This window comes from Stenotrophomonas sp. GL_101 (assembly GCF_057835675.1).
On the sequence record NZ_CM174432.1, the window covers coordinates 57,672 to 170,893 of the forward strand.

Below are 113,222 nucleotides of genomic sequence, written 5' to 3' on the forward strand. Positions count from 1 at the left end.
ATCGCATGTGCCTTGACCCCACCGCGGCCGTAGGCGGCCATGTAGTCGGCGAACACCGGGTTCATCAGCAGCGGCACGTGCCCGAACAGGTCATGGAACATGTCCGGCTCGGCGATATAATCGATCTGGTCCGGGCGACGGATCCACCAGGTCACCGGGAAACGACGATTGGCCAGGTGGTCGAAGAAATCCAGTTCGGGCAGCAGGCCTTCCACGCCGACCAGCGTCCACCCGGTGGCGGCGCCCAGCACTTCGTTGAGCTGGTCGAAGCGCGGAATCATGTGGGCGCTCATGCCCATCTCGTCCTGTGCCTGCAGGAACTCCTTGCTCGCCCGCCCCTCCAGCAACGCGCGCTGACGCTGGTACAGCGTGCTCCAGGTGGCATGGTCGTCGGCGGTGTAGCTGTCCCAGGGCTGTTCCACCAGCGCGGTGGTATATACCGGCACGTAACCCTTGTCGGTCTGCTGGTGTTCGACGCGGCGCGGGGCAGTGGCGGTTTCCATCGAGAGGATCTCCTGGGAAGTCATCTGTCGATGCTAGGGCAGGGGCCACGCAACAGGCTTGCAAAGTTGCGTTGATATGCCGATCTGGCGCAAGATTGTTGCGCACACCTCATGTTGCGAGGCAACAATGGCCGGGGAAGTCCAGTTCGACCGCACGGATCTGCGCCTTCTGGCAGAAATCCAGCAGCATGGCCGCGCCACCAACGCCGAGTTGGCCACGCGGGTGAATCTCTCCCCGTCGGCCTGCCTGCGCCGGGTGCAGCGACTGGAGAATGAAGGTGTGATTGCCGGCTATGGCGCGCGGCTGGAACCGCGCCGGATCGGCTTGGGCCTGCAGGCTTTCGTGCGCGTGCAGCTGGAAAAGCACGACCAGCTCGCCATCGGCGTGTTCGCCGACAGCGTGCTGGGATGGGATGAGGTGGTGGCCTGCCACGCGCTCACCGGCGACATGGATTACCTGCTGCACATCTACGTGCGCGACCTGGATCATTTCTCCAGTTTCCTGTTGGACAAACTGCTCACTGCTGCGGGCGTGGCCGACGTGAACTCCAGCTTTGTATTGCGCACGGTGAAAGATTTCCGCGCGCTGCCGTTGTCGCAGCTGGAATAGTGGGCTGCGTCGCAACGTGCCATTTTTCTATCGGTTTCGTTCTGATCTGATAACGCGCCGCCTGCCCTTGTGAGCGTTGGGTTTGATGCTTTTGTGTCACCAGCGTTGACGCAAATGCCTCTGTAAATCCCAACGTTTGTCAGCGCACCATCCGCCCGTACGTTAGGGAGAGGACGGATGCAGGGGCAGGCAGGAGCCATCGACCGCGACCATGCGGGGAGTGCCACGCGGCGGGCGCATCGCGCAGGTAGCGCCACCATTGCGCAGACGTTTGCGGCGCATGTACCGGCAGGCACGCACAGTGGGACAGCGCGATGATCGCCGCACTCATGGCGGCCTTGCGTGCGGGCGACGCCCACCGCTTCCTGCGCCTGCACACAGCGCTGGGTACGACCGTACTGGTTGCCGAGACGCTGCAGGGCGTTGAGCAGATCGATGGTGTGGGGTCGACGTCCCCCCAAGATTGAGTAGCGCAGCTGTTTGGAGTCCAATCCTCAGTGACAAGGAGATTGGACGTGAAGAAACGCTTTTCCGAAGAACAGATCATCGGCTTCCTGCGCGAAGCAGAGGCCGGCATGCCCATCAAGGACCTGTGCCGTCAGCACGGCTTCAGCGAGGCTTCGTACTACCTGTGGCGCAGCAAGTTCGGTGGCATGAGTGTGCCCGACGCCAAGCGGCTCAAGGACCTGGAGGCTGAGAGCACGCGCCTGAAGAAACTACTGGCAGAGCAGGTTTTCGAGAACGACGTCATCAAGGATGCGTTGCGAAAAAAGTGGTGACCGCCCCGGCGCGCAGGCTGCTGGTGCGGAGCATGGTCGAGAAGGGGTTGAGCGAGCGGCGAGCGCTGACGGTGGTGCGGATGAGCGCCAGCGCGCTGCGCTATGAGCCTCGGGCCGACCGCAACGTTGAGCTGCGCGAGCAGATCGCTGCGCTGGCGCATCGGCACAGACGCTACGGGGTGGGCATGATCCATTTGAAACTGCGGCAGAAAGGGCTTGTCGTGAACTACAAACGAGTGGAGCGCCTGTATCAGGAAGCGGGCCTGCAGGTGCGTCGCAGAAAGCGTAAGAAGGTGCCGATAGGCGAGCGCCAGCCTCTCCTGCGGCCGTCCGCTGCCAATGAGGTGTGGTCGATGGACTTCGTGTTCGACCGCACCGCGGAAGGCCGGGTGATCAAGTGCCTGACCATCGTCGACGACGCCACCCACGAGGCTGTGGCCATCGAAGTGGAGCGGGCAATTTCCGGGCAAGGCGTGTCCAGGGTACTGGACAGACTGGCCATGCAGCGCGGCTTGCCACGAGTGATCAGGACAGACAACGGCAAGGAGTTTTGCGGTAAGGCGATGGTGGCCTGGGCTCACGAAAAGGATGTTGCCCTGCGTCTGATCGAACCGGGCAAGCCGAACCAGAATGCGTACGTCGAGTCCTTCAACGGACGGCTGCGCGACGAATGCCTCAACGAGCACTGGTTCCCGACGTTGCTTCATGCCCGTACCAGTATCGAAAGCTGGCGGCGCGACTACAACGAAGAAAGACCCAAAAGAGCGCTTGGCGGTCTAACACCCGTCCAGTACGCCGCCCAGTTGGCGGCGAAGAAAGATAACATCAGCACCGGACTCTAAACCCGCCCACTACTCAAGCCGGGGGGACGTCGGGGTTCGCATGGTTGATCACCGCCCTGTCGATGGATGCCGGGCTCGCTCTTGCCCCCCTGATCGGCCAGCCGGCGCTGCTGCAGATGGAGTGCGCCGATGGCAGCCTGCGCCCGTTTCATGGCCGCATCACCGCTGCCGAGCGGATCGGCAGCAACGGTGGGTTGGCGCGCTACCGTCTGCGGCTGCAGCCATGGTTGGCCTACCTTGGGCAGCGCGTGGACAGCTACGTTTTCCATGACGCCAGCATTGTGGACATCGTGGAGGACGTGTTCTCCGACTATGCCTTGCTGGTGCCTGCGTGGCGTTGGGATCTGATGTGTCGGAGCTTCTACGCCAAACGCAGTCTGACCACGCAGTACCAGGAAACCGATCTGGCCTTCGTGCAGCGCCTGCTGGCTGAAGAGGGCATCTACTACTGGTTTGAACATGCCAGTGACCTGGACAGCGCATCGCTCGGCGCGCATACCCTTGTGCTGGCCGACAACCCTCATGCCGCGCAGAAGCTGGGGCCGGTGCGCTTCCATCGTGGTGATGCGTCAGAGCGTGCCGACAGCGTGCAGCAGTGGTCGGTGTCCCGGCGCTGGTGTGTCTCCAAGGTGACCCGCACCACCTGGGACTCCCGCACCCTGGCGCTGCGCCAGGCCAGCGCCGAAGCCCAGACCTCCCATCCGGCATCGGGCGAAGACATCGATACCTGTGGGCCCGACGGCTGGCCCGATCACGCCAGCGGCCAGCGCCGCGCGCAGCAGCACCTGGATGCGCTGCGCGTGCGCGCGCACACCGTTGACGGGCAGGGTAGGTGGCGGCAGCTTGCGGCCGGCGCGCAGTTCCAGCTGAGGCAGCATCCTGCAGCGGATCCGGCCGCTGCCTGGCTATGTCTGTCGGTGCAACACCACGCACGCAACAACTTCGAGGCCGAGGTGTTCGATGCGCTGGAGCAACAGCTGGGGCCCGCCGCGCAGGCGCCATTGAGCCTGCCGGGGGCATTGAGCGGGTTATCGGTGCCAAGCGTATTCCCTGACCTCACCTCCCCGTTCTACGACAACCGCTTCGTGGCCATTCCGGCCGACGTGGTCTATCGCCCGCAGACCGATGACGGCGATGGCACACGGCTGCACCCGCGCCCGTCGATCACCGGCACGCTCAGCGCCATCGTGGTCAGCGACGGCGAGCCGCTGCTGTCCGACCGCGACCACCGGATCAAGGTGCAGTTCCCGTGGCAGCGTGGTGGCAGTTCCAGTGCCGGACTGACCCATCCAGGCGGCGACGACAATGCGCCGGGCGACAGTGGCGCATGGACCTGGGTACGAGTGATGACGCCGTGGGCCGGTGACAACTGGGGCGGGGTGCTACTGCCGCGGCGTGGCCAGGAAGTGCTGGTGGCCTTCTTTGAGGGCGATATCGACAGCCCGGTCGTGGTGGGCGCGGTCTACAACGGGCGTGGCCAGGCCGATGCGGCGCACAACCTGGTCGCCAACGGCGGAGCCCACACCACCGGCAATGCACCGGCGTGGTTTGAGGGCAACGGCCATGCAGCGGTGTATACCGGCTTCAAGAGCCAGGCATTGGCCGACAGCCAGGATGGGCAGGGCGGGTACCAGCAGTTCCGGCTGGACGACACTCCCGGGCAGGGCCGGGCGCAGCTGTCCACTACGCAGCACGCCACTACGCTGACCTTGGGGCATTTGAAGGGCGGTCAGGACAATGTACGTGGGGCGAACCGTGGGTTTGGGGCGGAGCTGTCTACGCAGGCATTTGGTTCATTGCGCGCCGGGCAAGGCCTGCTGCTGAGCACCGAACCGGGCGAGCCGCAGTTGGCGGCAAACTCGGCGCTGGCCCAGTTGCAGGAGAGCGCTGCACTTCTGCAGAGCCTGAACGAGTCTGCTGCGCATCAGCAGGCGCAGTTGCCGGAGGAACCCGCAACGCTGCCGGCGCACGACGCGCTGGAACAACTGCAGGCAAGTCTGCGTGCTACCCAGAGCGGCAGCGTGGCCGGCAGCATCCATGGCGGTGATGGTGACGCCCCGGGGTGGAACAAGCCGGTACTGATGGGCAGCGGCGTGGCCGGCGTGATGAGCCTGACCCCGGCCGACCAGGTGTGGGTGAGTGGTACCCATACCACGCTGGCCGCCGGCGTGGCATTGAACTGGCTCAGCGAAGGCGCACTGACGATAGCGGTCAGGGAAGGGTTGGCCCTGTACACCGCGGGCAACGTGCCCAAGCACGGCAGCCCCAATCAGGAACAGGGCATCGCGCTGCATGCCGCGCAGGGCAAGGTCAGTGTGCGGGCACATAGCAACCAGGCGATTCTTGCGGCAAAGACCAACCTCAGGATCGCCAGCACCGAGGCCGACGTGGTGCTGGCGGCGCCGAACAAGCATCTGCTGCTGACCGCCGCCGGCGCCTACATCCGCATTGAAGGCGACAACATTGAACTGGGCGCGCCGGAGAAGGTGGAGTTCAAGGGCACGCAGCGGGAGTGGACAGAGCCAGACACTGTTTTACCTGAGGCGGACCACAGCGATGGACAGCTAGGCAGCTGCGACCTCAAGGACAGTGCCGAATGAGCCCCCAACACGCCCCTTCCGCCCCTCAGACCGAAGCACACGCGGTCGCCGATATCTGCTACCTGTTACGTCGTTCGCAGAAGGAGTACGCGCACCTCTATGTGTTGCTGGATGCCACGGTCGGAATCAGTTCGGTGTTTCAGGCACGGAGGGAGGAACAGCTGGAGATCAAGATCGAGGGCTTCGGCAAAGCACCTCTCCGACTCCTGCAGCTTGGCCCAAGCCATGAAGATGTCCTGCGCGTGTCCGTCGAGCAGTACCGCCTGGCACGCAGCGACCAGCGCCGCTCGCAGGTGGCTGCTTGGGTTGTCACTCCGCAGACCCTTGCTGAGGTAGGTGCAACGCTTCGCAGACTGCTTGAGAACGAAAAGCGCAGTGGTTCAAAAGACCGCATGCGCATCCTGGACTCCTTGTCCCTGCCGCATTGGCCTTATGCACTCTCTGAGCAGCAGTGGCACATGCTCGCGCGCGCGCGACTTCAGATTGCCTGTCTGAATCTTACCGCAGAGCTCTGCTGGATCGCGTTGCCGGATGCCGAGACAGATAACTTGCGAATGCACGCGCGGGGAGCATTCAAGCAACGCACGGTGAACCTGGTGAACGAGGCCGCCAAAGTTCTTAACGAAATTGGCGTGCACCGAATGGACATTGAGCGCGCTCATGCTTTCGCTGAATCGATCATTGCCAGCGTGCCTCGCCGCAACATCCTGGATCACGTGTTGTTGCTCGCACACGACATTGCAATGGACTGCGAAATTCATCATTCGCCAATCATCATAAAAATGCTCAGCGAGACAGCCGGTCACGAGACGGCGCTGGCACAAAAGATGGGCAAACTGGATCAAACGCAGCTGGCACACATGAGGGACTCATTGGTTGCCAGACAAGGAGGGCGATGACATGTGGACGATGAAAAACAAGATCGCGGCATCGGCGGTCACGTCGGTGTCGCCCTGCGAGCAGGGCGCCTGCATGAACTGCGACAAGCCAGGATTGCTTGTGCATCCCTTCCGATACTCCGCATTCTGCAGTGATGACGCAGCAATCCTCGATGGGATTCCCGCGCTCAGTGCCTCTTCCGGCGACTCACTGCCTGCGCTGAGCCGCAGCAAGTACGCCATACGAATGATGAGAGAGGGCTACATCTACATCGTACTTGTACGTAACGGGCTCAAGTACATCGACAGCTACTACATCAGGCCAAGCGGTCGCCTGATGCGCTTCCGTGGCGCGCCGCCGGGAAGGAAGACCTCGGATATGGCCTGCCAGCGGATGGCCAGCTCGCCCAACGCACTGATGGTTGCCATTGACGCGCCAGAAGAAGTCAGCATGACGTATTGGCTGTTCACGCCGGACCCGCTGTCCGCGAGCAAGGAAGAAGCGCTGCTTGCGCGGACCGAAGCGCTTCTTGCCGATGGAACCGTGCAGGCATTCAGTCCGCAGAAGTGGGTGGATCAAGGTGAGAGCGGGCAATACACACTGACTCCTACCACGATTTCCTACTTCGCAATGGAGTACGCGGTTGCCACGCAGATAGCGGGTTACTCGGTGGGACATGTTCCGATGATCCGGGCGCTCGACGAGCAGGCGTTCCCAGCGCTGTGCGACTCACAAGACCCTCCGTTGCCACCGATGTTCAGCGACGACCAGCGCGGTCCGTTCTATCAATCCCGCTTGAACGCATCGCTACCCGTTCTGAGGGAGAGCCTTGAGTTGCTGCAGCGGGAAAATGGGGTTGGCATTGCGCTTCAGGATGCCATCGGCATTACCCAGGAGCTCAATGCGTGGCGCAACCGCGCCATGGAGGGGATGGAGGAGTGGATGCACGCCGTCGACAAGCACGGCGTTGATAACCAATGGAAGTACCTGGCTGCGCGACAGTACGCGGACATACGGGAGGGGCTTCTGTCTGGGCGAATCAAGGCAGCGGAACAATCCGCGACGGATGCCACCAACCATGCGTACGACAGGACCATTCGTGACCTTGAAGCGCAGGCAGGTATGCGAGGTGCGCTCGATCCCGGGCCGATGATCGAGATCGTCAAGATGACCAAGGAAGCCGATCCCCTGGGAATCCGAGCTGCCGAGATCGAGGCAGCTAGGCTGCGCGCGCTCAAGCGATTTCAACAGGCCGAAGCGAGCCTGGATGGTACTCAGGTGAGCATTCTTGTCGATTTCGATGAGAGGGCTGAAGGTTGCGAGCGCGCCATGCAGGCGCGCGCCGTGGATCATCTGGCATGGGTGCAGAGCCAGATGCTCGTTCTCGCATTGCGGAGCTACGATCAGAACGACCTCATATATGGATGGGCCTTCGCCATCCAGGTGGGATTGGCGACCAATGGAATGGACGCTGATGAAGCGTCCAGACAGGCAGTGGATACCTGGTGGAGCGCGGCACAGAATGCTCACGGAAGTGATGGGGCACTCGACGAAAGGAATCTCGTCTGGCGTGTTTTCGTACACAACCACCTGCCGCTCGCAAAGGAACTCGCCAACGCCTTGGAGATCGCACGAGGCTCCAAGAAGCAGGAGGACGAGTGGGCGATAGTGGCCTCTACGAATGGAGCGGCAGCAAAGGTACTTGAGCTGTTCGACAAGGCAGACGCAGTGCTCCGTGCATGCGAGGAAGCCGGTCAGGTCCTCTGGTTCAAACGCAACCTGATCGGGGTATCCATGGCGTGGTATGCGAGTTGGGGGCGCGTGTTGCTCTCAACCGCGACAACTTCAAAAGCTGATCAGGCTTATCTGAAGGTTCTCGTCAAGCTCATGCAGCTTAGGATGGGCTCGTACGCGCAAGGGATCCCCATTGGATCCTTCCACTCCAGTCTCACTGCGGGCGCGATGTCACAGTACTGGCAGGGACAGGTGCGGACCGCCATTCGCGATGGAGTGGGGATCGAAATTGCCAAAGGCAGGACGGGCGGAACGTATCAAGGTCGCGTACTGCTGATGGCCACGCTCTTTGAGTCGGTGAACTTCATCATAAAGGGAAAGCGACTCACTGCTGATGATGCGGTGAGCCGGGAGGGAGCGGAGCTCATTGCGTCGGGGATGGTGTTGGCCGGTGGAGTCGTCGCGTTGGCTGAGGGCGCGGCGGGCTGGATATCGGGTAACGCACAGCCCGGAAGCCCAATGGCCCTGTACTTCAGCGCATGGAAAGGACGATTGGGATTGCACGGCGGATTTCTAGTCGGCTTGGCGGGATTGCTGGGCGCAATCCTGGATGCGGCCTCTCTCGGAGAGATGTTCAGACGTGAAAAGTTCGTTCTTACTGTCGCTTATGCATCGCGAGCAGTTGTTTCAACTTCTGCTGCTGTGCTGTCGATCACCGTGGCATTTGCCGGGTCTGCACCGCACCTGCGAGCAATGATGGAGAGGTCCCGCAATGCATCAATCCGAACCTTTCTCCGCATCGTAAGCAATGCGGCCGCTCGTTTAGCGGCCTATGAAGCAGTGATGCTAATGCTCAGGGTTTGGGGCGCTCGCCTTGGCTGGGCCGCAGTCGCACTATCAATCTTGATCGTCCTCATCAGCCCCGACGATTTCGAGGATTGGTGCGAAAAAAGTGTCTTTAGGCGCTACAGGTCAAGAAGTGGATACAAAAATTCAGCAGAAGAGCTTGCGGCGATTTTCCAACTATTAGGTAGAGGTGGTTCGTAAATGTACATTTTGGAGATGTTCTGCTGGACAGGTAAGTTTCACGCAGTATCAGATACTGCGGACCTCGAGGTCGAGCTGGCTGAGTTCAATGACCATGTCCGGGTGTCTGATGTCACTCAGACACCACCGTCCGACGAACACGCTGTCTTTGCCATGAATGAAAGATACATGGATGTTCAGGCCGCCTGGCAGGAAGATAAGCGGGGTTTGATCACTCTTGTTTTTCTGGGCTTTATATATGTCTGGCAGTACATGTTCATGCTGGATACGGTGGGTCCAGGTCTTGTGGGACTTCTAAGAGGCGTCGGCCCTCTCGGGCAACCGGCGTCGTCAGAGGCATATTTTTTCATACCGCTTTTGGCGCTTATGTGGGTTGCGATCAACGCCGTGTTTTTTAGGTACTGCTGGCGCTGGCTAAGACTGGAGATATTCGTTCAGCGCCGTCTGGTGGTGCGATTCAACAGGCTGACTCGTCAGGTCCACATCAATCGACCCAACTACGCAGGCGGGCTTGTAACCTTTCCATGGGAGGCTGTCGTCCCAGAGATGGGCGGAAGCGAACCTGGTAGCAGTGCGGGTGATGGCACATTGCTCCTTGCGTGGCCGTCGCATTACACGGGTGCCGGATTTGACGATCTCTGCATGATCGGCGGCACTCTGGACGACCGTGGTAGCGCTGAAGCGCTCTGGGAGTACATTCGTCGCTACATGGAAGAGGGCCCTGACGCAGTGCCGCGGCCGGCGCATCTGAGATCCGCTTTCCCTTGGCCCTGGGATTCTGTCCGGTCAACGCTGAGCTTTCTTGCCCCCTCATGGCGCACTGGAGACAAGGGACTCCTGCTGACGGGCGCGCTGCTGCTTTCTCCGCTGTTGTTGATACATGCTGTCTGTCACTGGCTATCTCTACTCCTTTGTTGGCCCACGTGGTGGCCCAGGATCATTCGTCGCGCAGGATTGCCCGGTGCGCCTGTCCCCAAGCTCACCACGGCAGACGACTACGGCCCAGAAGTAGCCGCCAAGCTCAGGGCTTCGGCGACCAAATTCGTCGAGAGGGGCTGCGACAGTACCGTCCCGTGCATCGACACCGCGGCATCTGAAACGCGGCCATGACCCACGCGCGGCACTCGCATGCTTCTGTACGCGGAGCGGGATGGAAAGTTCGCCCACCGCATCAATCCGTGCCTGCCTCCGTGTTGCAAGTAGCTTAGCCGCTCGCTTGGCGGCACACGAAGCCTTGATGTTGATGCTCAGGGTTTGGGGTGGGCGGCTAGGCTGGGCCGCGATAGCACTATCTATTCTTATCGTTTTTATTACTCCCGACGATTTCGAAAATTGGTGTGAAAAAGTGTGTTCAGAAGCTACAGGCGAAGTAGAGGATATGGGGGTTCAACAGAAGAGCTTGCGACGATAGTGCAGCTCTCAAAAGAAGGGCAATAATAAATGTACATTCTTGAGATGTTCTGCTGGAAGGGAAAATTTCACAAGCAGGAAAAAGTTTATGATGCAGAAGTTGGATCGAGTGATCCGAAAATTAATTTTTCGGTTTCTGGAAAGACTCCTGTGGCGCCATCCGACGAGTACGCGTTATTTTCCACGAACCATAGGTACATTGATCTTCAGGGGGCGTGGCAAGAGGATAGGCGAGGTTTGCTTACGTTCGCATTTCTAGGGTTGATGTATGCGTGGCAGTATATTTTCCTGCTGGGCGTCGTAGTTCCAGGCATTGGAGTTCTTTTCTCGGGTATCAGTCCTATGGGGCGCCCGCTCTCAACGGATGGGTATTTGTTAATACCGATTTTGGTAATCATATGGGTTGCTGCAAATTCCATATTTTTTGGAAAATGTTGGCGGTGGCTTAGGTTGGAGATGTTTGTCCAGCGTCGTTTAGTGGTGCGATTCAACAGGGTTACTCGTCAAGTTCACATAAATCGACCCAACTACGCGGGCGGCCTTGTAACCTTTCCGTGGCAAGCGGCCGTTCCTGAGATGGGCGGAAGCGAGGCAGGCAGCATGGCAGGCGACGGCAAGTTGCTCTTGGGATGGCCATCGCAGAACACCGGTGCCGGCTTCGACGATCTCTGTATGATCGGCGGTGCCTTGGACGATCGCGGCAGCGCGGAAGCTCTCTGGGAGTACATTCGTCTGTACATGGAAGAAGGCCCCGATGCGGTGCCAACGCCGACGCGCCTGCGAGCATTGTTTCCCTGGCCCTGGGATTCGGTTCGCTCAACCTTGCGCTTCCTCGCCCCTTCGTGGCGCACTGGTGACAAGGGACTTTTACTCACGTTCGCTTTGCTGCTATCGCCCCTGTTGCTGCTACACAGCATCTGCCACTGGCTATCACTGCTGCTGTGCTGGCCCACTTGGTGGCCCAGGATTATGCGTCGCGCAGGGTTGCCCGGCGAACCCGTCCCCAAACTCACCACGGCAGATGACTACGGCCCGGAGGTCGCCGCCAAGCTCCGGGCGTCGGCAATCAAGGTCGTCGACAACCCGGCAGATGGCACGCACGGCCCTGTTTCAGGCGTAGAACCGACGTAGAGCCGATGTAGAGCCGACTGTTAGTCGGCTGCTCTCGATTCAGGCATGACGCGCAGCCGACTAACAGTCGGCTCTACATCGGCTCCACCTGGTCGGCACTACCCCGTCGGTGCGCCAATCGATACGCCGGTCAGGCGCGGCCAATCGCCCGCTACCCGCGCCTCAGTTCTCGCACTTTTCCTTGCGGCCCATCAGCTTGCCCACGCGTGAGGGCGCCTCGCATTTGGGCTTCGGCGGTGCCGGTGCCGCTGCCGCAGCACGCGCCCGCTGCAACTGCTGCACCTTCGCGCGGATCTGCGGCATCGCCGCCATCGCGGCTTTCTCGCCTTCCAGGATCGCGTAACCGCGCTGGCTGAAATCGGCCGCGCCGATATCCAGCACCTTGGGCCGGATAATGATGTCCGCGCGCGCCAGCTCCTGCTCGCCCAGGCGCTGGCCCATGATCGCGATCGACTGGTTGACGATGCCGAGCATGCCGGTCGGCGACTTGCCGCTGGCCTTGCTGGAGATGTCCACGGCGATGACGAAATCCGCGCCCAGCTGGCGGGCGGCGTCCACCGGCACCGGGCTGACCACGCCGCCGTCGACGAAGCTGTTCTTGCCGATCTTCACCGGCTCGAACACCCCCGGAATGCTGCTGGAGGCGCGCACGGCCTGACCAACGTTGCCGCGCACGAACACCGCGCGGTCGCCGGTGTCCAGGTTGGTGGCCACCGCGGCGAAGGGCTTCTTCAGTTTCTCGGCCGGGCGGTTGCCCACCTGCGCGTTGACGTAGTCCTGTAGTTTCTGGCCCTGTACCAGGCCACCGGAGAACAGGCGCACGTCGCGGATGCTGGCCTCATCCAGGGCCACGGCCTTGGACTGCATCTGGAAAGCATCCATGCCGCTGGCATACAGCGCGCCGACCACGCTGCCGGCGCTGGTGCCGGAAACGACGACCGGCTCGAAACCATTGGCTTCCAGCATCTTGATCACGCCGATGTGGGCAAAGCCCTTGGCCGCGCCGCCGCCCAGTGCGATGCCGATCCGGACCGGCTTGGCCTGGCCTACGGGCGTGGCCACCGGTGGCGGGGTCGGGCGTACGGGGTCACCGCCGCAACCGGCCAGCAGGCCGAGCAGGGCAACGGACAGCGTCAGGCGAATACGGTGCAGTGATTTCATCGGCGTGGCAGAAAGTGAATGGGCATCGAGGCCGCCAGCATACCGAAGCGGTGGCGGGCCGGGCAGGGCCGGTCGCGATGGTATTCAGCGATCCGGATCACACTTGGCTCCGCCGATGGCCTTCACATCGGGGGGGCGGGAACTTGGTAATGAATGGCCGGAATTTGCGACGTTGTTGTTGTACTGCAACAATTGTTTGGTAGCGCCGGTCCACCACCCCTCCCAACACAGCCTAATCGCCATGTTCCCGAACCGCACTGCCCACGGTCGTATTGCGTCCGTGCATCCGCTCGCCCTCGCCCTTGCCGCCCTGCTGCCGTTGACGGCCGCAGCCCAGGACGCCCCCGCCACCAAGGATCCGGTCGCACTGGATACCCTGCAGGTGACGGCCCAGCGCCGCGTCGAAAACGCCAAGGACGTGCCGGTCTCGATCTCGGCCATCCAGGGCGAGAAGCTCGATGTGCTCGGTTCGGCCGGCGACGACATCCGCTTCCTGTCCGCGCGCGTGCCCAGCCTGAACATCGAATCGTCCTACGGACGTGCCTTCCCGCGCTTCTACATCCGCGGCCTGGGCAACACTGACTTCGACCTCAATGCTTCCCAGCCGGTGTCGCTGATCTATGACGACGTGGTGCAGGAAAGCCCGCTGCTGAAGGGCTTCCCGATCTTCGACCTGGCCGGCGTGGAAGTGCTGCGTGGCCCGCAGGGCACGCTGTTCGGCCGCAATACCCCGGCCGGGGTGGTCAAGTTCGATTCGGCGCGCCCCTCGCAGGATGCCGATGGGTACATCAAGGTGGCCTACGGCAGCTACAACACCTGGAACACCCAGGCCGCCTACGGTGGCCCGCTGACCGATCGCTGGTCGGCCCGTGTGTCGGCGTTGTACCAGCGCCGCGACGACTGGGTCACCAACACCCGCGCCAACGCGCCGGCGCAGGGTTTTGAAGGCTATGACGAAGCCGCCGCGCGCGTGCAGTTCCTGTACGAAGGCGATGATTTCGAGGCGCTGTTCAACCTGCACAAGCGCAAGCTCAACGGCACCGCGCGCCTGTTCCGCGCCAACATCCTCAAGCCGGGCACCAACCAGCTGGTCGAGAACTTCGACCGTGATGAAGTGTCCACCGACGGGCAGAACTTCTCCGAGCTGGAAACCTGGGGCGGCAGCGCGCGCCTGAAGTGGGACTTGGGCCGGGTCACCCTGCACTCGATCACCGGCTATGAAACCGCCGAATCGCTCAACCACGGCGACATCGACGGCGGCTACGGCGCTGCGTTCCTGGGCCCGGGCAACTACGGTCCGGGCGTGATTCCGTTCGCCTCCGAGTCGGCCGATGGCCTGCCCAGCCACCGCCAGTGGACCCAGGAATTCCGCGTGGAATCCAACGAATGGGGTCGCTTCGATTGGCAGGCCGGCGTGTTCTACTTCGATGAAGACGTCACCATCGACAGCTTCAACTACGACTCGCTGGTCCCGGGCAATCCGCAGACCGGGCATGCGGTGCAGCAGCAGCGCAACAAGGCGTGGGCGGTATTTGCCTCCGGCGATTTCGACGTGACCGAGCGCTTCAAGCTGCGCGGTGGCGTGCGTTACACCCAGGACAAGAAGGACTTCAGCGCCAGTGTGCTGCAGGCGGTGCCGTTCGGTACGCCAGTGAGTGGCCCCTACATCGCCAAGACCGACGTTGACGATGTCAGCTGGGACCTGAGCGGTGTCTACCAGATCACCGACAACCTCAACGCCTACGCCCGTGTGGCCAAGGGCTTCCGTGCCCCGTCCATCCAGGGCCGGCTGGCCTTCGGTGGCGTGTCGCAGGCCGATTCGGAGAAGGTGATCTCCTACGAGGCCGGCATCAAGGCCGACCTGTTCGACCGTCGCGCGCGCCTGGGCTTCAACGTGTTCCGCTACAACGTGGATGGCCAGCAGTTGATCGCGGTGGGTGGCAGCAACAACACCGCCACCCTGCTCAACGCTGACAAGACCCTCGGCCAGGGCGTCGAGCTGGACTTCGAAGCCTACCTGACCGACCACGTGCTGCTGACCCTGGGCAGCAGCTACAACGATACCGAGATCAAGGACCGCGACCTGGCGGTGGCGATCTGCGGCGGCGGCTGCACCATCACCGATCCGACCACGGTCATCGATGGCGCCACCTACGCGCTGGTCAACGGCAATTCCCTGCCGCAGGCGCCCAAGTGGATCCATAACCTGACCCTGCGTGCCGGCTTCCCGGTCAACGATGCCAGCGAGCTGTATGTGTACACCGACTGGGCCTACCGCAGCGAGGTCAACTTCTTCCTTTACGAGTCGCCCGAGTTCCGGGGTCGCTCATCGCTGGAAGGTGGCCTGCGCGTCGGTTACAACTGGGATTACGGCCAGTACGACGTTGCCGTGTACGGCCGCAACCTGACCGACCAGGTGCGTGTGGTCGGTGCGATCGACTTCAACAACCTGACCGGCTTCCTCAACGAACCGCGCACGTTTGGCGTCGAGTTCACCGCGAAGTTCTGATCGACCCAAGCGGGTATGTGCCCACCGTTGGTGGGTACGTTTCAAGCGGTAGGTACCCACCGTTGGTGGGTACGCTGCACTACGCAGAAGGCGCGGAGAAATCCGCGCCTTCTGCCGTCATACAAGGCTCCGCCGTACCCGCCGCTTACAGCGCGCTGGCCGGGCGCACCTTCAGCACCGCTTCCTCGGCCGCACAATCACGGCTGGAATGCAGCCCGGCCCTGCGCGCGGCGGTGATCTCCCGGCGCGCGGCAACCAGGTCGTGGTTGAACGCGGCATTGTCATGCAGCCGTGCCACCGCCGCGGCCCCCATGAAACGCCCTTCGAGGATGTCGCTCTGCCAGTGCACGTTGCACACCAGGCGGCTCTCGCCGTAGTTGCGCCCGCGGGCCTGGATGGCGTCGGCGCGGTCGGGCACGATTTCCGACAGGATCAGCGCCCAGGCCCAGCCGATTGACGTATGGCCGGACGGGTAGGAGCCGTTGCCGCGCAGGTCCTGCTCATCTTCCGGGCTGCACGTGGGCTCACCGTTGACCATGAACGGGCGCGCGCGCTGGTAGTGCTTCTTGGCCGTGCGCGTGGCGGCACTGGCATCGATCCGGCTGCGCTCCAGCAGGCGGTACAGCGCGGGCGTCTTCACTGCGTCCACGTCCACGTCGATAGCGCAGGTGAACTGGTTGGCACCGGCCGGGAAGCCCAGCTCGGCATCGCGATGGGCCTGGTCGAAGCGTGCGCTGCCGCGCAGCGCGCGGGCCTCCACGCTGACCTGTTCGTCCAGTGCAAAGCCGGCCGACCCGGCTGCCGGGGGCGCGGGTACCAACGCCAGGCTGGCCGGAACGGCCTCGGGCGGCAGGTAGCCCACCGCCTTGGTGGTCACCGACGATTCCACGGCCGTGGTGCGCGGCGCCGTGGTCGACGAACAGCCGGCCAGGGCGGCCAGCAGGGCGGTGGCCAGCACGGGGCGCAGCACCGCGGGAGAGCGCAGGGACGTGGACATCGGCAGGTCTCGGGAAGGGGGAGTGGCATGATCGCAGCTTCACGTGGCCGCGACAGTAGCCGTTGGTCATGCGGCCAGAGACGGCATGCCCGGTGCGCGGATGACGAAAACCCCCAACTGGTTCACGGACTTCGACTGCGGCGCGACATAGGTTCGCCCAAGGCGCCATCACCGGTCATATCCCTGTGGATAGATCCATCGCAGGGCAACGCGATAGCGCCGCAGATCAGGGGGACAACCTGCAAGGGAGACAGCGGATGCGAAGCAATGCGGGAAGGACGGGCGGCACGATCGCCCTGGGCATGATGCTGGCCTGCGGCGGTGCGCACGCGGCCGACGTGGTGGGGCTGGCGTTCGTCCATGGCACCGGCAACCAGACCGATGCGCGTACGGACTACTGGCAGCCGGCAATCATCGACACCGTGCGCCAGGGGCTGCCCAACAGCAGCAACTACACGGTGGTGAACTGCGATTTTGAACAGTACATGTGGAAGCCCGAAGCGGCCGGTTGCCTGGCCGGGCAGCTCACCAGTTTCATCAACAGCCGTGGCATCACCAAGCTGGTGGTGATCACCCATTCCAACGGCGGCAACGTGGTGCGCTGGATCCTCTCCAATCCCACCTACGACAGCCGCTACCCCAGGCTGATCCAGACCATCAGCAAGGTCACCGCGCTGGCACCGTCGTCGGCCGGCACGCCGCTGGCCGATGCCGCCCTCAACGGCAACACGTTTGAAACCTCGGTGGGCTGGTTGCTGGGCTACAAGAGCGATGCGGTGCGCCAGCAGCAGGTGGGCCACATGGCCACCTACAACGCACAGAACCTGTACGGCACGGCCGGGCGGCCGGCGTTGCCCAAGCCGTTCCGCGCGATGGTGGGTTCGGACGTGGAATCAGCGGTGTGGGACAGCAACAGCTACTGCGGCGGCTATGCGCAGAACGTCGGCCTGGAGTTCACCCAGAACTGGTTGAACAGCTGCTCGGATGGCTTCCTGGAGTGCAGCAGCCAGAAAGCCGCCGGCACGCTGTGGTTCACCGACAAGGCGCGCACCAACGGCGCCGAGCCGCTCAGCCACAACCAGAGCCGCCGCGAGTGCTTCGGCCTCGGCACGATCCTGCGCAACGACCTGACCCTCTGAGGAGCACGCCATGACGTCAAGACTGAGCATTGCCGCTGCCGTGGCTGCCGCCCTCGTGGCGCTCCCGCTACAGGCCGCACAGCCGTTGTTGCCCGCCCGCAGCAGCGACCAGGTCGCCTCCAGGGTGGAGCACGCCGTGCTGCCCGCCGGGGCGATCGAACGCGCCCCGGTGAGCTTCGCCTGGGCGCTGGATCCGACCCGGGCCCTGGCCGCGCCCACGCCGTTCGTGGCGACCAGCCGCAGCTATTGGGAAATGGTGGACGCCGCCGGCCTGCAGCGCGGCCTGGACCTGCCGCTCACCGCGCCGGACGCGGTGATCCAGGTCAGCCCGGTGCAGGGCGCACGTGCGCTCGCGCCGGAGCAGTGGCAGGTACGTGATCCGGCCGGCGCGTTGGCGGTGGACAAAGTAGTAGATGCGCAGCAGCTGCGCGCGGCCGGGATGACCGTGGCGCAGGGCAGCGCGATGGTGCGTACCGGGCGCAGTGCGGCCGTGGGCACCTATCGGTTGCAGAGTGCACAAGCCCAGGGCCGCTACGTGGTGCAGGTGCTGGAGCCCAACAGCACGGTGGCATTGCAGGTGCAGGCAAGCGGCCAGCAGGTGCTCGCCGGGGGCAGCATGGCACTGAGCGTACGGCTGCTCGATGACGGCGGCCGCGCTGCATTGAACGGTGCCACGCCGGGCGGCCGGGCACTGCCAGCCGCCGGCGAGGCACTGCTGGTGGCACCGGATGGGCGCAGCTGGCCGGTGCCGTTGGTGGCGGGCAAGGACGGGCTGCACGCGCGCGTGGCGATACCGCAGGATGTCGGCACGATGCAGGGGTTGTGGGAGTTGCAGGCGTTCGTCAGTGCCACGGGGGTGCAGCGCGATGCCAAGGTCGCCTTCGCGGTCGCCCAGCCGACGGCGCGGTTCAGCGGGCAGGTCGAGGTGGACGCGGCGGCGCGTACGCTGCAGCTGCCGTTGCAGATTGGCGCGCCGGGGCGTTATGAGGTGCGCGGCACGCTCTACGCCACCGGCCCGGACGGCCAGCTGCATCCGGTGGCGCAGGCGCACAGCGCGGCCTGGTTCGATCGGGCCGGCAGCGGGACGCTACCGTTGCCGTTCGCCAGCGTGGCATTGCCGAGGGGCTATGCAGCCCCGTTCGAGCTGCGCGACCTGCAGCTGCAGGACCAGGGCCGGATGGCGCCGATCGAGTCACGCGCGGTGGCGTTGACGTTCTGAGGGAAGCGGGACGCAGGCGATGCCTGCGTCCCGCTCCTGCTGCGCGGAGGGTTGCCGTTCAACCCGCGACGGCACTCAGCCTTCCCGCCTGTTCCACCACCTGGATCGGTCCGCCGAATGCCGCCGACAAAGGCTCGTCGCGCAGCAGGTCGGCACGGCTGCCATCGGCGACGATCCTACCGCCGCGCAGCAGTACCACGCGCTCGATCTCCGGGATGATCTCCTCGATGTGGTGGGTCACCAGCACCAGGGTGATGCCTTCGGCGGCCAGCCTGCGCATCGTGGCGATCAGATGCTCGCGCGCGATCAGGTCCAGCCCGGTGGAGGGTTCGTCCAGCAGCAGCGCCTGCGGCCGGTTGACCAGCGCGCGGGCAATCAGCACACGCCGGGATTCGCCCGCCGACAACTCGGCATAGGCGCGCGACAGCAGCGGCAGTGCGCCGGTCAGGGCCAGAGTGTCACGCACGCGCTGGCGCATGTCGACGCTGACCTCGCCGAACGGAGGCACCACGAAGCTGGCGAAGAAGCCCGACAACACCGCTTCCTCCACGCTCAGCCCGGGCATGTCGGCCAGGTTGCTGCTGAGATCGCCGGTGACGATGCCCAGCTGCGCGCGCAGCCGGTCCACCTGCCAGCGCTGCTGGCCGAGCACGCGCACCGCCACCGTGCCGTCGGCATGCGCCAGCGGATACAGCTCGCGGGTGATCAGCTTGATGAAGGACGATTTGCCGCAGCCGTTGGGGCCGAGCAGGGCGGTGTGCTGGCCCTGGGCGATACGCAGGCTGAGGTCGTGCAGGACCCGGACCTGGCCGCGGATCACGCAGGCGCGGTCCAGCTCGATCAAGGGGGCAGGGGCGGTGGCGACCGCTGGGGAGGCTGCAACTGTCATGAATGCGGGGGCATGCTCACGAAGAAGGAAGACAACTGAATGACTGCGCAAAAATCGCACCAGAGGGGTGAAGTTTGCAACGTCTGGCCCCATCATGTCCCTGCCTTCAACCGTTTCCCTGCTGGCCCGCCGCGGCCCGGAGTCCTGTGATGCTAGATACGCTCCTCAACTTCCTGACCGGCGGAATCGTCGGCCTCGGCTGGTGGAGCATGGCGTTGGTGCTGCTGGTGTTCACCCAGCTGACCATCTTCGCCGTCACCTTGTACCTGCATCGCAGCCAGGCGCATCGCGGCGTGGACTTCCACCCGGTCATCGCACACTTCTTTCGTTTCTGGACCTGGCTGACCACCTCCATGATCACCAAGGAGTGGGTGGCGATCCATCGCAAGCACCACGCCAAGGTGGAGACCGATGAAGACCCGCACAGCCCGGTCACCAAGGGCATCGGCATGGTGTTCTGGCGGGGCGTGGAGCTGTACCGCGAAGCCCGCGCGATGCGCGCGGACATCGAGCAGTACGGCCGTGGCGCGCCGGACGACTGGATCGAACGCCATCTCTACACCCCGCACGCCAACCTCGGCCCGGTCGGGCTGCTGGCCATCAACAGCCTGCTGTTCGGCCTGCCCGGCGTGGCCCTGTGGGCGATCCAGATGGCATGGATTCCGTTCTGGGCAGCCGGCGTGGTCAATGGTCTCGGCCACTGGTGGGGCTACCGCAACTTTGAATCGGCCGATACCTCCACCAACCTGACGCCCTGGGCGTTCTGGATTGGCGGGGAAGAACTGCACAACAACCACCACGCCTTCCCCAGCTCGGCGCGTTTCTCGATGCGGCGCTGGGAGTTCGACATCGGCTGGGCCGCCATCCGTGGCCTGCAGGCGCTGCGTCTGGCCAAGGTGCTGCGCGTGGCCCCGTCCATGGACGTACGCCCGAACATCGCCGTGCCCGATGCCGAGACCCTCAAGGCGCTGCTGTCGCACCGCTTCCAGGCCATGACCGACTACCAGCGCAACGTGTTCGTGCCGGCCCTGCGCGAAGAGGCCGCGATGGCCGGTGCCAAGCTGCGCAAGCTGCTGCCACGGCGCATGCGGCGTGGCCTGGTCAACGACGGCCGCTGGCTCAAGCCCGATTGCCGCCAACAGCTCAGCAGCTGGGTCGAACAGCGCCCGCGCATCCGCGTACTGGTGGAACACCGCGCGCGCCTGGCCGCCCTGCTGGAAGCCCGTGGCAACGATGCCGCCGAGCGCCTGCGGTTGTTGCAGGCGTGGTGCCACGAGGCCGAGGCCAGTGGCATCGCCGCGTTGCAGGCCTATGCGGCCCGCCTGAAGGGCTACGCACTGACGGCGCACTGACCGATGCAGTGCCGGGTGCCTGCCCTGCGTGGAAAACGCCGCCTCGCGCGGCGTTTTTCGTGCCTGGCACTGCTGCTGTGCGCCGGTGCCTTGCAGGCCCAGGTGGCCGATACCGCCAGTTACCTGCAGCGGATGGATACCGATGGCGATGGCCGGGTCAGCGAGGAGGAGTACGTGCAATGGATGCTGTACGCCTTTGATCGCATGGACCGCAATGGGGACGGCGTGCTCAGTGCCGACGAACTGCCCGGCGGCAAAGGTGCCCCGATCACCCGCGCGCAGCAGCGCCAGACCCTGGTCCAGCGGTTCCACAAGCAGGATGCCAATGGCGATGGTTACCTGAGCGCCAAGGAACTGGCCGCGCCTCCGCGCTGAGCAGTCACGCGCGGCGGTATCGGTGCCTGGCTAGAATCGCGGCATGCCCGAACTTCCCGAAGTAGAAACCACCCGCCGCGGCCTGGCCCCGCACCTGGAAGGCCGCCGCGTGCATGGGGTGATCCTGCGCCGGCCGGACCTGCGCTGGCCGATTCCGGATGAAATCGCCGCGCTGCTGCCCGGCCAGGCCATCAACGGGGTCCGCCGCCGCGCCAAATACCTGCTGCTGGATACCGCTATTGGCAGCGCGCTGCTGCACCTGGGCATGTCCGGCAGCCTGCGCGTGCTGCCCGGGGACACCCCCGTGCGTGCCCATGACCATGTCGACATCAGCCTGGACAACGGCCGCCTGCTGCGCTTCAACGATCCCCGGCGGTTCGGCAGCCTGCTCTGGCAGCCGGCCGGGCAAATCCATGACCTGCTGGCCGGGCTCGGGCCGGAGCCGCTGGACGGGGAGTTCGATGGCGAGTACCTGTTCCAGCGCAGCCGAGGCCGCAAGGCCCCGGTGAAGACCTTCCTGATGGACCAGGGCATCGTGGTGGGCGTGGGCAACATCTACGCCGCCGAGAGCCTGTTCATGGCCGGCATCAACCCCCTGCGCGAGGCCGGCCGGATCTCGCGCGATCGCTACCTGCGGCTGGCCACGGCGGTGAAGCAGGTCCTGGGGCATGCGATCACCCGCGGCGGGACCACCCTGCGCGATTTCATCAACCCGGACGGGGCACCGGGGTACTTCGAGCAGGAACTACTGGTCTACGGGCGGGAAGGCCAACCCTGCCGCCATTGCGGGCGGCCGTTGCGGCACGCCACCATCGGCCAGCGCGCCAGCGTCTGGTGCGGGCACTGCCAACGCTGAACCATCGCGCGCACGACGCTTGGGCGGCGGTATAGTCCGGGCAACGTCACCGGCGGGGGGTGTGCGATGGACGATGACCCGGATATCACCGTTTGGCTGGATTCGGCCCGCGCCGGCGACCGCGCCGCCCTGGACCGGGTACTGACCCTGCTTTACCAGGAACTGCACAGCATGGCCCGGCGCCAACTGGCCGGGCAGCAGGGGCGCACCCTGGATGCCACCTCGCTGGTCCACGAGTCCTATCTCAAGCTGCTGGGTGCCCGTGGCAGCGCAAAGTTCGAAGACCGCGCGCACTTCTTCGCCTATGCGGCCTCGGCGATGCGCAGCGTGGTGGTCGATTACGCGCGCAACCGGCTGGCGCGCAAGCGCGGCGGCGATCTCAAGCGGGTGGCTGAAATCCCGGAAAACAGCAGCAGCGGCGTGCGCATGGACGAAGACCTGCTGGCGCTGGATGTGGCCCTGGCGCGCCTGCAGGCCGTGGACGGGCACCTGGCCAAGGTGGTGGAACTGCGGTATTTCGCCGGCCTGTCCGAGCAGGAAATCGCCGACCTGTGCCAGCGCTCGGAGCGCAGCATCCGCCGCGACTGGCAGAAGGCGCGCATGTTCCTGCTGGCCTCGGTGCGCGAGGACTGATGGCAATGGCATGACGGACCCGCGTGGCGGCGTGGGCGGTGGCACATCGTTCGGGGAGCGGATCGATGGAAACACTGCGCTGGCGGCAGCTGTCTTCGCTGCTGGACCAATTGCTGGAACTGACCGCCGCGCAGCGTGAACTGCGCCTGGCGCAGCTGCGCGCGGCCGACCAGGCCCTGGCCGACGATCTGCAGCGGCTGCTCGCCCACGAACAGGAAAGCCAGGAATTCATGGCCCAGCCGCTGTGGACGGCAGCCCCCGAAGACAGCCGCGCCGGCACCCGGATCGGGCCTTATCGACTGCTGCGCGCGCTGGGCGAAGGTGGCATGGGCGAGGTCTGGCTGGCCGAGCGTGCCGATGGCCTGTACCAGCGCCAGGTCGCACTGAAGCTGCTGCGCAGCGGTTACGCCGATTCGGGCCTGCGCCAGCGCTTCAGTCGCGAGCGCGAGATCCTGGCCCGGTTGCAGCACCCGCACCTGGCCCAGTTGCTGGATGCCGGCGTGGACCTGCAGGGCCAGCCCTACCTGGCCCTGGCCTATGTCGAAGGTGAGCCGATCACCGATTACTGCCAGCGCCTGCAGTTGCCGCTGGAGCGGCGCCTGCAGCTGATGCTGCAGGTGTGCGCGGTGGTCACCCACGCGCACGCCAACCTGATCGTGCACCGCGACCTCAAGCCGTCCAACATCCTGGTCACCGCCGAGGGTGAGGTGAAGCTGCTGGACTTCGGTATCGCCAAACTGATCGACGACCCTGACGACCGCGAAGGGGCCCTGCATCCGCCCACCGAAGTGCGTGCCTTCACCCTGCACTACGCCGCGCCCGAACAGGTGCGGGGTGAACCGGTCACCACATTGACCGATGTGTACTCGCTGGGGGTGGTGCTGTTTGAGGTGATCACCGGGCGCAAGCCGTATCGCCTGCGTCGGCACAGCGATGCCGAGTGGGAACGATCGATTTTGGAGGTCAACGCACCGCGTGCCTCGGCGGTGTTGCTGCGTGGCTGCCCCGGTGCTGCACCCAGCGCCGCGGAACGACGGTTGGCACGGCGCCTGCGGGGCGATCTGGACACGATCCTGCTCAAGGCATTGCAGAAGGCGCCGGCGCAACGCTATGCCTCGGCCGAAGCGCTGGCGCAGGACCTGCGGCGCTTCCTGGAAGGGCGCCCGATCCACGCGCGGCCGCAGCGCACGCTGTACCGGCTGCACAAGTACATCGGCCGGCATCGCTGGGGCGTGGCGCTGGGGGCACTGGTCGCGCTGGCCTTGGTGGGGCTGGCGCTGGTGGCGCTGTGGCAGATGCAGCAGGCGCGGCGCGAGATCGCCCGCGCCCAGGCCATGCAGGAGTTCACCGTGGGCCTGTTCGACCGCGCCGCCGGGGTGCGCCATGGCAGCTTCGACCTGCGCCAGCTGCTGGCCACCGGGCAGCAGCGCGGCGAGGCCGAACTGGCCGGGCAACCGCTCATGCTGGCCGACCTGGAAGGGGTGATCGGACGGCTGCGGATCGGCATGGGCGATTACCGCCTGGCGCTGGAGACGCTGGATCGCCAGCGCGCGTTGCTTGAGCAGGTCGAGGTCGTGCCGCCGGCACTTCAGCTGGAAGCGGTCACCCAGCGCGGGCGTGCGCTGCGCATGCTGGGCCGCTCGCGCGAGTGCGTCACCCACCTCACCCCGATGCAGGCGCAGGCCGCCCAACAGCGCGCCGCGCTGCCCAGCCTGGTCGCCGGGTACCACGCCCAGCTCGGGCGTTGCCAGCAGTTGCTGGGCTACCGCGACCAGGCCCGCACCGCATTCGACACCGCACTGGTACTGCACCGGGATGTGCTGCACGACCCCGCCGGTACCGCCGAAAGCCTGGCCGACCTGGCCGCACTGGACAGCGATGATGGGCGGCCGCAGGCGGCCCTGGCCGGTTACCGGCAGGCGCTGCAGCAACTGCAGGTACGCACCGGCGATCGGCGTCCGCAGCTGATCGCGCTGCACCGCCACCTGGGGGAAACCCTGGCCGCACAGGGCGACCTGGACGCGGCGGAAGAAAACCTGCGCCTGGCCTGGTCCGATGCGGTCGGCCTGTACGGCCTGGATCATCCCGAGACGCTGTCGGTACGTCGCCTGCGCGCGGTACTGGCGATGCAGCGTGGCGACCTGCAGCAGGCCGGGGCGATGCTGCAGGACGTGCACCGGCTGACCCGGCGCGCGCTGGGCGAGCAGCACCGTGACACCGGCCTGAGCTGGCACGCACTGGGCCGGCTGGCGCTGGAGCGGGGCGACAGCACCGAAGCGGTGACCGACTTCGCGCGCGCGGTGGCGATCTGGCGGCAGCCCGACTGCGTGGGATTGCTGCCACAAGGGCTGTATGACTATGGCAGCGCGCTGGCCGAGGTCGGACGCTGGCAGGCGGCGCTGGCCGCCCTGCACGAAGGGCGTCAGTGGCAGGCCGCGCAGCGCGGCGACTACGACCCCTCGGTGCAGCGGGCGGATCGGATGATGGCCGAGATCACCAGCGCCTATGGCGATCCCCGCCAGGCGGGGGCGCAGCTGGCGCGGTTGATGCGCCGCAATGACCAGGGCGGTGCAGAGGCCCGCGCGCAGCAACAGGCCCTGCAACTGGCCTGGGGCCGCAATCTGGTGCGGATGGGCCAGGACGTGGAAGCGCGGCGTGCGTTGCAGCCGCTGGCCCGGGGCGACGCGCCGGATCCGGCCAGTGTCGCGTTGCGCTGGCAGGCCCGCACCACCCTGGCGTCCCTGCAATGCAGGCAGGCGCCCGGGCGCGGCCGTGAGGCGCTGCTGCGCCTGCAGGCCGAGATCAAGGCGCAGCGTCCGCAGGGCGGCGCGCTCCTGCGCGGGGTCGAGCAGGCCGAGCAGGCGTGCACCGTTGCGGCAGTGGCAGACACGCCCTGAGCCGCGCTGGCTGAACGCCGCCGCCGCGCCACCTCGGCGAATTAACGTTCGCCTGCCTATGATGGCCGGCCCTTCACTGCCAGCGCTGCCTGCATGCAACGTCGCGACTTCATCCGCAATGCCTCCCTGGCCATGGCCGCCATCGGCCTGCCCGCGCTGCCGGCCTGTGCCGCACAGGGCAGCCAGGTGGGCCTGCGCCCGCTTGGCCAGCCGCAGCCGTTCGATTTCGCCACGCTCAAGGGCCAGGCACGCGCGCTGTCACAGGCGGCCTATCAGTCGCACAAGCGTACCTTGCCCGGTCCGCTGGAAGCACTGGACTGGGACCAGTACCAGTCGATCCGTTACCGCCAGGACCACGCGCTGTGGGCCGACAAACCCGGCCGGTACCAGGCCAAGTTCTTCCACCTCGGGCTGTATTTCCATTCCCCGGTGCGCATGTACGACGTGGTCGACGGCAAGGCGCAGGAACTGGCCTACGACCCGGCGGCATTCGATTACGGCAAGAGCGGCCTGAAGGGCAGCCACCTGCCGGCCGACCTGGGCTTTGCCGGTTTCCGGCTCAATACCCGCCAGGACACCGACCGCGACTTCGCCGCGTTCCTGGGCGCCAGCTATTTCCGTGCGGTCGGCAAGGAAGGCCAGTACGGCCAGTCGGCACGCGGCCTGGCGATCGACACCGGGATGGGCAAGCCCGAGGAGTTCCCCGACTTCATTGCCTATTACCTGGAGCAGCCGGCCAAAGACTCCAACACGCTGGTGGTGTATGCGCTGCTGGATTCGCCCAGCGTCGCCGGCGCCTACCGCTTTGCGATCACCAACGGCGATACGCTGCTGATGGACATCGACTGCGCGTTGTACCCGCGCAAGGCGATCGAACGCCTTGGTATCGCCCCGTGCACCAGCATGTACCAGGTGGGCGAGAACGACCGCCGCATGGCCTGGGACTGGCGCCCGGAGATCCACGATACCGACGGCCTGGCGATGTGGACCGGGTCGGGCGAATGGATCTGGCGTCCGCTGTGCAACCCGGCCAACCTGCGCTTCAACATGTTCGTGGACAACAACCCGCGCGGCTTCGGCCTGCTCCAGCGCGACCGCAACTTCGACCATTACCAGGACGACGGCGTCTTCTACGAGAAGCGCCCATGCCTGTGGGTGGAACCGAAAGGGCAGTGGGGCAAGGGCTCGGTGCAGCTGGTAGAGATTCCCACCGTCGATGAGACCTTCGATAACATCGTGGCGTTCTGGAATCCCGAGGCAAAGCCACAGCCGGGCCAGGAGCTGCTGCTCGGTTACCGCCTGTACTGGGGCGCCGAACCGCCGGCGCGACCGCCGCTGGCCCACTGCGTGGCCAGCCGTACCGGCCTGGGCGGGGTGATCGGCAAGAAGCGCGAGTATTTCTCTTGGCGATTCGCGGTTGATTTCGAGGGCGGTGAACTGGCCGCGCTGATCGACAAGGGCGAGGTGGAAGCGGTGGTCCAGACCAGCCGGGGCAGCACCGAGATCGTCTCGGCACGTCCGCTGCGCGAGATCAAGGGCTACCGCGCCATGTTCGACCTGGTGCCGCCGGATGATTCCAGCGAGCAGATCGACATCCGCCTGTACCTGCGCAGTGGTGGCAAGACGCTCACCGAAACCTGGCTGTACCAGTACAGCCCGCCGCCGAAGGGCGCGCCGGAGCGCACGCTGTACTGATTGCCGCCGGCGAGGACCGTTACCGGTCCTTGCCGGCGCTGTCGCTGCCGTCCTGCTGCTGCTGTTGCTGCTGCTGCGCCTGTTGCACCGGCGAGCCGACCTCTACCGTGCCGCGGCGGATCTTCGACCAGGTCTGGTCCTGCCATTGCTGGTACTTGTCCGGATCCCAGTACTTGGGGTCGTACAACTTGTCGGCCTTGATCGTCCGGGTGATGCCGCCTTCGCTGTAGACGATATCCACGTTGTTGGACATGGAACCGGTACGGCTGCCGGTCATCGCACGGCGGCCCTTGTTGAGCACGGCTGCGATGCGTGGTTTGGACACCGCGTCGCCATACTCGGCACGCAGCGCCCGCGCCTGCGCGCGCGCGGGTTCGTGCTGTTCCAGCGGCAGTGATGCCCAGTACTGGTCACGCAGCTCGACCATCAGCGGGTAACCACGCTCGGCCGCCACATCCATCCAGGCAAAGGCCATGACCGGATCGGCGGGCCGTTCCAGGCCAAACCAGTACATCTCGGCCAGATAACCCTGGGAGGCCTTGTCGGCATAGCGCGCCGACAGCCGGAAGTTCTCCTCGGCCACCCTGACTTCCCCGCGATGCAGCGCGTTGACGCCCCACTGCCGGTACATCAGGTCCGGATGGCTGTCCATGAAGCCGGCACCCACCAGGGTGCGGTCCTCTGCCGGCGAGTCCGCCGCCTGCCCGGCCGCCTGCACCAGCAGGGGCGACAACAGCAGGGGCAGCAGTAAAAGAGCGCGCATCGTCCTGAATCCTTTCCACGGCATGGGTGTGGTCAGCCTAGAGCCCGGCATCGCTGCTGTAAATCGGCCCAAAGGGACCGGTTACAGCGGCAACGGCGCCTGCATCGGGTCGATACGGCCTTCGCCACGGGTGATCTTCTTGAACTCGGCGCGGCTGACCGACACGTAGCGCTCGTTGCCACCGATCTCCACCTGCGGGCCGTCCTGCACCGCATGGCCGTGCTCATCCACGCGCACGGTCATGGTGGCCTTCTTGCCGCTGTGGCAGATGGTCTTGATCTCCTGCATCTCGTCGGCCCAGGCCAGCAGGTACTGGCTGCCTTCGAACAGTTCGCCGCGGAAATCGGTACGCAGCCCGTAGCACAGCACCGGGATGCGCAGCTGGTCGACCACCTCGCTGAGCTGCCAGACCTGGCTGCGGGTCAGGAACTGGGCCTCATCGACCAGCACGCAGCCCAGCGGCCCGCCGGTGGCGATGTCATCGGCGACCAGCCGTTGCAGGTCGGCATCGCGGTCGAAGGCCACGCCATCGGCTTTCAGCCCGATCCGCGAGGCCACCACGCCGCGCCCGGCACGGTCGTCCAGGCGCGGGGTCAGGATGGCCACCCGCATGCCCCGCTCGCGGTAGTTGTGCGCCGACTGCAGCAGGGTGGTGGTCTTGCCGGCGTTCATCGCCGAATAATAGAAATAGAGCTTGGCCATCGGTCGATTCTAGACGCCCGGCCGCCCCGCGTCGCCGTCCCCGGGCCACGGCGGACGCCGATGTCCGCCCCGCCAGGGGCCTGCGACCGGTGCAGGCACCCGGCTACAATGGCGCTCCCCCGGAGATGGCATGCACGGTCTCAACCCCCCCCAAAGCGCGGCAGTGATGCACTGCGAAGGCCCTCTGCTGGTACTGGCCGGCGCGGGCAGCGGCAAGACGCGCGTGATCGTGGAAAAGATCGCCCAGCTGATCGCGACCCGGCGCTATCCGGCGCGGCGCATCGCGGCCATCACCTTCACCAACAAATCGGCCAAGGAAATGCGCGAGCGCGTGGGCAAGCGCCTGCGTGGCGGGGATGCCGACGAGGTCACCATCTGCACCTTCCACGCGCTGGGCTTGAAGTTCCTGCAGATCGAGCACGCGGCGGTGGGGTTGAAGCGCGGCTTCTCGATCTTCGATGCGGACGACTCCACCTCGCAGGTCAAGGACCTGATGTACGGCGCCAAGCCGGACGACATCGAGGACGTGAAGAATCTCATTTCGCGCGCGAAGAACGCCGGCCTCTCGCCCGAACAGGCGATGGCCGCCGCGCGCAGCACCCGCGAAAAGGAGGCGGCCAGCGTCTACGAGCGCTACCAGCTGCGCTTGACCGCGTTCAACGCGGTCGACTTCGACGACCTGATCCGGTTGCCGGTCCAGGTGCTGGAAGAAAACCCGGAGATCGCACTCGGCTGGCGCGAGCGCATCGGCTACCTGCTGGTGGACGAATGCCAGGACACCAACGATGCGCAGTACCGGCTGCTCAAGCAGTTGGCCGGCAGCGCGGGCAACTTCACCTGCGTGGGTGACGACGACCAGTCCATCTATGCCTGGCGCGGTGCCAATCCGGAAAACCTGCAGCAGATGGCGCGCGATTACCCGGCGCTGGAAATCATCAAGCTGGAGCAGAACTACCGCTGCTCCAACCGGGTGCTGCGCGCGGCCAATGCGTTGATCGCCAACAACCCGCACGAGCATCTCAAGAAGCTGTGGAGCGACCAGGCCGACGGCGAACGCATCCGCGTGTGGGAGTGCCGCAACAGCGAACACGAGGCGGAAAAGGTGGCGGCGGAAATCGCCTACCTGGCCACTTCCAAACAGATTCCGTGGAGCGATTTCTGCATCCTGTTCCGCGGTAATTTCCAGTCCCGCCCGCTGGAAAAGGCGCTGCAGCTGGTGCGCGCGCCGTACCACATCACCGGCGGTACCGCCTTCCTGGAACGTCAGGAGGTCAAGGACACGTTGTCCTGGCTGCGGCTGCTGGTGAACCCGGACGATGACACCGCGTTCATGCGCGCGGTGCAGTCGCCCAAGCGCGAAGTCGGTGCCGGCACGCTGGCCAAGCTGGCCGAACTGGCCTCGGAAAAGGAACTGCCGATGGCGCATGCGGCCGAGGCGATCGGCGCGTTGTCGCAGCTGCCACCGCGCGCGGCCAATGGCCTGAGCCGCTTCACCGACATCCTGCGCGACCTGCGCGCAGGCATGGGTGGGCTGAGCTCGGGCGACCTGGTGCGGCGGCTGGTCAAGGAGTCCGGGCTGGTGTCCGAACTGCGCGCTTCGTGCAAGGAAGAATCGGTGTACCAGCGCCGCCTGGGCAATCTGGAAGAACTGGCGCAGTGGTTCGAGGGTGGCCCCCGTGGTGCCACCACTGCCGACCTGGCCGCACAGTTGGCGCTGTTGTCGCGCAACGACAAGGACGATGGCGGCAACCAGGTGCGGATGATGACCATGCATGCGTCCAAGGGCCTGGAATTCCCGTACGTGTTCATCATCGGCTGCGAGGATGGCGTGCTGCCACACCAGGTCAGCCTGGACGAAGGCAACCTGCAGGAAGAGCGCCGCCTGCTGTACGTGGGCATCACCCGCGCCAAGGTGCAGCTGTGGATGAGCTACAGCAAGCTCACCCGCAAGTTCGGCGAACATGTGCGGCTCAAGCCCAGCCGCTTCTTCGATGAGATCCCGGCCGAGGAAATGCAGCGCGACGGGGCAGACCCGGTCGCCGATGCCGCGCGCAAGAAAGAACGTGCCAGCGCGGGGCTGGCGGCGATCGAGGCCTTGTTCGACTGACCCACCCCCGGTAGAGCCGACCAACGGTCGGCTCTACGGCACAATCAGCGGATCGTCACTTACCGGTACCCACATGTCCGCCGTGATCCAGACCGACCGCCTGCACCTGCGCCTGATCGACCCCGACCACGATGCCGCCGACATGCTGGCCCTGCTCAACGAGCCCGGCTTCATCCGCAACATCGCCGACCGTGGCGTGCGCACGCTGGCACAGGCACGCGACTACGCCGCCGAGCGCGTCCTGGGCAGCTACGCGCTCAATGGATTCGGCATGTACGCGATCATCCGCCGCGAGGATGGCGCCTGGCTGGGCAATGCCGGGCTGGTGCGCCGTGACGGCCTGCCGGCGCCGGATATCGGCTATGCATTGATGGCGCGGTACGAGGGCCACGGCTATGCCGTTGAAGCCGCGCGCGGGGTGATGCATTACGCACGCGATGTGCTGGGCTACACCGACCTGTACGGCATCGTATCGCCGGACAACCTGCGGTCGGCGGCGTTGCTGCGCAAGCTGGGCATGCAGGACCGTGGGGAGCTGCGGTTGCCGCCGCCGCACGGCGGGGACGTGGTGCTGCTGCTCGCCACACCGGGTGCGCCGGCCCCCTCAGCGTAGAGCCGACCGCTGGCCGGCTGCTGCTCACCCCCCAATTGCGCGCGGAGCTCCGCCAACTGTTCCTGCAGCTCGGCCACCGTGGCCTCCAGCTGCTGCACGCGGGTTTCCAGCGCCGGATTGCCGCCACCGCCACTGCTGGACGACGAACCCTTGTAGCTCTCCGCCAGCGCCTGCACATCCACCGGGCCGCCCAGCAGGTGCATGTAACGATCTTCGCGTTGGCCGCCGGCGCGCGGCAGCAGCACCGCCATGCCGCGCTGTAGCATGCGCTCCACGTGGTGGCGCAGTTCCTCGGCATCCTGGAACTGGAACAGGCGCTCGCTGCGGGTCAGCAGTTCGTTGACCGTCTGCGGGCCACGCAACAGCAGCAGGCCCAGGATCGCCAACTGCTGCCGGGTCAGGTCCAGCGCGCTACCGGCGCGGTGTTCGTAGCGCTCGGCGCGCGAGGAAAACTGCTGGCGAGCCAGGCCCAGCGTCTCCAGCTGGCGCAGCGCGTGGTGCACATCGCCGGTGGAGAGCGCCATCATCGGCTCGCGCGCGGTTTTCTGGTTGGCCGCCACCTGGGCGGCGTTGACCGTCAGCGGGTAGGCGTCCGGCGTGGTCGCCTCCTTCTCGATCAGGCAGCCCAGGGCACGGGCCTGGGCCGCGTTCAGCACGGGCAGGGCAGGGGTCTGGGTGTCGTCGGTCATGGGGGCTCCGGGGGTATTTCAGGGCATGCAGCATAGCCGAGCCCCGCCAATGGCATGAACGTGGACGGCCAAGCCGGTAAACTGGCGCGACTCTGTTGCTGGTGATCCCGATGCGCCGTACTGCTGCTGTTTCCCTGTCCGTGCTTGCCTGCGCCGTGATGGCGCTGAGTGCCTGCAAGCGCACCGAAGCCCCGGCCGACGCCGCCGCGCCCGCTCCTGCTGCCGTGGCCAGCACGCCGGTTGCCACCGGCGATGCTGCCGTGGCCGCCAACGACAACCTCAACGCGGTGTTGTGGGTGCAGCGTTCGCAGGAATACAAGGCCATCACCGAGCAGACCTATCGCGCTGCCGCCGACCGCCTGGATGCCGCGCTGAAGCAGGCCCACTGGGATGCCCTGGTGCCCGAAGAGCGCGGCAACGATGCCAAGGGCCTCAAGCCTGCGGTGGTGCTGGACGTGGACGAGACCGTGCTGGACAACTCGCCCTACCAGGCGCGCCTGGTGCGAGACGGCGGCGAGTACGACGAACTGAGCTGGGACCAGTGGGTGGCCGAAAAGAAGGCCAAGGCCATTCCGGGCGTGGTCGATTTCGCCAAGGCTGCCAACGCCCGCGGCGTCACCCTGCTGTACATCTCCAACCGCGCCGTGCACCTCAAGGAGGCCACCCTGGCCAACCTGCGCGCCGAAGGCCTGCCGGTGGCCGATGACAGCGTGTTCCTTGGCCTGGGCACCGTGGTGGAAGGCTGCGAGCAGGCCGGCAGCGAGAAAAACTGCCGCCGCCGCCTGGCCGGGCAGAAGTACCGCGTGCTGATGCAGTTCGGCGACCAGCTGGGCGACTTCGTTGAAGTGACCGCCAACACCAACGACGGTCGCGACGCACTGCTGCAGGAATACCACGACTGGTTCGGCGAACGCTGGTGGATGCTGCCCAACCCGACCTACGGCGGCTTCGAGCCGGCGCAGTTCAACAACGACTACAGCCAGTCGCGGCAGGTTCGCCACGACGCCAAGCGCGCCGCGCTGGACTACGCGCCGTGAGCCGCGCCCCGCTGCCGCTGCGTGATGATGAACGCCTGATCTTCGCGCTCGACGTGCCGGGCCGCGACGATGCGCTGGCCTGGGTGGACCGGTTGGGCGATGCCGTGTCGTTCTACAAGATCGGCATGGAACTGCTCGCCTCCGGCGAGTATTTCCAGGTACTCGATGCGCTGGCCGCGCGCGACAAGCGCGTGTTCGTCGACCTGAAGTTCTTCGATATCCCAGCCACTGCCGCGGCGGTGATCAAGCGGTTGTCGCAGTGGCCGGTCAGCTACGCCACCATCCACGGCTGGCATCCGGCCATGATGGAAGCCTGCGCGGCTGCCAACGAAAGCGACATGCACCTGCTGGCGGTCACCGTGCTGACCTCGATGGGCCATGGCGACCTGCGCGGCATGGGCATCGACCGCACGCCGGTCGAGGTGGTGGTCGAGCGCGCCCAGGCGGCCCAGGCGGCCGGTATCGACGGGGTCATCGCGTCGGGCCAGGAGGCCGCGCCGATCCGCGCCGCTACCGGTGCCGGCTTCTCGATCGTATGCCCGGGCATCCGCCCCGGCGGCCCGGTGGGTGATGACCAGAAGCGTACCGTCGGGGTGGCCCAGGCCTTCGCCGACGGTGCCGATGCGATCGTGGTCGGACGCCCGATCCGGTTGGCCAGCGACCCGCGCGCTGCGGCCGAGGCGATCCAGCTGGAAATCACCGGCGCCTGGCGCGCCCGCCAGGCCTGAGCCAGCGGTCCGTCGGCGACACGCCTGGCCCTCGAACGGAAGGCGTGACCTTCCCTGATGCCGCGCGCAGGCCTCAGAAAACTGCTCGCTGCCGGTAAATCGGGCAACACCGCGCAGTTCGGCCCACCTCCCTGCGATGAAATCACTCTGCCGGCGCATCGCTGCCGGCGTGATCCCATCACTGCAATGGAGGTGCTGCATGCATGTCTTCACCCGACTGGCCTTGGCCACCGGTCTCCTGGGCTGTTCCCTGGCCGCCCACGCGGCGCCGAACGCGGCCAGCGGCGCGCCGCTACGGCCGCTGATCATCGGCGGCGAAAACGCATCGCCGGGCCAATACCCGTTCATGGTCAGCCTGCAACGGTTGGACTACGGCAATTCGGACCACGCCCGGCATTGGTGCGGCGGCACGTTGATCTCGCCCTCGTGGGTGTTGACGGCCGCCCATTGCGTGGACGGCGCTACACCGGCCGGTTACGCGGTGCTCGGCGCCGTCACCACGCTGGAGGCGGCTGCAGGCACGCGACCGTCCAACATCAAGGCCATCCACGTCCACCCTGCCTACAACGGCGGCAGCCTGGTCAACGACATCGCCCTGATCCAGTTGAGTGCCCCCCTCGCCGATGCCGCCCCGGCCGCGCTGCTGGAGGGCAGCGATGTCGGTTACCTGCGCGATGGCCGGCAGTTCACCGTGATCGGCTGGGGCGACACTGGCCTGGAAGGCGAGGCAGGGTCGCCCACGGTGCTGCAGACCGTGCAGACCCCGTTCGTGCCCTTCCGCGCCTGCCGGCAGGCCTATCCCGCGCTGGAGGCGGGCAAGGTGATCTGCGCCGGCACCGAAGGCATCGACAGCTGCCAGGGGGATTCCGGCGGCCCGCTGCTGGTGCAGCGCCGCGGTCGGTGGACCGTACTCGGTGTGGTCAGTTGGGGCCGGGGCTGCGCGTTGGCGGGGTATCCGGGGGTTTACGCGCGGCTGGGCGATGGCTACATGCGCGATTTCATCGAGGCCACCTGGTTGAAGGACTGAATGTTGATGTGAATCAGTCATTTGGCTTGAAGGATCGATCGGTTGCGATCCTTTAGATGCCGCGTATGGTCGCCGCCCTCCGGTTCGTACTGCCGATGGGGTAGCACGCTGTGCACCGGGCTGGAGCCGGTTTGAAGAGGTCCTGACCACCTACGGTCGGGCCTCTTTATTTATTTCCCTTCCATGGCGTGCGGTGATTTCATCCGGTTGCGCAGGCCACCGGCTTGCCGCTGCGGGGGCGCAGGCCGCAAGATGCGGACCGGCCCGGGGAGTCCGAATTCATGTCCATGTCGTCCAAGTCGTGGCAGTACCGGGGGCAGGCAATGGCCCTGGTCCTGTGCGGGGCGGTGCTGCTCGGCGCGTGCAAACGCGACCAGATCGATCCGGACGCGCCGGCCGCCGAGCCGGTGGCTGCGTTGCAGCAGCTGGCCCGGCATGTGGCCGACAACGACCTGCTTGGCTACGCCCGCGCGTCGGTGCCGCCGGCCCACTACCAACGCCTGCAGGCGGCGTGGGATCAGGGGCACAGCCGCTGGCCACTGACCGAATTGCCACTGGACGGGCAGCTGTTGCCGATGCTGGCCGCGTTGTCGCGGCCGGATGCGCCGCAGCGGCTGCAGCGCTCTTTCGATGCGCAGATTGCCGGCCAGGCCACCGGGGTACGCCAGGCTGCGCATTCCATGGGCCTGTTTGGCGTGCAGTACCTGCGCAACCAGTCCGATTACACCGATGCCCAGCGTGCCCATTACAGCCAGGTGGTGGATGCGCTGAGCAAATGGGCGGCCGCCGCGCCGCTGACCGACAAACAGCGTGCCAAGACCACCATCACGTTGTTGACCGCCACCGCCCGCACCACCGGCTTGTCCACCGATGCGCAGTTGCAGGCGGCCGGCATGGAAGAATCGCTGCGTCGGCTCGGCCCGTTCTTCAAGGCGTTCAAGACCGCGCTGGCCAGCTATGGGCTCTCGCTGGACGGGGCCCTGGTCGAGCTGCGCGGCGAACCGGTGTCCGCGCTGGGCAACGACGCGGTGGTGCGTGTGCAGTACCCCCTGGGCGGCGCGCAGATCGAGGCCCAGGTGCGCATGACCCGCCGCGACGGGCACTGGTATGTCAGCCGGACGCTCGAACAGGCCGATGCGCTGCTGAAGGCCGCCGACACCGCAGAAGCTGAACATCAGGCCCGCCGGGCCGATGAAGCAGCGGCCGCCGCGCAGGTCAAGGACGGTGCTTCTGCACCGGCTAAGCCATAATGAAGCCGATGCCCAACCAGAATCCCCTGCCTTTCCCCGGCGAAGAGCCGCCCAAGACGCCGGACGCCCCGTCCGCGTCGCCCGACAGCGCGGCCGGTGCCGGTGCCCCGGAGGCCGGCGCGGCTGGCACCCCGGCGCCCGATGCGGCACAGCCGGCTCACGTTGCTGACGCCGAGGCCAGCGCTGGCTCGCCCGGCGCCATCGTCCCCGGCACCCGGGCCCCGGTCGGCCGCCGCCCCTGGTGGGCGCGCCTGCTGGGCCGCCTGGTCGAGCCGTGGCTGTCGCTGAAGATCGAACCCGAACACCCCGGCCAGTACAACGATGGCCGCCCGGTGGTGTACGTGCTGGAGGACTATGGCCTGTCCAACGCCCTGATCCTGGACAAGGCCTGCCGCCAAGCCGGCCTGCCCTCGCCGCTGGTGCCCATTGCCGGCGACCCGACCGGGCGCAAACGCGCCTACGTCGCGCTGTCGCGCCGGAGCAGCAGCAATGCGCTGATTCCGGAACAGCGTGGCGCCAAGACCCACTCCGACTCGCTGGCCAAGGTGCTGCAGGCGCATCGCGCCCGTGACGAGCTGGACGTGCACCTGGTGCCGGTGTCGATCTTCGTCGGCCGCGCGCCGGACAAGCAGAGCGGCTGGTTCGCGGTGCTGTTCTCGGAAAACTGGGCGCTGGTGGGCCGCTTCCGTCGCCTGCTGGCGGTACTGCTCAATGGCCGCAGCACCATCGTGCGGTTCGCCCCGCCAATCTCCCTGCGCAGCACGATCAACGAGGGGCTGGACCCCGAGCGCACCGTGCGCAAGCTGCAGCGGGTGCTGCGTACGCATTTCCGCCGCATCCGCGAGTCGGTGATCGGCCCGGACCTGTCCACCCGTCGCCTGCTGGTGGACAAGGTGCTGGACGCGGACACCGTGCGCGAGGCGATCGCCTCCCAGGCCAAGCGCGACAACTCCAAGCCGGCCGACGCCTGGAAGAAGGCGCACGCCTATGCCTGGGAAATCGCCGCCGATTACTCCAGCCCCGCCGTGCGTTCGGCCAGCTTCATGCTCAGCCATGTCTGGAACCGCATCTATGCCGGCGTGCTGGTGCACCACCTGGACAAGTTCAAGGCGGCCGCGCCCGGCCACGAAGTGGTCTACGTGCCCAGCCACCGCAGCCACATGGACTACCTGCTGCTGAGTTACCTGCTGTACGACCGTGGCATCGTGCCGCCGCACATCGTGGCCGGCATCAACCTCAACCTGCCGGTGGTCGGCACGCTGCTGCGCAAGGGCGGGGCGTTCTTCATCCGCCGCTCGATCCGCGGCAACGCGCTGTACTCGGCCGTGCTTAGTGAATACGTGGCGCAGCTGGTGGCCGGGGGGTACTCCATCGAATACTTCGTCGAAGGCGGCCGTTCGCGTACCGGGCGCCTGCTGCAGCCCAAGGGCGGCATGATCTCGATGACGCTGCGCGCGTTCCTTCGCCAGCCGCGCAAGCCGGTGCTGTTCCAGCCGATCTACGTGGGCTACGAAAAGCTGATGGAAGGCGGCAGCTATCTGGACGAACTGTCCGGCCGGCCCAAGGAAAAGGAATCGATCTGGTCGCTGTTGTGGTCCATCCCCAAGGTGCTCAAGCAGAACTACGGGCAGGTGGTGGTCAACTTCGGTGAGCCGATCGCGCTGAACGATGTGCTGGCCCAGCAGGCGCCGGAGTGGGACGGCCAGCCGGTTACCGAAGACGAGAAGCCCTCGTGGCTGTCGGGCACGGTGGACCACCTGGCCGAACGCATCCAGGTGCATATCAACGGCGCCGCCAACGTCAACCCGATCAACCTGCTGGCGCTGGCGCTGCTGTCCACGCCCAAGCACGCGATGGGCGAGGCCGACCTGATCGCGCAGATCGAGCTGTGCAAGACCCTGCTGGTGGAGATGCCGTACTCGGACCGGGTCACCGTGACCCCGCACTCGCCGGAGCGGATCATCGCCCACGCCGAGGAGATCAACGTCCTGACCCGCATCAAGCACCCGTTGGGCGACGTGCTCAGTGTCAGCGGCGACACCGCGGTGCTGCTCAGCTACTTCCGCAACAATGTGATCCACCTGTTCACCGCGTCCTCGTGGGTGGCCTGCTGCTTCCAGAACAACCGCCGCATGAGCCGCACCGGGCTGGTCCAGCTGGGCCGCACCGTGTACCCGTTCCTGCAGGCCGAGTTGTTCCTGCCGTGGACCGAAGACGAGTTCGCCCAGCGCATCGAGCAGACCATCAACGTGTTCGTGCGCGAAGGCCTGCTGCAGAACGTCAATGACGACGACGGCGGCATCCTGGCGCGCAACACCGGGCAGACCGACGAGGTGTTCCGCCTGCGGGCGATCGGCCATTCGCTGCAGCAGGCGTTCGAGCGCTATTACATCGCCATCTCGGTGCTGGTGAAGAATGGCCCGGGCACGCTGGGTGCGGCCGAGCTGGAAAGCCTGTGCCAACAGGCGGCCCAGCGCTTGAGCCTGCTGTACGCGCCAGCGGCGCCGGAGTTCTTCGACCGCACCCTGTTCCGCGGCTTCATCCAGAAGCTGCGCGAACTGCGGCTGGTTTGGCCGGACGAAAACAGCAAGCTGCTGTTCGACGACCGTCTGGACGCCTGGGCCAAGGATGCCAAGTTCATCCTCGGCCGCGAGCTGCGCCACACCATCGAGCGGGTCAGCCCGGAAGCGGCCAAGCCGGAAGAGCCGGTCGCCGCGGATTGACCGCAGACCGGGCCTCGCCCGGTGGGTACCGACCGTTGGTCGGTACCCGCGCGCAAGCACGGCACACGCGTCCGGGCACGGGGCAATACGGCATGCACCGGTTCGCCGACGCTGACCACCGTTTGACGCCGCACGTCAGGAATTCATGCCCCCGGAACGAGCGGCAGCCGACCAACGGTCGGCTCTACGCCGGTTCGTCGGGAATCAACATGTCCGCCAGCTTGGCGATGCAGTCCTTCAACTGCAGCTTGCGCCGCTTCAGGCGCTTGGCGTCCAGCTCGTCCTCGCCGTTGGCGGCCATCCGCTGGATCTGGTCGTCCAGCGCGCGGTGCTCCTGCCGAAGCTCGGCAAGGCGGGCGCTGATCTGCTCGGGTGTCATGGTATCCACAGCTGTCGAGCATACACATCCACGATGACCGCCGGGAGTGAACGCAGTCACTTGCCGGTGGCCATGACGGTCGGCGCGAGCCGGTAGAATGAGCGCCATGAGCGCCGTCATTCGCCTGCCCGATCCCATCCCCCGCGCACCGCGCGCGGACGATGCCGCGCAGGACAAGCTGGCGCGGCGCCTGCGCCGCCAGGTGGGCCAGGCCATCGCCGATTTCGGCATGATCGAAGAGGGCGACAGGGTCATGGTGTGCCTGTCCGGCGGCAAGGACAGCTACACCCTGCTGGAGGTGCTGCTGCACCTGCAGAAGAAGGCTCCGGTGCGCTTTGAACTGGTCGCGGTCAACCTGGACCAGAAGCAGCCGGATTTCCCCGCGCACGTACTGCCGGCCTATCTGGAATCGATCGGGGTGGGGTACCAGATCATCGAGCAGGACACCTATTCGGTGGTCAGCCGGGTGATCCCGGAGGGGCGCACGATGTGTTCGCTGTGCTCGCGGCTGCGGCGTGGCGCGCTGTACCGGCATGCGGCGGAAAACGGCTTCAGCAAGATCGCCCTCGGCCACCATCGCGATGACAGCGTGGCCACGTTCTTCCTCAACCTGTTCCACCACGCCAAGCTCTCGGCGATGCCGCCCAAGCTGCGCAGCGATGACGGCCAGCACGTGGTGATCCGCCCGCTCGCCTACGTGGCCGAGAGCGACATCGCCGCGTACGCGCAGGCGCGCCGCTTCCCGATCATTCCGTGCAACCTGTGCGGCAACCAGGACACCCTGCAACGCCGTCAGGTGGCGCAGATGCTGCAGCAGTGGGAGCGCGACCAGCCGGGGCGGATCGAGCAGATCGCACGCGCGCTGGGCAACATCCATCCGTCGCAGCTGGCCGATCCGGCGCTGTTCGATTTCATGGCACTGGGGCGACGCGACGCTGCCCCGCTGCCCGACCCGCCGGCCTGGGCCGGGGCGTCCACCGACCGCGGCGACGCTGCTGGCTGACGGCCGCCGCGTTCACCCTTCCCTTCACGACCTTATTCCGGAATTCCATGTTCTTTCGCAACCTGACGCTGTTCCGTTTCCCGACCGCCACCGATTTCTCCGACATCGACACCCTGCTGCCGCAGGTGCTGCTCAAGCCGGTCGGCCCGCTGGAAATGAATTCCCGCGGCTTCATCTCGCCGTTCGGCCGCGAGGAAAAGGCCGTGTTCTCACACCGCATCGGCGATGCGCTGTGGCTGACCGTGGGCGGTGAGGACAAGATCCTGCCGGGCGCGGTGGTCAACGACCTGCTGGCGCGCAAACTCGAGGAAATCGAGGAAAAAGAAGGGCGCAAGCCCGGCGGCCGCGAGCGCAAGCGGCTCAAGGACGACCTGCTGCACGAGCTGATGCCGCGCGCCTTCGTGAAAAGCTCGCGTACCGATGCCCTGATCGACCTCACCCATGGCTACGTGGCGGTGGACAGTTCCAGTCGCAAGACCGGCGAGAACGTCATGTCCGACATCCGTGGCCTGCTGGGCAGCTTCCCGGCGATGCCGCTGAACGCCGAAGTGGCGCCGCGTTCGATCCTGACCGGCTGGATCGCCGGCGAAGCGCTGCCGACCGGGCTCAGCCTGGGCGAAGAGTGCGAGATGAAGGACCCGGCCGAGGGCGGCGCGGTGGTCAAGTGCCAGCACCAGGAACTGCGGTGCGACGAGATCGACAAGCACCTGGATGCCGGCAAGCAGGTGACCAAGCTGGCACTGGTGTTTGAAGACAACCTGTCCTTCGTGCTCGGCGACGACCTGATCGTGCGCAAGCTGAAGTTCCTGGACGGCGCGCTGGACCAGCTCGAGCACGCCGACGATGACGGCCGCCGCGCCGAACTGGACGCCCGCTTCGCGCTGCAGAGTGGCGAAGTGCGGCGCCTGTTCCTGCTGCTGGAAGAGGCCTTCAAGCTCAGCAAGGCCGACTGAGGGCACGACGCTGGCGGCCCCGCATCGCGCGTGGCGCCGCCGCGCCGCGCAACGCTACACCCGCTGCGAACGGCACCCGGCGCCGCGCGGCGGCATCCCGTAGAGCGGGGCTCTGCCCCGCTGCTTTGCGCCGTTGGCACCGGACGGAAGAGCAGCGGGGCAGAGCCCTACGCGGGGGCGAACGGCAGCGGGGCAGCGCCCCGCCCCACGCCCCCGGCAGCGATGAACAGCGCGCAGTCATGCGCCGGTCACCACGAGCGCTATGCTGTGCCCATGTCTGGATTCCTCCGCCGCCTGATTTCGCCGGCTGCCCCCACCCTGCAGCGCGATACGGTACGGCTGCGCCTGGAGGATGCCGAGATCGACGTGCTGCGCGTGCGCGATCCGCGGGCGCGCCGGATCAAGCTCAGCGTCGACGAACGCGGCGTACGCCTGACCCTGCCGCCGCGCGCCAGCCTGGTGATGGGGGAGCGCTTCCTGGAACAGCACCGCGACTGGTTGTCCACGCAATTGCGCAGCTACCAGGCGCAGAACCTGCCGCCGCCGCTGGTGATCGGTACGCCGGGGGTGGTGCCGTTGCGCGGCGAACTGCTGCCGCTGCGCTGGGAAAGTGGCCGCTACGCCCACATGACGCTGGATGCGCAGGGGGCGTGCCTGCATTGGCCTGCACGTGGCACCGACGCCACGTTGCGGCGCACCTTGCGCGAATTCTATGAAGCGCAGATCCGCGCCGACGTCGGCCAGTGGCTGCCGCGCTACCTGCCCGGCCTGCCGCGCGCGCCGGCCCGGCTGCGCCTGAAAGTGATGTCATCGCAGTGGGGCTCGCTGGCCCCCGACGGCAGCATGGCGCTGGACCTGGCCTTGGTGCTGGGGCGGCCATCGGCGTTCGAATACGTGCTGGTGCACGAGCTGTGTCACTTGATCCAGGCCAACCATTCGCCGGCGTTCTGGGCCGAAGTGGAGCAGCGGTTTCCCAACTGGCATGCCGAGCGCGATTACTTCCAGCTCGAAGGACGACGCCTCAAGGCGATGTTGCGGCAGATGCTGACAACCCCGTAGAGCCGACCGTTGGTCGGCTGACGCGGTGCCGGGTTTGCCGGCAGCCGACCAACGGTCGGCTCTACGGGGTGCCGGGTGTGTTGGCAGCCGACCAACGGTCGGCTCTACGGGGTGCCGGGTGTGTTGGCAGCCGACCAACGGTCGGCTCTACGGGGTGGCGCGCGCGGTGGCTGCCTGTGCCCACCGGGCTGCCACGCGCGGGGCGGTGATGCAGACGGCCTGGTCGGTGACGGTGGTGACCGCGCGCTCCAGCAGCTGGATGTCCGCTTCGTGCTGGCGGGCCACATGCGGGTCTTCAAAGAAGATCGCGCGCTGGCAGTGGCCTTCCAGCACGCGGTCGGCGATCTGCGCGTCGCCGCCCATCGGGCCACTCTGGTAGCGCTGCACCCAGGGCTGGTCCTGCGGCCAACCACGGCTCCACGCCAGTTCGTTGAGGCGCTGGCCGGTGGTGCCGGTGCCCACCCGGTGGGCGAACCGCGAGAGCAGGTCGAAGTGCTCGTCGGCAAAGGCGAGGATTGCCGGCTTCATCGCATCGTGGGCAATCAGCGCCAGGGTCTGCCGCTCGAAGGCATGCAGGTCGTCAGCGCCGGGATCGGCGGGGAGACCGGCATGCACGCGCTCCACCTCGATCCAGTCGCGTGCGGTGGCCACGGTGGAAATGAAGGGCTTGCCGTGGATCACGCACTGTCGCTTGAGCGCGGTGGCTTCGGGAAAGATCGACGATGGATCGACCGGGTCCATCAGGTAGATCGCCCCGTCCAGCGAGCGCTCGGGCGAGCCCATGCCCACCACCTCGGCTACCAGCTTCATCAAGCCGCCCTGGCGGCCGTTCGGATAGCGCTGCAGCGGGGCGAAGTCGGGCAGGAAGCCCAATCGCTGGATTGCATCGAAGGTCCGCCCGACCGCGTGCAGCTCCACCCCCAGTTCGCGCAGGCCGCCGTCACAGGCGCGCAGCCAGCGGAACAGCGCGGCGTGCTTGTCGTGGTGGTGCAGGCGGTTGGCGGCCAGGCCGATGCGCATGGGAATCATCCGGTAGGAGCCGACGACCGGTCGGCGGGGTCAGGGGGCATTCTATGCCGCTTCCGGCCCTGCAAAACTGGGAACGGCATCACCTGCCTTCACGCATTTTCGTATTAGTTGCATGGTGTGGAAGCGGGTCATATCCGACAGTGGTTTTCGTCCGCAATCAGGAAAACCCTGCCATGGCCCTTCCCCTTTCCCTTCATGAGATGTCGGTCCAAGCCTTGGCTACCGACCGCAGCGCCCGCATCCGCGCCCTCGGCCGGTTGCTGCGCCACGCGGCGATGGGCGACGCCGACGTACTGCTGGTCGGGCTGGCACGCATGCTGGACGCGCACATCGGCGTTGGGCACGGCGATGACGCCAGTAACGAACGCATCCGCGACCAGCTGGACGACATCGAGCTGCTGCTGGCGCTGGAAATTGAACGGGCCGGCGTACGCGTGGCCAACGCCGCCTGAGCCGTAGTGCCGGGCTCTGCCCGGCATCGGCCCACCGATACACCACCGCAGCCGGGCAGAGCCCGGTGTTACGCCGCGCTGCTCAACAGCTGCACGATCCCTGCCGCCGCGTCGCGGCCCTCGGCCACGGCGGTCACCACCAGGTCGGCGCCACGCACCGCATCGCCCCCGGCGAACAGGCGCGGGTGGGCGGTCTGGAACGGCAGCCGGCCCATGCCACCGGCGATGATGCGGCCGTTGTGGCCGGCTTCCACGCCGCGCTCGGTCAACCATGCCGGGGCAGACGGTGAGAACCCGAACGCAATGATCACCACGTCCGCTTCCAGCAGCGATTCGCTGCCCTCGATCGGTACCGCATTGCGGCGGCCCTGGGCGTCCGGTTCGCCCAGCTGGGTTTCCACCACCATCACCCCGATCACTTCGTCGTCCGCACCGGCCTCGATCGACAACGGCTGGCGGTTGAACAGGAAGCGCACGCCTTCTTCGCGCGCATTGGCGACCTCGCGCGCCGAGCCCGGCATGTTGGCTTCATCGCGACGGTAGGCGCAGGTCACCTTGGCCGCGCCCAGCCGCACCGCACTGCGCACGCAGTCCATGCCGGTGTCGCCACCGCCCAGCACCACCACGCGCTTGCCGTTGAGGTCGGGCAGGGCGATCTGGTCTTCCCAGCCGGCAATGGGCCGGCCGTGCGCGTCGCTGCCGCCGACGATGCGGCTGTTCTGCACCAGGAACGGCAATGCCGGCAGTACGCCTTTGAGGTCCTGGCCGATCAACCCGCCGTCGGTGTAGCGGTAGGCGCCGGTACCCACGAACACCGCGTCGTACTCGGCCAGCAGGTCGTCCACGCTGACATCGCGGCCGATCTCCACGCCCAGCCGGAACTGCACGCCCATGCCTTCCAGCACGTGGCGGCGGCGGCTGATCACGGTCTTGTCCAGCTTGAAGCTGGGGATGCCGAACTGCAGCAGCCCGCCGATCTGTTCGTAGCGGTCATACACCACCGCCTGGATGCCGGCATGCGCCAGCTGGTCGGCACAGGCCAGCCCGGCCGGGCCGGCGCCGATCACCGCCACGCGCTTGCCGGTGGGTTCCACCGCGGTCATGTCCGGGCGCCAGCCGGTAGCCAGCGCGGTATCCACGATGTACTTCTCGACCGCGCCGATGGTCACCGCGCCGAATTCCTCCAGCGTGCAGCTGCCTTCGCACAGGCGGTCCTGCGGGCATACCCGGCCGCACACTTCCGGCAGCGGGTTAGTGGAATGGCACAGCGTGGCTGCTTCGTGGATGCGGTTTTCCTGCACCAGCTGCAGCCATTGTGGAATGGCGTTGTGCACCGGGCACTTCCAGCTGCAGTAGGGATTGCCGCAGTCCAGGCAGCGGCCGGCCTGGAACTGCGCGTCTTCCTTGCCGAACTTGCCGTACAGCTCACCCCAGTCGCCGGAGGTACGCAGTTCGACCGGGATGCGCTGCGGCATGGTCCGGGGCAGGTCGAGGAACTGGAAGGCTTGCTTGCGGCTCATGGGTGGGCCCTGCGTTGTTCGGTCGCCGGGCAGAGCCCGGCGCTACGGAATGTTCGGATTGCCGGGCAGAGCCCGGCATTACGTAGACGGGTCAGGCGGCGCGGCGCAGCGAGTCGGTGAGCGATTCGATGCTGGCGGCCTTGGGTTTGACCAGCCAGAACTTGCCGACGTAATCGCGGAACTCATCGAGGATCTGTTGCGCCCAGATGCTGCCGGTCAGTTCGCGGTGGCGGCTGATCAGCGTATGCAGGTGCTGGCGATGATTCTCGAAGCCCTCGGCGGAGATGCGGTGGATGTCGATCAGCTCGTGGTTGTAGCGGTCCACGAAGTCGCGGTCGATGTCCAGCACATAGGCCAGGCCACCGGTGAAGCCGGCACCGAAGTTCAGCCCCACCTTGCCGAGCACCAGCACGATGCCGTCGGTCATGTACTCGCAGCAATGGTCGCCAGCGCCTTCGATCACCGCCAGCGCGCCGGAGTTGCGCACGCCGAAGCGCTCGCCAGCGCGCCCGGCGGCAAACAGCTCGCCGCCGGTGGCGCCGTACAGGCAGGTGTTGCCGATGATCGCGGTGTTGCGCGCCTCAAAGCGCGCGCCACGCGGCGGGCGCACCACCAGCCGGCCGCCGGCCATGCCTTTGCCGACGTAGTCGTTGGCCTCGCCTTCCACTTCCAGGTTCAAGCCACCCACGTTGAACGCGCCGAAACTCTGCCCGGCGGTGCCACGGAAGCGCAGGCTCAACGGGGCATCGCTCATGCCCTGGTTGCCGTGCACGCGCGCGATGGCACCGGACAGGCGGGTGCCGATCGAACGGTCGGTGTTGTGGATCAGGAAGCGATGCTCGCCGCCCAGTTTGCCGGCAATCGCCGGGGCCAGCAGGCCGTCCATCTGCGTGGCCAGGCTGTCCGGGGATTCGTACAGGCGCTGCGCGGCACAGTGGCTGCCGGCGTAGTCGGCCGGGTGCAGCAGCCGCGACAGGTCGACCTTGACCCCGGGACGCGGCTCCACCTGCAGCTGCTGCAGCAGGTCGGTGCGGCCCACGATCTCATCCAGCGAGCGCACGCCCAGGTAGGACAGCCAACCGCGCACTTCCTCGGCCAGCAGCCGGAAGAAATTCTCCACGCGCTCGGGCAGGCCGGTGAAGTACTGCGCGCGCAGGCGCTCGTCCTGGGTGGCCACGCCGGTGGCGCAGTTGTTGAGGTGGCAGATGCGCAGGTACTTGCAGCCCAGCACGATCATCGGCGCGGTGCCGAAACCGAAGCTGTCCGCGCCCAGCAGCGCGGCCTTGATCACGTCCAGGCCGGTCTTCAGTCCGCCGTCGGTCTGCAGCAGGGTGCGCCCGCGCAGGTCGTTGGCCACCAGCGCCTGGTGCGATTCGGCCACGCCCAGTTCCCACGGCACGCCGGCATAACGGATCGAGCTGACCGGCGAGGCGCCGGTGCCGCCGTCATGGCCGGACACGGTGATCAGGTCGGCGCCGGCCTTGACCACGCCGGCAGCAATAGTGCCAACGCCGGCATGCGACACCAGCTTCACCGACACCAGTGCCTGCGGATTGACCTGCTTGAGGTCGTAGATCAGCTGGGCCAGGTCCTCGATGGAGTAGATGTCGTGGTGCGGCGGCGGCGAGATCAAGCCGATGCCCGGCTTGGCGTAGCGCAGCCGCGCGATCAGTTCGTTGACCTTGTGTCCGGGCAACTGGCCGCCTTCGCCGGGCTTGGCGCCCTGGGCCACCTTGATCTGCAGCACTTCGGCGTTGACCAGGTATTCGGCGTTGACGCCAAAGCGCCCCGAGGCCACCTGCTTGATCTTGCTGCGCTTGTTGGTGCCATAGCGCACCGGGTCTTCGCCACCTTCGCCGGAGTTGCTGCGCCCGCCAAGCTTGTTCATTGCAATCGCCAGCGCTTCATGCGCCTCGGGCGACAGCGCGCCCAGGCTGATGGCGGCGGTGTCGAAGCGGCGGAACAGGTCTTCGGCCGGGGCCACCTCGTCCAGCGGCGTGGGCGTGGGCGCGGCCTTGAGCTGTAGCAGGTCGCGCAGCGCCGACACCGGGCGGCCGTGTACGGCCTCGCAGTAACGCTGCCAGTCGGCGGCATCGCCGCTGCGCGCGGCGCGCTGCAGGGTCATGACCACGTCCGGGTTGTACATGTGGTACTCGCCGCCGTGCACGTACTTGAGCACGCCGCCCACATCCGGGCGCAGCAGGTCGTTCCAGGCGCGCACGGTCAGTTCGCGGGCTTCGTCGTCCAGGCGCGCAAAGCCCACGCCGGCCACGCGCGAGGCGGTGTCCGGGAAGCACAGGTCAACCACCTCGTCATCGAGGCCGACGATCTCAAACAACTGCGCGCCGCGGTAACTGGCCACGGTACAGATGCCCATCTTGGAGATGATCTTGGACAGGCCCTTGTAGATGCCCTTGCGGTAACGGCGGCCGATCTGCGACTGCTCGCCGCCCTTGCTCAGCTGCAGGATGCCGCGCCGGCCCAGGTCGAACAGGGTCTGGTAGGCCAGGTACGGGTATACCGCCGTGGCGCCGAAGCCGAGCAGGCACGCCATGTGGTGTGCATCGCGCGCGGTGCCGGTTTCCAGGATCAGGTTGACCTCGCAGCGCAGCCCGGCGTTGGACAGGTGGTGGTGCACCGCGCTGGTGGCCAGCAGCGCATGCACCATCGGCCGGTCGGCGACCGGGTAGCGGTCGCTCAGCAGCAGCATCACGATGCCATCGCGCGCGGCCGCCTCGGCCTCGGCGCAGATGCGCTCGATGCCGGCCTTCAGTCCTTCGTCCAGGCTGTAGGACAGGTCGATCAGGCGGTTCTTCTCGACGTACTGCTCCATCTTGATCAGCTGGCGCAGCTTGCGCTGGCTGAGTACCGGCGAGTTGAGGATGACGTGGTTCACCGTCTCCGCGCCGGCATGGAAGATGTTGGTCTCCTTGCCAAGCTGGGTGGTGAGGGACATGACGCAGTCTTCGCGCAGCGGGTCGATCGGCGGGTTGGTGACCTGCGCGAAGGCCTGGCGGAAGTAGTCGTACAGCGGCCGGCTGTGCTGGCTGAGCACGGCCATGGGGGTGTCATCGCCCATCGAGCCGGTGGCTTCCTGCTCGGTCTCGGCCAGCGGCCGCAGGATCTGCTCGACCTCTTCGGTGCTCAGCTGGAACAGCTTGTGGTAGCTGCGCAGGGTGCGCTCGTCGAACGGTTCTTCCACCAGCGACGGGTCGATCAGCTCGGTCTGCAGGTAGGTCACGCCCTGCTGCAACCACTGCTTGTACGGCGCGCGGCCACGGTTGATGCGGTCGATGGCGTCCGAATCGAGCAGGTCGCCGCGCTTGAGGTCGATGGCCATCATCTCGCCCGGGCCCAGCTTGCCCTTGCGCACTACCCGCTCGGCGGGCACTTCCCACACGCCCGCTTCGGAGGCGACCAGGAAGTGGCGGTCGGAGGTGAGCATCCAGCGCGCCGGGCGCAGGCCGTTGCGGTCCAGCGTACAGGCGGCATAGCGGCCGTCGCAGGCGACGATGCCGGCCGGTCCATCCCACGGCTCGGTGTTGAGCCCGTAGAACTCGTAGAACGCGGCCAGGTCGGGGTCCTTGAACTCCAGCGACTGGGTGGCCGGCGGTACCAGGATGCGCAGCGCCTGGATCAGCTCCATGCCGGCACTGACCATCAGCTCCAGCATGTTGTCCAGGCTCTGCGAATCGGAGCCCTTCATGGAAATCACCGGGTTGAATTCACCGATGTCGAAACGCGGCGTCTTCCACACCTTGCTGCGCGCCTGCGCCCAGCGGCGGTTGCCCTCGATGGTGTTGATCTCGCCGTTGTGGGCGAGCATGCGGAATGGGTGCGCCAGCGGCCAGCGCGGCAGCGTGTTGGTGGAAAAACGCTGGTGGAACACGATCGCGCTGGAGGCCAGGTCGTTGCGTTGCAGGTCCACGTAGAAGCGGCTCAGCTTGTCCGGCAGCACCATGCCCTTGTAGCTGATCGCATTCGGGCTGAGCGTGGTGACGTAGTAGTCGGCGTGCTCGCGCAGCTGCTGTTCGCTGCGGCGGCGGGCCAGGAACAGCGCCAGGGTGAAGGCCGCGTCGTCCTGTTCGGCACCGGCATCGACGAACACCTGTTCGATGCGCGGCAGCGTATCGCGCGCCAGCTGGCCGCACACGCTGGGGTCGGTGGGTACCTGGCGCCAGCCCACCGGGCGGCAGCCGGCATCGCGCAGCTGCTGGTCCAGCGTGTCGCGGCAGGTCTGCGCGGCGGTCTCGTCGTGGGGCAGGAACACCACGCCGGCGGCAAAGCGCGCGCCAAGGGTGAGCCCGGCTTCGCGGGCGAGCGCGTTGAGGAAGACATCCGGACGACGCAGCAGCAGGCCGCAGCCATCGCCGGTAATGCCATCGGCGGCCACGCCACCGCGGTGGGTCATGCGCGACAGCGCGGCAATGGCGGTATCCACCAGCAGTCGCGACGGCTGGTCATCGAGCTGGGCGACCATGCCGAAACCACAGGCGTCGCGCTCATCTTGCGGGTCGTAAAGCCCTTGGCGGTTGCGGGGGGCCATCTCTGCCTCAATGTCGGGTGAGCGGCGACACTCGTCCCCGCTCAATCCGTTGAGCGCATCTGGAGGCACCGGATGACCTGACTAGATCACAGTTGTTGCAACGCCGCAATACACGGTTGCAGGCGCAACCAAACCCCTTCAAAAACAGCCTGGAAGTGCCTCCCAGGCTGCCTCCAATTCAGCCGCAGCGCAGGCCGCTGATGACGCCCTTTTCGTCCACTTCGATGTTCAGCCGCTCACCGACGAACTCCATGGTGGTGGCATCGGTGGGCTTGAGCACGCGCACCTGCTGGGCAGCGGCATCCTGCTCGGCCTGCTTGCCGATCGGCTCGGCGTAGACCTGGCCGACCAGGCTCTGTACCTGGTTGGCATCGCAGCTGCCTACCGGTGGCGCTTCCAGCGCCTTGCCTGCTTCATCGGTCGGTGCAGCGGCGGCTTCGGCCGCCTTCTGCGCATGGGTACCCACCGCTTCCTGCTCGTCCATCGGCGGGGCCTGGCAGGCCGCCAGCGCGAGCAGGGTGGGAAACACGGCCACAAGGCCAAGGGAACGCCGCAGGCGGCGGAACGACAAGGACGGCATCGAGACTCCAGACATCCAACCAGGGAAACGTCGGAGGATATCGCCAAGCGTGCGCCAAGGTGTTGGCGTTGTGTTATTGACGCGGCGCCGCACCGGCAACCGGCACACTGCGCCCCCGTCTTCCTCTGTCCTGCCGATGGCCCATCGACCCGCTGCCACCCCCGAAGTTGCCGCCGCCCGCGCGGCAGGCCTGCGCTATGTCAGCGACGCCATGCCCGGCCTGCAGCGGCGCCGGGCAGGCAAGGGTTTCAGCTACCGCGATGCCGATGGCGCGCTGGTCCGGCAGGCCGCCACCCTGGCCCGGATCGGCGCGCTGGCGATTCCGCCGGCCTATACCGATGTGTGGATCTGCGCGTCGGCCAACGGCCACCTGCAGGCCACCGGCCGCGACGCACGCGGGCGCAAGCAGTACCGCTACCACGCCGACTGGGCGCGGGTGCGCGGCGATGGCAAGTTCGACCGGGTGATCGCCTTCGGCAAGGCGTTGCCGGCCCTGCGGCGGCGGCTGCGGCGCGACCTGAAGCTGCCCGGCTTCCCCCGCGACAAGGTACTCGCGATCGTGGTGGCGTTGCTATCGGACACCCTGGCGCGGGTGGGCAATGAAACCTACGTCCGACAGAACCACTCCTTCGGCCTGACCACCCTGCGCAACCGTCACCTGGCCCTGCTCAAGGGCGGTCGCGCGCAGATGCGCTTCCGCGGCAAATCCGGCCAGACCCAGGAGATCGACGTCGACGACCGCAGGCTGGTGCAGCTGATCCGGCGCTGCCAGCAGCTGCCCGGGCAGGCGCTGTTCCAGTACCGCGACGACGACGGCGCGGTGCAGCCGGTGGACTCGGGCGGGGTCAACGACTACCTGCGCGAGGCGATGGGCGAGGATTTCAGTGCCAAGGACTTCCGCACCTGGGGTGGCACCCTCGCCGCGCTGCGCCAGCTGGCGGCCACCGCATTGCCGGAAACGCCCAGCGAGCGTGCACTGGCGGCCCTGCAGAACGAGGTGGTGTGCCAGGTGGCTGCGCTGCTCGGCAATACCCCGTCGGTATGCCGCAAGGCTTACATCGACCCGTGCGTGTTCGACGCTTGGCGCGCCGGTTCACTCAGTGCGCTGGGCGGCCTGCGCGGGGAGCGCCAATGGGAGCAGGCCACGTTGAAGTTCCTCAACGCCGCGCGGCGCAGCGCCCGCAAAAAATCCGCGCGCTGAGCCAGCGCGCGGCGTCACTACGCAATCAGCCGCAGTAGAGCGCGGTGATGTTGTTGGTGCGCCCGGTTTCGATGGTCAGCTGCTCCCCGCCGCTGTGAGCGCCGGGGGTGGGATTGGCCGCGCCGCTGGCGGTCGCACCGCTTTCGGCGCGTTGCCCGCGCACCACGTTGACCTGCAGGCTGTCGCTGTCCACCCGCGCACGTTCAACCGTGGCGGCCGACGCGGCCAGACCAACCGCGCCGCGCACCATGTCTACATGGCACTGGCCGGAGATCACGCCGTCGATGGGCTGCACCTGCGCCATCGGCGTGCTGCTGCAGGCGGAAAGGGTGGCGATCGTGGCGACCGCGAACAGGGTGCGATACATGGGGTGACTCCAGCAGGTTCCGGCCTGCAGCGTGCCTCTGTGCGCGTATGCAGCGGATGAACGGCGGTCGGACAGGATCCCAAACCGCCACCGATCGGCACGACCTGCGCATGCACGGCATGCCCACATTGCGCTCACTGCCCCGTAGCCCCTGGATTGGCCACACTGCCTGTGCACCTGATTGCTTTCGCAAAGGAGCCTTCCATGGCCACCCGCAGGACCCGCAAACCCACCCCCGCCATCGCCGACACGGCGCCTGCCGCGCGCCCCGAGCGCACCCCGGTGGTCAAGACCGCCACCCGCAAGGCCGCCGCCAAGGACCCGCGCGCCGCACGCGTTGCCGCTCGCCAGCGCCGCCTCCAGGACCAGGAAAAAGCCAAGGATGTGCGAGTGGCCAAGAAGGCGGCCGTAAAAAAGCCGGCAAAGAAAGCCGCCCAGGCCGGCGCCCGCAAGCAGCCGGAGAAAATGCCCGCCCAGCACCTGGACAAGCCCGGCAACGAACACGATCTGGTGCTGGCGCCGCGCTTCCTGGCACCGCACTACCAAGGCAGCGGCAAGCTGCAGGGCAAACGCGCGATCATTACCGGGGCTGATTCGGGCATCGGCCGCGCCGTAGCGGTGCTGTTCGCGCGCGAAGGCGCGGACGTGGCGGTGCTGCACCTGGACGAAGATGCCGATGCCCAGTTGACCCGCAAACATGTCCAAGCCGAAGGGCAGCGCTGTGTAGTGATTGCCGGCGATGTGCGCGATCCCGCGTTCTGCAATCGCGCGGTCAAGCAGGTCGCCAAGGCATTCGGCGGGATCGATATCCTGGTCAACAACGCCGCCTTCCAGCTGCACTGCGAGCGCCTGGAAGACCTCGAAGACGCGCACCTGCAGGAGACCCTGCAGACCAACATCGGCGGTTACATCCAGATGGCCCGCGCGGTGCTGCCGCACCTGCAGGAAGGCGACTGCATCATCAATACCGGCTCGGAAACCGGCCTGTTCGGCAGCAAGGCGCTGATTGACTACTCGGCCACCAAGGGCGCCATCCATGCCTTCACCAAGGCGCTGGCCAGCCAATTGCTGCCGCGCGGGATCCGGGTCAATGCGGTCGCCCCAGGCCCGGTGTGGACGCCGCTGAACCCGGCCGACAAGCCGGCCCCGAACGTGGCCAGGTTCGGCCAGGACAGCGACATGGGCCGCCCGGCGCAGCCGGAGGAACTGTCGCCGGCCTACGTGTTCCTGGCCTCGCCGATCACCGCCAGCTACATCAGCGGGGTGATCCTGCCGGTGATGGGCGGGCCGCACGGCTGACCGCTGGTGCCGCCGCTGCCGCCGCCGGTTGGTAGTACCCGGCAATGGTGGGAATGAACTCCTGCGGGTTGGCGCCCACCAGGTTGGTCAGCACGATCACGGCCAGCTGCTGGTCCGGATACACGATGAAGGCCGAGCGTGCGCCGCCCATGCCGGCCACCTGCAATTGCGGTGAGCGCTGCAGTACCGGCCAGCCGGCTGCCCAGTCGCCGTCGCGGCCATTGTTCAAGGTTTCCGGCGTCCACATGGCGCGCGCGCCGGTGGCGTCGAGCAGCCGGCCCTGCAACAGCGCCAGCAGCCACTGCGCGGTCTCCTCGGCGGTGGTCAGGATGCCGCCCCCGGCCCACAGCCCCGGCGGTATGTCGTAGAACCAGTGCGACAGCCGGGGCGTGGCATCGGCCGCATCGGTGCGGCGTGGAAACCAGCTGTACATCGCGGCCGCGCCGGGGACCAGGTCATAACTGTCGCCGAAGGTGGTGCGCGACATCTGCGCCACGGCGAACTGATGCCCGGCCAGGTACTCCTCGTAGGGCATCTTCGCCTGCGCCGCGATGATTCTTGCAAGCAGCACGTAGTTGGTCTGGTTGTACATGAAGCGCTCGCCAGGCGGCGCCTCCACCGGCAGCGCGGTGACCGCCGTCCATGCGTCCTGCTCCGAGCCCCCGCCCAGCAGTCCCTGCGCATCCAGGATGTCCGGCAGCCCGGAGGTGTGCGCCAGCAACTGGCGCACCCGGATCCCGCGCCATGCCTCGGGCAGATCAGGCAGGTAACGCGACACGGGGGCCTGCAGATCGACCCTCCCGGCCTCGGCCAGTTGCATCATCGCCACCCCGGTGAAGGACTTGGTGGCCGAGTTGAGCGGGAACAGCGTATCGCGCGTGGCCGGGACATGATTTTCGACATTGGCCAGGCCCAGGCTTTCGGAAAAGACCACGCGGCCGTCCTTGACCACGGCGATCTGCAGCCCCGGAATGCGCTTGTTCTGCAGGGTCTGCTGGATGAAGGCGTGGGTTCTTGCGTTGGCATCGTCCCACCGCCCGTTGGCGCCGGCATTGCCGAACGGCACCAGCAGCGTGGCCATCAGGATCGCGGTGCATCTGGCAAAGCGCATGCAAGTGTCCCTTGGTGTATCGAGTGGAGTGAAGCGTTGGATGCGGCAGCGGGCCGAAAGGTTTAAGCCGCCCGCGACGGGCGCGTGGGCGCAGCTACCGTTCGTCGGCGGATGCCGTCCGGCACTTGACGACACGTGTAGTCACCACCACGATGGCGACACGTGTAGTCATTGGAGCGGGTCATGCGCGGTAAAACCATCGGGGACCAGGAGCTGGCCCTGCTGCAGTATGTAGCGGAACAGGGTGGGGCCACGGTAGGCGAAGTGGCGGCCGGCTTCGGCGAGGAGCGTGGGCTGGCCCGTTCGACGGTGCTGACCATGATGGAGCGCCTGCGCGGCAAGGCCTATCTGCAGCGCCAGCAGGTCCAGGGGGTGTACCGCTACGCGGCCACCAGTGGCCAGGAAAGCGTGGTGCAGGGCGCGGTCGCCAGCTTCGTGGAAAAAACCCTGCAGGGCTCGGTATCGCCGTTCGTGGCCTTCATGTCGCACAAGGCCGAGGTCAGCGACCAGGAACTGGCCGAACTGGAAGCCTTGGTGGCGCAGTTGCAATCACGCAAGCGGGAGGGCTGAGCCATGGATATGCTGATGAACGAAATGTGGGTGCGGCTGGGCTGGACCAGCCTGCAGAGCGCGGTGCTGGTGGGGGTGCTGTGGGGCGTGTGCAAGCTGTTGCCGGCCCTGCCTGCCGCCACCCGCGTGCGCCTGTGGTGGCTGGTGGCTGCGCAGGCACTGGTTGGCCTGGTCTGGAACAGCCCGCTGGAACTGGCGGTGCTGCCGGCAGCGCCGGTGCAGGCCTTCCCATTGGGCGCCGTCGCGGCAACGGACGTGGCGCTGGCCGCTGCGCCGACGGCGCTGGAGGCCGCGGTGATGACCGCACCGGCGGCCGCGCTGTGGTCGTGGCCGGCGCTGTTGCTGGCGGCCTGGATGACCGGCATCGCGGTGATGGCGTGGGGCAGCCTGCGCGGCTACCGTGCCAGCCGTGCACTGGTGCGCGGCGCAGCGGACTGCACCGACGCCTCGCTGCAGCAGGCATTGCAGCTGGCCGCAGAAGCACATGGCCTGCGCCGCGCGCCGCCGCTGAAAATCTCCGCGCAGATCCGCTCGCCGCAGTTGATCGGCCCGTGGAATCCGGTGCTGCTGCTGCCCGCGCGTGAAATGCCGGCGATGGCGGCCGACGACCTGGACATGGCGTTGACCCATGAATTGATCCACCTGCAGCGCCGCGACCTGTGGTGGGGGCTGGTGCCGGCCTTGGCCCAGCACCTGTTCTTCTTCCACCCGCTGGTGCACCTGGCCGCACGCGAATACGCGCTGGCCCGTGAGGAAGCGTGCGATGGCGCGGTGGTGGCCGGACACGGTCATTGCCGGCATGAGTACGGCCGGCTGCTGGTGCAGCTGGGCGTGGCGCCGCGTCCTGCGGCGGGTGTGGCCAGTGCCTCACCGAACTTCCGCAGCCTCAAGCGCCGCCTGCTGACCCTGCAACAGACCCGGCGCTTCCCGCGCGTGGCATCGATGGCGATCACCGCCGTGTTCGTTCTGGTCGGGGTGGCGCCGTTGCGCCTGGTCGCCGCCGATGTGCCCGCGCCGCCGGTACCGCCGCCGGCGCCCACTGCACCGGTTGCGCCGCCGCCGCCGCGTGCGCCGACCGCCCCCGCCGCGGTCACCGCGCCCTTGCCGGCCAAGGCGCCGCGTGCGCTGCCGCCGCCACCGTCACCGCCGGTTGCCCCGGCACCCCCGCAGGACGTGGCGCATGGAACCACCCTGGTGACCCATGGCACGCTGACCTTGTCCAAGGGCCCCGAGCAGGCGTTTGTGTTGATGGGCGACGGTGACAACTTCGTCGATGCCTCGATGGATGACCTCAAGCAGGCACAGCGCCATGCCAGCGGCAATCAGCACGTGCTGTGGGTGCGCCAAGGCAATTCGCGCTATCTGATCCGCGATCCGCAGCTGCTGAGCCGCATTGGCGATGCTTACCAGGCCGTGGGCAGGCTGGGCAACGCACAGGGAACCCTGGGCGACCGCCAGGCCGCCATCGGCGAGCGCATCGCCGAGCTGTCCATCCAGGGCAGCCAGGACGCTTTGGCATCGATGGACCGGGATGTGGCGGTCATGGCCAATGAGGCGGCGCGAGGGGCTGCGCAGGGTGCAGCCAGCGATGCGCAGCAGGCCGCGCAGGCCAAGGCGACGGCCGTCATGGCGCGCTACCAGGCCTCCGTTGCACGCGAGCAGGCCGAGCTGGGCAGGGAACAGGCTCGCCTGGCCCGCCAGCAGGCGGTGGCCTCGGCCCGTGCCGCGCGCGAGGTGCGGTTGACGATCAGCCAGGCCATCGCCGACGGCAAGGCGCAGCGCCTGCGCGACTGAGCAGCGGCCTGCAGCACGCTGCCTGCGAGGGGCGCAGGCAGCGTGGGGTTGCTCAACCGCAGTTGGCGCGCACGATGCGGTTCTGTTCGTCTACTTCGATGCTGAGCCGGTCTTCGCGGAAGTCCATGGTCATCGCCATGCCCGGCTTGAGCACGCGGGCGTGCTTGGCACCGCTGTCCTGTACGGCCTTCTTGATCACCGCCTCGCTGGCGGTCTGTCCGGCCAGGCCGGTGAGGGTTTCCGGGGTGCAGCGGGAGGCGCTGTCGGCACCGGCGGCGACCGGGTCCGGTGCCGGCGGGGTCGCGGTGCTCCTGGTGGGTTGGCTGCAGGCAGCCAGCGGCAATGCACAGCCAAGGGCAAGCAGAAGTGTCAGGCGCATGCGGCGATCCTCCCGGGTGAGTAGCCTGCAGTGTGGTGGCTGCGGGCTTCACGCCGCGTCAAGAGCCGCCCCGCGTGGCACGCTCAGGGCTGCTGCAGGGCCAGCGTCTCGCGCGCATGGTGTTCTTCGGCCACCAGTCGCAGCATCAGCAATGACAGCGTCACCACGTCCTGGTGGTTGTGCTCGGCGACCCGGCGCAGGTTCACCGCACTGCCACCGCGCAGGTAGTTCAACCATGCCGCCGGGGCTTCCGAGCCGGGCAGGTCGTCCTCGCGCACCACCTTCAACAACTGGCGTTCGATGGTGGCCAGCCGGCAGTTCTCCCAGGTGCCGCGGTAACGGCGCCGGGTGGGGAACAGCAGGTCGACGTGGTCCAGCGGGGTGATCGGACACCGCTGCCGGGCCAGCCGATAGCGGGTCTTCAGCAGCGGCGCGTCGTAGCAGCGGCCGTTGTAGCTGGAGAACACCGTGGTGGGCTGCAGCCAACCGGCAAACTCGCGCAGCATGGCCGTTTCGGCGGCCATGGTGGTCATCAGCAGTTGGCGGATGCGCAGGCCATCGCCCTGCTCAGGATGGGCGTGCCAGTCGGCGGCACCGATCATGAAGGCGCGGGTGCCGGTGCCGCCGGCCAGGCCGGTGGTCTCGGTGTCGAAGAACAACAGGTCCTGCGGCCGCACCTGTTCGCCCTCGCGCTTGGCAAAGGCCAGCGACAGCGGTTGGGTGGGAATGGGCTGCGCCAGGAACGATTCGATCAGGAACAGGCCCGGCGCGATTTCTTCGCCAGGGATATTGCGATCCTGGGCAGTGCCGCGTGGTTTGGCCACCGCCGCCGCCGCGCCGCGACCGCGTAAGCCCAGCAGCCGATGCAGGCCGCTGGCGTCGGGTTTGCGCAGCGGCGGCGCGGCCGCTGCCGCCGGCGCCGCACCGCCGGTGGGCTTGTGGCGGATCTCCTGTTCAACCCAGGCAAACACCGAGGCCGGCGCGGGTTGGCGGGCGTGGGCGTCGTTGGCGGCGGGGAGTGGGGAGGGGGTTGCTGGTGTGGACGAGGTGGGTGGGACGGGGCGTGCCGACCAACGGTCGGCACCTACCGGCTGGTGGTCGGCAATGGACGGGCGATCAGCAAGGGCCGGGCGCGTAAGGGCCGATGTTGTCGGCGCGCTCGCATCGCCGGCCTGCCGCCGCAGCAGGCGCAGCTTGTCCAGGCTCAGGCTCACTGCGGCACCACCTCGGCGGTGACGTGGGCGGGCAGGGCGTGTTCGTCGAACAGGTCCAGCACCTTCAACGCCAGCGCCTTGGGCATGCTGGCCTGGTCTTCCTGGCCGGCCAGCACCGGGCCCACGCAGGCCGGGCAACCGGCCTTGCAGTCGCAGCGCTGCACCAGTTCGCGCGCGCGCAGCAGCAGTTCGGCTTGCCGCAGCCACAACGGCTCGCTCAGGCCCACGCCGCCGGGGAAGTTGTCGTACAGGTACACGGTGGGCACGAACTGCTGCTGCAGTTCGATCGCGCTGGCATCGAACTCGGCACCGCGCAGCTGGCCGCGGCCGCTCTGGTCGGCCACCGCGAACCACGCACCGTCGCCGTTGCCGACCGCTTTCTGCAGGTCGCGCGCGTCGGCCATCACCGCCACCGTGGCGACGATGTGCAGCACGTAGGCCGCACCAAGGAAGCCGTCCAGCGCTTCCTGTTTGCTCTCGAACGCGGTCAGCAGCAATGCCTGCGGCAGCTGCCACCACACCGCGGTGGTGTGCAGTTCCTGGTCGGGCAGGTTGACCGGGCCATAGCCGATGTTTTCGTGGGTGTAGTAGCGGATCTTCTTGTAGCCGGCCACGCGCCGTACCACGTGCACTTCGCCATGGTGCGCGTCGCCGCGCCCGGCACCGCAGCCGTCGAAGCGGTCCAGCACCTTGAGCTTGGTGAAGTCGATGCTGTCGGTGTAGTAGTCCACGTGGGTGCGGGTGACGTAGGCCTTGCGGCCTTCCCAGTCCAGTCGCTCCACCTGGTAGGGGGTGGACTGGACCATGTGGATGGCGCCTTCGTACAGGGTCAGCGCGGCGGCGGAATAATCCACCTCGGCGATGATCTGCTGCTTGCCGTCGCTGCGGTCCACCACCACGAAGTTGCCGTCGGCCACCGAGCGCAGGCTGACCGCATTGGCCGGGTAGCTGTCGGCGATCCATTCCCAGCGGTCGCCTTCGCGATGGATCACCTCGGTTTCCGCCAGGGCTTCCAGGAACACCAGCGGGTCGATCGGGCCGAACGGGTCGTCGGCCAGGAACGGCAGCTCGAAGGCCGCGCAGCGGATGTGGTCGAACAGGATCAGCGGCTGGTCCGGGGCGATCCGCGCGTGCTCGGGCGAGGCGTCGGCGAAGAAATCCGGGTGCCGCACCACGTACTGGTCCAGCGGTTGCGAGCTGGCCACCAGCACGCCCAGTGCGGGCTGCTGGCGGCGGCCGGCGCGGCCGAAGCGCTGCCAGGTGGCCGCCACGCTGCCGGGGTAGCCGTTGAGCACCACCACGTCCAGGCTGCCGATATCCACGCCCAGTTCCAGCGCCGAGGTGCTGACGATGCCGTCGATCTGCCCGGCGCGCATGGCGCGCTCGGTCTCGCGGCGCTCGGTAGGCAGGTAGCCGCCGCGGTAGGCACGGATGCGCGCGGGCTTGCGCGGGTCGTGGTCGAAGATGTCCTTGAGGTACTTGGTCAGCACTTCCACCATCAACCGGCTCTGCGCGAAGATCAGCGTCTTCAACCCGGACTTGATCGCGATGCGGGCGATGCGGTTGCTCTGCGACCGCGCCGAGGCGCGCAGGCCGAGGTCGGCGTTGACCACCGGCGGGTTCCACAGCAGGACATGTTTCGGGCCGCTGGGCGCGCCGGACTCGGTGATGGCGGTGACCGGCGCTTCGATCAGTGCCTGCGCATGCGCCTGCGGGTTGCCGATGGTGGCCGAGCACAGGATGAACTGCGGCTCCACCCCGTAGAACGCGCAGATGCGCTTGAGCCGGCGCAGCACGTTGGTGACGTGGCTGCCGAACACGCCGCGGTAGGTGTGCACTTCGTCGATCACCACGTAGCGCAGGTTCTCGAAGAACTGCGCCCACTTGGTGTGATGGGGCAGGATCGCCTGGTGCAGCATGTCCGGGTTGGACACCACGATGTCGCCATGCAGGCGGATGGCCTGGCGCGCATCGCCGGGGGTGTCGCCATCGAAGGTGAACGCCTTGACCCCCAGGTCGCCGGCGCGGTTGAGTTCCAGCAGCTCGGCCACCTGGTCCTGGGCCAGCGCCTTGGTCGGGAACAGGTACAGCGCCTTGGCCTTGCCCTGCATGGCCGCACTCACCACCGGCAGGGTGTAGCACAGCGATTTGCCGCTGGCGGTGGGGGTGACGATGGCCACGTGTTCGCCACGCTGGGTGGCCTCCCACGCCTGCGCCTGGTGGCTGTACAGCTGTTCGATGCCGCGTGCCTTCAGGGCGGCGGCGAGTGCGGCGGGCACATCGGCCGGCATCGGCGCATAGCGGCCTTCGCGGCCGGGGAGGGTGAAGCTGCCGGTGATGCGGTCGGCGTAACGCTGCTGCAGGCGCGCGGTCAGCAGCGCGCCATTGCGCGAGGGCAGCCCGTCGGTGGTGGACAGGCGGCGCTCGGCGTCCTCGGTGCGTTTGGCGAGTTCGTAAGCCATGGGGGCGACGGTCTGCAAAGGTCGCCATGGAAACATGATTGCGTCTCAATGTTTGAGACACGCCGGCAGTGCGCGTGAATCATTCAGTGCGGCGCGCGTCCAACGAAATCTGAAGGCGCCCCCGGTATTCTTTGCAGTACGCAACCGACCAGGATGGGCAGCTGTGGCACGTGTGGCATCTCAAGCAGCAGTGTTGGCCGGCATGCTGCTGGCCGCCCACGCGCAGGCCCAGCAGCCCCCGGCAGTGGCGCCGGAACCGCCGCTCACGCCACCGGCGGGTGCGGATGAGGTGACCACGCTGGGCGAAGTGCGCGCGATCAAACCCGAGGATGAGCCGCTGGACCTGTACCGGTTCAAGAGTCCGGTGCAGGCCGAATCCAACCGTTTCAGCCGGTCCTGGAGCGAGCCGCCCACGCCCGAACAGGTGGGCATGAGCGGTGGCTACATCATGATGGGCATCGTCTACGGCATCGTCAAAACCGCGCAGGGCATCAACAAAATTACGGGTGGCCCGGACCAGATCCAGTCGGCCATCGCCCGTCCGCCGCCGCAGCTGGATGCGCAGCAGCAACGGCGTGCGCTGCAGTTCTGCGATCCGCTGGCCTGCGGCACCCCTGCGGAGAAATGAGGCGAAAGCGACCCCGCGGGCCGGTGCCCGCGATGAGCTCGGCTATCCTGCGTACTTCTTCTGTTCCGTCGATGCCATGATCCCGCGCTTACTCTGGCTTGCCGTGCTGGTTCCGTTGCCGGCGCTGGCCGTGGACATGGCCGACGACGGCAGTTGCCGCAACGGTGCATTCCCCGCCGGACAAAGCGATTTCGCCTTGGCCAAGGTCACCGGCCCGGCGCGCCTGTACCTGCTCGGCGACCTGGAGGGATGCCCAGGCAAGGGCGAGCCGGCCTGCCGCCAGCGCAGCTACGTGGTGACCGGCGATACGCTGATCACCGGGCGCGACCTGGGCAGCCATCGCTGTGTGTTCTTCCCCACTACGGCCGGTGGCAGCGCGGGTTGGGTAGACGCCCGACGCCTCGAACCGCTGCCGGTGCGCGCCGCGCCGACGCTGCCGGAGTGGGCCGGTGCCTGGCACGACGGCGACAACACGCTGCAACTGCGCGTCCGCGATGATCACCTGCAGGTAACCGGCGACGCCTACTGGCCCTCATCCACGCCCACGCCCGAGCGACCCTACGGGCCGAACTACGGCGAAATCGGGGCCAGCGCGCGGCCAGACGGTGCGTCGCTGGAGGTCGTCGATGACGCGGTGGGTGCCTGCCGGTTGCACGCGCGCTGGCTGGGCGAGTATCTGGTCGTGTCCGACAACAGCCAATGCGGCGGCGCCAACGTGCGCTTCAACGGCGTCTACCGACGCACGCCGGCGCGCTGATACCGCGCGCCGGCCACGCCCCCGCGGACGTGGCCAAGCGCCACCGGGAGCAGGCTCAGCCTGCCAGGCCGGGCGCCGGCCGCACGCGCATGTCCGCATCGAGCGCGTGCCGGCGTGCGCGCGCGGCGACAATCCCGCGCCACAGCAGCACCGCCTGGGTGATGGCCAGCAGCAGGGCCAGCAGGAACCACAGGCTGCTGGCCGCTGCAGCGACGATGCGCCCGTCATCGGCATCGGTATCCACCTGCAGGCGCAGCCCGCCCGCGTCTTCGTGGCGGTCCACGACCAGGCCCTCCAGCGCGAACGGGACGGGCGTGGCAAGGGTCGTCATCGCCTGCTCCCAACGATCCAGTACCGTGCCCGCGCGGACGCCCGGTGCATCGGCCGGTGCGTCTTCGGTATTTCCGCGCAGGTCGTGTGGCGTGGCCAGCACAACGCCGCCGCGCTGCAACGCGAGCAGCTGCGGGGCCAGTTGCTGCATCTGCAGGGCGATGGCTGCGCCTGCGTAGCGGCGGGTGGTGTCCTGCAGCGCGTTCAACTGTCCGGACGGCAGCAGCATGCTGTCGTTGCCATCTTCGGCGGCACGGCGCAGTTCACGGGCCAGCAGTGCCCAGCTGTCCAGTTCCACGTCCTGGCCCTCCACGTTGGCCGAGGCACCCAGCTGGCGCACGATATCGCGCTGCAATGCCTCGCAGTCCTGCATGCCCGCCGTGCATGCCTGTTCGACCACCTCCACCATGTGCCCCATTCCGTTGACCAGTTTTTCGCTACGGCCCTGCGCGGCAAGCGCTGCCTGCGCATACGGGTCGGAACCGGCCTGCTGCATCATGAGCATCTGCATCAATGCCGAGACGTTGTCTTCGCGTGCGCTGACATAGTCGCCCCGGTACAACGACAGCCAGGCGGCCGGCATCTGCAGTGCGGGCAAGGCGACCGGCTGCCCGCCCCAGCGGATGCGGCTGCAATCGGGCAGCACGACGGCAACATCGAGGTCCTGCAGATCGGTCAACGCCAGCTCGCACTGTCCCTGGCCACGCAGCTTGACCCGGTCGCCACTGCGGGGCGGCCGTTGCACCAGCGCGGCGGGGGTCGTATCGCTGCGGGTCTCTCCTCCGCGCAGCCCCTGCCAGGCCAGCGACAGATCCCTGCCGATGCCATCGCTGCACAGCACGGCGACCAGCAAGGCCAGCAGTGCAATGATCAGCAGGATGAGGTGGTGGCCCCAGCGCCGTGCCGGGAAGCGGCGCGCTTCATCGGCCTGCGACCAGTCCCTGCCCATGGCAAGCACCTGGCCATCGGAGGCGATGATGTCCATCTGCACCGGCTGCCCAAGTGGCAGACGGCCCGAGCGCTGCCAGTGCGCAGGCGGATGTACCTGCAGGGCATCACCGAGGAAATAATGGTGGTTGCGCAATGCCGCGTTGACCGGGTTGGGCAGCTCGACCTGGCGCAGGTGTCCCTGCACCCGGTTCACCGCCACCGGCTGCGCCACCGCAGACGCACGCCGCCATTCCCACCACACCGCCAACCCGGCCACGCACAACGCCCCCAACAGGATCGGCAGCCGTGCACCGCCGAGGTCGGCCACGGCCGCCAGCAGCATCAGGCCGAACGCCAGCACCCACAGGCCAGCGACCACCAGGCCGCGTGAGCCGGGCTGGCGCAGCGCGGCTTCCTCGGCCGTTTCCTGGCGCTGTTGCAGCACTTGCACCGGCGATGCGGGCGCGTGCAATTCCGGCTGTGGCGCGGTATCGCCGTCGCTGGCAGGCAGCGGTGGCGGCAGGTCCGGGTCGTCGCCCGCCGCTGCGCCCTGCTGCAGGCTGCGCGCACGGCCCTGGACGATAGTGAAGCCATTGAGCCGCACCACGATGGCCTGCTTGGCGCTCAGCACCACTTCCGCATCGTTGTGCTCCTGCAGGAATGCCAGGGCGTCATACGGCAATACCACGTCCACATTGCCGAGCGTGTCGTGCAGGGTTTCCGAACCGTTGACGTCCAGACCGTGGCGGCTGAACCCGCCCTGCAACGCGTGGACCTGCTCACCCCAGGCCAGCCCGCCGGCGATGCGCAGCGGCTCCAGCGCCAGGGTTTCGTCGGGTGTGAGCGTACGCAGCACCGGTGTCTGGCGCAGCTGTGCCAACGCATCGGCGTTGTCGCCGCGGCGCGATTTGTAGGCCAGGAAGCTGAAGAGCGCCACCCCCAGCAGCAACACCTTGACGATGATCCAGAACGTCATCGCATGACCCCGACAGAGCGGTAAGCGGGCCGGGACGGTTCAAGCAGAAGCAGGTCGTGCAAGGCGCAGGACATCCTGTCGGTCATGGCTCCCTCCAATGGAGCAACGGATACGGCGGCAAGTCTGCCCGCACCGGCCCGCCTCTGCAACGCGCGCCTGCACAGGCTGCAGTCACCTCAGCTGCCGCCGCGCTGCGCCCGGCGTCGTTCCAGCCACCACATCAGCCCGGCCACCAGAACGAACCCGAGCAGCCAGGGCCAGCGCGGGCCGGGCGCGGCGATGTGGCCTGCCAGCGGGGTGCTGCCGGCGGCAGCCACGAGCAGGGCCGTTGCATCGCGCATCTGTTGGCGGTACATGGCGCGTGCCTTGTCCGGGTCGAATACGTAGAACGCCTGCATGCCATCGCCGCGCTGTACCGCGTGCCAGCCCGGCTGCTGCGGCCAGTAGCCGGCACACCGCGCCGTGCCGGTGGCAGGATCGATGCGCAGCGCAACGCGTCCACCGTCGGGCGCGCGCACCGGGGCGGTGTCGGCCACGCCACACAGGGTGACGCGCTCACCGGCCCAGGGGGTGGCGCTGCCGATGCGGAGCTCGGCGCTTGCCGGCAGCGGGCGCGCCAGCGTCGCCAGTACCCCGCTCCACAGTTCGGCGTGGCGATCACTGCGGCCGGACAGCACCAGCCGGTAGCTGTCGGTGACCGGCAGCAGGGCCAGGCGGCCCTGGCCGACGGTGTGCCACGCGCCCACCGGCCGCGCGTTGGCGTCATGCAGCAGCGCGGTCGCGTCGGCAGCGTGCAGGGTGAGCTGTTCCAGCGCGGGCAGGGCACTGCCTTGCGAAGCGTTGTCTGCCTCGTCGATGTAGGCGGTGGCGTGGCTGGCCGGACGCTGCGGTCCGCGCCGCGCCTGCAGCAGCGGTGCCTCGGGATCGCCCGGCAACGCCAAGGGTGCGCCCTGGCCGTTACCGGTCAGCGCCAACCCCCACCCACGCAGGGTCTGGCGTGTGCTATCGCCGAGCGGCCCGCTGCTGCGCACCAATACGCCCAGTCCTGCGCGCAGCGCCTGCTGCACCGCGCTGCGCTGGGGGGCACCGAGCGCGGCGAGGCTGCGCTCATCCAGGATCAGCACATCGGTCTGCGCCAGTCGTGCCGCCGTCAGTGACAGCGGGGGATCGCCGAGCGACAGCCCGCCCCCGGCACTGGCCTGCGCATGTACGTCCAGGCCGGTATCGACCGCCCAGCGGCGCAGGTATTTCAGTTCCGGACCGGGTGCGCCAGCCAGGATCAGCACGCGCGGCGGCGGCTGGTCGAGGGTCTGCAGCGGCACCGGAACGGTATCGACCACGTGCTGGCCGGCGTCGAGCAGGCGCAGGCTGAATTCGCTGCGGCCGCTGGCACGTGCCACCCCGTCCAGATGAAGGCTGCCATCGCTGGCAAGCGCGCGGCGGTCAACCACCTGGCCGGCGGGATCGAGCAGCTCGGCGCTGGCCCCTTCAACGCCCTGCGCGCGCGCGTAGACCTGGAACACCGCACCGGGCGCGGTGATCAGCGGTGGCTGCAGGGCGACCCAGCCGCGCGGGGGAGCCGGTAGCACCGGTTGCACCTGCGCAGGCAAGGCGCCCTCGCGATCGCGCGCGGGCAGGCCATCGCCGATCACGCGCAGCGTACGCGTGCCCGGGTGCTGGCGCAGCGCGGTGGCGAGGTCGGGCGTGGTCATGCGCCCGCTGCGGGGAGGGGCCTCGGGCAGGGCGAGCGTGCTGCGGTCATCGGCCGCTGCCGCTGCGGCGTTGTCGGCGCCAGCGCTGAGCACGGTCAGCGTGTGGGCCGCCACCTGCGTGGGCGGCGGTACCAGCACCAGATAGAGCAGGGCTGCGCTGGCGATCTGCAGCACCAGCACTGCGGTCAGCGCCGCGCCGCTGCGCCGCGGTTGGCGACGGTGCTGCCAGAGCAGCCGTGCGCTGCCCACCAGGACGATGGCAAGCAGGGCCAACGCGATCCAGCGCGGTTCGGTCATGGCGTGCCCTCCAGTGCGTCCAGCCAGGCCTGGCCCATGCGGTCGGGCGCAGCGCGGCGTGCGATCTGTGGCGACGGCCGCAGCAGGGCGCGCCACAGCTGCGCACGCAGCGTGTGCCGGCAGTCGCCGCAGCCCGGGGCGATGCGCAGTTCCTCGATGGCCGCGGCCAGGCTGAGCGGATCGGAAAGGCGCGCTTGGTTGCGGCGCAGCCACTGGGTCATGGCATCGAGGTCGGGCGCGCTGTCAGCGGAGCCCAACTGCTGCCAGACCCTCACCATGGCCGGGTCCGGGCTCTCCACTGCCGAGAGTGTCAGCGTGCGGCTGGCCAGGTCGGTACGCACGCCGCCGAGGCGGCGGCTCTCATCGATCGGCGGCAGTTCCGGGCCGACCCGCGCCAGATAGATGCGCTCGGCCTGCTGCACCTGCTTGATGAACGCCAGTGCCTTGTTGGCGTGGGGCAGGGCCGCTTCCGGCCGGCCCTGGCGCAGCTCGCCTTCGGAGGACCACATCTGGTCCAGCGCGGCCTTCAGCGTGGCGCGGGTCTGCGGGTCGAGCAGGGTGGCCGCTTCGGCATGGTCGTGGGTATGGCCGTACTCGGACAGCACGTCGGTGGCGCTGCCGAACACCGGCGTGGTTTCCGGCTTGGCCGCGGCGTGATCGTGATCGTCGTGGCCGGCCTGCGCGTGATCCTCGCCCCCCGCGTGGTCGTCGTCGTGATCGTGTGCGGCGGGTGCGTCGCTGGTGGGCAAGGCATCGCTGGTCGGCGGTGGCCGGGCGGCCCCTTCGCTCTCTTCGCCAAGGAACTGGCCATAGCGCAGGCGCAGGATGCGCTGGTCCACGCCGATCGCATCGGCACGTTTGACGAACTCCTCCGGCGGGAGTTGCCTGCGCTGTTTGATCAAGGCCTCGGCGTCGATGATGATCTGGCGCTGGCTGCGGAAATACGCCGGCAGGGTCTTCTTGACCATGCCTTCCAGTTCGGCACCCTGTACCTGTTCGGTGCTGGGCAGGCGCAGGATCACGCTGGTGCTCTGTGCGGTCTGCGGGGTGGGTGCGCGGTGGTCGCGGACCTGCAGCTGCGCGATCACATCGTTGCCCGGTCCAGCGCCCAGGGCCGCCAGGTCCAGCGTGCGGCTGAAGCGACGCTGGGTGGCAGGGCCGCTGCCGGCCAGGGTGAAGGTCTGTTCGCGGAAGGTGATGTTCTCGCCGCTGCCTTGGGCCAGGGTGATCTTCAGCTGCGCATCGGCGGCCACGCCATGGTCGTCGCTGGCCTCGAACTGCAGGGCCCACTGGCGCTGCCCGGGCGTACCCAGCACCAGGGTGCGGTCCGGGGCGATCACCCGCACGCTGGGCGGTTGGTCCGGCACGACATCGAGCCGGTACAGGCGTTGTTCGCGCAGCGCCGGCTCGGTGACCACGCGGTACAGCGTGGCGCGGTCGGCGCGCCATGCGCCGGTCCACTGCCCGCCCTCGCGTTGCAGGGCGATACGTTGCCCGTCGTGCAGCTGCAGCGCGACCTGGGTGGGTTGGGCGGAGAAACGCAGCGACCACGTCAGCTCGCTGCCCTGCGCGACCTTGGCATCCAGCGTGCTCTGCACGCGCGCGGGCTGGCCGGTGTAGGCCGGTGCGGTGATCGCCAGGCGCGTGGCAAGCAGACGTGGCGGCAGCGTGGCGGTGGCCGCCGGTGCCGCGCCGGGCGGGGGCGCGGCAAGGCGGTCGCCGGCACGTGGCCAGCCCAGCGCCAGCAGCGTCACCGCCAGCGCGGTACTCCAGGCCAGCAGCAACATCCGGCGCGGCCACGGTGGCCGCAGCTCGGGGACCTGCGCCTGCAGCAGGGCGGCGACACGCGCGTGCTGGCGCTGCTGCAGTGGCGTGAGCGCAGCGGAGTCTGCGAACAGCAGGTCCGCGCTGTCCTGCAGCGAAGGATGGGTATCGAGCTGGCGTACCAGCCAGCGCCGGTCCAGCTGTCGCGCGCGCCAGGTAGCCAGCGTCACCGCCGCCAGCAGGGTCACCAGCAGCACCGCCGTGGCGATGTCCCACCCGCCCAGACGCAATGCCAGTGCGGTTGCCGTCAGGGCAAGCGGTACACCGACCAGCACGCTGGCCCACCAGCGGCGTCGGCGCGCGCGCTGCCATGCGCGTTGCAGCGTGGCGATCATGCGTGTGCCCCGCGCCGGGACGACGTTGCCAGCCAGCGCTCCAGCGCGAACAGCAGCACGATCAAACCGAGCAGCCACGGGGCAAGGTCGAGCGGTTGTGCTGCGGGGGCGTCGGCCCCCAGCAACGGGGCATGCGCGGCGGCGGCCGCCAGCTGTGGCACGGCCCCGGGTTGGACAATCCCAAGCAGGCGTCGCGGGAAATCCGCGTCCTGCAGGATCGGCAGCGTCGCCGGCGACAGTGCGGCGCTGAACCGTAGCAGCCGACCGTGGCCGACCCGCTGTTCGCTCAGTACCGCCCGCCCGTGCGCATCCCGCAGCACCACGGTTGCCGTGGCGTCCGTGCCCGCTGCCGGCGCGCCGAGCAGCGTACCGCCGTCGGCCAGCCAGGCCTGCCATGTTGGAGGCAGCGGGGCGGCAGACAGCCATACGCCGATCTCGCCCTCGGCAGGTACGCGTGCGGTGGCAAGCGGCAGCGGCTGGCCGGTCCACGCCCGCTGCAACGCAGCGAGGACGCGCTGGGCCGGCGCATCGGCCGGTGCCCCCACCTGCAGGCGTGGCGCCTTGGCCGGCGGCTGCGCGTGCGGCGCGGCCACCGCGATGGGGCGCCACTGCACGCTGCGCGACAGGCGCGGGCGCTGTGCGTCCAGGCCCGGCAGGGGGTCGGGCACGTACACGGTCAGCGGCGCGCCGGCCGGAAGCTGCTGGTCCAGCTCGCGCAGCAGGCTGGACAGCGGCGCGCCCGTGGCCGGTGTGGGGGTGTCCAGCGCGGGAAAGCCCGGTGCCAGCCAGCGCCACGCGGCATCGGGGTGTTGTGCACGCAGCGCCAGGACCTCCAGCCCGGGCACCACGGCGACCACCGCGCGTGTATCCGCGGCCGTGCCCTGCAGCATCGGCCGTGCCAGTAACAGCGCCAGCGCGGCCAGCAACACCAGGCGGACCAGCAGCAGTGGCCATTCGTCCAGGCGGATGCGTTGGCGCGGCCGCACCTTGGCCCGCAACCAGCGCAACGCGGCAAATTCCAGGGGGGCGTATTGATGGCGGCGTGCCAGGTGCACCAGCAGCGGCACCAGCCATGCGGCCAGGGCCACCAATCCCAACGGAAACAGCAGCGTCAGGTTCATGGGCGAAGACCACGGCCAAACAACTGCTGCAGCGGAGCATCCAGCGGCTGGTCCAGGTAGGACGTCGTGTGCGGGATGCCAGCGCTGTGCAGGCGGGCCTGCAGGCCACGTTGTGCTTCGGCGAAGCGTGCCAGGTAGTCCGCGCGGATCGCCCGGCCATCGCCCAGCAGCGCTTCGCCGCTTTCCGGGTCGCGGAACAGATGCCCGTCGGTGAACGGGAAATCGCGTTCTTCGGCGCTCAGCACCTGGATCTGCAGTACCTCCCGACGCGCCGCCGCCAGACGTTGCAGCAGCACCACGCCGGTCTCATCGAACCCATCGCCAACGGCGACCAGCAGATCACCGGCGTGCACGCGCTCCCACACCGGTCGCAGCCGTTCGCTGGCCGGCCACGCCCCGCGCGCGTGCAGCTGGCGCAGCAGCAGGTGCACGCGGTCGCGCTGGCGTGGGCCGGTGCCTGCCGGTACCACCTGCACGCCGTCGCCATTGACGGCGATCACCCCGAAGCGATCGGTCTGCTGCAGGGCCAGTTCGACCAGGCAGGCGGCCAGCGCGCAGGCGTGGTCCAGCCGCGACCAGTCCGGGCGCGCGCGATCGGCCTGGCGCGCCGAGGCGCTGGCGTCGATCAGGATCCACAGCGTGACCGGGCTTTCGCGTTCGGATTCACGCACGAAGAAGCGGTCCGAGCGCGCATACAGCTTCCAGTCGATCTGGCGCAGTTCGTCGCCGGGCTCGTAGGCACGGTACTGCGCGAATTCCAGGCCGGCACCGCGGCTGCGGCTGGCGTGCTGGCCGATGCCGTGCGCGCCCTGGGCACGGCGCGGCAGCAGGCGCAACGCCTTCAGGCGACTGCGCACGTCGGCGGGGATGGCAATGGGTGCGCTCGGCGACACGTGCGGATCAGGCGGGGAACGGCACGGCCTGCAGCAGCGCGGCGATCACATCGTCGGCGCTTTTCTGCTCGGCTTCAGCGGCAAAGGACAGCAACAGGCGGTGGCGCATCACCGGCGCCACCAGCGCGTGCACGTCCTCGCGGGTGGCGGCGAAGCGGCCCTGCAGCAGCGCACGCGCCTTGGCTGCCAGCACCAGCGATTGCCCGGCGCGTGGGCCGGCACCCCAGCGGATCCAGTGGTTGACCGCCGCGGGTGCAGCGTCGCCCGGGCGGCTGGCGCGCACCAGGCGGGTGATCCAGCTCAGCACGTCGTCGCTGACATGCACCTGGCGCACGGCCGCCTGCAGGGCGAGCACGTCATCGGCATGCATCACCTTGGGCACGCTGCCGCTATGGCTGCCGGTGGTCTGGACCAGGATGTCGCGCTCTTCCTGTTCGCTCGGGTAGTCCACCCGCACGTGCAGCAGGAAGCGGTCCAGCTGGGCCTCGGGCAGCGGATAGGTGCCGGCCTGCTCGATCGGGTTCTGCGTGGCCAGCACGAAGAACGGTGATGGCAGTGCGTAGGTGGTGCCGGCGTAGCTCACCGTGCGTTCCTGCATGGCTTCCAGCAGCGCGGCCTGGGTTTTGGGCGGGGTGCGGTTGAGTTCGTCGGCCAGCAGCAGGTTTGTGAAGATAGGCCCTTGCTGGAAGCGGAAATGACGATGGCCGGTGCCGTGGTCTTCCTCCAGCAGTTCGGTGCCGAGGATGTCGCTGGGCATCAGGTCCGGGGTGAACTGCACGCGCCGGAACTGCAGCTCCAGGGCCTGGCCCAGCGAGCGCACCAGCAGGGTCTTGCCCAGCCCGGGCGCACCCTCAAGCAGCACATGGCCACCGGCGAGCAGGCCGATCAACAGCTGCTCCACCACGGCGTGCTGGCCCACCACCGCTTCGGCCAGCGCGTCGCGCAGCGGCTGCAGCCTGGGCAGCAGGGAATCGATGTCGGCAGTGGTCATGCGCAGGGCACCTGTACGGAAAAAAGAAAGGTCATCAACTGTTCAATGCATACATGACGATGTTGACGGCAAACCGGGTGTTGTCTTCGGCCAGGAACCGTTTGTTGCGCCAGTCGTAATCCCACTCGCAGCCGTAGTCCTTGTTGCTGTAGAGCACCCCGAGGCGACCGTCCACTTCGATGCCCTTGAGGTAATCGTGGACCAGGTCGTCGCCCCAGCCATTGAGTTCGAAGCCGGTGGCCGGCGGGCCATCGGGGAAGCGGAAGAAACTGCGGTACAAGGCATGGTTGTTGGGCAGCTTCTTCATCGCGGTGGGCCCGAACAGCTTGGCCATCTGCGCCTCGAACGATTTGGCGAACAGCCCGTCGATGTCGTGGTTGCAGTCATCGACGAACACAAAACCGCCGTTGCGCACGTAGCGGACGAAGTTCTGCCGCTCGGCGGCGTTGAACTCCACCAGCTTGTGCCCGGCCAGGTAGCAGAACGGCGCTTCCAGCATGCGCGGGTCGGACAGGGCGATGACATGCTCGGTCGGGTCCACGCGCAGGGAGGTGTAATCGATCAGCGAGGTGATGACATTGGACGGCATGCGCGCGTCCACGTCCCAGTCGCCGGAGTCGTACTTCAGGCGGGTGAACCAGAAGTCGTAGCGCCCGGCCTGGGCGCGAGCCAGCGAGGGCAGCGCCGCAGACGCGGCACTGCCCAACAGCAGGCGCAGGAACTGCGCGCGGTTCATCCGTGCATCAGACCGCGTCGGACAGCGAGGTGAAGGTGAAGTCGCGCAGCTTCATCGGCGGGATCATCATCACGAAGCTGGACTCGTCACCGGCCACGCGCACCGGCTTGCCCAGTTCCTCGATGTTGTTGAGCATGATCACCGGCGATTCGTTGAAGCGGAAGTTCTTCACCGGGTACTTGATCTGGCCGTTCTCGATGTAGAAGGTGCCATCGCGGGTCAGCCCGGTGAGCAGCACGGTCTGCGGATCAACCATGCGGATGTACCAGGTACGGGTGACCAGGATGCCCTTCTGGGTGCCGCGGACCAGCTCGGCGGTGCTCTTGTCGCCACCGCTCATCAGCAGGTTGCCCGGCGTCGCATTGGCGGTCTTGCCCTGCTTCTGCGCCCAGAACCGCGAGTATTCCAGGTTGGCGATCTTGCCGTTTTCGATGATCGGCAGCTTGCCGCGCGGCATGCCTTCGTTGTCCCACGGCAGTACCGGCGCTTCGGGGTGCCACGGGTCGGCATGCATGTTCACGCGCGGGTCGTAGACCTGCTCGCCCAGCTTGTTGCCACCGCCCTTCCTGGACAGGAAGCTGCGTCCTTCATCGGCCGAACGCGCGCTGAAGAAATTCATCATGAAGCTGATCAGGCCGGCCGCGGCGGCCGGTTCCAGGATCACCGTGTACTTGCCCGGTTCCAGCGCCTTGGCTTCCTGGGATTCCGTGGCCTTGCGCATCGCGATCTGGATGTCCTGGTCGGCCTTGAAGTTGGCAGCATCCTTGAGGTTGCGCCCGACCCAGCCCGAGCCGCGGCCGTCTTCGGTACGCACGGTGCAGGTGTAATCGAAGTTGGTGCTGCGCTGGTAGCCGAAGTTGCCGTTGCTGTTGGCGGTGGCGGTAAAGCCCTGGCCGTCTTCCAGGAAGCCGGCGGCGATCAGGCCCTTGCCCCGGCACGGGGCGATCGAATCGGCGGCGACCTTGGCGCGAAACGCCGGGTCGATGGCGGCGGTAGAGGCGCTGAAGGTCGGGCTGGGGGTGTAGGCCTGCTTGCCGATGGCCGGCATGAACTCCGGGTTTTCCGGGGCCAGCCGGGCCAGGTCTTCGGCGCGGCGGACCACGCGTTCCAGCGCGGCGTCGTCGAACTCGTTGATCGAGGCGGTGCCGACGCGCTTGCCGAAGGCGACGGTGACCGCCAGTTCGGTGTTGTCGACGATGCCGCTGGTGGAGACGTTGTTGAGCGCAAAGCGGATGTTGCCGTCGATCGAGCCGGCCAGCACGGCGGTGCATTCATCGGCCTTGGACAGCGCGATGACCTTGTCGAGGATGGCCTTGGCTTGTGCTTCGGTGAAGATACTCATGGTGTAAAGGCTCCTGACCGATCAGCCGAGGCTGCGTGCGGTGTTGATGACGTTGATGCCGTTGAAGCGCGCAGTGGACGACCCGTGCGAGACCGCCGAGACCTGGCCCGGCTGGCCCTTGCCGTCGAAGAACGATCCGCCCAGGCGGTAATCGCGTTCATCGGCCACGGCACTGCAGGCGTTCCAGAATTCCGGCGTGCGGATCTGGTAGGCCACGTCTTCGAGCATGCGGGTGATCTTGCCGTTCTTGATTTCGTAGAACAGCTGGCCGCCGAACTGCGCGTTGTAGCGCTGCTGGTCGATGGAGAACGAGCCGTCGCCGATGATGTAGATGCCGTTTTCGACGTCCTTGACCAGGTCGGCCACGCTCAGCGGGGTCCTGCCCGGTGCCATGGACACGTTGGCCATGCGCTGGAACTGCACGCTGGACCATGAGTCGGCATAGCAGCAGCCGTCCGATTCGGTCTTGCCCAGGATGTGGGCCTGGTCGCGGATGGTCTGGTAGTCCACCAGCTTGCCGTCGCTGATCAGGTCCCAGCGCTTGGTCTTGACGCCTTCGTCGTCGTAGGCCACCGCGCCGAGGCTGCCCGGCTGGGTCTTGTCGGCGAAGATGTTGACCTTGTCGCTGCCGTACTGGAAGTGCTGCTCGCGCTTGTCCAGAGTGGCAAAGCTGGTACCGGCATAGTTGGCTTCATAGCCCAGCACGCGGTCCAGTTCCAGCGGGTGGCCGACCGATTCGTGGATGGTCAGCCAGGTATGCGAGGGATCCAGCACCAGGTCGTACTTGCCCGGCTTCACCGACGGAGCCTTCAACTTCTCCTGCGCCTGTCTGGCGGCGGCGATGGCGTCTTCCTTCATGTCGTAGGAAGAACTGTAGTTGACCACGCCGTTGGGGGTGAGCACCTTGCCGGCGGCGGCACCATCGAGGTACTCGTAGCCCATGCCCATCGGCGAGGACAGGCCTTCGCGGGTGCGGAACTTGCCGCTGGCCTTGTCGATGGCGGTGATCGTCATCGGCGCCCAGATGCGGTGCACATCCTGGTCGATGTAGGAGCCATCGGTACTGGCGAAGTACTTCTGTTCGTTGACCAGGAACAGCATCGAGTTGACGAAGCTGGCCCCGGCGGCGAGCGCGGCGGCGTTGACGTCCAGCAGCAGCTCGACCTTCTCCTTGATCGGCACGTCCATCGCGTTCTTGCGGATCGGGGTTTTCCAGCTCACTTCGCCCACGCCCGGCGCGGCGGCCAACTGCACCGGCGCGGTCTGCACGCCCGAGTTGGCCCTGGCAATCGCGGCGGCCTGCTGCGCGGCGCGCGCCACATCGGCGGTGCCCAGCTGGTTGGTGGCGGCAAAGCCCCAGGCGCCGTTGACGATCACGCGGATGCCCACACCGGTCGATTCGGTGTTGACCACGTTCTGCACCTTGTCTTCGCGGGTGATCACGAACTGGCGCAGGTAACGCCCGATGCGCACGTCGCAGTAGGTGGCGCCGGCCTGGCGGGCGGCCGCCAGCGCGGCATCGGCCAGGCGCTTCTTCAGCCCCAGGTCCAGGGTGCTGTGCAACTGCTCGGCGGCAATCACCTTGCCGAAGAACGCCGGCACGATCAGGCCGCCAGCGGTAAGCCCGGTCAGGGCCAGGAAGTCACGTCTTTGCAAGGCAGCTCTCCACGTCGGTGTGGGGGTGGCAGGGGAACGGCGACAGCGTGGCAGCCGGATGCGCCCGGTCGCCGTAAAAAGGGTTGTTCAGCAGGGTGCGGGGCGCGTGCGACATGCTCATCCCAGGCTGCGCGCGGTGTTGATGATGTTGATGCCATCAAAGCGCGTGGTCGACGAACCATGCGAGACCGCCGAGACCTGGCCCGGCTGGCCCTTGCCATCGAAGAACGAGCCGCCGAAGCGGAAATCGCGTTCGTCGCAGATCGCGCTGCAGGCGTTCCAGAACTCGGGGGTACGGATCTGGTAGGCCGCATCTTCGACCATGCCGGTGATCGCACCGTTCTTGATCTGGTAGTACAGCTGGCCGCCGAACTGCGCGTTGAAGCGCTGCTGGTCGATGGAGTACGAACCGCGGCCGTGGATGTAGATGCCGTTCTCGACGTCCTTGATCATGTCGGCCACGCTCAGCGGGGTCTTGCCCGGCGCCAGCGACACATTGGCCATGCGCTGGAACTGCACGCTGGACCAGGAGTCGGCGTAGCTGCAGCCGTGCGATTCGGTTTCGCCCAGCAGGTGCACCTCGTCGCGGGTGGCCTGGTAGTTGACCAGGATGCCGTCGCGAACCAGGTCCCAGCGCTTGGTCTTCACCCCTTCATCGTCGTAGCCCACCGCGCCCAGGCTGCCCGGCGCGGTCTTGTCGGCGAAGAAGTTGACCCGCTCGCTGCCCCAGCGGTAGCCGGCGTCGCGCTTGTCCAGCGTGGCAAAGCTGGTGCCGGCGTAGTTGGCTTCATAGCCCAGCACGCGGTCCAGCTCCAGCGGGTGGCCGACGTTTTCGTGGATGGTCAGGAACAGGTTGGACGGGTCCAGCACCAGGTCGTACTTGCCCGGCTTCACCGACGGCGCCTTGAGCTTCTCGCGGGCATGGCGCGCGGCGGCGATGGCGTCCTCGACCGGGTCGTAGGAATCGCGGTAGGCGGTGATGCCCCCCGGCAGGGCGATCTTGCCGCGGGCATCGCCGTCCAGGAACTCGTAGCCCATGCCCATCGGCGAAGACAGGCCGGCGCGGGTGCGGAACTTGCCGCTGGCCTTGTCGATGGCGGTAGCGGTGAACGGCAACCAGATGCGGTGCACGTCCTGGTCGATGAACGAGCCGTCGCTGGAGGCGAAGTACTTCTGTTCATTGACCAGGAACAGCGTGGAGTTGATGAAGTTGGCGCCGGCGTTGAGTGCCGCCGCGTTGAGGCTGAGCAGCAGGTCGACCTTGTCCTGCAGCGGGACGGCCATCGCGTTGGTGCGGATCGGGGTCTTCCAGCTGACCTCGCCTGCTCCGGTGACCGGGGCCAGCTGCACCGGGCGGGTCTGGATGCCGGCATTGGCGCGGGCGATCGACGCGGCCTGCTCGACGGTGGCCTTCACCGCCGCCAGGGTCTGCTGGTGGGTGGCGGCAAAGCCCCAGGCGCCGTTGACGATCACCCGGATGCCGATGCCCGACGATTCGCTGTTGGTGACGTTCTGCACCTGCGCCTCGCGGGTGATCACCGCCTGGTTGAGGTAGCGCCCGATGCGCACGTCGCAGTAGCTGGCGCCCAGCCGCTTGGCGGTTCCGAGCGCGGCGTCGGCCAACGCCTTGCGGCGGGCCCCATCGGCCGGTTCGAGCAACTGCTCGGCGGCGATCAGGCGGGAGTGCGGCAGCATCAGGCCAGCCAGGCCCATTCCAGACAGCGTCAGAAACTCACGGCGTTGCACAGCTTGCGATTCCCCGGATACGGTCGTCGGCGCGTGGCCAACGGCGATGGACAAGTCGCTGACTTTCGGTGGCGCACGCCAGTGGCACAAGTGACTGCGGTCATGGTTGGATGTGCATTGTCGAATTCATCTTGGGCGTGACATGAGCCAGCCGCAGTGGTCCGAAGCCTGCGAACGCAATCGTGAGCCGATCCTGGCGGTGTTGCGCCGCCACCTGCATGACCGCCGCCGGGTGCTGGAGATCGGCAGCGGTACCGGCCAGCACGCGGCGTACTTCGCCGCACAGTTGCCACACCTGCAGTGGCAGGCCAGCGACCATCCCGACCAGCTGCCCGGCCTGGGTGAGCGCCTGTTGCAGGCGGCGCTGCCCAATGCACCGGCGCCGTGGCCGCTGCAGGCGGTGCTGGTGCCCCATCTCGGCCTGGCCCCGCTACCGGATGCCCGCATGGACTTCGATGCGGTGTTCAGCGCCAACACGCTGCACATCATGAGCTGGGCGCACGTGCAGGCATTGTTCGCCGGCCTGCCGGCGGTGCTGGCCGAGGATGCGCTGCTGTGCATCTACGGCCCGTTCAACTACCGGGGCGATTTCAGCAGTGACAGCAACCGCCAGTTCGATGCCTGGCTGAAGGCGCGCGACCGGCACTCGGGTATCCGCGACGCGGAGGCGGTCGATGCGCTGGCCGCCGCGCAGGCGCTGTACCTGGTGGAGGATGTGGCGATGCCGGCCAACAACCGGCTGCGGGTGTGGCGACGGGGGCGGCCGCAGGCCTTGGTGGCGCGGCCATGGCCGCGGGCACTCGCGCCGGGCGCACCCTGCGGTTAGGATCGTGAGGGGAGGTTGTTGTGACAACCCGGGGGAGTTTGCATGGCAGTGGCAAGACAGACGTTGGCCGGCGTAGCGCTGGCGGCGGGGATGATGGCGGGTCTGGCGGTATTCGGGGTGGCGGCGCAACCGCTGCCTGCCGTGCAGGAGTTCTACTTCGACCAGGACGGTGCCGCCGCTCCGGTGGTGGTGGTGCCCGGCAACGGCAGTGACCTGGTGGATCAGCTGATGAAGCAGCGCGAGCGCGGCCGCAGGATGCTCGACGCGACCGTGCAGCTGGCGGGCGTGGCGATCGCGCAGGGCCGTCCGGAACTGGGTCGCAGCCTCTATGAGGAGGCCACCAGCAGCAGCCCGGCCACCTCCAGCGCCGGGCGCACCGTGCGCTGGAACTACGGCTGGGACCTGTTCCGGCTGGGCGAGGTGGATGCCGCGCTGGACCAGTGGAGCAACGCCCAGAATGGAATGCGGGGCAACCCGTCATGGGTGCCACCGACCTTCGCGCTGGCGCTGTGGACGCAGGGCCGCAAGGACGAAGCGGTGCAGTGGTACGCCGCCGCCGTGCGCACCGAGCCGCAGCAATGGAGCGGCACCGGCCGCTACGCCGAACTGTTGCCGAACTGGCGCGAAAACGAGCGCGCCACCCTGGCCGACGTACAGCAGGCCTGGGCGGCGAAGCCACCGGCCTGGCCCTGAGCCAGCAGCGGGCTGGCCCGGTCAGCCGTCGGCGTTGACCGTGCGGCCGGTGGCCCACTCGCGCAGCGCGTTGACCTGTTCGGCCATCAGTACCGACAGCGGGCGGCTGGTACGGATCTCGGCCATCAGCAGGTCGGTATCCAGCACGCGCTCTTCGGCGTGCGCGGCGTACAGGCCGGCCACCACCGCCTGCTCGATTTCGGCCCCGGAGAACCCGTCGCTGGTGGCGGCCAGCGCCGGCAGGGCGAAATCGTCGGCATTGAGCTGGCGCCGGCCCAGGTGCAGGCGCAGCAGTTCCACGCGGGTGTTGGCGTCGGGCAGGTCGACGAAGAAGATCTCGTCGAAGCGCCCCTTGCGCAGCAGCTCGGCCGGCAGCTCGTGCACCTGGTTGGCGGTGGCCACGATGAACACCGCACCCTTGCGCTCGGCCAGCCAGGTCAGCAGGTAGCCCAGCACGCGCCGCGATACCCCGCCATCCTCGCCGCCGCTGGCCAGCCCCTTCTCGATCTCGTCGATCCACAGCACGCACGGCGCCAGCTGCTCGGCCGAGGCCAGCGCTTCGCGCAGGTTCTTCTCGGTCTCGCCGTGGAACTTGTCATACAGGCTGCCGAAGTCCAGCCGCAGCAGCGGTACCCCGAAGCCGGCGGCGGTGGCCTTGGCCAGCATCGACTTGCCGCAGCCCTGCACACCCAGCAGCAGCATGCCCTTGGGCGGGTCCAGCCCGGCTGGGCCCTGGCCGCCCAGGAACACCGGGCGGCGCTGGTTGACCCAGCGTTTGAGCCGGTTGGCCCCGGCCACGTCGGCAAAGCGGGTGGTGTCGTACTCGTAATGCAGGTGGCCGGCGCGGTTGAGCAGTTCAAACTTGAGCCGGGCCAGCTGCGGCAGGTCGTCCTGGCTGAGCGCGCCGTCGGCGAAGATCAGCTGCCGGCCGATGCGGCGGGCGTCCACCATGCTCAATCCACGCAGGTTGTGCAGGATCTTCTTGACCGCCTCGTTGTCCACTTCCACCCGTCGCCCGCCATTCTCGCGGGCGTAGGCCTCGGCTTCCTCGCGCAGCATCTTCAGCAGCGCGTTGAGGTCGGGCAGGCGCGGGTTGAAGCGGGTGGCCAATGCCTCCAGCTCGGCCGGCAGCTCCACCTTGGCCCCGATCAGCACCAGGACGTGGGCCTCGCAGTGCCGGCGCTGGATCAGGTCGCGCAGCGCGCGCTGGTGGCTGGCATAGCCCAGGTAGGGGTGGAAATCGAGCAGCAGGTAGATCCCGCGCTGCTCGGCCTGGCGGATCATCTGCAGCGCCGAGCTGGCATCGGGCGGCCCGATCGGGTCGTCCTCGCGGTCCATGTCGATGCGGCGCAGGCCCTCGGTGATCGACCACCGGTGCAGCGCCCGCCATACATGCATCAGGGTCTGCCGGAACAACTCGACGACGCGGCCTTCATCCTGGGTCTCGATGATGATCAGCGGGGTATTGGCGCGGATAAGCGCACTGAGGTCCTGTAACTCGCTCATGCCGGCTTGCAGTCCATTGGATCGCGCACGATAGCAAAGCGGCGGCCGCCGCAGGAGTTCAGCGGGGCGACTATCTCCGTCACCGATGGCGGTGTACGCTGCGGTGACGTTCCCCGGAAGCGAGGCTGGCATGAAGACGATCCTGGTAGCCGGTTCCAAGGGTGGGGTGGGCAAAACCACCGTCGCCACCCATCTGGCGGCGCACGCCGCACTGGACGGCAGACGGACCGTGCTCGCCGACGCCGACCCGCAAGGCTCCAGCACCCGCTGGGCACAACGCCGCGCGATCCTGGAAAGTGCCGTACTGCCGGTGGATGTGTACCGGAAGAAGGCATGGGAGAAGCTGATCCCCGAGGGCACCGACGAAGTCATCATCGACGCGCCTGCCGGTGCATTGGCCGACGATCTGGGCCATTTTCTCGATGTTGCCGACGCCGTGGTGGTCCCCGTGCTGCCCTCCGCGCTGGATATCGAAGCCATTGTCGGCTTCCTCAACAGCCTGTCCAAGGTGCCGCGCGTGCACAAGCGGGCGCTGCCGGTAGGGCTGGTGCTCAACCGTACCAAGCCGTGGACACAGACCTCCCAGCAGGCCATCCAGATGCTGGCCGATTGGCCGTATGACGTTGTCGCGCAACTGCGCGACAGCCAGAGTTATGTGGTGATGGTCGGGCTGGGACGCAGCCTGTTCGATTACCGCTCCGCGCAGGTGCGCGAGCACCAGAGTGACTGGGAGCCACTGTTGAAGTGGCTGAAGAAAGCCTGATCCGGAAGAGAGCCTTTATGCGAGAACTGATCCTGCTGCGTCATGCCCACGCCGAAGCCGCCAGTACCGGCCAGGCCGACCTCGACCGTCCGCTGTCCCCGATCGGCCTGGCCGAAGCGGAAGCGGCCGGCCGCTGGTTGAAGGAAAACAACCTGCTGCCCGATTGCGTGCTGTGCTCGCCGGCGCGGCGCACCCGCGAAACCCTGGAAACGGTGCTGGAAATCACCGGCTTCGTCGAAAAACGGCTCGAAGATACCGCCTACGATGCTACCCCGGGCACCCTGATGGGCTTGATCGACGCCCGCCGTGACGTGGACCGGCTGCTGGTGGTGGGCCACAACCCGGGCCTGGAACAACTGGTGGCGCTGATCAGCGAAGGCACCAGCAGCGACTATCGCGGCATGCCGCCGGGCGGTATCGCCGTGCTTGCCCTTGATCGTGATGCCAGCATCGAGCCCGGCGCTGCCAGCTTGACCGCCTTCTGGTGGCCGTAGCCCATGCCGGTAGTGCGCGCGCTGTTGGGCTGCCTGCTGGCATTGGTAGCCGGGGCAGCCTGCGCTGAGCCGCCTGCTCCAGCACCGCACCAGGTGCTGGAGTTCGATACCGCGCGTTCGCGCTTCGGCTTCGAGATCCGCACCCGCCTGGGCCAGCGTATCGAAGGGGTGTTCCCGCGGTTCGAGGGGCGCATCGAAGTGCTGTCCGATGGGCGCCACCAGGTGCACCTGCGGATGTTCACCCGCTACGTGGAAATCCCCGGCAAGCACCGCTACACCGGCTGGATGCGTGGCGAGGAGTTCTTCGACTCGGCGCGCTATCCGGTGGTCGAGTTCGACTCCATCCCGTACTGGCCCGACGTGGTCGACAAGGGCGGCGGGGTACAGGGGCGCTTGATCCTGCGCGGGGTCAGCCATCCCGAAACGCTGCAGGTGGCGCCGGCGGAGTGCGCCCGGGCCGGGTATGATTGCGACGTGGTCAGCCGCGGCAACGTGCAGCGTGGCCGCTATGGAATGGACAGCTGGCAGCTAGCCTTGAGTGATCGAGTGACCTTCGTCTTGCGTGCGCGTCTGAGTGAGGCGCCGAAACCGTGAATCCAGTGATGCGTTTGTGGGTGCTGGCAATCCTGTTGCTGGTCAGTGGTTGTACGTCGCTGTCCAACGCAGAGCGCGATCGCGCTGCCGGCATTGCCGCGCAGGCGCGCTCGACCGTGGTCGACTGCACCCTGCCTGACCGTTGCGCGCTGGATTCCCCCTTGCGCGCGCTGGGCGGCAAGGCCTTCACCGAATCCACCGACGCCGCCCCGCGCCACTACGCCACGATCATCGACGAGGGTGAAGTGTCGCTGGTGGCGCGCCTCAACCTGATCCGCAGCGCCACCCGCAGCATCGACCTGCAGACCTACATCTTCGACAAGGACGACAGTGCCCGCTTGATCCTGGAGGAACTGCTGGTCGCGGCAGGGCGCGGGGTCAAGGTGCGGGTGCTGATCGATCAGCTCTCGGCGATCTCCGACCTGGAAATCCTCGGCGCCCTGGCCAGCAGCCACCAGAATTTCGAGCTGCGGGTGTACAACCCGACCTTCGGCAAGGCCCGGCTGAACTACTTCGATTACGTCGGCAGCGTGCTGTGCTGTTTCCGCCGTTTCAACCAGCGCATGCACAACAAGCTGCTGGTGATCGACGATGCGCTCGGCGTGGTCGGCGGGCGCAACTACCAGGACGATTATTACGACTGGGACAGCGAGTACAACTTCCGCGACCGTGACGTGCTGCTGGCCGGGCCGGAAGTGCGCGAGATGGCGGCCAACTTCGATGCGTTCTGGAACGCGCCGCGCAGCGTCGCCGCCGAGCGCCTCAACGACGTCGGCCGCACCCTCCTCAAGCAGGGCGCCCCGGCCATGCCGCCGGTCGCCTACCGGCACCCCGAGCGGGTCGAGCGGGTCAGCGCGGAGGCCAATGATCCGGCCTACATCACCCACGCGCTGGTCGACACCGCGTTGCCGGTCGCGTCGGTGCGCTACGTCGCCGACCTGCCGCGCAAGCATCGCCGCGAGCGTGCCAGCCAGCCGGCCAACGGCCAGCACGTCACCGAACCGCAGCTGGACGCGTTGATTTTGGGTGCGCAGCGCGAAGTGCTGCTGCAGACGCCGTACCTGGTGTTGTCCAAACCGGCGCGCAAGTTGTTCCGTGACCTGCGCAAGCGCGAGGCGCCGCCGCGCATCGTGGTGTCCACCAACAGCCTGGCCTCCACCGACAACCCGATCGTGTATGCGCTGTCCTACAAGTACAAGCGTCGCAACATGCGCGAGCTGGGCTTCAACATCTACGAATTCAAGCCGTTCCCGCTGGATGCCCCGGTCGACTACCGCAACCTGCTGCCGGCACCGCTGGGCGATGCACCGCCGTCGGACGGCAAACGCAGCAGCCTGCTCGGCGGCAGCGCGGCGGGCAGCAATGCACGCGGCAGCGGCAGCGGCAGCAGCGACCGCCGCAGTGCCGCTGCCGATCCAGCGCAGGGCACGCCGCGCCAGCCCACCCCCGGCCCCGCCGCGCGCCGGCGTACCGACGGCAGCGTGGTCGAACGCCGCGTGCTGCGCGCCGAAACCCGTCCCTCGTTCCTGGGGACCAAGGCCGTCAACAAGCCGCTGCCGGTCACCCGCACCGGCGCCCGCATGGGCCTGCATGCCAAGTCGATGGTGGTCGACCGCCGGATCGGTGTGATCGGCACGCACAACTTCGACCCGCGCAGCGAAAACTACAACACCGAAGGTGCGGTGATCATCGACGACCCGGTGTTCGCCGAGGCGCTGGCGCAGAGCATCCTGCGCGACATCCATCCGCAGAATTCCTGGGTGGTGGCGCCGCGGACCAAGCCGCCGGTGCTGTCCGGTTTGAACTACAGCGTCGGTAAAGCCTCCGAAGCGCTGCCGGTGCTGGACTTCTGGCCATGGCGCTACGCCACCGATTACGAGTTCCAGCCCGGCCCGGACTGCCCCGCGCCGCTGCGTCGCCAGCACGCCGACTTCAGCAAGTGCTATGTCGCCGTCGGCGACTTCCCCGAAGTCAATGTCGGGCCGAAGTGGTTGCTGGTACGCATGCTGACCGCCTTTGGCGCCGGCCTGGTACCCATCCTGTAATTCCCTTCGTTGCACGGAGCTGCTGCATGTCCCAGGTATTCCGCGAGGCGGTGTCGATCGAGGCACTCAACAGCATGAGCCGCAACACCCTGATCGAGCACCTCGGCATCGTGTTCACCGCCGCCGGCGACGACTGGGTCAGTGCGACCATGCCGGTGGACGAACGTACCCGCCAGCCCTACGGCATCCTGCACGGCGGCGCCTCGGTGGTGCTGGCCGAAACCCTCGGCAGCAGCGCCGGCAACCTGTGCGTGGATACCCGGCAACAGGTCTGCGTGGGCCTGGAGATCAACGCCAACCATATCCGTGCCCAGCGCGGCGGCGTGGTCACCGGTACCGCGCGGGCGGTGCACGTGGGCCGCAGCACGCAGGTCTGGGACATCCGCATCGAAGATGAGCAAGGCCGCCTGGTCTGCACCTCGCGCTTGACCCTGGCGGTGGTGCCGGCCGTGCGCCCGGGCTGATAGCTGCACCGCGTGGATGCTGTGTTGCACCGGCCACCTCCGTGCGCCGGCGCACTGTTGCTGTGGGCGTTGTGCCGGGGCCGGGCACTGGCTTGACCGGGTGCGGCGGCTGGCCCGGGCCTGTCATCGAATTGTCCGGTTTCAGCTGGCAGACCCTGCGGCGCTCGGGTATCGTTCGCGGATGACTTCCCCGACCCCGGCCTCGCGTGGCGGCGTGGCGCGTGCGTGCCGTTACCTGTACCGCGTACCGTTGCTGCTGGTCCACCTGCTGCTGTTCCTGCCGATGCTGCTGATTGCGATGTTGCCGCCATGGGCAGGCATGCGCGTGGGCAATCGCCTGTTTGAACACGTCGCGGTCAACGCATGGTCGTCCGGGCTGATGTGGATCTTCGGTTTCCGCCTGCACCGGATCGGTACGCCGCTGCCGGGTGCGGTGCTGTTCGTGGCCAATCACGTCAGTTGGGTCGATATCAACGTGCTGCACAGCCAGCGCATGATGGGTTTCGTGGCCAAGCGCGAGATCGCCAGCTGGCCGGTGGTCGGTTGGCTGGCCGCGCGTGGGCAGACCATCTTCCACCAGCGTGGCAGCACCGAGTCGCTGGGGGGCGTGATGCAGGAAATGGTGGTGCGGCTGCGCGAGGGCAAGGCGGTCGGGGTGTTCCCCGAGGGCCGTACCCGTGGCGGCCACGAGGTCGGCCCGTTCCATGCCCGTATCTTCCAGGCCGCGGTCGAAACCCAGGTCCCGGTGCAGCCGGTGGCACTGCGCTACGGCTATCGCGGCGATGCCCAGACCCTCGTTGCGTTCGGTCCGGGCGAAAGCTTCTTTGCCAATTTCCTGCGACTGCTGGGAGAACCGGCACGCCGGGCCGAGGTGCATTTCCTCGCGCCCATTGGTAGCCACGACCTGGAAGGCCGTCGCCGCATCGCCGAAACCTCACGGGCGAGCATCCTGGCGGCGATGTCCAGCCCGTAGTGGATGGCGGCCCTTCACGCGCCAGCGTCGCAACCGGGAGCAGTCTGCCGCCCATGTTGACCGCTGCCGATTACCGCCCGCCGCGCTGGCTGCGCAATCCGCACCTGCAGTCGATGCTCAGTTCCAGCCGCATGCGCATGCAGCGTGGCCTGGTACTGCTTGCCGCCACCGGTGCGGTCACCGAAGAACTGATCCTCGATGGGGGCGAAGGTGTCCGCCTGCAGGGCTGGCACAGCCACATCGAAGGCCGCGCGCCCATCGGCATGGCCCTGCTGCTGCACGGCTGGGAAGGCAGTGCCGAGTCCAGCTACATGCGCATGACCGCCGCGCGCATGCTGGAAGAAGGCTTTGACGTGGTACGGCTGAATTTCCGCGACCATGGCAACACCCACCACCTCAACCCCGGCATCTTCCACTCCAACCGCATCGACGAAGTGGTGCAGGCCGCCGGCGACATCGCCCGGCGCTGGCCGCAGCTGCCGCTGGTGGCCGCCGGCTACTCGCTGGGCGGCAACTTCGTACTGCGCCTGGCACTGCGTGCGCCGGCCGCCGGCGTGCCGCTGTGCCGGGTGGCCTCGGTATGCCCGGTGCTGGACCCGGCGATCACCATGGAGAGCATCGAGAACGGCCCGGCGATGTACGACTGGTACTTCCGGCGCAAATGGGCCGTCTCGCTGCGCCGCAAGCGCGACCTGTTTCCCGAGCTGAGCGACTGGGACGACCGCGTGCTCCGGCTCGACATCCGCGCACTCACCGCATGGCTGGTCGAACACCACACCGATTTCGGCTCGCTGCAGGCCTACTTCGACGGCTACTCGATCGCCGGCGATCGCCTGGCCGATCTCACCGTGCCGGCCGACATCCTGATGGCCAAGGATGATCCGGTGATCCCGTTCGCCACCTTCAGCAACTGGCGGCTGCCGGCCCATGCGCACCTGGAAATCGCGCCGTGGGGCGGGCATTGCGGGTTCCTGGAGAACTGGCGCGGCGATGGCTTCTCCGAGCGTTGGGTGGCCCAGCGGCTGCGCCAGGAAGCCCCGGGTTGACCGGTCCGGCGCCGACCTGCGCCGGACGGACGTGTTCTACAATCGGGGTTTGACCCCAAGCTGGACCGTCATGCAAGACAACATTCTCCAAGCCCTGCGTCGCAACGCGGCCGATGAGGCCGTGCAGCTTGCGCGGCAGTGGACCACCGCCGAGCCGGAGCAGCCGCAGGCGCACCGCTGGTTGGCGCTGTCGCTGCAGCAGCAGGGCCAGTTCGATGCCGCGCTGGAGAGCCTGCAGCAGGCCCTGGCGCTGGCCCCGGACAATGCCGACCTGCACCTGCAGCACGCCGGCCTGCTGCTGGCGCTGCGCCAGTTCGAGGCGGCGGGCAGCGCGCTGGACCGCACCGCCACGCTCAACCCCAACGAATTCACCGCCTACCTGATGCAGGCGCACATGGCGTTGAGCCGCAACGATATCGACGAAGCCGAGCGGATCACCCGCATCGCCAGCCGGGTGGAGGAAGACCACCCGGAACTGGCCGCGCTGAACGGCATGATCGCGCTGCGCCGGGGCGACAGCGACCGCGCGGTCGTGCTGCTGTCCACCGCCACGCGCGCCCTGCCCGACGACCCGCGCGTGCTCTACGCGCTGGGCTTTGCCTACCTGGGCAAGGAGATGCTGGCCTTTGCCGAGCAGGCCTTCCGCCGCGTGCTCGAACTCAATCCGGCAGTGACCTCGCTGCAGGGCCTGCTGGTGCAGCTGGCCCTGCGCCAGGGCCATACCGATACCGCCGCCACCTTGTTGGGGCAGATGCTGGCCCAGCCCGACGGCGACACCCCGGCGATGCGCCGCCTGGCCGGTGAGTTGGCGCTGCAGTCCGGGCAGCCGATGCAGGCGCTCGACCACCTGCTGCCGGTGCTGGAACAGTGGCCGGCCGACCGCCAGACCCTGCAGCTGCTGCTGATGGCCTGGCAGCGCCTGGGCCGCGAGCAGCAGGCCCGCGAGACCCTGGACGCAAGCTTGGAAAGCAACCCGCAGCTGCATGACCTGTGGTTGGCGCGGTTGTCGATCGAAACCGTCGGCAGTGCCGAGGCCGGCGCGGTGGGTGAGCGCTGGCTGCAGGCCATGCCCGACCATCTGCCGGCGTTGGAAACCCGCATGCGCCTGCACGACATGGCCGGAGAAGCCGACGCTGCCGAAGCGGTCGCCCGCCGTATCGTGGCGATCGAGCCGGGCCGTGCCAGCGGTGAAGCCCGGATCGTCGATGCGCTGCTGGCGCGCGACCCGGGTGCTGCGGTGGCGCATGTGCAGGCCATCCATGACGGTGCACCGGACCCGGCCAAGCCGGGCCTGCGTGCCTGGCTGGGGTCGATCCAGGACCAGGCCGGCCTGCAGGCCGACGCGCTGCGCACCTGGGTCGACCTGCACGTGGACGAAGCGGCCCAGCGCCTGCCGTTGCCACCGCAGGCCAAGGCACCGCTGAGCTGGCCGGACAAAGGCACGATCAGCGCGTCCACCGCCGCCCGCCCGATGTTCGTGTGGGGCGCGCCGGGCTCGGGCGTGGAGCGGGTGATCGCCGCGATCGCTGCCGCCAGCCCGGTACTGCGTGGTGATCGCTTCGGCGCCAGCCCGCCCGACGATGCCTTCCAGAGCTACCACACCCTGCAGGACCTCTCCACCGGCAAGCTCAGCCCGGAGCAACTGGTGGCGCAGTGGCGCGAGCAGCTCACCGCGCGCGGCCTGGCCGATGCCAATGTGATCGACTGGCTGCTGTGGTGGGACAACGCGCTGCTGTGGGCGCTGCGCCCGCAGCTGCCCGAAGGTCGCCTGCTGCTGGTGCTGCGCGACCCGCGCGACATGCTGCTGCACTGGCTGGCCTACGGCGCACCGGCCCCGTTTGCGGTGACCTCCATCGACGAAGCCGCCGAGTGGCTGGCGCGTTCGTTGGCCCAGGTGGCCACGCTGCACGAGCAGGACCTGTACCCGCACGCATTGGTGAAGATCGACGATATCGGCACCGACGCGGCGATGATGGCCGAGCAGCTGGGACGGCTGTTCGGCACGCGGTTCCCGCCGGCCCCGACGTTGGGCCCGTGGCGCATGGATGCCGGGCACTGGCGCACCTACCGCGCGCTGTTGGCCCCGGCGTTCGCGCTGCTGACGCCGGTCGCGGTCCGTCTTGGTTATCCGGAAGAATGAGGAATCCCGCATGCGCCTGAGCAGTACCAGCCTCCACAACAGCCAGCCGATCGCGGCCGAATTCGCCGCCGGCGACGCCAACGGCTTTGCCGGCAACCGCAACCCGCAGCTGGCCTGGAGCGAGGTGCCCGAGGGCACGCGTTCGTTCGCGCTGCTGTGCATCGACCCCGACGTGCCGACCGTGCCGGACACCGTCGGCCGCAGCGACTGCAGCGTGCCGCGTGACCAGCCGCGCGCGGATTTCGTGCATTGGGCAATGGCCGATATCCCGGCCAGCGTCCGTGACGTTGCCGCCGGCAGCTGCAGCGAAGGGTTTACCGTCAAGGGCAAGACCGCGCCGGCCGGTCCGGCCGGGTCGCGCCAGGGCCTGAACGATTTCACCGGCTGGTTTGCCGGCAACCCGGACATGGCCGGGCAGTACCTGGGCTACGACGGCCCGTACCCGCCCTTCAACGACGAGCGGGTGCACCGTTACTTCTTCCGCGTGTTCGCGCTGGAGGTGGCGCAGTTGGCGCTGCCCACGCCGTTCACCGCCGCCGACGTGCATCGCGCGATGCAGGGCCACGTATTGGCCGAGGCGACCCTGCATGGCACCTACACGCTGAACCCGGCGCTGGCGTAACGCGGAGGATGTCGGCCGGCTACCGCGTAACGACCAACGGTCGTTACCTACCGAGGTAACGCGGCTCGCACCGGTAGGTGCCGACCGTTGGTCGGCACAGCGCGATGAATGTCAGCCGGCCATCGCGTAACGACCAACGGTCGTTACCTACCCAGGTAACGCGGCTCGCACCGGTAGGTGCCGACCGTTGGTCGGCACAGCGCGTGGTATGTCAGCCGGCTACCGCGTAACGACCAACGGTCGTTACCTACCCAGGTAACGCGGCTCGCACCGGTAGGTGCCGACCGTTGGTCGGCACAGCGCGGAGGATGTCAGCCGACCACCGCGTAACGACCCACGGTCGTTACTTACCGACGTTTTCCGATTCGACCACCATGTCCAGCACGTAGGCCAGCGATGAGGCGTCGGCCGGGGGATTGGCGATCTTGTATCGCTTCAGCCGCACTACGTTGCGCACGCCATCTTCATGGGTGTAGCCCTCGATGGTGCCGTAGAAGTTTTCCCACTCGCCCGGCGTGCCCTGCTTGAGGCCCTTGTCGTCGAACTTCACTTCGCGGGTCTGCAGGCACTGCATGTTCGGGATCAGCGGGTGCGAGCACGGCTTGGTCTGCGCGGCCACTTCCAGGAACACGGTTTCGCCTTCGCCACCAAAGCGGGTTTCAGCAGTCGGCTCGGGGTTGAACACCAGCACGTCGCCCGCGGCGGTGCGCAGGGTCAGCTGGCCCTGGTCGGCCAGTTCCACCTTGAGTGCGCCTTCCAGGCGCGAACCCACCGCCTGGTCAAGCGCCATAAGCGCCTTGTCGGTGCAGGCCATCGTGGTCGAGGCCATCGGCGATACGGTCAGCGTGCCATCGGCCAGGGTGTAACCACCGCCCATGCGGTTGCAGGTGTTGCTGACCGACAGGCGGCCATCGTTGAAGTCCAGCGTGACCCGCTGGTCGGCGCGCGCGAACAGCGCATCCACGCGCTTGCCGCTGGCATCGGTGGCGCCGTCCAGCAGCCAGTGGCTGCCCTGCAGGCGCTGCACGTCCAGCTGGGCGACGGCCTTCTGGTCAGCGGCGGCCGCCGGTGCCGGGGCCAGGTCATCGCGGCCGGTACCGGCCGGTGCGTTGGACGGGCTGCTACAGGCGGCCATCAGGGCCAGCGGCAGGATCAGCATCAGGGTGCGGGTGCGGTTCATGGACATCTCCTTGGGAACCCGGGGAAAAACGCTGCAACAGGGAAAACAGGGTCACGCGGCCGGGGCCGTGTTCAGTTGCCAGCAGGCAACCACAGCAGCAGGGCCGCGCCGAGCGCGATGCGGTAGAACGCAAACGCGGTGAACTTGTGCGACTTGATGTAGCCCAGCAGCCACTTCACTACGACGAAGCCGGTGAGGGTTGCGGCAACGAAGGCCACGCCGACATCGGTCCAGTTCTCGCTGGCCAGATTGCCGTCCTTGGCCAGTTCCAGGAACGCATAGGCGCTGGCCGCGAACATGGTCGGGATGCCGACCAGGAACACGAACTCGGTGGCCGCCGCACGCCGGCTCAGGCCGAACAGCATCGCGATGAAGATCGCCGCGGCCGAGCGCGAGGTCCCCGGGAACACCCCGGCCACCACCTGGGCCAGGCCAACCAGGATCGCGACCTTCCAGGTCACTTCGTCGCGGTCGGGCAGGCGCGCGCTGTAGGTTTCCACCAGGATCATCCAGATGCCGCCGATGATCAGCGCCCAGGCCACCGGGGTGACCGTCTCCGGCAGTTCCCAGCCGGCCAGGCGCACCGGCAGGCCGACGATCGCGGTGACCAGGAAGGCCGTGCCCAGCTTCATGACGTAGTCGCGGTTGGCGCGCTCGTGCAGGCCGGTGGCCAGCGTCCACAGGCGCTGGCGGAACACCAGGGTGATGGCGAGGATCGCGCCGGCCTGGATGATGATGTTGAAGAAGTCCGAACGCGCGCCCAGCCAGTGCTGGGCGATCAGCAGATGGCCGGTGCTGGAGATCGGGAGGAATTCGGTAAGGCCTTCGAGAATGCCCAACAGGAGGGCGGAGAGCAGGTCGGACATCGGGAAGTTTGGGCTCGGGATCGTGACAACAGGGGTAGAGCATAAAACATCAAACGCCGCACCAAATGTGTGCATGGTGCGGTGGTTGCACCGTTATGGTGCGGTGGGTACCTCGCTGTAACGGGTGCAGGCCCAGTGAAATCAACAACTTGTGAACCCCAGGAAGTTGGCACGGCGATTGCTCTATCCCTGTACGCAATCATCCATCCGAGGGTTTCACCGATGTCCGTGGAAAACGTTGAGAAGCTGATCAAGGACAACCAGATCGAGTTCATCGACCTGCGTTTCGTCGACATGCGCGGTATTGAACAGCACGTCACCTTCCCGGTGAGCATCGTGGAGCCGGCGCTGTTCGAAGAAGGCAAGATGTTCGATGGCAGCTCGATCGCCGGCTGGAAGGGCATCGCCGAATCGGACATGGTGCTGCTGCCGGACCCGGCCAGCGCGTATGTGGATCCGTTCTACGCCGACCCGACCCTGGTGATCAGCTGCGACATCCTCGACCCGGCCACCATGCAGCCCTACGGCCGCTGCCCACGCGGCATCGCCAAGCGCGCCGAGGCCTACCTGAAGTCCTCCGGCATCGCCGAGCAGGCCTTCTTCGGCCCGGAGCCGGAGTTCTTCATCTTCGACTCGGTGCGTTTCTCCAACGACATGGGCCACACCTTCTTCAAGATCGATTCCGAAGAAGCGGCCTGGAGCACCGGCGACAAGTACGACGGCGCCAACAGCGGCTACCGTCCTGCAGTGAAGGGCGGTTATTTCCCGGTGCCGCCGACCGACTCGCTGCACGACCTGCGCGCTGAAATGTGCAAGACCCTGGAACAGGTCGGCATCGAAGTGGAAGTGCAGCACCACGAAGTGGCCACCGCCGGCCAGTGCGAGATCGGCACCAAGTTCAGCACCCTGGTGCAGAAGGCCGACGAACTGCTGCGCATGAAGCACGTCATCAAGAACGTGGCCCACCGCAACGGCAAGACCGCCACCTTCATGCCCAAGCCGATCGTCGGCGACAACGGCAGCGGCATGCACGTGCACCAGTCGCTGTCCAAGGGCGGCACCAACCTGTTCTCCGGCGACGGCTACGGCGGCCTGAGCCAGATGGCGCTGTGGTACATCGGCGGCATCTTCAAGCACGCCAAGGCGATCAACGCCTTCGCCAACTCCGGCACCAACAGCTACAAGCGCCTGGTCCCGGGCTTTGAAGCGCCGGTGATGCTGGCCTATTCGGCACGCAACCGCTCGGCCTCGTGCCGCATTCCGTGGGTGTCCAACCCGAAGGCGCGCCGCATCGAAATGCGCTTCCCCGATCCGATCCAGTCCGGCTACCTGACCTTCACCGTGCTGATGATGGCCGGCCTGGACGGCATCAAGAACCAGATCGACCCGGGCGCACCGAGCGACAAGGACCTGTACGACCTGCCGCCGGAAGAAGAAAAGCTGATCCCGCAGGTCTGCTCCTCGCTGGACCAGGCGCTGGAAGCACTGGACAAGGACCGCGAGTTCCTCAAGGCCGGTGGCGTGATGAGCGATGACTTCATCGATGGCTACATCGCGTTGAAGATGCAGGAAGTGACCCGCTTCCGCGCCGCCACACATCCGCTCGAGTACCAGATGTACTACGCCAACTGAGCACCCGGTGGCGATGACGAAGGACCTCCCTCCCACCTTCGTCATCGCCGCCGCGTTGTCGGCTGGGGAGCCGGCAACGCAACACGCGGTAGAGCGGACCGTTGGTCCGCTGCATTAATCGTAGAGCGGACCGTTGGTCCGCTGCATCAATCGTAGAGCGGACCGTTGGTCCGCTGCACCACCAGGGGCAAGAGAGACCGGACGCGTGCCATGGGCCCTTCCTCCCTCCCGCGTCATCCCTGCCGCCGCCTTCCCGGGCAGCGACAGTGGACAGGCCCAGGCAACGTTCGGCGCACCGGTAGGCGGCCATGTGCAAGTGGCCGCCTGCTGACCTGACACCGGCCTGCACGCCAAGGCCGGTTCCATCCACCATCGGGACATGCGCATGAAACTGATCTCCGCCATCATCCGGCCGTTCAAGCTCGACGAGGTCCGCGAGGCCCTCTCCGATGCGGGCGTGTCGGGCATCACCGTGACCGAAGTGAAAGGCTTCGGCCGCCAAAAGGGCCACACCGAGTTGTATCGCGGCGCGGAGTACGTCGTGGATTTCCTGCCCAAGATCAAGATCGAAACCGTGGTCACCGATGACCGCCTGGACGCGGTTGTCGAGGCGATCCAGACCGCGGCCGGCACCGGCAAGATCGGTGACGGCAAGATCTTCGTGACTGCGGTTGAACAGGTCATCCGCATCCGCACCGGCGAAATCGGCGCTGACGCGCTCTAACCCCACTCGGAGCCCACAATGAAGACTTCCTTGTTCACCGGGTGGCAAGCCCGGTTCCATGCCGTGTGCCTGATGATGCTGCTCAGCGCGCTGGCCGTTGGTGCGCTTTCCTCCACCGCCCATGCCCAGGCGCAGGTGACGCCGGCCGCGTCGGCCGAAGTGACCGTCGAACCGCTGCCCACCGCGGAGGCCGCTGCGGCACCGGTGGCAGAGGCCGTCGCTGCGGCCGCACCGGCCTTCGACCACGGCAACGTCGCCTGGATGCTTACCTCCACCCTGCTGGTGCTGCTGATGGTGGTGCCGGGCCTGGCCCTGTTCTACGGCGGCCTGGTGCGGTCCAAGAACGTATTGTCGATTCTCAGCCAGATACTGGTGGTGTTCTCGCTGATCCTGATGCTGTGGGTGGCCTACGGCTACAGCGCGGTGTTCAGTGAAGGCAACGCCTTCTTCGGCTCGTTCACCCAGTTCGCCTTCCTCAAGGGCTTCGCGCCCGATTCGGTCGGCAACACGCCCATCGCCGGGTTGCCGGATTACCTGTTCGTCGCCTTCCAGTCCACCTTCGCCGGCATCACCACCGCGCTGATCGTCGGCGCCTTCGCCGAGCGCATCAAGTTCAAGGCGGTGCTGCTGTTCTCGGCGCTGTGGTTCACCTTCAGCTACATCCCGATGGCCCACATCGTGTGGGGCGGTGGCTATCTCGGTGAAATGGGCGCGATCGACTTCGCCGGTGGCACCGTGGTCCACATCAACGCCGGTGTCGCCGGCCTGGTGGGTGCGTACTTCGTCGGCAAGCGCATCGGCTACGGCCAGACCGCGCTGAAGCCGCACAACGTGCCGTTCACCTACATCGGCGCGATGCTGCTGTGGGTGGGCTGGTTCGGCTTCAACGCCGGCTCGGCCGCCGCCGCCGACACCGTGGCCTCGCTGGCCTTCATCAACACCATCCTCGCCACTGCCGCGGCGGTGCTGGGCTGGACCCTGGTAGAAGCGGTCAGCAAGGGCAAGCCGTCCGCGCTGGGCGCTGCCTCCGGCGCGGTCGCCGGCCTGGTCGGCATTACCCCGGCCTGCGGCACCGTCGGCCCGCTGGGTGCGATCGTGATCGGCCTGGTCGCCGGCGTGGTCTGCGTGTGGGGCGTCACCGGGCTCAAGCGCCTGCTGCGCGTGGATGACACCGCCGACGTTTTCGGCGTGCACGGCATCGGCGGCATCGTCGGCGCCCTCCTCACCGGTGTGTTCAGCGCGCAGTCGCTGGGCGGCACCAAGGCCGACCTGGATATCGGCCACCAGGTCTGGGTACAGCTGGTCAGCGTCGGCTTCACCATCGTCTGGTGCGCGGTGGTCACCGTGGCGATCCTGCTGGTGGTGCGCCTGGTGTTCGGCCTGCGCGTCACCGAAGAGGCCGAGCGCACCGGCCTGGACGTCACCTCGCACGGCGAGTCCGCCTACGAGGTCTGACCGCCCCGCAACGTAATGTCGGGCGCTGCCCGGCAACCAGCCAACGTAGTGCCGGGCTCTGCTCGGCAACGCAACAAACAAGAAACGAGAGAGAGACGCAGTACCTTCGCCGGCGACCTTCGGGTCGCCGGCTTTTTCTTGGTCAAAGGCACCACCAACACCCACGCGCAGAATCCCGCACAATGCGTATATGCGCCCCATCCGCACCGTACTGCCGCTGTTCGCCTGTCTGCTGCTCGCTGCCTGCGCCAGCACCGGCATTCGCAGCCCACTCGCCAGTTGGGTACCGTCGCCCAACTACAACGCCCGCAGCCCGGTCATCATCGTGCTGCACCACACCGACCAGCACTCCGTGCAGGAAAGCCTGGACACCCTGCGCAGCGCCAACAGCGGTGGCAAGGTCAGTTCGCACTATCTGGTAGGCGCCGATGGCCACCTCTACCAGCTGGTCGGCGATGACCGCCGCGCCTGGCATGCCGGCCCCGGCCGCTGGGGTCGCATCACCGACCTCAACTCGGCCTCGATCGGCATCGAGATCGACAACGATGGCGACACCCCGTTCGCCCCGGCGCAGATCCAGGCCTTGATCGGCCTGCTCGATGACCTGTGCACGCGGCTGCGCATCCCGCGCACGCAGATCATCGCCCACGCCGACCTGGCGCCGGCACGCAAGCAGGACCCCAGCCGCTTCTTCCCGTGGCAGCAGTTGGCCCAGGCCGGCTTCGGTGTATGGCCGCGTGACAGCGATGGGCCCGCACCGGCCGGCTTCGACGCGCTGCTGGCGCTGCAGGCCTTCGGCTACCCGCTCGACGACCGCGCCGCCGCCGTGAACGCCTTCCACCGCCGCTTTCGCGGCCGCGACGACCTGCCGCCGCAGCTGGATGCCGAGGACGCCCGCATCCTGCACTCCCTGCTGCGGCAGACGCCGTGACCGCCACGCGGCACCGCATGGTTGCGAACCGGTAGAGCCGACCGTTGGTCGGCTGCTCCCCCATCACATCACCGCGCGGTCGCCGCGCCAGCCGACCAACGGTCGGCTCTACCACCTCAGGACCATCGCCCATGACGATCAAACGCATCACCGCCGCACGCCGACATCCTGCGGCAATCCTCATCGGCCTGGCCCTGCTGACCAGCTGCGCCGTTGCTCCCCAGCGCCCCACCGCACCCACCAACACCTACCTCAAGGCCGACTGGTCCGCGCTGCCGGCGGTCGCCGACACCGACCTGCAGGCTGGCTTCGCGGCGTGGCGAAGCAGTTGCCCGCGCCTGAAGACCGATGCCAGCTGGGCGCCCACCTGCACCGCTGCCGCTACCGTCGCCAGCAATCCGGCCGCCATCCGCCAGTTCCTGCAGTCCAGCCTGGATGTCTACGCCCTGCGCGCGGCCGGCAACCGCGCCGACGGCCTGATCACCGGCTACTACGAGCCGATCTACCCCGGCAGCCTCACCCGCACCGCCAAGGCTTCGGTGCCGGTCTACGGGGTGCCCAGCGATATGGTCAGCGTCCAGCTCGACAGCCTCTATCCCGAACTCAAGGGCAAGCGCCTGCGTGGACGCGTGGACGGACGCGTGCTCAAGCCCTATGACGATGCCGCACGGATCGCCGCCCAAGGCGTCAAGGCCCCCATCCTGGCCTGGCTGACCCAGCCGATGGACCTGCAGTTCCTGCAGATCCAGGGCTCCGGGCGGATCCAGCTGGCCGACGGCCGCCAGTTGCGCATCGCCTACGCCGACCAGAACGGCCACCCCTACCGCCCCATCGGCCGCTGGCTGGTGGAGCAGGGCGAGCTGAAAAAGGAAGACGTCACCATGGACGCAATCCGCGCCTGGGCCATCGCACATCCGGCGCGCGTGCCCGAGCTGTTGGCCAGCAATCCCAGCTACGTGTTCTTCAGCAAGGGCCCGGTGGGCGACGAAGGCCCGCGCGGTTCGTTGAACGTGCCGCTGACCGCTGGCTACAGCGTCGCGGTGGACCGCACCGTGGTGCCGCTGGGCAGCCTGTTGTGGCTGTCCACAACGCGCCCTGACGGCAGCCCGGTGGTGCGCCCGGTGGCCGCGCAGGACACCGGTGGGGCGATTGCCGGTGAGGTGCGGGCGGACCTGTTCTGGGGCACCGGGGATGCGGCGGGCAAACTCGCCGGAGACATGAAGCAGAAGGGCAATCTCTGGCTGCTGTGGCCCAAGGGCGCGGCCTTGCCGACGGCAGCGCGCTGAGGCCCGCGCGGCGGTAGCCGCTGCCAGTGACGGGGCCACCACACCGGCATGATCCGCATTTCACGCCCCGGGCCTATGCTCGCGCTTCGCATTCTCCCCCGATGCGTCCCCTTCCACTGGCAAGGCGACCCCGCTCCATGCACGCACTCCCCGAGCACGTCAACGTCATCATCGTAGGTGGCAGCTACGCCGGCATGTCCGCCGCCCTGCAGCTGGTGCGCGCGCGCCGCAGCGTGCTGGTGATCGACGGCGGCCTGCCACGCAACCGCAATGCAGAGGTCGCGCACGGCTTCCTGGGCCGCGAGGGCATGGCCCCGGCCGACATCGCCGCGCCGTGCAGGCCGCGGTGCTGGAGGGCGGCAAGCGTTTCGACGTCCGCTGCGAGGACGGCACGCATGTCCGCGCACGCCGGCTGATCCTGGCCCATGGCGTCACCGACACATTGCCGGCCATCGACGGCCTGGCCGAGCGCTGGGGTCGCAGCGTGCTGCACTGCCCGTACTGCCACGGCTATGAGCTGCAGGAAGGCAGCATCGGCGGGGTGGGATGCTCCGACGATGGCGGCGCCGCGCAGGCGCTGCTGTTGTGCGACTGGGGCAATGTGACCCTGTTCTGCAGCAACGCGGCGCGCATCGAACCCGAGCAGAAGGCCCGCCTGGATGCATGCGGCGTGGTGATCGAAACCGCCCCGGTGCAGCGGGTGGAGGACCGGGCGACCGTGGTGCTGGCCGACGGCCGCCGCATCGTCACCGACGCGCTGTTCGTTGTCCCCGTCTCGCGCCTGTCCTGCGACCTCGCCGAGCAGTTGGGCTGCGAACTGCAGGACGCGGGCTGCATCACCGCCGATTCGGCCAAACAGACCACCGTGGAAGGCGTGTTCGCCTGCGGCGACGCGGCCCGCATGGCCGGCAACATCGCGCTGTCGGTGGGTGAGGGCGCACTGGCCGGTGTGGCCGTGCATCATTCGCTGGTGGGGTTGTTGGACTGAGGGGCCGTTGGCGCGCGTGCGACCCCGGCATCGCACGGCCGGGGCATTGCCTTTCCTGCGCCGTGTCCCCGTTCTGCACTACATTCGTACACGCTGCCCGCGCATGTCCCGCTCTCGCAGATGGAAAGGAATCTTCATGCAGGTCAAACGCATCATCGCCAATCTCCGCACCGAAGACCCCGCGCTCGCCGATCGGTTCTATCGGGACATCCTGGGACTTGAGCTGGCGATGGATCATGGCTGGATCCGTACCTACGCCAGCCCGAATGCCATGACCGTGCAGGTCAGCGTCGCGCAGGAGGGTGGTTCGGGGACCGACGTGCCCGACCTGTCCGTGGAGGTGGACGACCTGGAGGAGGCGCTGCGCAGGGTGCGTGGCGCGGGCTTGGCACTCGAGTACGGGCCGGCCGATGAACCCTGGGGCGTGCGACGGTTCTACGTGCGCGACCCGTTCGGGCGGCTGGTCAATATCCTGCAGCACGCGTAGGCGGTCATGGACGCGACGTATCCGACGTAGGTGGACATCGCAGATGACGCCACTGCCTGCGCATTCTTCTGGTCCGGGCTGGCGCTGGGCATACTGCACGTGGATGCCGGTAGGGAATGGGCATTCGCCAGGATCGACGCGCGGGATGCCCCGGCCATCGAGATCATCGAGATTGCCACGGCGCGTGACCGCGATGCAGCCATGGAGGCGCTGCAGGCCGCCACCTATGACGCGGATTGGCAAACCGCTGGACGCTGGCTTCTACGCGAACTGCTGGTGCAGTTCCGGTCCGGCCGGCGTTCAGCACTCGAAACTTCCCGGGCCGCCATGCAGGTAGCAAGCACCGCGCGGCTTCCCGAGGAGGTCTACTACGCTTTCGACGATCTCGATGACGAGCTGGTCCAGTTAGCCAACGGCATCATCGGCACGGCTGCGGAGATTGAAGTCGAGCTTGTTGACGCACTCGAGAAGTATTCGTGTGCTGCCTGACAGATCTACGATCTGTCGAGCCCGCTGGCGCCTTAACCCGCTGATGCCGAACCTCTACACGGCCGTCCTTACTGAATCAGGCGACACCATCAACGAACGCAAACGTGCTGATTGGCGAGAAGATCCGGATTTTAGATCAACGTCCGCAGCGTCTGATCCCGATCCCAGATCCAGAACGTGTCGCCGTAGTCCGAGTTCATGATCGTCGGGAACACCTCACCCTGTTTGAAGTAGCGGCGTGAATCGATCTTCGCCGGGGTGTACCACCAGCCACTCCTGGGGACTGGTTCGTCGGCGGGTACGCGTTCGGGCGCGGCATCCGCCTGTGCGGTGACATCGGCAGCAAGTGCCTGGGCAAAGTCGGCCAGATCCTTGGGGTAAAAGGCCATGTCCCGGTAGCTGCTGTCGTCGATGCCCAGCGCCACCGTGGTGGCGGCGGCTTCCCAGGACCAGTAACCGTAGAACGCGACGCCGGATCTGTCGTGCTGGCCCACATACGGCTCGCGACGGCTGGCGTGATACCACTCGTCCAGATAGGTGGCCATCAGCGCGGGGCGCTGCTCTGCTTGGGCGGAAAACACTTTGAACAGCTTGCGATACGGCAGATGACGAGTAGCGGAGTCAGGTGGCGCAGGGCGATCGCTCACGTACGGGGCAACGAGGCGCTCCAGCAGACCGTCATAGGTATCCAGTTCGGCATTGGCGTAGTCAAGGAATGCCATGACCCGCGACATCTGCGCCGCATGACCGGTCAGCAGGCCGAAGCATACAAGGCGCAGTGCGACAATCCAGTACTCCTCGGAGATCAGTGACACATGCGGTGTGATATCGCCCGACGTATTCTCTACTGAGGTGTGATACTTCTCATGGAAATCGCCATACTCCTCGGCCCAGTCGAGTGCATAGGGCCAGACCTCGGCCAATTGCGACACGGATGCGCCTGCAGAGTATTGAAAGCTCATCCAGTCAAGCGTATCCCACAAGCGCCGGCGCGTTGACGTCATCAATCCGCCGGGCCTGGCTTTGGCGATGAACCTCGGCAGGTCAGTGGTGACCATCTCGATGCCATCGATCTTCACTTCAAAACGTTCCGCGTATGTTTCGTAATTAAGATACGGTTCGCGTTTTAGCGCGAACTTTGCGTCATCAATCTTCCAAGAGAACCAGCGCTGCCAGTCAGGGGAGGTCGAGTTCATGAATTGAGGATCACTCTCTGAGAATACTGTTGGGTAGCACGAACTCTGTGCCAATCTGGTGGCTGCTGACAGCCTTCTTGCAGTTGGCGGAGGTGCTGCCGAGTGCATTCTCGTGTTTGGTGTGGTTTGGGCCGACCACGGTAATGAGGCTGCGGTCGTAAGGGCATTTGACCAACACGCGCTGACGCTGTCCGTCTCTCCTGGATGACTCCACACCTAGCTGGAAGTCAGAGCGCTCCCAAGCTTCGATTCTGTCAATCAGGTACTTTTCGTCGGCTTTCATCAGCTGCGCCTTGTAGATCTTGGCCGCAATCCAACGATGACTCAACTGTTTCCCGTTCCTTGTGGTTCGGGAGTTGACTGCTCCTCGCGCCTTCTTTTCGTCCTCTTCGCCAAGATATGCATCGATCCCATATTCCAGGCCCTGCCACACGGTTTGCGCAGTCTCAAGGGTGCGGTGAAATGGCTTTCCAGAACCTTTGGTATCGCTGATTCGGTAGCTGAAGGGCAACTTGCCGCTATGCCACACATGATCGATGCCCTGATGCCCAAGCGCAGCCTGCCCGTTGGGCTGGCTCATCTCGTACAGATGGCCGTGATGACTCACCTTCTTCCGGCTGTGCTGACGCCGAACGTAGTAGTAATCGGCGATGTGCTCCCCTGAGACACCAATCTTGTGTTTGCTCTGTGTCGATCGCTGGCTTTGACGTTTGGTGCCACTCGCCTGTCCAGACGCGGGCGTGGGTGTACCACTGGTGTTCTTCGGTACCGACGTGGGTGCCTGGGTCCCAGGCGTCGGGCGCGCACCTGCCTTGGGCTGGGGAAGTGCGGGCGTATGGCCGGACGTTGAGGGCAGCGGGTCCTGGAGGGCGCGCTGGTGCAGCTGCCGCAGCGAATCCATGGCCTCATTGATCTTGCGGGCAGCCATCTGCTTCAAGTTGCGCAGCTGTTGAATGAGCTTCTGCACGCCTTCGCGGCCGAGCACCCACTTGGTCACGCGATACTCCAGCACGTCGATCATGCCGGCGAAAATATCGTCCACCGAACGGGACAACTCGCGGGCGTACTGCACCCAGTTCAGTTCACGGAACCACTTTTCGATGTTGCCCCGTACCTTGTTGGGCAGGCTATCGAGGATGCGCCCCATCTTCTTGCCGTTGCGCATCATCATGAATACGTTCTTCAGCGCATCGCCACACAGCGGCACGATGGCAATCAGCGCAAGCACCAGCGCAATCCAGCTCTCTGTGCTGGAAGGTGCCTTGGTCAACCCGTAGATGCAGCGAAGAATGTTGTAGACGTCCACCGCCTGGCCCACATAGGGAATGCAACCCAGCACCACGGTGACGATCATCTGCGCGGCAGAGTCACCGCGTCCTTCGACTACTTCCTGTACCCAGGACAGGATCTCGGCCAAGGCATCATCTTCGGCCTTCTGAAGCGCTACGTTGGTGCTCATGCCGGTGCTCCTGGCCTGCCTTCGTCACCGGTGAGCACTACCTCGTCATGCGTGCCTGGGCTCTCGTCGTGATCGTGGCGGTCCGGTGCGAACTCTCCGACGTACTCGTAGTCACTGGACAGGTCGTCGTAGTCTTCGTCGCCGCTGTAGATGGCCGCCACTTCGTCCGGAAAGTAGTTGTCTTCCATGTAGTCGGCTTCCGCCTTCGCGTAACGCTCCAGTGCCTCCCGGGCATCTTCAGGGCTGGTCGGCCTGAAGCCGAAGATGGGATTTCTGGGGCGTTCGGGATAGGCAAACGCGTCGCGCTGGTCATAGCCGAAGAATACCTTCCCCGGCCCGGGGGGATTCTCGATGCGTGCCTCGCCTTTGTCGTCCAGCGTTCCCTCCAGCTGGGTGCCGTTCTCGAACATCACCCGGTACGGGGCATTCACGACAGGCTTCAGATCGGCGTAGGCGTACTTTATATCGAGGACGCCGCGCACCTGGCCCTGCGGCAGGGCCGTCAACGCGGCCGGTAGGCTGTCTCCCGCAATAAACGGGTGCTGGGAGGCCTTGACGATGAAATTGCCCGGCATATAGATAGTTCCTTTATCTTGAATGCACTTTCAGGGAGCTCGCCAGCAATGACGCTGATTATCGCCGCCGACGTGCAGGATCATCTGATCCTGGCCGGGGATCATTGCGCGGTAGTGTCGCGGGTGTCATTTGAATCCGATTCTGATGTCGTAATCGGCAATTATCGAAAGGTTTACCCGTGGAAGTATGGTGCCGTCACGGCATCAGGCGACGTACTTCTGGCGATGTGGTTCTGTCGTCTGTTCCTGCACCATGAACAGCAGGGCGGGGCGGTTGACCTGCTGCAGGTCGCCAGCGAGGCGAAACATATTCGTACCCGTCATGGGATTCCGCGCAGCCACTCCATGGCGAACATCTACTTTTCGTTGCCGGGGGCTGATGGCTTCGCTGTGCACGGGCTTTCCATCGGGGAGAGCAAGATCGACTACGAGAGGATTGAGCCGATCAGCACACGCTTCTCAATGCGGGAAGAGCGATCGCCGGACGAATCGGTATGCCAAACTTTCAATACGCTGCTCCGCCCGTCCTTCTTCTTCCAGACGGTTGATGCGTTCCACCGCCACCACCTTGATCTGCTGGACGCGTTCTACACCGCCCAGAGCGCAGTTGATGAGCGGGTAACGGCGACCTTTGACGTTTTCATGCTCGACAAGTCGACCGGTGCGGGGACGTTCTGGCGCGGGTCCCACCCGCCCGGTCGGCTGACCGGGATGTATGGAGGCGCGTGAGACACGGTGCCTTCCCCGGTTGCCCGCTGTTTGTGATTCAACCCCCTGCACTTTTGCACTACATTGGTGCAATGACCGCCGTACTCCCGCCTCCCGCCCTCGATGCCCTCGGCACCCCCGTCGCCTGGGCCGATGGCGCGGGCCGCGTGGTCGGCTGCAACCCTGCCTTTGCCCGCTGGCTGGGCGTCAGCATCCGCCGCGTGGTCGGGCAGCCGCTGGCCTCGCTGGAAGTGCAGGGCGAGGCGCTGGCGCATTTCCTGGCCCGTGGCGAGCGCGACACCCTGCGCCTGCATCGGCTGGCCCTGGCCCTGCCCGGTGACGCCCCGCACTTCGCCGAGGGCTGGCTGAGCCGTTGGGATGAGGGCGGTTGGTTGCTGGAAGCGCATCCGGTCGACGAATTCCCCGGGCTCGATGCGACCCAGGCCCTGCCCAGTGCGCTCAGTGCCGCGCTCAAGGGCCTGGCCCACGAGCTGCGCAATCCACTGGCCGGGCTGAAGGGCGCGGCCCAGTTGCTGGCGCGGCGCAATGCGCAGCGCGCCGTGGACGAGCGTGATCCCGACGAGCGTGAGCTGATCGAGCTGATCGGCTCGGAGATCGAGCGCCTCAACGGGCTGCTTGAACAACTGCTGTCGCCGGCCCCGGCTGCGCCGCATGCACCGCTGAACATCCATGCGTCGCTGGAACGCGTGCTGCGCCTGGCCGAGAGCGAAGGCGGCTGGGCGGTGCGGCTGCAGCGCGATTACGACCCCAGCATTCCTGAATTCGACGGCGACGCCGACCGCCTCACCCAGGCGGTGTGGAACCTGGTGCGCAACGCGATCCAGGCCGGTGCCGGTAGCGTCACCTTGCGAACCCGGGTGGAACACGGCGTGCGCATCAGCGATCGCCTGCAGCCGCTGGCGCTGCGCCTGGAGATCGCCGACGACGGCCGCGGCGTGCCCGAGGAGCTGGCCGAACACCTGTTCCTGCCGCTGGTCAGCGGCCGCGCCGAAGGCACCGGCCTGGGCCTGGCACTGGCCCAGCAGGTCGCGCGCGAGCACCGTGGCACGCTCACCTACCGTTCGCGGCCGGGGCATACCGTATTCACCGTGCTGCTGCCGATTGGCCATGGCACGCCCGCCGAGGAGGTCGCCCATGGGGGATGACACCCACCACCACGCCCAGCGCGTCTGGGTGGTCGATGACGACCGCGCGGTGCGCTTCGTGCTGTGCACGGCATTGCGCGATGCCGGTTACCGCGTCGAAGGCCTCGACAGTGCTGCCGCGGCGCTGGCGATGCTGGCTACCCAGCCGCCGCCGGATCTGTTGTTCACCGATGTACGCATGCCCGGCGACGATGGCCTGGTGCTGCTGGACAAGCTCAAGGCCGCGCACCCGCAGTTGCCGGTGATCGTGATGTCGGCCTATACCGACGTGGCCAGCACCGCCGGCGCATTCCGGGGCGGCGCGCAGGAGTTCCTGTCCAAGCCGTTCGATCTTGACGATGCCGTGGGCCTGGCCCAGCGCGTGCTGCCCGAGCCCGATGCACTGGCCAACGCGCCCCTGCCGGCTGCGGTGGAACCCAACGCGGGCCAGCGTCCGCAGCTGGTGGGCGATACCCCGGCGATGCGCGCGCTGTTCCGCGCGATCGGGCGGCTGGCGCAGGCGCCGCTGTCGGTGCTGATCAACGGCGAGACCGGCACCGGCAAGGAGCTGGTCGCGCATGCATTGCACCACGAGTCGCCGCGCGTGCGTGGGCCGTTCGTGGCGCTCAATACCGCCGCGATTCCGGCCGAGCTGTTGGAAAGCGAATTGTTCGGCCACGAGGCCGGCGCGTTCACCGGCGCGCAGCGCCGCCATGTCGGCCGCTTCGAGCAGGCCAATGGTGGCACCTTGTTCCTCGATGAAATCGGCGACATGCCGCTGCCGCTGCAGACGCGCCTGCTGCGGGTGCTGGCCGAGGGCGAGTTCTTCCGGGTGGGCGGGCGTGAGCTGATCCGTGTCGATGTACGGGTGATCGCCGCCACCCACCAGGACCTCGAATCGCTGGTCGCCCAAGGCCGCTTCCGTGCCGACCTGCTGCACCGGCTGGACGTGGTGCGGTTGCGCCTGCCGCCGCTGCGCGAGCGCCGCGACGATGTCGTGCAGCTGGCCGAGACCTTCCTCGCCGCGGCCGCGCGCAAACTCGATACGCCGCCCAAGCGGCTCACGGCCGCCGCCGTGCAGGCCCTGCGCGAGCACGACTGGCCCGGCAACGTACGCGAGCTGGAAAACGTGTGCTGGCGCATCGCCGCGCTGGCCGCGTCGGACACCATCGGCGTGGCCGACGTGGACAGTGCGCTGCATCGCGGTGGCGGCCCACGGGCCCGCGCCGCGGGCGACCCGGGCCAGTGGGAACAGCTGTTGTCGGCCTGGGCACGGCAGCGCCTGGCCGAAGGCGCCGAGGGCCTGCATGCGCAGGTGCGTGATCGGGTCGACCAGGCCCTGCTGGAAGCGGCCCTGCAGATCACCCATGGCCGTCGTGCCGAAGCCGCCGCGCGGCTGGGCATGGGCCGCAACACCTTGACCCGCAAGCTCGGCGCCGGACGCCGCCGCGGCGGGTGAACCGCATGTCCACACCGTGTATGCGTGGCGTCCGCGCCGTTTTCATGGCCTGTGGACGACCCCGCCGTTAGTTTGCAACCAAGGAGTTTTCCATGCGCAGTTCCCACATTGTCCTCGCGACGGCGCTCACGCTTGGCCTGGCCGCCTGCGGCACTACCCCGCCGCCGCGCCCGACCGCACCGCCGGTGCCGATGGTCAGCACCGCCAAGATGGCCGAAGCCAATCTGTCACCGGCCTCGGCCAGCCTGGTCAGTGGCCGCCTGGCGCTGGTGCCCGATGCCAAGGGCGTGCACATCACCGGGGTCATCGGTGGCCTGCAGCCGTTGCAGACCGCTGCGTTCCACGTGCATGAGCGGGGCGATTGCAGCGCGGTGGATGCCAGCAGCGCCGGCGGCCACTTCAATCCCACCGCGCAGGCGCATGGTCGCAACAGCGCCGGTGTGCATCATGCCGGCGACATGGACAACCTGCGCGCTGACGCGCAGGGCCGGGTCAACGTGGATGTACGCCTGCCAGCGGTTACCCTTGGCGGCGGCGCAGCCACCGATATCGCGGGACGTGCACTGGTCGTGCATGCCAACGCCGATGATTACCGCAGCCAGCCCGCCGGCAATGCCGGCGCCAGAATCGCCTGTGGCGTCATCCGGGTCACGCGCTGACGCGCCGCCGGAACACGCCGCTTTCCCACCTGCCGTACCTGCAAGGAGATACACATGCGCCTGATCCACACCACGTTGTTCGCGGCCATCGCCACGCTTGGCCTGAGCGCCTGCAACAAGCCGGCCGACACCACGCCGGCCGCCACCCCGGCCGCCGACACCGCACCGGCCACCGACGCACCGCCGGCCATGACCAGCGAAGCGCATGCCAACCATGGTGCCTCCGCCGAACTGGCGCCGACCAAGGACAGCACTGTCAAAGGCAACGTCACCTTCAACGTGGTGGACGGCAAGGTCCACGTGAAGGGTGAGGTCAGTGGCCTGAAGCCAAATACCGAACACGGCTTCCACATCCACGAAAAGGGCGACTGCAGCGCGCCGGACGGCGCCAGCGCCGGCGGCCACTTCAATCCGTCCAAGGAAGACCACGGCAGCGTGGCCGCCACCCCGCACCACGGCGGCGACATTCCCAACATCAAGGCCGACGCACAGGGCAACGCCGTGGTCGACGCGGACGTGTCCACCAACGTCAACATCGGCAAGGGCGATGACTTCGACATCATCGGTCGCGGCCTGATCGTCCACGCCGACGCGGACGACTACAAGACCCAGCCGACGGGCAACGCGGGCGCGCGCCTGGCCTGCGCGGTGATCAACGCTGCGCCGTAACACGGGGTAGTGCGGGACGAAAAACGCCGGCATCTGCCGGCGTTTTTTTGGTTCTGACCCAACACGAGCGTCACCACCAACGGTGGTGACCTACCAGGGTATCTGCGTCACCACCAACGGTGGTGAGCTACCGCAAGGCCGTGGTTACCGGGTGAGCAGCTCGCGTGCATCCTGGCCGGCTTCGCAATGCACGAACAGCACCGGCAGCCCGTGCGATTCCAGCACGGCGGCCATCTGCCGCTGGCGCATCAGGTACTGCTCGTAAATGCCCTGCAGGCGGTCGCAGTCGCCGCTGCCATGGTTGTAGAACGCGCACCAGCCGGCCGGGTCGAACAGTGCCATACGCACTTCGCCATCGGCGTATCGAAGCAGCGGCTCCGGCGCGGCGTCCAGCCATTGCTCGTCCTGCGGCGCCATCAAGGCGGTTTCAATCAGCGGCCACAGCGCGGCCAGGCCCTGGTTGTCGTACTGCATGGACATCATCGCGGCGAGGTCGTTCACCGTGAAGAAGCGTGCGTGTTCGATCTGCGCCCCGAACGCGTTCTGGGCCAGCAACGCGGTATCGGCCTGGGCCATGCCCTGCGCCAGCAGCACCTCCTCCAGCGCCTCGGCCACGGCCTGGGTGCGTGCCACTTCGGTACCGGTCAGCAGGAACGGCACCACCCGCAAGCCACCGCCGGTGAGGGCGGCATCGGCCTGGAAGGGCAGCGGCACATCGCCATCGGCACCGGCGCCGAACGCCAACAGGCGCGCGCCTTCACTACGGCCGGGCGCACGCATCTGCAGTTCTTCCAGGCGGCGGTGGATCGGCCAGCCCGGGCGCAGCACTTCGGCCGGGTCGAAATGCGCGCCGGCGAAGACGAAATCCAGCCCGCTGACGCCAGGCACCAGTTTGGCCAGGTCACGGCCGACGCGTTCGGCCAGTTCTCCGGCCTGTTCGGAAGACAGCGCGGCATGGCGTGGCGGGTCGCCACCAGCCAGTTCCAATGCCAGTACGCCAAGGGCATTCATGCCGGGGTCGGGTTTGCTCATGGTTTCACGGTTGGCCCATCACAGGGCGGCAGCTACACTTGCCCCCATTATGCCTGCTCATTCGTGCAGGCCATGTTGCAGACACCCCTCCCATGCCAGGTATCTCCATGCCCAACGCCCGTCCCGTCGCCATCCTCGGTGGCGTCCGCATCCCGTTCTGCCGCCAGAACACGGCCTATTCGGATGTCGGCAACCTCGGCATGTCGGTACGCACATTGGGCGCACTGGTCGAGCGCTTCGGCCTGCATGGGCAGCAGCTCGGCGAAGTGGCGATGGGCGCGGTGATCAAGCACTCCAGCGACTGGAACCTGGGCCGCGAAGCCACGCTGTCTTCCGGGCTGTCCCCGCTGACCCCGGGCATCACCATGCAGCGCGCCTGCGGCACCTCGCTGGACACCATCATCGCGGTGGCCAACAAGATCGCGCTGGGCCAGATCGAATCGGGCATCGGCGGCGGTTCGGACACCACCTCCGACGTGCCGATCGTGTACGGCAAGAAGCTGCGCGCCCGCCTGCTGGCGGCCAACCGGGCCAAGACCACCGGCGACAAGCTCAAGGCACTGACCCGGGGCTTCAAGCTGAGCGAGCTCAAGCCCGAGTTCCCCGGGGTGGCCGAGCCGCGCACCGGCAAGAGCATGGGCGACCATTGCGAAGACATGGCCAAGGAATGGAACATCTCGCGCGATTCGCAGGATGAGTGGGCGGTGTCCTCGCACAAGAAGCTGGCCGCGGCCTATGAGCGCGGCTTCTTCAGCGATCTGATCGCGCCGTTCCGCGGCGTGGAGCGCGACAACATCCTGCGCGCCGACACCTCGCTGGAAAAGCTGGCCACGCTGAAGCCGGCCTTCGACAAGGTGTCCGGGCGCGGCACGCTGACTGCGGCCAACTCCACCCCGCTCACCGACGGTGCCTCGGCGGTGCTGCTGGCCAGCGAGGAATGGGCGCGCGCGCACGGCCACGAGCCGCTCGCCTACCTGCGCGATTCGCAGGTGGCGGCGGTCGATTTCGTGCATGGCGAAGGTCTGTTGATGGCCCCGACCATCGCCGTGCCGGAGATGCTCAAGCGCAACGGCCTGACCCTGCAGGATTTCGACCTGTACGAAATCCATGAAGCCTTCGCCGCGCAGGTGCTGTGCACGCTGCGGGCGTGGGAAAGCGAAGACTACTGCCGCAACCGGCTGGGCCTGGACGCGCCGCTGGGCAGGATCGATCCGGCGAAAATCAACCTGGTGGGCTCGTCGTTGGCCACCGGTCACCCGTTTGCGGCGACGGGCGCACGCGTGATCGCCACGGCTGCCAAGCAGCTGGCCGAACGTGGCGGTGGCCGCGCGCTGGTGTCGATCTGCACCGCCGGCGGCATGGGCGTGGTGGCGATCGTCGAACGCTGATCAGGTTTGGCGTAGGTGACATCAAGAGGTCGCCCTTTGGCGTCATGGTGTTCACCTAATAAGAAGAACGCCGCGATCTCATCAGGGATCGCGGCGTTTTTTGATTTTTCTCCCTACAGCGGGGATTGCTCAAGTCAAAGCCCCCAAAGCAAGGGCGGCGAGTGCTTACCTATACTGGTTTGGGCCGGTGCGGGTGGGTTTGCGGGACACGCTGCAAGTACATACTTGTAAGCTCCGCCACCGCATCCATGCGGTGGAGGGTCCCGCAAACCCACCCACCCCGGTCCAGCCTGGAAGCCGATGACAGAAGCCGCCTTCTGCATTTCCTTCCATCAGGCGGAGCCTTTGCTCAAGTGAACAGCACTAAGCCCTTGGGCGGCCTTTTCCATGTACGCGGCGCACTCGGTGTCAGACGTTCGTGCCGCGCGCGTCTGCCTCGCCTCAGGGCAGGCGCGGATTACCGAATTCGTCGCGTTCCTCGCGCATGATGTCCTGCGACGGTACCGGTTTGCTCATCAGCGACTGCTCTTCCACGGTGGCGCGCTCGGGTACCACGGCGGCCAGCGGCGTGGCGGCTACTTCGGCGCGGGCCAGCGCCACGCTGTCATCGCCACGCTGCTGGCGCAGCGCATTGGCCAGGCATTGCGCGGCCAAGGCCGGTTCACCGCGGTCGATGAACAACTGGCCCAACGCTTCCCACGCGGCCGGACCGGCACCGGCGGCAATCGCGCGGTGCAGGTAGTCCTCGGCCTGGCTGTGCTGGCGCTGGCGGGTGGCGATGCGGCCCAGCGCCAGCAGCAGTGCCGGGCTGGACGGTTGGTTGGCCAGCCACCGCTGCAGGTTGGCCTGGCGCGTGGCCAGCTTGTCCACCGGCATCTGCCCGTACAGCGTCACCAGCGATTCGTCCCAGCGCGTGTCCAGTGCCTGCTCCAGGTTGAGCAGGGCTGGTTCATCCCAGTCCAGCGCCACCGCCCGCAGGGCGTACGCCGAGACCACGTCCGGGTCGCTGCGCAGGGCCTTGGGCGTGATTTCCCACTGTGCGGCCAGTGCATTCACATCACCGGCTTCCAGCAGCGACTGGGCGGCCAGCCGGGTTTCCAGTTCGGCGACGGCCTCCTCCGGCAATACCTTCTGCTTGCGCAGCGCACCCAACTGGCCGTAAGCCTCGTGCGCGCGTTCGGCACGGGCCAGCGCTTCAGTGCGCAACCACAGGCCACGCGGCGGCAACGGCTGGATCGCCGCCGTGTCGAGCAGGTTGATCGCATCCACCGGGCGCTCCTGCGCCAGCAGGCGTTCGGCCTGCAGCAGGGCATGCAGGGTGGCGTCGTCGGTGGCCAGGCGCTGCAGGTACTGGTTGACCGCAGCCTGGTCATCGCGGGCCTGCGCACTGCGCACCGCCGTCACCATGGCCACCGCGCTCACTTCGTTGTCTTCGGCGGCATTGACCAGCAGTTTCTCCGCGCGCTGCCAATGGCCCTGTTCATGCGCCTGCACGCCTTCGATCAGGCGCGCACGGCCCTGCTTGCGGCGGTAGCGGCCCCACGCCCGGAACGGCGAGGCCAGCAGGCTCCACAGCAGCCACAGCACCAGCAGGCCCACCAGCACCATCAGCGCTACCTGCGGCACCGTGGAACGGTAGTCATTGCCGCCGTAGCGGTAGATCACTTCACCAAATTGGCGCAGCTGGTCGGCACCGAGGAACTGCGAGGCGATCACGCCCAGCGCCACGGCCAACAACAGCACCACAAGGGATTGGAACGGCTTCATCGACTATCTCCCATCGCGCATCGAGCGCAGTTGCTGCAAGGTGCTGCCCAGTTCGGGCAGCGTCGGGCGCAGCACGCTTGTGCGCAGTTGCTGCAGTTCAACACGGCGCTCGCGCAGGGCGGGTGAATCCGGCCACAGGCGCGGCAACCACAGGGCCACGCGGTCCAGCGACTGCTCGAAACCGGCTTGGTCGGCGCGTTCAACCGCCGCCCGCGCCAAGGTCAGTTCAAGCTGCAGCGAATCCCAGGCGGCCACGCGCTCGGCCTCGGTCAGCGGGCCTTGGGTGCGGGTGGGGGTGATGGTCACGAACGGCGCCAGCACCTGCTGCCACCACGGCATGCCCGCCGATGACTGCGGATCGGCATCCACCTGCTCGGGGACCCCTTCCAGTGCCTTGGTGAATGCGGCCAGGCGCTGGTTGACGCCCGCGCCGACCCCGGCACCGAGCGCGTCCACCGCGTTGCGCTCCTGCATCAATGCCTGGCGCAGGTTGAGGTATTCATTGCCCTGCACACCGTCCAGCGCCGCTGCGGCCAGCGCGTACAGGCGCTTGGCGCCCTCCACGTCCTGGGCGAACGCCAGCCGCTGGCCGGCCTGGCTGAGCAGCAGCTCGGCTTCTTCCAGCTGCAGGGCCTGCGCGCCGTGGCGGGTGCTGTCGGCCAGTTTGGCCAGGTTGTCTTCCAGCAACGCGCTGCGCTGGCTCAGGCCCAGTACTTCATCGCGCAGCACGCGGTTGGTGGCGGCCGCATCCTGGACCCGTTGCGAGGTCGAGCGCTGGTCGCGACGAAGTGCCTCCACGCTGGCCAGCAGTGCCTGCACCTGCAGGCCCGCATCGGCCTCGCGCTGCAGCGCGAGGGCCTGTTCGGCCTGCCAGCGGGTCCAGCCCCAGGCGACGCCCGCGCCGATCACCAGCACGACCGCGAGCGGCACGATCCAGCGCAGGGGGCGGGAAGCGGGTGGGGGCGAAACGTCGTCATTCATACGGGCATCCTTGTCGGTCGCGCCGGGGTGTCCACAAGCTGGCGAGCGACGTGGTGCACAGCATCACCCGCGGCCTGCGCGGCCTGCAAGGCCAACGGCGTCGCCTGTTCAGGAATGCGCGGAAGTGATGATCGCCGTGTGTGCAGCCTGCACCAGCTGCCGTGGTAGGGGGCCCTCGGCAACGCTTACCCGGGTAAATCCAGCCGCCGTGGCCTGCGCGGCCAGGCGCGCACTGGCGGCCACCACGCAGGCCTGGCGCACCCGCAGCTGCAGGTCCGCCGGCAGCTGCGCCAACAGCAGCGCCAGCGCGTCGCCGCTGCTCACGGCCAGCGCCCACGGCTGCGGGCTGCGGCGCAACCGCTGCAGCGTACGCGCGGGCAGCGCCAGCGGGATGCGCGTGTAGACATCGGCCCGCTGCAACCGCGCACCGCGCTGCACCAGGGTGGCAGCGATGATGCCGCGGCCGCCCGGTGCGGTGACCAGGCCGGCGTCCAGTCCCGCCAGCGCGGCCAGTTCAGGAAGCGCCAGCAGGCCCTCGCTGTCCATCCGGACCGGTGCCAGCACGGGCCCGGCGCCCTGTGCCTGCAGCGCCGCTGCGGTGCCGGCGCCCACGGCCAGCCAGGTGCCCGGGTGCGGCGCATTCAACGGTTGCAGGCGGGCGGCGGCCTGCACCGCGGCCGGGCTGCTGAACACCACCCGTTGCGCGGCCAGCGCCCGCGCCAGCTGTGCGCGGGTGGCGGCATCGTCGCGCACCTGCAGCGCCCACGGCGACAGCGCCAGGACGCCGGCCCCGGCGGCCTGCGCCGCACGCCGCAGCGGCCCATGCTGGCCGCGCGGGCGCAGGGAAATCAGGGTCCATTCCGGCACATGTGCATCGCTGTTCATTGCGGGC

General features: G+C 67.3%; 96 protein-coding genes and 1 pseudogene (1 of these 97 only partly in view). 60 read left to right on the forward strand and 37 right to left on the reverse strand.

The window, feature by feature from the left end; genetic code table 11:
* On the reverse strand, positions 1–503 hold the 5' portion of the coding sequence (gene phhA / locus AC3IR9_RS00255) for a phenylalanine 4-monooxygenase (protein ID WP_489295940.1). It extends 394 nt beyond the left edge of the window; 503 of the gene's 897 nt are visible here — the first part of the coding sequence; its start codon is at positions 501–503; its stop codon lies off the left edge, out of view.
* A 127-nt stretch (positions 504–630) separates the two neighbouring features.
* On the opposite strand from phhA, the gene AC3IR9_RS00260 reads away from it, so the two are divergent.
* The 8 genes from AC3IR9_RS00260 (at position 631) to AC3IR9_RS00295 (ending at position 11,535) form a co-directional block, all read left to right on the forward strand.
* Positions 631–1,113, forward strand: coding sequence for an Lrp/AsnC family transcriptional regulator (locus AC3IR9_RS00260; RefSeq protein ID WP_489293245.1), 483 nt, complete (start codon positions 631–633; stop codon positions 1,111–1,113).
* A 314-nt stretch (positions 1,114–1,427) separates the two neighbouring features.
* Positions 1,428–1,580 (forward strand): hypothetical protein, encoded by a 153-nt coding sequence (locus tag AC3IR9_RS00265; protein ID WP_489293246.1) that lies wholly within the window; start codon positions 1,428–1,430, stop codon positions 1,578–1,580.
* A gap of 48 nt (positions 1,581–1,628) precedes the next feature.
* A protein-coding gene (locus tag AC3IR9_RS00270) for an IS3 family transposase (RefSeq protein WP_489291038.1) occupies positions 1,629–2,734 on the forward strand; the annotation gives its coding sequence in 2 pieces (ribosomal slippage) (positions 1,629–1,887 and positions 1,887–2,734; 1,107 coding nt in all).
* Positions 2,735–2,796: 62 nt separating this feature from the next.
* Complete coding sequence (locus AC3IR9_RS00275) at positions 2,797–5,334, forward strand: type VI secretion system Vgr family protein (protein ID WP_489295942.1); 2,538 nt, start codon at positions 2,797–2,799, stop codon at positions 5,332–5,334.
* Positions 5,331–6,233 carry a hypothetical protein gene (locus AC3IR9_RS00280; RefSeq protein ID WP_489293247.1) on the forward strand — a complete coding sequence of 301 codons (903 nt, stop codon included), beginning with the start codon at positions 5,331–5,333 and terminating at the stop codon, positions 6,231–6,233. Before AC3IR9_RS00275 ends, AC3IR9_RS00280 begins: the two co-directional genes overlap by 4 nt.
* Before the next feature lies 1 nt (position 6,234).
* Positions 6,235–8,994: a T6SS effector BTH_I2691 family protein gene (locus AC3IR9_RS00285; RefSeq protein WP_489293249.1), complete on the forward strand. Its 2,760-nt coding sequence runs from the start codon at positions 6,235–6,237 to the stop codon at positions 8,992–8,994.
* Positions 8,995–10,104, forward strand: coding sequence for a DUF6708 domain-containing protein (locus AC3IR9_RS00290; RefSeq protein WP_489293250.1), 1,110 nt, complete (start codon positions 8,995–8,997; stop codon positions 10,102–10,104).
* 330 nt (positions 10,105–10,434) lie between these two features.
* Positions 10,435–11,535, forward strand: a complete 1,101-nt coding sequence (locus AC3IR9_RS00295; RefSeq protein ID WP_489293251.1) for a DUF6708 domain-containing protein — start codon at positions 10,435–10,437, stop codon at positions 11,533–11,535.
* 162 nt (positions 11,536–11,697) lie between these two features.
* Here AC3IR9_RS00295 and AC3IR9_RS00300 read toward each other — a convergent pair whose 3' ends face one another.
* Positions 11,698–12,696, reverse strand: coding sequence for a patatin-like phospholipase family protein (locus AC3IR9_RS00300; protein WP_489293252.1), 999 nt, complete (start codon positions 12,694–12,696; stop codon positions 11,698–11,700).
* Positions 12,697–12,937: 241 nt separating this feature from the next.
* Between AC3IR9_RS00300 and AC3IR9_RS00305 the strand changes: the two genes are divergently transcribed.
* Complete coding sequence (locus AC3IR9_RS00305; protein ID WP_489293253.1) at positions 12,938–15,205, forward strand: TonB-dependent receptor; 2,268 nt, start codon at positions 12,938–12,940, stop codon at positions 15,203–15,205.
* A 145-nt stretch (positions 15,206–15,350) separates the two neighbouring features.
* Here the strand turns inward: AC3IR9_RS00305 and AC3IR9_RS00310 are convergent, their stop codons facing one another.
* Positions 15,351–16,202, reverse strand: a complete 852-nt coding sequence (locus tag AC3IR9_RS00310; protein ID WP_489293254.1) for an acid phosphatase — start codon at positions 16,200–16,202, stop codon at positions 15,351–15,353.
* Positions 16,203–16,459: 257 nt separating this feature from the next.
* Here AC3IR9_RS00310 and AC3IR9_RS00315 point away from each other — a divergent pair, with 257 nt between their 5' ends.
* Together AC3IR9_RS00315 and AC3IR9_RS00320 are read left to right on the forward strand one after the other, a co-directional pair.
* Positions 16,460–17,341: a lipase family protein gene (locus AC3IR9_RS00315; RefSeq protein ID WP_489293255.1), complete on the forward strand. Its 882-nt coding sequence runs from the start codon at positions 16,460–16,462 to the stop codon at positions 17,339–17,341.
* Positions 17,342–17,351: 10 nt separating this feature from the next.
* Positions 17,352–18,560, forward strand: coding sequence for a DUF4785 domain-containing protein (locus AC3IR9_RS00320; protein ID WP_489293257.1), 1,209 nt, complete (start codon positions 17,352–17,354; stop codon positions 18,558–18,560).
* A gap of 58 nt (positions 18,561–18,618) precedes the next feature.
* Here the strand turns inward: AC3IR9_RS00320 and AC3IR9_RS00325 are convergent, their stop codons facing one another.
* Positions 18,619–19,449, reverse strand: coding sequence for an ABC transporter ATP-binding protein (locus AC3IR9_RS00325; protein ID WP_489293258.1), 831 nt, complete (start codon positions 19,447–19,449; stop codon positions 18,619–18,621).
* Positions 19,450–19,598: 149 nt separating this feature from the next.
* Between AC3IR9_RS00325 and AC3IR9_RS00330 the strand changes: the two genes are divergently transcribed.
* From AC3IR9_RS00330 to AC3IR9_RS00355, 6 genes are all read left to right on the forward strand, one after another.
* Positions 19,599–20,801 carry a DesA family fatty acid desaturase gene (locus AC3IR9_RS00330; RefSeq protein ID WP_489293259.1) on the forward strand — a complete coding sequence of 401 codons (1,203 nt, stop codon included), beginning with the start codon at positions 19,599–19,601 and terminating at the stop codon, positions 20,799–20,801.
* A gap of 3 nt (positions 20,802–20,804) precedes the next feature.
* Positions 20,805–21,176 carry an EF-hand domain-containing protein gene (locus AC3IR9_RS00335; RefSeq protein WP_489293261.1) on the forward strand — a complete coding sequence of 124 codons (372 nt, stop codon included), beginning with the start codon at positions 20,805–20,807 and terminating at the stop codon, positions 21,174–21,176.
* A 43-nt stretch (positions 21,177–21,219) separates the two neighbouring features.
* The gene (gene mutM, locus AC3IR9_RS00340; RefSeq protein WP_489293262.1) at positions 21,220–22,032 is read left to right on the forward strand and encodes a bifunctional DNA-formamidopyrimidine glycosylase/DNA-(apurinic or apyrimidinic site) lyase; all 813 of its coding nucleotides are present in this window, start codon (positions 21,220–21,222) and stop codon (positions 22,030–22,032) included.
* 66 nt (positions 22,033–22,098) lie between these two features.
* Positions 22,099–22,665 (forward strand): ECF-type sigma factor, encoded by a 567-nt coding sequence (locus tag AC3IR9_RS00345; RefSeq protein WP_489293263.1) that lies wholly within the window; start codon positions 22,099–22,101, stop codon positions 22,663–22,665.
* A 65-nt stretch (positions 22,666–22,730) separates the two neighbouring features.
* The gene (locus tag AC3IR9_RS00350) at positions 22,731–25,562 is read left to right on the forward strand and encodes a protein kinase domain-containing protein (RefSeq protein ID WP_489293264.1); all 2,832 of its coding nucleotides are present in this window, start codon (positions 22,731–22,733) and stop codon (positions 25,560–25,562) included.
* 93 nt (positions 25,563–25,655) lie between these two features.
* Entirely contained in the window at positions 25,656–27,257 is a 1,602-nt protein-coding gene (locus tag AC3IR9_RS00355) for an OpgD/OpgG family glucan biosynthesis protein (protein ID WP_489293266.1), read from the forward strand.
* A 19-nt stretch (positions 27,258–27,276) separates the two neighbouring features.
* Here the strand turns inward: AC3IR9_RS00355 and AC3IR9_RS00360 are convergent, their stop codons facing one another.
* Together AC3IR9_RS00360 and AC3IR9_RS00365 are read right to left on the reverse strand one after the other, a co-directional pair.
* Complete coding sequence (locus tag AC3IR9_RS00360; RefSeq protein WP_489293267.1) at positions 27,277–28,020, reverse strand: sel1 repeat family protein; 744 nt, start codon at positions 28,018–28,020, stop codon at positions 27,277–27,279.
* Positions 28,021–28,101: 81 nt separating this feature from the next.
* Complete coding sequence (locus AC3IR9_RS00365; RefSeq protein ID WP_489293269.1) at positions 28,102–28,722, reverse strand: thymidine kinase; 621 nt, start codon at positions 28,720–28,722, stop codon at positions 28,102–28,104.
* Between the two features lie 130 nt (positions 28,723–28,852).
* Between AC3IR9_RS00365 and AC3IR9_RS00370 the strand changes: the two genes are divergently transcribed.
* Together AC3IR9_RS00370 and AC3IR9_RS00375 are read left to right on the forward strand one after the other, a co-directional pair.
* Positions 28,853–30,829 (forward strand): UvrD-helicase domain-containing protein, encoded by a 1,977-nt coding sequence (locus AC3IR9_RS00370; RefSeq protein ID WP_489293270.1) that lies wholly within the window; start codon positions 28,853–28,855, stop codon positions 30,827–30,829.
* A gap of 73 nt (positions 30,830–30,902) precedes the next feature.
* Positions 30,903–31,442, forward strand: a complete 540-nt coding sequence (locus tag AC3IR9_RS00375) for a GNAT family N-acetyltransferase (RefSeq protein WP_489293272.1) — start codon at positions 30,903–30,905, stop codon at positions 31,440–31,442.
* Positions 31,443–31,471: 29 nt separating this feature from the next.
* Here the strand turns inward: AC3IR9_RS00375 and AC3IR9_RS00380 are convergent.
* A pseudogene (locus AC3IR9_RS00380) lies at positions 31,472–32,131 on the reverse strand (YceH family protein); the annotation flags it as partial.
* Positions 32,132–32,241: 110 nt separating this feature from the next.
* Between AC3IR9_RS00380 and AC3IR9_RS00385 the strand changes: the two are divergent.
* From AC3IR9_RS00385 to plsB, 5 genes are all read left to right on the forward strand, one after another.
* Complete coding sequence (locus tag AC3IR9_RS00385) at positions 32,242–33,168, forward strand: 5'-nucleotidase, lipoprotein e(P4) family (RefSeq protein ID WP_489293273.1); 927 nt, start codon at positions 32,242–32,244, stop codon at positions 33,166–33,168.
* Positions 33,165–33,896, forward strand: a complete 732-nt coding sequence (gene pyrF / locus AC3IR9_RS00390) for an orotidine-5'-phosphate decarboxylase (RefSeq protein WP_489293275.1) — start codon at positions 33,165–33,167, stop codon at positions 33,894–33,896. The genes AC3IR9_RS00385 and pyrF overlap by 4 nt, the downstream gene beginning before the upstream one ends.
* 199 nt (positions 33,897–34,095) lie before the next feature.
* Positions 34,096–34,923 (forward strand): serine protease, encoded by an 828-nt coding sequence (locus tag AC3IR9_RS00395; RefSeq protein WP_489293277.1) that lies wholly within the window; start codon positions 34,096–34,098, stop codon positions 34,921–34,923.
* A 281-nt stretch (positions 34,924–35,204) separates the two neighbouring features.
* Positions 35,205–36,173, forward strand: a complete 969-nt coding sequence (locus AC3IR9_RS00400; RefSeq protein WP_489293279.1) for a hypothetical protein — start codon at positions 35,205–35,207, stop codon at positions 36,171–36,173.
* Positions 36,173–38,896, forward strand: coding sequence for a glycerol-3-phosphate 1-O-acyltransferase PlsB (gene plsB, locus AC3IR9_RS00405; protein ID WP_489293281.1), 2,724 nt, complete (start codon positions 36,173–36,175; stop codon positions 38,894–38,896). The genes AC3IR9_RS00400 and plsB overlap by 1 nt, the downstream gene beginning before the upstream one ends.
* A gap of 184 nt (positions 38,897–39,080) precedes the next feature.
* Here the strand turns inward: plsB and AC3IR9_RS00410 are convergent, their stop codons facing one another.
* Positions 39,081–39,275 (reverse strand): YdcH family protein, encoded by a 195-nt coding sequence (locus AC3IR9_RS00410; RefSeq protein ID WP_489293283.1) that lies wholly within the window; start codon positions 39,273–39,275, stop codon positions 39,081–39,083.
* Positions 39,276–39,372: 97 nt separating this feature from the next.
* Here AC3IR9_RS00410 and ttcA point away from each other — a divergent pair, with 97 nt between their 5' ends.
* From ttcA to AC3IR9_RS00425, 3 genes are all read left to right on the forward strand, one after another.
* The gene (gene ttcA / locus AC3IR9_RS00415) at positions 39,373–40,278 is read left to right on the forward strand and encodes a tRNA 2-thiocytidine(32) synthetase TtcA (RefSeq protein ID WP_489293284.1); all 906 of its coding nucleotides are present in this window, start codon (positions 39,373–39,375) and stop codon (positions 40,276–40,278) included.
* 47 nt (positions 40,279–40,325) lie between these two features.
* Positions 40,326–41,231: a recombination-associated protein RdgC gene (locus AC3IR9_RS00420; RefSeq protein WP_489293286.1), complete on the forward strand. Its 906-nt coding sequence runs from the start codon at positions 40,326–40,328 to the stop codon at positions 41,229–41,231.
* A 273-nt stretch (positions 41,232–41,504) separates the two neighbouring features.
* The gene (locus AC3IR9_RS00425) at positions 41,505–42,290 is read left to right on the forward strand and encodes a M48 family metallopeptidase (protein WP_489293287.1); all 786 of its coding nucleotides are present in this window, start codon (positions 41,505–41,507) and stop codon (positions 42,288–42,290) included.
* 147 nt (positions 42,291–42,437) lie between these two features.
* Here the strand turns inward: AC3IR9_RS00425 and AC3IR9_RS00430 are convergent, their stop codons facing one another.
* Positions 42,438–43,310 carry a methylglyoxal synthase gene (locus AC3IR9_RS00430; RefSeq protein WP_489293289.1) on the reverse strand — a complete coding sequence of 291 codons (873 nt, stop codon included), beginning with the start codon at positions 43,308–43,310 and terminating at the stop codon, positions 42,438–42,440.
* 182 nt (positions 43,311–43,492) lie between these two features.
* On the opposite strand from AC3IR9_RS00430, the gene AC3IR9_RS00435 reads away from it, so the two are divergent.
* Positions 43,493–43,771: a hypothetical protein gene (locus AC3IR9_RS00435; RefSeq protein WP_489293290.1), complete on the forward strand. Its 279-nt coding sequence runs from the start codon at positions 43,493–43,495 to the stop codon at positions 43,769–43,771.
* A 68-nt stretch (positions 43,772–43,839) separates the two neighbouring features.
* On the opposite strand, the gene AC3IR9_RS00440 is transcribed toward AC3IR9_RS00435, so the two are convergent.
* The 3 genes from AC3IR9_RS00440 to AC3IR9_RS00450 form a co-directional block, all read right to left on the reverse strand.
* A complete protein-coding gene (locus tag AC3IR9_RS00440; protein WP_489293292.1) occupies positions 43,840–45,291 on the reverse strand; it encodes an FAD-dependent oxidoreductase in 1,452 nt (483 codons plus the stop codon).
* 91 nt (positions 45,292–45,382) lie between these two features.
* A complete protein-coding gene (gene gltB / locus AC3IR9_RS00445; protein WP_489293294.1) occupies positions 45,383–49,837 on the reverse strand; it encodes a glutamate synthase large subunit in 4,455 nt (1,484 codons plus the stop codon).
* Positions 49,838–50,015: 178 nt separating this feature from the next.
* Positions 50,016–50,417 carry an I78 family peptidase inhibitor gene (locus AC3IR9_RS00450; protein ID WP_489293296.1) on the reverse strand — a complete coding sequence of 134 codons (402 nt, stop codon included), beginning with the start codon at positions 50,415–50,417 and terminating at the stop codon, positions 50,016–50,018.
* A gap of 136 nt (positions 50,418–50,553) precedes the next feature.
* Here AC3IR9_RS00450 and AC3IR9_RS00455 point away from each other — a divergent pair, with 136 nt between their 5' ends.
* Entirely contained in the window at positions 50,554–51,618 is a 1,065-nt protein-coding gene (locus AC3IR9_RS00455; RefSeq protein WP_489293297.1) for a DNA topoisomerase IB, read from the forward strand.
* Positions 51,619–51,643: 25 nt separating this feature from the next.
* On the opposite strand, the gene AC3IR9_RS00460 is transcribed toward AC3IR9_RS00455, so the two are convergent.
* On the reverse strand, positions 51,644–51,985 hold the full coding sequence (locus AC3IR9_RS00460) for a hypothetical protein (protein ID WP_489293299.1): 342 nt from the start codon (positions 51,983–51,985) through the stop codon (positions 51,644–51,646).
* Between the two features lie 204 nt (positions 51,986–52,189).
* Here AC3IR9_RS00460 and AC3IR9_RS00465 point away from each other — a divergent pair, with 204 nt between their 5' ends.
* Entirely contained in the window at positions 52,190–53,284 is a 1,095-nt protein-coding gene (locus tag AC3IR9_RS00465; protein ID WP_489293300.1) for an SDR family oxidoreductase, read from the forward strand.
* Here AC3IR9_RS00465 and AC3IR9_RS00470 read toward each other — a convergent pair.
* Positions 53,241–54,395, reverse strand: a complete 1,155-nt coding sequence (locus AC3IR9_RS00470) for a serine hydrolase domain-containing protein (RefSeq protein WP_489293301.1) — start codon at positions 54,393–54,395, stop codon at positions 53,241–53,243. The two genes, AC3IR9_RS00465 and AC3IR9_RS00470, sit on opposite strands and share 44 nt — an antisense overlap.
* Positions 54,396–54,578: 183 nt before the next feature.
* Here AC3IR9_RS00470 and AC3IR9_RS00475 point away from each other — a divergent pair, with 183 nt between their 5' ends.
* Both AC3IR9_RS00475 and AC3IR9_RS00480 read left to right on the forward strand, forming a co-directional pair.
* On the forward strand, positions 54,579–54,965 hold the full coding sequence (locus AC3IR9_RS00475) for a BlaI/MecI/CopY family transcriptional regulator (protein ID WP_489293302.1): 387 nt from the start codon (positions 54,579–54,581) through the stop codon (positions 54,963–54,965).
* Positions 54,966–54,980: 15 nt separating this feature from the next.
* Entirely contained in the window at positions 54,981–56,759 is a 1,779-nt protein-coding gene (locus tag AC3IR9_RS00480; RefSeq protein ID WP_489293304.1) for a M56 family metallopeptidase, read from the forward strand.
* 52 nt (positions 56,760–56,811) lie between these two features.
* Here AC3IR9_RS00480 and AC3IR9_RS00485 read toward each other — a convergent pair whose 3' ends face one another.
* The 3 genes from AC3IR9_RS00485 to AC3IR9_RS00495 all read right to left on the reverse strand — a co-directional run bounded on the left by AC3IR9_RS00485 (position 56,812) and on the right by AC3IR9_RS00495 (position 60,814).
* Positions 56,812–57,138, reverse strand: a complete 327-nt coding sequence (locus AC3IR9_RS00485) for an I78 family peptidase inhibitor (RefSeq protein WP_489293306.1) — start codon at positions 57,136–57,138, stop codon at positions 56,812–56,814.
* 83 nt (positions 57,139–57,221) lie between these two features.
* Positions 57,222–58,352 (reverse strand): ribonuclease H-like domain-containing protein, encoded by a 1,131-nt coding sequence (locus AC3IR9_RS00490; protein WP_489293308.1) that lies wholly within the window; start codon positions 58,350–58,352, stop codon positions 57,222–57,224.
* Complete coding sequence (locus tag AC3IR9_RS00495; protein ID WP_489293309.1) at positions 58,349–60,814, reverse strand: DEAD/DEAH box helicase; 2,466 nt, start codon at positions 60,812–60,814, stop codon at positions 58,349–58,351. Before AC3IR9_RS00495 ends, AC3IR9_RS00490 begins: the two co-directional genes overlap by 4 nt.
* A gap of 202 nt (positions 60,815–61,016) precedes the next feature.
* On the opposite strand from AC3IR9_RS00495, the gene AC3IR9_RS00500 reads away from it, so the two are divergent.
* Together AC3IR9_RS00500 and AC3IR9_RS00505 are read left to right on the forward strand one after the other, a co-directional pair.
* Positions 61,017–61,442 (forward strand): hypothetical protein, encoded by a 426-nt coding sequence (locus tag AC3IR9_RS00500; RefSeq protein ID WP_489293311.1) that lies wholly within the window; start codon positions 61,017–61,019, stop codon positions 61,440–61,442.
* A gap of 76 nt (positions 61,443–61,518) precedes the next feature.
* Positions 61,519–62,199: a hypothetical protein gene (locus tag AC3IR9_RS00505; protein WP_489293312.1), complete on the forward strand. Its 681-nt coding sequence runs from the start codon at positions 61,519–61,521 to the stop codon at positions 62,197–62,199.
* A 55-nt stretch (positions 62,200–62,254) separates the two neighbouring features.
* Here AC3IR9_RS00505 and AC3IR9_RS00510 read toward each other — a convergent pair whose 3' ends face one another.
* The 10 genes from AC3IR9_RS00510 to AC3IR9_RS00555 form a co-directional block, all read right to left on the reverse strand.
* On the reverse strand, positions 62,255–64,435 hold the full coding sequence (locus tag AC3IR9_RS00510; RefSeq protein ID WP_489293313.1) for an IgaA/UmoB family intracellular growth attenuator: 2,181 nt from the start codon (positions 64,433–64,435) through the stop codon (positions 62,255–62,257).
* A gap of 176 nt (positions 64,436–64,611) precedes the next feature.
* Entirely contained in the window at positions 64,612–66,444 is a 1,833-nt protein-coding gene (locus AC3IR9_RS00515) for a hypothetical protein (RefSeq protein WP_489293315.1), read from the reverse strand.
* Entirely contained in the window at positions 66,441–68,600 is a 2,160-nt protein-coding gene (locus AC3IR9_RS00520) for a hypothetical protein (RefSeq protein WP_489295944.1), read from the reverse strand. The genes AC3IR9_RS00515 and AC3IR9_RS00520 overlap by 4 nt, the downstream gene beginning before the upstream one ends.
* Positions 68,600–69,724 (reverse strand): BatA domain-containing protein, encoded by a 1,125-nt coding sequence (locus AC3IR9_RS00525; RefSeq protein WP_489293316.1) that lies wholly within the window; start codon positions 69,722–69,724, stop codon positions 68,600–68,602. Before AC3IR9_RS00525 ends, AC3IR9_RS00520 begins: the two co-directional genes overlap by 1 nt.
* Positions 69,721–70,617 carry a DUF58 domain-containing protein gene (locus AC3IR9_RS00530; protein WP_489293318.1) on the reverse strand — a complete coding sequence of 299 codons (897 nt, stop codon included), beginning with the start codon at positions 70,615–70,617 and terminating at the stop codon, positions 69,721–69,723. The genes AC3IR9_RS00525 and AC3IR9_RS00530 overlap by 4 nt, the downstream gene beginning before the upstream one ends.
* Positions 70,618–70,624: 7 nt before the next feature.
* Positions 70,625–71,608, reverse strand: a complete 984-nt coding sequence (locus AC3IR9_RS00535; protein WP_489293319.1) for an AAA family ATPase — start codon at positions 71,606–71,608, stop codon at positions 70,625–70,627.
* 34 nt (positions 71,609–71,642) lie between these two features.
* A complete protein-coding gene (locus AC3IR9_RS00540) occupies positions 71,643–72,344 on the reverse strand; it encodes a DUF4159 domain-containing protein (RefSeq protein ID WP_489293321.1) in 702 nt (233 codons plus the stop codon).
* 7 nt (positions 72,345–72,351) lie between these two features.
* A complete protein-coding gene (locus AC3IR9_RS00545; RefSeq protein ID WP_489293323.1) occupies positions 72,352–73,686 on the reverse strand; it encodes a TldD/PmbA family protein in 1,335 nt (444 codons plus the stop codon).
* Positions 73,687–73,707: 21 nt separating this feature from the next.
* Positions 73,708–75,342, reverse strand: coding sequence for a TldD/PmbA family protein (locus tag AC3IR9_RS00550; protein WP_489293324.1), 1,635 nt, complete (start codon positions 75,340–75,342; stop codon positions 73,708–73,710).
* 117 nt (positions 75,343–75,459) lie between these two features.
* The gene (locus AC3IR9_RS00555) at positions 75,460–77,088 is read right to left on the reverse strand and encodes a TldD/PmbA family protein (protein WP_489293325.1); all 1,629 of its coding nucleotides are present in this window, start codon (positions 77,086–77,088) and stop codon (positions 75,460–75,462) included.
* Positions 77,089–77,230: 142 nt separating this feature from the next.
* On the opposite strand from AC3IR9_RS00555, the gene AC3IR9_RS00560 reads away from it, so the two are divergent.
* Positions 77,231–77,914, forward strand: coding sequence for a DUF938 domain-containing protein (locus tag AC3IR9_RS00560; RefSeq protein WP_489293326.1), 684 nt, complete (start codon positions 77,231–77,233; stop codon positions 77,912–77,914).
* 42 nt (positions 77,915–77,956) lie between these two features.
* Positions 77,957–78,607 carry a tetratricopeptide repeat protein gene (locus tag AC3IR9_RS00565; protein ID WP_489293328.1) on the forward strand — a complete coding sequence of 217 codons (651 nt, stop codon included), beginning with the start codon at positions 77,957–77,959 and terminating at the stop codon, positions 78,605–78,607.
* Positions 78,608–78,628: 21 nt separating this feature from the next.
* Here the strand turns inward: AC3IR9_RS00565 and AC3IR9_RS00570 are convergent, their stop codons facing one another.
* Positions 78,629–80,113 carry an AAA family ATPase gene (locus AC3IR9_RS00570; RefSeq protein ID WP_489293329.1) on the reverse strand — a complete coding sequence of 495 codons (1,485 nt, stop codon included), beginning with the start codon at positions 80,111–80,113 and terminating at the stop codon, positions 78,629–78,631.
* A gap of 130 nt (positions 80,114–80,243) precedes the next feature.
* On the opposite strand from AC3IR9_RS00570, the gene AC3IR9_RS00575 reads away from it, so the two are divergent.
* The 9 genes from AC3IR9_RS00575 (at position 80,244) to AC3IR9_RS00615 (ending at position 89,254) form a co-directional block, all read left to right on the forward strand.
* Entirely contained in the window at positions 80,244–80,876 is a 633-nt protein-coding gene (locus tag AC3IR9_RS00575; RefSeq protein ID WP_489293331.1) for a nucleotide-binding protein, read from the forward strand.
* 17 nt (positions 80,877–80,893) lie between these two features.
* Positions 80,894–81,370, forward strand: coding sequence for a SixA phosphatase family protein (locus tag AC3IR9_RS00580; protein WP_489293333.1), 477 nt, complete (start codon positions 80,894–80,896; stop codon positions 81,368–81,370).
* 3 nt (positions 81,371–81,373) lie between these two features.
* The gene (locus AC3IR9_RS00585; protein ID WP_489293335.1) at positions 81,374–81,964 is read left to right on the forward strand and encodes a YceI family protein; all 591 of its coding nucleotides are present in this window, start codon (positions 81,374–81,376) and stop codon (positions 81,962–81,964) included.
* An 8-nt stretch (positions 81,965–81,972) separates the two neighbouring features.
* Complete coding sequence (locus tag AC3IR9_RS00590) at positions 81,973–84,009, forward strand: phospholipase D family protein (RefSeq protein WP_489293336.1); 2,037 nt, start codon at positions 81,973–81,975, stop codon at positions 84,007–84,009.
* Positions 84,010–84,035: 26 nt separating this feature from the next.
* The gene (locus tag AC3IR9_RS00595) at positions 84,036–84,473 is read left to right on the forward strand and encodes a hotdog fold thioesterase (RefSeq protein ID WP_489293337.1); all 438 of its coding nucleotides are present in this window, start codon (positions 84,036–84,038) and stop codon (positions 84,471–84,473) included.
* A 181-nt stretch (positions 84,474–84,654) separates the two neighbouring features.
* A complete protein-coding gene (locus AC3IR9_RS00600; RefSeq protein WP_489293338.1) occupies positions 84,655–85,446 on the forward strand; it encodes a lysophospholipid acyltransferase family protein in 792 nt (263 codons plus the stop codon).
* A 56-nt stretch (positions 85,447–85,502) separates the two neighbouring features.
* A complete protein-coding gene (locus AC3IR9_RS00605) occupies positions 85,503–86,492 on the forward strand; it encodes a YheT family hydrolase (protein ID WP_489295946.1) in 990 nt (329 codons plus the stop codon).
* Between the two features lie 70 nt (positions 86,493–86,562).
* Positions 86,563–88,632 carry a tetratricopeptide repeat protein gene (locus AC3IR9_RS00610; protein ID WP_489293340.1) on the forward strand — a complete coding sequence of 690 codons (2,070 nt, stop codon included), beginning with the start codon at positions 86,563–86,565 and terminating at the stop codon, positions 88,630–88,632.
* A 10-nt stretch (positions 88,633–88,642) separates the two neighbouring features.
* Positions 88,643–89,254 (forward strand): YbhB/YbcL family Raf kinase inhibitor-like protein, encoded by a 612-nt coding sequence (locus AC3IR9_RS00615; RefSeq protein ID WP_489293342.1) that lies wholly within the window; start codon positions 88,643–88,645, stop codon positions 89,252–89,254.
* Between the two features lie 343 nt (positions 89,255–89,597).
* Here AC3IR9_RS00615 and AC3IR9_RS00620 read toward each other — a convergent pair whose 3' ends face one another.
* Entirely contained in the window at positions 89,598–90,434 is an 837-nt protein-coding gene (locus AC3IR9_RS00620; protein ID WP_489293344.1) for an META domain-containing protein, read from the reverse strand.
* A gap of 71 nt (positions 90,435–90,505) precedes the next feature.
* On the reverse strand, positions 90,506–91,300 hold the full coding sequence (locus AC3IR9_RS00625) for an undecaprenyl-diphosphate phosphatase (protein WP_489293346.1): 795 nt from the start codon (positions 91,298–91,300) through the stop codon (positions 90,506–90,508).
* A gap of 222 nt (positions 91,301–91,522) precedes the next feature.
* On the opposite strand from AC3IR9_RS00625, the gene glnA reads away from it, so the two are divergent.
* The 9 genes from glnA to AC3IR9_RS00670 all read left to right on the forward strand — a co-directional run bounded on the left by glnA (position 91,523) and on the right by AC3IR9_RS00670 (position 99,292).
* A complete protein-coding gene (glnA, locus tag AC3IR9_RS00630) occupies positions 91,523–92,932 on the forward strand; it encodes a type I glutamate--ammonia ligase (RefSeq protein WP_489293347.1) in 1,410 nt (469 codons plus the stop codon).
* A gap of 385 nt (positions 92,933–93,317) precedes the next feature.
* On the forward strand, positions 93,318–93,656 hold the full coding sequence (locus AC3IR9_RS00635; RefSeq protein ID WP_489295947.1) for a P-II family nitrogen regulator: 339 nt from the start codon (positions 93,318–93,320) through the stop codon (positions 93,654–93,656).
* An 18-nt stretch (positions 93,657–93,674) separates the two neighbouring features.
* Positions 93,675–95,111 (forward strand): ammonium transporter, encoded by a 1,437-nt coding sequence (locus tag AC3IR9_RS00640; protein ID WP_489293348.1) that lies wholly within the window; start codon positions 93,675–93,677, stop codon positions 95,109–95,111.
* Between the two features lie 190 nt (positions 95,112–95,301).
* Complete coding sequence (locus AC3IR9_RS00645) at positions 95,302–96,042, forward strand: N-acetylmuramoyl-L-alanine amidase (protein ID WP_489293349.1); 741 nt, start codon at positions 95,302–95,304, stop codon at positions 96,040–96,042.
* 131 nt (positions 96,043–96,173) lie between these two features.
* Positions 96,174–97,328 carry a murein transglycosylase A gene (gene mltA / locus AC3IR9_RS00650; protein ID WP_489293350.1) on the forward strand — a complete coding sequence of 385 codons (1,155 nt, stop codon included), beginning with the start codon at positions 96,174–96,176 and terminating at the stop codon, positions 97,326–97,328.
* A gap of 137 nt (positions 97,329–97,465) precedes the next feature.
* Positions 97,466–97,744 (forward strand): FAD-binding protein, encoded by a 279-nt coding sequence (locus AC3IR9_RS00655; protein WP_489293351.1) that lies wholly within the window; start codon positions 97,466–97,468, stop codon positions 97,742–97,744.
* A complete protein-coding gene (locus tag AC3IR9_RS00660) occupies positions 97,675–98,316 on the forward strand; it encodes an NAD(P)/FAD-dependent oxidoreductase (protein WP_489293353.1) in 642 nt (213 codons plus the stop codon). The genes AC3IR9_RS00655 and AC3IR9_RS00660 overlap by 70 nt, the downstream gene beginning before the upstream one ends.
* Positions 98,317–98,452: 136 nt before the next feature.
* Positions 98,453–98,803 carry a VOC family protein gene (locus AC3IR9_RS00665; RefSeq protein WP_489293355.1) on the forward strand — a complete coding sequence of 117 codons (351 nt, stop codon included), beginning with the start codon at positions 98,453–98,455 and terminating at the stop codon, positions 98,801–98,803.
* 30 nt (positions 98,804–98,833) lie between these two features.
* Positions 98,834–99,292, forward strand: coding sequence for a hypothetical protein (locus AC3IR9_RS00670; RefSeq protein ID WP_489293356.1), 459 nt, complete (start codon positions 98,834–98,836; stop codon positions 99,290–99,292).
* A 131-nt stretch (positions 99,293–99,423) separates the two neighbouring features.
* Here the strand turns inward: AC3IR9_RS00670 and AC3IR9_RS00675 are convergent, their stop codons facing one another.
* The 3 genes from AC3IR9_RS00675 to AC3IR9_RS00685 are packed head-to-tail and all read right to left on the reverse strand — an operon-like array spanning position 99,424 to position 102,522.
* Positions 99,424–100,488, reverse strand: a complete 1,065-nt coding sequence (locus AC3IR9_RS00675) for a PoNe immunity protein domain-containing protein (protein WP_489293357.1) — start codon at positions 100,486–100,488, stop codon at positions 99,424–99,426.
* Positions 100,489–100,498: 10 nt separating this feature from the next.
* Positions 100,499–101,947: a hypothetical protein gene (locus tag AC3IR9_RS00680; RefSeq protein WP_489293359.1), complete on the reverse strand. Its 1,449-nt coding sequence runs from the start codon at positions 101,945–101,947 to the stop codon at positions 100,499–100,501.
* Complete coding sequence (locus tag AC3IR9_RS00685) at positions 101,944–102,522, reverse strand: hypothetical protein (RefSeq protein WP_489293361.1); 579 nt, start codon at positions 102,520–102,522, stop codon at positions 101,944–101,946. The genes AC3IR9_RS00680 and AC3IR9_RS00685 overlap by 4 nt, the downstream gene beginning before the upstream one ends.
* Positions 102,523–102,570: 48 nt before the next feature.
* Here AC3IR9_RS00685 and AC3IR9_RS00690 point away from each other — a divergent pair, with 48 nt between their 5' ends.
* The 5 genes from AC3IR9_RS00690 (at position 102,571) to AC3IR9_RS00710 (ending at position 107,162) form a co-directional block, all read left to right on the forward strand.
* On the forward strand, positions 102,571–103,251 hold the full coding sequence (locus tag AC3IR9_RS00690; protein WP_489293362.1) for a hypothetical protein: 681 nt from the start codon (positions 102,571–102,573) through the stop codon (positions 103,249–103,251).
* A 71-nt stretch (positions 103,252–103,322) separates the two neighbouring features.
* Positions 103,323–104,396: a two-component system sensor histidine kinase NtrB gene (locus tag AC3IR9_RS00695; RefSeq protein ID WP_489293364.1), complete on the forward strand. Its 1,074-nt coding sequence runs from the start codon at positions 103,323–103,325 to the stop codon at positions 104,394–104,396.
* On the forward strand, positions 104,386–105,834 hold the full coding sequence (gene ntrC / locus AC3IR9_RS00700) for a nitrogen regulation protein NR(I) (RefSeq protein WP_489293365.1): 1,449 nt from the start codon (positions 104,386–104,388) through the stop codon (positions 105,832–105,834). The genes AC3IR9_RS00695 and ntrC overlap by 11 nt, the downstream gene beginning before the upstream one ends.
* A gap of 92 nt (positions 105,835–105,926) precedes the next feature.
* On the forward strand, positions 105,927–106,493 hold the full coding sequence (locus AC3IR9_RS00705; protein ID WP_489293366.1) for a superoxide dismutase family protein: 567 nt from the start codon (positions 105,927–105,929) through the stop codon (positions 106,491–106,493).
* A gap of 54 nt (positions 106,494–106,547) precedes the next feature.
* Entirely contained in the window at positions 106,548–107,162 is a 615-nt protein-coding gene (locus tag AC3IR9_RS00710; protein ID WP_489293368.1) for a superoxide dismutase family protein, read from the forward strand.
* A gap of 144 nt (positions 107,163–107,306) precedes the next feature.
* Here the strand turns inward: AC3IR9_RS00710 and AC3IR9_RS00715 are convergent, their stop codons facing one another.
* The gene (locus tag AC3IR9_RS00715) at positions 107,307–108,194 is read right to left on the reverse strand and encodes a hypothetical protein (protein ID WP_489293369.1); all 888 of its coding nucleotides are present in this window, start codon (positions 108,192–108,194) and stop codon (positions 107,307–107,309) included.
* Between the two features lie 92 nt (positions 108,195–108,286).
* On the opposite strand from AC3IR9_RS00715, the gene AC3IR9_RS00720 reads away from it, so the two are divergent.
* Positions 108,287–109,582, forward strand: a complete 1,296-nt coding sequence (locus tag AC3IR9_RS00720; RefSeq protein ID WP_489293370.1) for an acetyl-CoA C-acetyltransferase — start codon at positions 108,287–108,289, stop codon at positions 109,580–109,582.
* Positions 109,583–110,023: 441 nt separating this feature from the next.
* Here AC3IR9_RS00720 and AC3IR9_RS00725 read toward each other — a convergent pair whose 3' ends face one another.
* The 3 genes from AC3IR9_RS00725 to AC3IR9_RS00735 form a co-directional block, all read right to left on the reverse strand.
* Positions 110,024–111,349, reverse strand: a complete 1,326-nt coding sequence (locus AC3IR9_RS00725) for a heme biosynthesis protein HemY (protein ID WP_489293372.1) — start codon at positions 111,347–111,349, stop codon at positions 110,024–110,026.
* Between the two features lie 3 nt (positions 111,350–111,352).
* Positions 111,353–112,330 carry a uroporphyrinogen-III C-methyltransferase gene (locus AC3IR9_RS00730; protein WP_489293373.1) on the reverse strand — a complete coding sequence of 326 codons (978 nt, stop codon included), beginning with the start codon at positions 112,328–112,330 and terminating at the stop codon, positions 111,353–111,355.
* 108 nt (positions 112,331–112,438) lie between these two features.
* A complete protein-coding gene (locus AC3IR9_RS00735; protein ID WP_489293374.1) occupies positions 112,439–113,215 on the reverse strand; it encodes a uroporphyrinogen-III synthase in 777 nt (258 codons plus the stop codon).
* Between the last annotated feature and the right edge of the window lie 7 nt (positions 113,216–113,222).

What these genes read in the sequence shown, in the direction of transcription:
- AC3IR9_RS00465 (WP_489293300.1), top strand. Translation starts at nt 52,190, where the DNA reads ATGGCCACCCGCAGGACCCGCAAACCCACCCCCGCCATCGCCGACACG.
- AC3IR9_RS00635 (WP_489295947.1), top strand. Translation starts at nt 93,318, where the DNA reads ATGAAACTGATCTCCGCCATCATCCGGCCGTTCAAGCTCGACGAGGTC.
- AC3IR9_RS00615 (WP_489293342.1), top strand. Translation starts at nt 88,643, where the DNA reads ATGCGCCTGAGCAGTACCAGCCTCCACAACAGCCAGCCGATCGCGGCC.
- AC3IR9_RS00710 (WP_489293368.1), top strand. Translation starts at nt 106,548, where the DNA reads ATGCGCCTGATCCACACCACGTTGTTCGCGGCCATCGCCACGCTTGGC.
- AC3IR9_RS00645 (WP_489293349.1), top strand. Translation starts at nt 95,302, where the DNA reads ATGCGCCCCATCCGCACCGTACTGCCGCTGTTCGCCTGTCTGCTGCTC.
- AC3IR9_RS00425 (WP_489293287.1), top strand. Translation starts at nt 41,505, where the DNA reads ATGTCTGGATTCCTCCGCCGCCTGATTTCGCCGGCTGCCCCCACCCTG.
- AC3IR9_RS00470 (WP_489293301.1), bottom strand. Translation starts at nt 54,395, where the DNA reads ATGCGCTTTGCCAGATGCACCGCGATCCTGATGGCCACGCTGCTGGTG.
- AC3IR9_RS00590 (WP_489293336.1), top strand. Translation starts at nt 81,973, where the DNA reads ATGCGTTTGTGGGTGCTGGCAATCCTGTTGCTGGTCAGTGGTTGTACG.
- AC3IR9_RS00330 (WP_489293259.1), top strand. Translation starts at nt 19,599, where the DNA reads ATGCTAGATACGCTCCTCAACTTCCTGACCGGCGGAATCGTCGGCCTC.
- AC3IR9_RS00540 (WP_489293321.1), bottom strand. Translation starts at nt 72,344, where the DNA reads ATGAACCGCGCGCAGTTCCTGCGCCTGCTGTTGGGCAGTGCCGCGTCT.
- ntrC (WP_489293365.1), top strand. Translation starts at nt 104,386, where the DNA reads ATGGGGGATGACACCCACCACCACGCCCAGCGCGTCTGGGTGGTCGAT.
- AC3IR9_RS00570 (WP_489293329.1), bottom strand. Translation starts at nt 80,113, where the DNA reads ATGAGCGAGTTACAGGACCTCAGTGCGCTTATCCGCGCCAATACCCCG.
- AC3IR9_RS00675 (WP_489293357.1), bottom strand. Translation starts at nt 100,488, where the DNA reads ATGAACTCGACCTCCCCTGACTGGCAGCGCTGGTTCTCTTGGAAGATT.
- AC3IR9_RS00680 (WP_489293359.1), bottom strand. Translation starts at nt 101,947, where the DNA reads ATGAGCACCAACGTAGCGCTTCAGAAGGCCGAAGATGATGCCTTGGCC.
- AC3IR9_RS00385 (WP_489293273.1), top strand. Translation starts at nt 32,242, where the DNA reads ATGCGCCGTACTGCTGCTGTTTCCCTGTCCGTGCTTGCCTGCGCCGTG.
- gltB (WP_489293294.1), bottom strand. Translation starts at nt 49,837, where the DNA reads ATGGCCCCCCGCAACCGCCAAGGGCTTTACGACCCGCAAGATGAGCGC.
- AC3IR9_RS00410 (WP_489293283.1), bottom strand. Translation starts at nt 39,275, where the DNA reads ATGACACCCGAGCAGATCAGCGCCCGCCTTGCCGAGCTTCGGCAGGAG.
- AC3IR9_RS00400 (WP_489293279.1), top strand. Translation starts at nt 35,205, where the DNA reads ATGTCCATGTCGTCCAAGTCGTGGCAGTACCGGGGGCAGGCAATGGCC.
- plsB (WP_489293281.1), top strand. Translation starts at nt 36,173, where the DNA reads ATGAAGCCGATGCCCAACCAGAATCCCCTGCCTTTCCCCGGCGAAGAG.
- AC3IR9_RS00720 (WP_489293370.1), top strand. Translation starts at nt 108,287, where the DNA reads ATGCCAGGTATCTCCATGCCCAACGCCCGTCCCGTCGCCATCCTCGGT.
- AC3IR9_RS00510 (WP_489293313.1), bottom strand. Translation starts at nt 64,435, where the DNA reads ATGACGTTCTGGATCATCGTCAAGGTGTTGCTGCTGGGGGTGGCGCTC.
- AC3IR9_RS00725 (WP_489293372.1), bottom strand. Translation starts at nt 111,349, where the DNA reads ATGAAGCCGTTCCAATCCCTTGTGGTGCTGTTGTTGGCCGTGGCGCTG.
- AC3IR9_RS00485 (WP_489293306.1), bottom strand. Translation starts at nt 57,138, where the DNA reads ATGCGCCTGACACTTCTGCTTGCCCTTGGCTGTGCATTGCCGCTGGCT.
- AC3IR9_RS00295 (WP_489293251.1), top strand. Translation starts at nt 10,435, where the DNA reads ATGTACATTCTTGAGATGTTCTGCTGGAAGGGAAAATTTCACAAGCAG.
- AC3IR9_RS00280 (WP_489293247.1), top strand. Translation starts at nt 5,331, where the DNA reads ATGAGCCCCCAACACGCCCCTTCCGCCCCTCAGACCGAAGCACACGCG.
- AC3IR9_RS00300 (WP_489293252.1), bottom strand. Translation starts at nt 12,696, where the DNA reads ATGAAATCACTGCACCGTATTCGCCTGACGCTGTCCGTTGCCCTGCTC.
- AC3IR9_RS00585 (WP_489293335.1), top strand. Translation starts at nt 81,374, where the DNA reads ATGCCGGTAGTGCGCGCGCTGTTGGGCTGCCTGCTGGCATTGGTAGCC.
- AC3IR9_RS00365 (WP_489293269.1), bottom strand. Translation starts at nt 28,722, where the DNA reads ATGGCCAAGCTCTATTTCTATTATTCGGCGATGAACGCCGGCAAGACC.
- AC3IR9_RS00665 (WP_489293355.1), top strand. Translation starts at nt 98,453, where the DNA reads ATGCAGGTCAAACGCATCATCGCCAATCTCCGCACCGAAGACCCCGCG.
- AC3IR9_RS00515 (WP_489293315.1), bottom strand. Translation starts at nt 66,444, where the DNA reads ATGACCGAACCGCGCTGGATCGCGTTGGCCCTGCTTGCCATCGTCCTG.
- AC3IR9_RS00500 (WP_489293311.1), top strand. Translation starts at nt 61,017, where the DNA reads ATGCTGCTGGCCGCCCACGCGCAGGCCCAGCAGCCCCCGGCAGTGGCG.
- AC3IR9_RS00735 (WP_489293374.1), bottom strand. Translation starts at nt 113,215, where the DNA reads ATGAACAGCGATGCACATGTGCCGGAATGGACCCTGATTTCCCTGCGC.
- AC3IR9_RS00535 (WP_489293319.1), bottom strand. Translation starts at nt 71,608, where the DNA reads ATGACCACTGCCGACATCGATTCCCTGCTGCCCAGGCTGCAGCCGCTG.
- AC3IR9_RS00345 (WP_489293263.1), top strand. Translation starts at nt 22,099, where the DNA reads ATGGACGATGACCCGGATATCACCGTTTGGCTGGATTCGGCCCGCGCC.
- AC3IR9_RS00310 (WP_489293254.1), bottom strand. Translation starts at nt 16,202, where the DNA reads ATGTCCACGTCCCTGCGCTCTCCCGCGGTGCTGCGCCCCGTGCTGGCC.
- AC3IR9_RS00430 (WP_489293289.1), bottom strand. Translation starts at nt 43,310, where the DNA reads ATGCGCATCGGCCTGGCCGCCAACCGCCTGCACCACCACGACAAGCAC.
- mltA (WP_489293350.1), top strand. Translation starts at nt 96,174, where the DNA reads ATGACGATCAAACGCATCACCGCCGCACGCCGACATCCTGCGGCAATC.
- AC3IR9_RS00695 (WP_489293364.1), top strand. Translation starts at nt 103,323, where the DNA reads ATGACCGCCGTACTCCCGCCTCCCGCCCTCGATGCCCTCGGCACCCCC.
- AC3IR9_RS00705 (WP_489293366.1), top strand. Translation starts at nt 105,927, where the DNA reads ATGCGCAGTTCCCACATTGTCCTCGCGACGGCGCTCACGCTTGGCCTG.
- AC3IR9_RS00460 (WP_489293299.1), bottom strand. Translation starts at nt 51,985, where the DNA reads ATGTATCGCACCCTGTTCGCGGTCGCCACGATCGCCACCCTTTCCGCC.
- AC3IR9_RS00495 (WP_489293309.1), bottom strand. Translation starts at nt 60,814, where the DNA reads ATGGCTTACGAACTCGCCAAACGCACCGAGGACGCCGAGCGCCGCCTG.
- AC3IR9_RS00290 (WP_489293250.1), top strand. Translation starts at nt 8,995, where the DNA reads ATGTACATTTTGGAGATGTTCTGCTGGACAGGTAAGTTTCACGCAGTA.
- AC3IR9_RS00620 (WP_489293344.1), bottom strand. Translation starts at nt 90,434, where the DNA reads ATGAACCGCACCCGCACCCTGATGCTGATCCTGCCGCTGGCCCTGATG.
- AC3IR9_RS00265 (WP_489293246.1), top strand. Translation starts at nt 1,428, where the DNA reads ATGATCGCCGCACTCATGGCGGCCTTGCGTGCGGGCGACGCCCACCGC.
- glnA (WP_489293347.1), top strand. Translation starts at nt 91,523, where the DNA reads ATGTCCGTGGAAAACGTTGAGAAGCTGATCAAGGACAACCAGATCGAG.
- AC3IR9_RS00395 (WP_489293277.1), top strand. Translation starts at nt 34,096, where the DNA reads ATGCATGTCTTCACCCGACTGGCCTTGGCCACCGGTCTCCTGGGCTGT.
- AC3IR9_RS00320 (WP_489293257.1), top strand. Translation starts at nt 17,352, where the DNA reads ATGACGTCAAGACTGAGCATTGCCGCTGCCGTGGCTGCCGCCCTCGTG.
- ttcA (WP_489293284.1), top strand. Translation starts at nt 39,373, where the DNA reads ATGAGCGCCATGAGCGCCGTCATTCGCCTGCCCGATCCCATCCCCCGC.
- AC3IR9_RS00450 (WP_489293296.1), bottom strand. Translation starts at nt 50,417, where the DNA reads ATGCCGTCCTTGTCGTTCCGCCGCCTGCGGCGTTCCCTTGGCCTTGTG.
- AC3IR9_RS00525 (WP_489293316.1), bottom strand. Translation starts at nt 69,724, where the DNA reads ATGAACCTGACGCTGCTGTTTCCGTTGGGATTGGTGGCCCTGGCCGCA.
- AC3IR9_RS00640 (WP_489293348.1), top strand. Translation starts at nt 93,675, where the DNA reads ATGAAGACTTCCTTGTTCACCGGGTGGCAAGCCCGGTTCCATGCCGTG.
- AC3IR9_RS00360 (WP_489293267.1), bottom strand. Translation starts at nt 28,020, where the DNA reads ATGCGCGCTCTTTTACTGCTGCCCCTGCTGTTGTCGCCCCTGCTGGTG.
- AC3IR9_RS00275 (WP_489295942.1), top strand. Translation starts at nt 2,797, where the DNA reads ATGGATGCCGGGCTCGCTCTTGCCCCCCTGATCGGCCAGCCGGCGCTG.
- AC3IR9_RS00435 (WP_489293290.1), top strand. Translation starts at nt 43,493, where the DNA reads ATGGCCCTTCCCCTTTCCCTTCATGAGATGTCGGTCCAAGCCTTGGCT.
- AC3IR9_RS00260 (WP_489293245.1), top strand. Translation starts at nt 631, where the DNA reads ATGGCCGGGGAAGTCCAGTTCGACCGCACGGATCTGCGCCTTCTGGCA.
- mutM (WP_489293262.1), top strand. Translation starts at nt 21,220, where the DNA reads ATGCCCGAACTTCCCGAAGTAGAAACCACCCGCCGCGGCCTGGCCCCG.
- AC3IR9_RS00355 (WP_489293266.1), top strand. Translation starts at nt 25,656, where the DNA reads ATGCAACGTCGCGACTTCATCCGCAATGCCTCCCTGGCCATGGCCGCC.
- AC3IR9_RS00545 (WP_489293323.1), bottom strand. Translation starts at nt 73,686, where the DNA reads ATGAGTATCTTCACCGAAGCACAAGCCAAGGCCATCCTCGACAAGGTC.
- AC3IR9_RS00335 (WP_489293261.1), top strand. Translation starts at nt 20,805, where the DNA reads ATGCAGTGCCGGGTGCCTGCCCTGCGTGGAAAACGCCGCCTCGCGCGG.
- AC3IR9_RS00350 (WP_489293264.1), top strand. Translation starts at nt 22,731, where the DNA reads ATGGAAACACTGCGCTGGCGGCAGCTGTCTTCGCTGCTGGACCAATTG.
- AC3IR9_RS00655 (WP_489293351.1), top strand. Translation starts at nt 97,466, where the DNA reads ATGCACGCACTCCCCGAGCACGTCAACGTCATCATCGTAGGTGGCAGC.
- AC3IR9_RS00305 (WP_489293253.1), top strand. Translation starts at nt 12,938, where the DNA reads ATGTTCCCGAACCGCACTGCCCACGGTCGTATTGCGTCCGTGCATCCG.
- AC3IR9_RS00285 (WP_489293249.1), top strand. Translation starts at nt 6,235, where the DNA reads ATGTGGACGATGAAAAACAAGATCGCGGCATCGGCGGTCACGTCGGTG.
- AC3IR9_RS00455 (WP_489293297.1), top strand. Translation starts at nt 50,554, where the DNA reads ATGGCCCATCGACCCGCTGCCACCCCCGAAGTTGCCGCCGCCCGCGCG.
- AC3IR9_RS00690 (WP_489293362.1), top strand. Translation starts at nt 102,571, where the DNA reads ATGACGCTGATTATCGCCGCCGACGTGCAGGATCATCTGATCCTGGCC.
- AC3IR9_RS00600 (WP_489293338.1), top strand. Translation starts at nt 84,655, where the DNA reads ATGACTTCCCCGACCCCGGCCTCGCGTGGCGGCGTGGCGCGTGCGTGC.
- AC3IR9_RS00505 (WP_489293312.1), top strand. Translation starts at nt 61,519, where the DNA reads ATGATCCCGCGCTTACTCTGGCTTGCCGTGCTGGTTCCGTTGCCGGCG.
- AC3IR9_RS00625 (WP_489293346.1), bottom strand. Translation starts at nt 91,300, where the DNA reads ATGTCCGACCTGCTCTCCGCCCTCCTGTTGGGCATTCTCGAAGGCCTT.
- AC3IR9_RS00595 (WP_489293337.1), top strand. Translation starts at nt 84,036, where the DNA reads ATGTCCCAGGTATTCCGCGAGGCGGTGTCGATCGAGGCACTCAACAGC.
- AC3IR9_RS00370 (WP_489293270.1), top strand. Translation starts at nt 28,853, where the DNA reads ATGCACGGTCTCAACCCCCCCCAAAGCGCGGCAGTGATGCACTGCGAA.
- AC3IR9_RS00375 (WP_489293272.1), top strand. Translation starts at nt 30,903, where the DNA reads ATGTCCGCCGTGATCCAGACCGACCGCCTGCACCTGCGCCTGATCGAC.
- AC3IR9_RS00685 (WP_489293361.1), bottom strand. Translation starts at nt 102,522, where the DNA reads ATGCCGGGCAATTTCATCGTCAAGGCCTCCCAGCACCCGTTTATTGCG.
- AC3IR9_RS00580 (WP_489293333.1), top strand. Translation starts at nt 80,894, where the DNA reads ATGCGAGAACTGATCCTGCTGCGTCATGCCCACGCCGAAGCCGCCAGT.
- AC3IR9_RS00730 (WP_489293373.1), bottom strand. Translation starts at nt 112,330, where the DNA reads ATGAATGACGACGTTTCGCCCCCACCCGCTTCCCGCCCCCTGCGCTGG.
- AC3IR9_RS00420 (WP_489293286.1), top strand. Translation starts at nt 40,326, where the DNA reads ATGTTCTTTCGCAACCTGACGCTGTTCCGTTTCCCGACCGCCACCGAT.
- AC3IR9_RS00560 (WP_489293326.1), top strand. Translation starts at nt 77,231, where the DNA reads ATGAGCCAGCCGCAGTGGTCCGAAGCCTGCGAACGCAATCGTGAGCCG.
- AC3IR9_RS00610 (WP_489293340.1), top strand. Translation starts at nt 86,563, where the DNA reads ATGCAAGACAACATTCTCCAAGCCCTGCGTCGCAACGCGGCCGATGAG.
- AC3IR9_RS00325 (WP_489293258.1), bottom strand. Translation starts at nt 19,449, where the DNA reads ATGACAGTTGCAGCCTCCCCAGCGGTCGCCACCGCCCCTGCCCCCTTG.
- AC3IR9_RS00565 (WP_489293328.1), top strand. Translation starts at nt 77,957, where the DNA reads ATGGCAGTGGCAAGACAGACGTTGGCCGGCGTAGCGCTGGCGGCGGGG.
- AC3IR9_RS00480 (WP_489293304.1), top strand. Translation starts at nt 54,981, where the DNA reads ATGAACGAAATGTGGGTGCGGCTGGGCTGGACCAGCCTGCAGAGCGCG.
- AC3IR9_RS00315 (WP_489293255.1), top strand. Translation starts at nt 16,460, where the DNA reads ATGCGAAGCAATGCGGGAAGGACGGGCGGCACGATCGCCCTGGGCATG.
- AC3IR9_RS00475 (WP_489293302.1), top strand. Translation starts at nt 54,579, where the DNA reads ATGCGCGGTAAAACCATCGGGGACCAGGAGCTGGCCCTGCTGCAGTAT.
- AC3IR9_RS00440 (WP_489293292.1), bottom strand. Translation starts at nt 45,291, where the DNA reads ATGAGCCGCAAGCAAGCCTTCCAGTTCCTCGACCTGCCCCGGACCATG.
- AC3IR9_RS00715 (WP_489293369.1), bottom strand. Translation starts at nt 108,194, where the DNA reads ATGAGCAAACCCGACCCCGGCATGAATGCCCTTGGCGTACTGGCATTG.
- AC3IR9_RS00575 (WP_489293331.1), top strand. Translation starts at nt 80,244, where the DNA reads ATGAAGACGATCCTGGTAGCCGGTTCCAAGGGTGGGGTGGGCAAAACC.